At 65.0% G+C, this 115,343-nt stretch carries 112 protein-coding genes (2 of these 112 only partly in view); 48 read left to right on the top strand and 64 right to left on the bottom strand.

All coding sequences use genetic code 11. The features are described 5' to 3' along the window. The 4 genes from VF34_RS17335 to VF34_RS17345 all read left to right on the top strand — a co-directional run. Positions 1–63: the end of an SDR family oxidoreductase gene (locus VF34_RS17335; RefSeq protein WP_045841781.1), read on the top strand. 684 nt of this gene lie to the left of the window's left edge; only the last 63 of its 747 coding nucleotides appear in the window; the start codon falls outside the window, past its left edge; it ends in the stop codon at positions 61–63. 218 nt (positions 64–281) lie between these two features. After that, complete coding sequence (locus tag VF34_RS17340) at positions 282–1,679, top strand: sugar porter family MFS transporter (RefSeq protein WP_032365061.1); 1,398 nt, start codon at positions 282–284, stop codon at positions 1,677–1,679. A gap of 99 nt (positions 1,680–1,778) precedes the next feature. Then, positions 1,779–2,270, top strand: coding sequence for an MFS transporter (locus VF34_RS25335; RefSeq protein ID WP_052718685.1), 492 nt, complete (start codon positions 1,779–1,781; stop codon positions 2,268–2,270). A 25-nt stretch (positions 2,271–2,295) separates the two neighbouring features. Next, positions 2,296–3,141 carry an MFS transporter gene (locus VF34_RS17345; RefSeq protein WP_331386609.1) on the top strand — a complete coding sequence of 282 codons (846 nt, stop codon included), beginning with the start codon at positions 2,296–2,298 and terminating at the stop codon, positions 3,139–3,141. Here VF34_RS17345 and dxs read toward each other — a convergent pair. Beyond that, positions 3,128–5,008 carry a 1-deoxy-D-xylulose-5-phosphate synthase gene (gene dxs / locus VF34_RS17350; RefSeq protein WP_027496908.1) on the bottom strand — a complete coding sequence of 627 codons (1,881 nt, stop codon included), beginning with the start codon at positions 5,006–5,008 and terminating at the stop codon, positions 3,128–3,130. The genes VF34_RS17345 and dxs overlap by 14 nt on opposite strands. Positions 5,009–5,188: 180 nt before the next feature. Here dxs and glsA point away from each other — a divergent pair, with 180 nt between their 5' ends. Further along, positions 5,189–7,015 carry a glutaminase A gene (gene glsA / locus VF34_RS17355; RefSeq protein ID WP_045841782.1) on the top strand — a complete coding sequence of 609 codons (1,827 nt, stop codon included), beginning with the start codon at positions 5,189–5,191 and terminating at the stop codon, positions 7,013–7,015. 42 nt (positions 7,016–7,057) lie between these two features. Here glsA and VF34_RS17360 read toward each other — a convergent pair whose 3' ends face one another. After that, complete coding sequence (locus VF34_RS17360; protein ID WP_032382119.1) at positions 7,058–7,816, bottom strand: anti-sigma factor; 759 nt, start codon at positions 7,814–7,816, stop codon at positions 7,058–7,060. After that, on the bottom strand, positions 7,813–8,568 hold the full coding sequence (locus tag VF34_RS17365) for a sigma-70 family RNA polymerase sigma factor (RefSeq protein WP_027496905.1): 756 nt from the start codon (positions 8,566–8,568) through the stop codon (positions 7,813–7,815). Before VF34_RS17365 ends, VF34_RS17360 begins: the two co-directional genes overlap by 4 nt. 164 nt (positions 8,569–8,732) lie before the next feature. Here VF34_RS17365 and VF34_RS17370 point away from each other — a divergent pair, with 164 nt between their 5' ends. Further along, the gene (locus VF34_RS17370; protein ID WP_045841783.1) at positions 8,733–9,746 is read left to right on the top strand and encodes a daunorubicin resistance protein DrrA family ABC transporter ATP-binding protein; all 1,014 of its coding nucleotides are present in this window, start codon (positions 8,733–8,735) and stop codon (positions 9,744–9,746) included. After that, positions 9,743–10,582: an ABC transporter permease gene (locus VF34_RS17375; RefSeq protein ID WP_027496904.1), complete on the top strand. Its 840-nt coding sequence runs from the start codon at positions 9,743–9,745 to the stop codon at positions 10,580–10,582. Before VF34_RS17370 ends, VF34_RS17375 begins: the two co-directional genes overlap by 4 nt. 22 nt (positions 10,583–10,604) lie before the next feature. Here the strand turns inward: VF34_RS17375 and VF34_RS17380 are convergent, their stop codons facing one another. After that, positions 10,605–11,126 (bottom strand): CGNR zinc finger domain-containing protein, encoded by a 522-nt coding sequence (locus VF34_RS17380; RefSeq protein WP_032382120.1) that lies wholly within the window; start codon positions 11,124–11,126, stop codon positions 10,605–10,607. A gap of 25 nt (positions 11,127–11,151) precedes the next feature. Between VF34_RS17380 and VF34_RS25040 the strand changes: the two genes are divergently transcribed. Then, complete coding sequence (locus tag VF34_RS25040) at positions 11,152–11,349, top strand: hypothetical protein (RefSeq protein WP_037219315.1); 198 nt, start codon at positions 11,152–11,154, stop codon at positions 11,347–11,349. Here the strand turns inward: VF34_RS25040 and VF34_RS17385 are convergent. The 3 genes from VF34_RS17385 to VF34_RS17395 are packed head-to-tail and all read right to left on the bottom strand — an operon-like array spanning position 11,301 to position 15,606. After that, positions 11,301–12,296: an iron-siderophore ABC transporter substrate-binding protein gene (locus VF34_RS17385; protein ID WP_230591730.1), complete on the bottom strand. Its 996-nt coding sequence runs from the start codon at positions 12,294–12,296 to the stop codon at positions 11,301–11,303. The two genes, VF34_RS25040 and VF34_RS17385, sit on opposite strands and share 49 nt — an antisense overlap. Positions 12,297–12,340: 44 nt before the next feature. After that, entirely contained in the window at positions 12,341–13,612 is a 1,272-nt protein-coding gene (locus VF34_RS17390) for a class I SAM-dependent RNA methyltransferase (RefSeq protein WP_032382121.1), read from the bottom strand. Beyond that, the gene (locus VF34_RS17395) at positions 13,609–15,606 is read right to left on the bottom strand and encodes an APC family permease (RefSeq protein WP_032372799.1); all 1,998 of its coding nucleotides are present in this window, start codon (positions 15,604–15,606) and stop codon (positions 13,609–13,611) included. The genes VF34_RS17390 and VF34_RS17395 overlap by 4 nt, the downstream gene beginning before the upstream one ends. Positions 15,607–15,786: 180 nt before the next feature. Between VF34_RS17395 and VF34_RS17400 the strand changes: the two genes are divergently transcribed. Both VF34_RS17400 and VF34_RS17405 read left to right on the top strand, forming a co-directional pair. Beyond that, on the top strand, positions 15,787–16,452 hold the full coding sequence (locus tag VF34_RS17400) for a potassium channel family protein (protein WP_027496899.1): 666 nt from the start codon (positions 15,787–15,789) through the stop codon (positions 16,450–16,452). A 49-nt stretch (positions 16,453–16,501) separates the two neighbouring features. Further along, positions 16,502–17,161 (top strand): potassium channel family protein, encoded by a 660-nt coding sequence (locus tag VF34_RS17405; protein ID WP_032365054.1) that lies wholly within the window; start codon positions 16,502–16,504, stop codon positions 17,159–17,161. Here the strand turns inward: VF34_RS17405 and VF34_RS17410 are convergent. Beyond that, complete coding sequence (locus VF34_RS17410; protein WP_045841924.1) at positions 17,135–17,833, bottom strand: DUF3159 domain-containing protein; 699 nt, start codon at positions 17,831–17,833, stop codon at positions 17,135–17,137. The genes VF34_RS17405 and VF34_RS17410 overlap by 27 nt on opposite strands. Before the next feature lie 73 nt (positions 17,834–17,906). Further along, positions 17,907–18,284 (bottom strand): OB-fold nucleic acid binding domain-containing protein, encoded by a 378-nt coding sequence (locus VF34_RS17415; RefSeq protein ID WP_027496896.1) that lies wholly within the window; start codon positions 18,282–18,284, stop codon positions 17,907–17,909. A 167-nt stretch (positions 18,285–18,451) separates the two neighbouring features. Here VF34_RS17415 and VF34_RS17420 point away from each other — a divergent pair, with 167 nt between their 5' ends. Next, positions 18,452–19,162, top strand: coding sequence for an alpha/beta fold hydrolase (locus tag VF34_RS17420; protein ID WP_231578242.1), 711 nt, complete (start codon positions 18,452–18,454; stop codon positions 19,160–19,162). A 6-nt stretch (positions 19,163–19,168) separates the two neighbouring features. Here VF34_RS17420 and VF34_RS17425 read toward each other — a convergent pair whose 3' ends face one another. Next, positions 19,169–20,008, bottom strand: coding sequence for a DUF3710 domain-containing protein (locus VF34_RS17425; RefSeq protein ID WP_045841785.1), 840 nt, complete (start codon positions 20,006–20,008; stop codon positions 19,169–19,171). Between the two features lie 78 nt (positions 20,009–20,086). After that, positions 20,087–20,554: a dUTP diphosphatase gene (gene dut / locus VF34_RS17430; RefSeq protein ID WP_027496893.1), complete on the bottom strand. Its 468-nt coding sequence runs from the start codon at positions 20,552–20,554 to the stop codon at positions 20,087–20,089. Positions 20,555–20,750: 196 nt separating this feature from the next. Between dut and VF34_RS17435 the strand changes: the two genes are divergently transcribed. Further along, the gene (locus tag VF34_RS17435) at positions 20,751–21,245 is read left to right on the top strand and encodes a DUF3093 domain-containing protein (RefSeq protein ID WP_045841925.1); all 495 of its coding nucleotides are present in this window, start codon (positions 20,751–20,753) and stop codon (positions 21,243–21,245) included. Positions 21,246–21,348: 103 nt separating this feature from the next. On the opposite strand, the gene VF34_RS17440 is transcribed toward VF34_RS17435, so the two are convergent. After that, positions 21,349–21,651: a DUF4193 domain-containing protein gene (locus VF34_RS17440; protein ID WP_027496891.1), complete on the bottom strand. Its 303-nt coding sequence runs from the start codon at positions 21,649–21,651 to the stop codon at positions 21,349–21,351. Positions 21,652–22,194: 543 nt separating this feature from the next. On the opposite strand from VF34_RS17440, the gene cei reads away from it, so the two are divergent. Continuing rightward, on the top strand, positions 22,195–22,875 hold the full coding sequence (cei, locus tag VF34_RS17445; RefSeq protein WP_027496890.1) for an envelope integrity protein Cei: 681 nt from the start codon (positions 22,195–22,197) through the stop codon (positions 22,873–22,875). 48 nt (positions 22,876–22,923) lie between these two features. Here the strand turns inward: cei and VF34_RS17450 are convergent, their stop codons facing one another. Further along, positions 22,924–23,823: an inositol monophosphatase family protein gene (locus VF34_RS17450; protein WP_080731040.1), complete on the bottom strand. Its 900-nt coding sequence runs from the start codon at positions 23,821–23,823 to the stop codon at positions 22,924–22,926. 198 nt (positions 23,824–24,021) lie between these two features. Between VF34_RS17450 and ppgK the strand changes: the two genes are divergently transcribed. Next, the gene (ppgK, locus tag VF34_RS17455; protein WP_045841926.1) at positions 24,022–24,846 is read left to right on the top strand and encodes a polyphosphate--glucose phosphotransferase; all 825 of its coding nucleotides are present in this window, start codon (positions 24,022–24,024) and stop codon (positions 24,844–24,846) included. A gap of 160 nt (positions 24,847–25,006) precedes the next feature. Beyond that, positions 25,007–26,335 carry an RNA polymerase sigma factor gene (locus VF34_RS17460; protein WP_027496887.1) on the top strand — a complete coding sequence of 443 codons (1,329 nt, stop codon included), beginning with the start codon at positions 25,007–25,009 and terminating at the stop codon, positions 26,333–26,335. A gap of 76 nt (positions 26,336–26,411) precedes the next feature. On the opposite strand, the gene VF34_RS17465 is transcribed toward VF34_RS17460, so the two are convergent. Continuing rightward, the gene (locus tag VF34_RS17465) at positions 26,412–26,771 is read right to left on the bottom strand and encodes a DUF952 domain-containing protein (protein WP_045841786.1); all 360 of its coding nucleotides are present in this window, start codon (positions 26,769–26,771) and stop codon (positions 26,412–26,414) included. Between the two features lie 71 nt (positions 26,772–26,842). Next, positions 26,843–27,772 carry an EamA family transporter gene (locus tag VF34_RS17470; RefSeq protein ID WP_045841787.1) on the bottom strand — a complete coding sequence of 310 codons (930 nt, stop codon included), beginning with the start codon at positions 27,770–27,772 and terminating at the stop codon, positions 26,843–26,845. 240 nt (positions 27,773–28,012) lie between these two features. On the opposite strand from VF34_RS17470, the gene VF34_RS24740 reads away from it, so the two are divergent. Continuing rightward, on the top strand, positions 28,013–28,207 hold the full coding sequence (locus tag VF34_RS24740; protein WP_027496884.1) for a DUF7455 domain-containing protein: 195 nt from the start codon (positions 28,013–28,015) through the stop codon (positions 28,205–28,207). 148 nt (positions 28,208–28,355) lie between these two features. On the opposite strand, the gene VF34_RS17480 is transcribed toward VF34_RS24740, so the two are convergent. After that, a complete protein-coding gene (locus VF34_RS17480) occupies positions 28,356–30,095 on the bottom strand; it encodes a DEAD/DEAH box helicase (protein ID WP_032400812.1) in 1,740 nt (579 codons plus the stop codon). A gap of 191 nt (positions 30,096–30,286) precedes the next feature. Between VF34_RS17480 and VF34_RS17485 the strand changes: the two genes are divergently transcribed. After that, positions 30,287–31,351, top strand: a complete 1,065-nt coding sequence (locus VF34_RS17485) for a YihY/virulence factor BrkB family protein (protein WP_045841788.1) — start codon at positions 30,287–30,289, stop codon at positions 31,349–31,351. A gap of 38 nt (positions 31,352–31,389) precedes the next feature. Here the strand turns inward: VF34_RS17485 and VF34_RS17490 are convergent, their stop codons facing one another. Beyond that, on the bottom strand, positions 31,390–31,626 hold the full coding sequence (locus tag VF34_RS17490) for a DUF3039 domain-containing protein (protein WP_027496881.1): 237 nt from the start codon (positions 31,624–31,626) through the stop codon (positions 31,390–31,392). Between the two features lie 91 nt (positions 31,627–31,717). On the opposite strand from VF34_RS17490, the gene VF34_RS17495 reads away from it, so the two are divergent. From VF34_RS17495 to VF34_RS17505, 3 genes are all read left to right on the top strand, one after another. Then, positions 31,718–32,086, top strand: a complete 369-nt coding sequence (locus tag VF34_RS17495; RefSeq protein ID WP_027496880.1) for a DUF3099 domain-containing protein — start codon at positions 31,718–31,720, stop codon at positions 32,084–32,086. Positions 32,087–32,131: 45 nt separating this feature from the next. Beyond that, positions 32,132–33,613, top strand: coding sequence for a DUF7782 domain-containing protein (locus VF34_RS17500; protein WP_045841927.1), 1,482 nt, complete (start codon positions 32,132–32,134; stop codon positions 33,611–33,613). A 169-nt stretch (positions 33,614–33,782) separates the two neighbouring features. Next, the gene (locus tag VF34_RS17505; protein ID WP_027496878.1) at positions 33,783–34,754 is read left to right on the top strand and encodes a sigma-70 family RNA polymerase sigma factor; all 972 of its coding nucleotides are present in this window, start codon (positions 33,783–33,785) and stop codon (positions 34,752–34,754) included. A 137-nt stretch (positions 34,755–34,891) separates the two neighbouring features. On the opposite strand, the gene VF34_RS17510 is transcribed toward VF34_RS17505, so the two are convergent. Both VF34_RS17510 and VF34_RS17515 read right to left on the bottom strand, forming a co-directional pair. After that, positions 34,892–37,549: a bifunctional acetate--CoA ligase family protein/GNAT family N-acetyltransferase gene (locus tag VF34_RS17510; protein ID WP_027496877.1), complete on the bottom strand. Its 2,658-nt coding sequence runs from the start codon at positions 37,547–37,549 to the stop codon at positions 34,892–34,894. A 64-nt stretch (positions 37,550–37,613) separates the two neighbouring features. Next, complete coding sequence (locus VF34_RS17515; RefSeq protein ID WP_045841789.1) at positions 37,614–38,882, bottom strand: acetoin utilization protein AcuC; 1,269 nt, start codon at positions 38,880–38,882, stop codon at positions 37,614–37,616. A gap of 185 nt (positions 38,883–39,067) precedes the next feature. Here VF34_RS17515 and VF34_RS17520 point away from each other — a divergent pair, with 185 nt between their 5' ends. Together VF34_RS17520 and galE are read left to right on the top strand one after the other, a co-directional pair. Further along, complete coding sequence (locus VF34_RS17520; protein ID WP_027496875.1) at positions 39,068–39,754, top strand: iron-dependent transcriptional repressor DtxR; 687 nt, start codon at positions 39,068–39,070, stop codon at positions 39,752–39,754. Between the two features lie 46 nt (positions 39,755–39,800). Next, entirely contained in the window at positions 39,801–40,781 is a 981-nt protein-coding gene (galE, locus tag VF34_RS17525; RefSeq protein WP_032387297.1) for a UDP-glucose 4-epimerase GalE, read from the top strand. Between the two features lie 12 nt (positions 40,782–40,793). Here galE and VF34_RS17530 read toward each other — a convergent pair whose 3' ends face one another. The 4 genes from VF34_RS17530 to VF34_RS17545 all read right to left on the bottom strand — a co-directional run bounded on the left by VF34_RS17530 (position 40,794) and on the right by VF34_RS17545 (position 44,614). Then, the gene (locus tag VF34_RS17530; protein ID WP_045841790.1) at positions 40,794–41,909 is read right to left on the bottom strand and encodes a DUF4192 domain-containing protein; all 1,116 of its coding nucleotides are present in this window, start codon (positions 41,907–41,909) and stop codon (positions 40,794–40,796) included. Positions 41,910–42,079: 170 nt separating this feature from the next. Beyond that, positions 42,080–42,754 carry a DUF5642 family protein gene (locus VF34_RS17535; RefSeq protein ID WP_371129016.1) on the bottom strand — a complete coding sequence of 225 codons (675 nt, stop codon included), beginning with the start codon at positions 42,752–42,754 and terminating at the stop codon, positions 42,080–42,082. Positions 42,755–42,899: 145 nt separating this feature from the next. After that, entirely contained in the window at positions 42,900–43,532 is a 633-nt protein-coding gene (locus tag VF34_RS17540; RefSeq protein WP_045841791.1) for an MBL fold metallo-hydrolase, read from the bottom strand. Further along, complete coding sequence (locus tag VF34_RS17545; protein WP_045841928.1) at positions 43,529–44,614, bottom strand: S-(hydroxymethyl)mycothiol dehydrogenase; 1,086 nt, start codon at positions 44,612–44,614, stop codon at positions 43,529–43,531. The genes VF34_RS17540 and VF34_RS17545 overlap by 4 nt, the downstream gene beginning before the upstream one ends. 164 nt (positions 44,615–44,778) lie before the next feature. Here VF34_RS17545 and sthA point away from each other — a divergent pair, with 164 nt between their 5' ends. From sthA to VF34_RS17580, 7 genes are all read left to right on the top strand, one after another. After that, positions 44,779–46,194, top strand: coding sequence for a Si-specific NAD(P)(+) transhydrogenase (sthA, locus tag VF34_RS17550; protein WP_045841792.1), 1,416 nt, complete (start codon positions 44,779–44,781; stop codon positions 46,192–46,194). Between the two features lie 181 nt (positions 46,195–46,375). After that, positions 46,376–47,320, top strand: a complete 945-nt coding sequence (locus tag VF34_RS17555; RefSeq protein ID WP_027496868.1) for a proteasome assembly chaperone family protein — start codon at positions 46,376–46,378, stop codon at positions 47,318–47,320. A 225-nt stretch (positions 47,321–47,545) separates the two neighbouring features. Then, on the top strand, positions 47,546–48,586 hold the full coding sequence (locus VF34_RS17560) for an alpha/beta fold hydrolase (protein WP_045841793.1): 1,041 nt from the start codon (positions 47,546–47,548) through the stop codon (positions 48,584–48,586). A 65-nt stretch (positions 48,587–48,651) separates the two neighbouring features. Continuing rightward, a complete protein-coding gene (locus VF34_RS17565) occupies positions 48,652–51,168 on the top strand; it encodes a DEAD/DEAH box helicase (RefSeq protein WP_045841794.1) in 2,517 nt (838 codons plus the stop codon). Positions 51,169–51,624: 456 nt separating this feature from the next. Beyond that, positions 51,625–52,212 (top strand): peroxiredoxin, encoded by a 588-nt coding sequence (locus VF34_RS17570; protein WP_032366622.1) that lies wholly within the window; start codon positions 51,625–51,627, stop codon positions 52,210–52,212. A 1-nt stretch (position 52,213) separates the two neighbouring features. Then, positions 52,214–52,753, top strand: a complete 540-nt coding sequence (locus VF34_RS17575; protein ID WP_032372559.1) for an alkylhydroperoxidase, AhpD family — start codon at positions 52,214–52,216, stop codon at positions 52,751–52,753. Between the two features lie 96 nt (positions 52,754–52,849). Beyond that, positions 52,850–53,524 carry a PhzF family phenazine biosynthesis protein gene (locus VF34_RS17580; protein WP_027496862.1) on the top strand — a complete coding sequence of 225 codons (675 nt, stop codon included), beginning with the start codon at positions 52,850–52,852 and terminating at the stop codon, positions 53,522–53,524. Here the strand turns inward: VF34_RS17580 and VF34_RS17585 are convergent. Beyond that, positions 53,514–54,188 (bottom strand): hypothetical protein, encoded by a 675-nt coding sequence (locus VF34_RS17585; RefSeq protein WP_045841795.1) that lies wholly within the window; start codon positions 54,186–54,188, stop codon positions 53,514–53,516. The genes VF34_RS17580 and VF34_RS17585 overlap by 11 nt on opposite strands. Before the next feature lie 37 nt (positions 54,189–54,225). On the opposite strand from VF34_RS17585, the gene VF34_RS17590 reads away from it, so the two are divergent. Continuing rightward, positions 54,226–54,456, top strand: coding sequence for a hypothetical protein (locus VF34_RS17590; RefSeq protein WP_027496860.1), 231 nt, complete (start codon positions 54,226–54,228; stop codon positions 54,454–54,456). On the opposite strand, the gene VF34_RS17595 is transcribed toward VF34_RS17590, so the two are convergent. Further along, entirely contained in the window at positions 54,440–55,699 is a 1,260-nt protein-coding gene (locus VF34_RS17595; RefSeq protein ID WP_032387289.1) for an aminotransferase family protein, read from the bottom strand. The two genes, VF34_RS17590 and VF34_RS17595, sit on opposite strands and share 17 nt — an antisense overlap. 97 nt (positions 55,700–55,796) lie before the next feature. On the opposite strand from VF34_RS17595, the gene hrpA reads away from it, so the two are divergent. Then, positions 55,797–59,693 carry an ATP-dependent RNA helicase HrpA gene (hrpA, locus tag VF34_RS17600; RefSeq protein ID WP_045841796.1) on the top strand — a complete coding sequence of 1,299 codons (3,897 nt, stop codon included), beginning with the start codon at positions 55,797–55,799 and terminating at the stop codon, positions 59,691–59,693. 12 nt (positions 59,694–59,705) lie between these two features. Here the strand turns inward: hrpA and nrdR are convergent, their stop codons facing one another. After that, positions 59,706–60,170 (bottom strand): transcriptional regulator NrdR, encoded by a 465-nt coding sequence (nrdR, locus tag VF34_RS17605; RefSeq protein ID WP_027496857.1) that lies wholly within the window; start codon positions 60,168–60,170, stop codon positions 59,706–59,708. A gap of 99 nt (positions 60,171–60,269) precedes the next feature. Next, positions 60,270–60,659 (bottom strand): hypothetical protein, encoded by a 390-nt coding sequence (locus tag VF34_RS17610; RefSeq protein ID WP_045841797.1) that lies wholly within the window; start codon positions 60,657–60,659, stop codon positions 60,270–60,272. Between the two features lie 399 nt (positions 60,660–61,058). On the opposite strand from VF34_RS17610, the gene lexA reads away from it, so the two are divergent. After that, positions 61,059–61,742 carry a transcriptional repressor LexA gene (gene lexA, locus VF34_RS17615; RefSeq protein ID WP_027496855.1) on the top strand — a complete coding sequence of 228 codons (684 nt, stop codon included), beginning with the start codon at positions 61,059–61,061 and terminating at the stop codon, positions 61,740–61,742. Positions 61,743–61,821: 79 nt separating this feature from the next. On the opposite strand, the gene VF34_RS17620 is transcribed toward lexA, so the two are convergent. The 3 genes from VF34_RS17620 to ptsP form a co-directional block, all read right to left on the bottom strand. Next, positions 61,822–62,964 (bottom strand): acyl-CoA dehydrogenase family protein, encoded by a 1,143-nt coding sequence (locus VF34_RS17620; protein ID WP_027496854.1) that lies wholly within the window; start codon positions 62,962–62,964, stop codon positions 61,822–61,824. Positions 62,965–63,117: 153 nt separating this feature from the next. Further along, positions 63,118–64,389, bottom strand: coding sequence for a uracil-xanthine permease family protein (locus VF34_RS17625; protein ID WP_197077481.1), 1,272 nt, complete (start codon positions 64,387–64,389; stop codon positions 63,118–63,120). Between the two features lie 20 nt (positions 64,390–64,409). Beyond that, positions 64,410–66,077 (bottom strand): phosphoenolpyruvate--protein phosphotransferase, encoded by a 1,668-nt coding sequence (ptsP, locus tag VF34_RS17630; protein WP_045841929.1) that lies wholly within the window; start codon positions 66,075–66,077, stop codon positions 64,410–64,412. A gap of 242 nt (positions 66,078–66,319) precedes the next feature. Here ptsP and VF34_RS17635 point away from each other — a divergent pair, with 242 nt between their 5' ends. The 4 genes from VF34_RS17635 to VF34_RS17650 are packed head-to-tail and all read left to right on the top strand — an operon-like array spanning position 66,320 to position 70,458. After that, a complete protein-coding gene (locus tag VF34_RS17635) occupies positions 66,320–67,087 on the top strand; it encodes a DeoR/GlpR family DNA-binding transcription regulator (RefSeq protein ID WP_027496851.1) in 768 nt (255 codons plus the stop codon). Beyond that, positions 67,084–68,094, top strand: coding sequence for a 1-phosphofructokinase family hexose kinase (locus tag VF34_RS17640; RefSeq protein WP_045841799.1), 1,011 nt, complete (start codon positions 67,084–67,086; stop codon positions 68,092–68,094). The genes VF34_RS17635 and VF34_RS17640 overlap by 4 nt, the downstream gene beginning before the upstream one ends. 8 nt (positions 68,095–68,102) lie before the next feature. After that, positions 68,103–70,157 carry a PTS fructose transporter subunit IIABC gene (locus VF34_RS17645; protein WP_027496849.1) on the top strand — a complete coding sequence of 685 codons (2,055 nt, stop codon included), beginning with the start codon at positions 68,103–68,105 and terminating at the stop codon, positions 70,155–70,157. A 43-nt stretch (positions 70,158–70,200) separates the two neighbouring features. After that, positions 70,201–70,458 carry an HPr family phosphocarrier protein gene (locus VF34_RS17650; RefSeq protein WP_027496848.1) on the top strand — a complete coding sequence of 86 codons (258 nt, stop codon included), beginning with the start codon at positions 70,201–70,203 and terminating at the stop codon, positions 70,456–70,458. Here the strand turns inward: VF34_RS17650 and VF34_RS17655 are convergent. The 5 genes from VF34_RS17655 to VF34_RS17675 form a co-directional block, all read right to left on the bottom strand. Continuing rightward, positions 70,455–71,558 carry a hypothetical protein gene (locus VF34_RS17655; RefSeq protein ID WP_052718687.1) on the bottom strand — a complete coding sequence of 368 codons (1,104 nt, stop codon included), beginning with the start codon at positions 71,556–71,558 and terminating at the stop codon, positions 70,455–70,457. The genes VF34_RS17650 and VF34_RS17655 overlap by 4 nt on opposite strands. 5 nt (positions 71,559–71,563) lie before the next feature. Beyond that, positions 71,564–72,985 (bottom strand): GTPase HflX, encoded by a 1,422-nt coding sequence (gene hflX, locus VF34_RS17660; RefSeq protein ID WP_045841800.1) that lies wholly within the window; start codon positions 72,983–72,985, stop codon positions 71,564–71,566. 184 nt (positions 72,986–73,169) lie between these two features. Then, entirely contained in the window at positions 73,170–74,039 is an 870-nt protein-coding gene (gene dapF, locus VF34_RS17665; protein ID WP_045841801.1) for a diaminopimelate epimerase, read from the bottom strand. A 24-nt stretch (positions 74,040–74,063) separates the two neighbouring features. Beyond that, the gene (gene miaA / locus VF34_RS17670; RefSeq protein ID WP_045841802.1) at positions 74,064–75,005 is read right to left on the bottom strand and encodes a tRNA (adenosine(37)-N6)-dimethylallyltransferase MiaA; all 942 of its coding nucleotides are present in this window, start codon (positions 75,003–75,005) and stop codon (positions 74,064–74,066) included. After that, positions 74,998–75,720: a class III extradiol dioxygenase subunit B-like domain-containing protein gene (locus VF34_RS17675; protein WP_045841803.1), complete on the bottom strand. Its 723-nt coding sequence runs from the start codon at positions 75,718–75,720 to the stop codon at positions 74,998–75,000. The genes miaA and VF34_RS17675 overlap by 8 nt, the downstream gene beginning before the upstream one ends. 152 nt (positions 75,721–75,872) lie before the next feature. Between VF34_RS17675 and VF34_RS17680 the strand changes: the two genes are divergently transcribed. Then, on the top strand, positions 75,873–77,348 hold the full coding sequence (locus VF34_RS17680) for a DUF349 domain-containing protein (protein WP_231578244.1): 1,476 nt from the start codon (positions 75,873–75,875) through the stop codon (positions 77,346–77,348). A gap of 26 nt (positions 77,349–77,374) precedes the next feature. Here the strand turns inward: VF34_RS17680 and VF34_RS17685 are convergent, their stop codons facing one another. Beyond that, positions 77,375–77,962 carry an Rv2732c family membrane protein gene (locus VF34_RS17685; RefSeq protein WP_027496841.1) on the bottom strand — a complete coding sequence of 196 codons (588 nt, stop codon included), beginning with the start codon at positions 77,960–77,962 and terminating at the stop codon, positions 77,375–77,377. Then, positions 77,959–79,509: a tRNA (N6-isopentenyl adenosine(37)-C2)-methylthiotransferase MiaB gene (gene miaB, locus VF34_RS17690; protein ID WP_080732084.1), complete on the bottom strand. Its 1,551-nt coding sequence runs from the start codon at positions 79,507–79,509 to the stop codon at positions 77,959–77,961. The genes VF34_RS17685 and miaB overlap by 4 nt, the downstream gene beginning before the upstream one ends. Positions 79,510–79,758: 249 nt before the next feature. Between miaB and VF34_RS17695 the strand changes: the two genes are divergently transcribed. The 4 genes from VF34_RS17695 (at position 79,759) to VF34_RS17710 (ending at position 83,016) form a co-directional block, all read left to right on the top strand. Continuing rightward, the gene (locus VF34_RS17695; protein ID WP_196248935.1) at positions 79,759–80,487 is read left to right on the top strand and encodes an amino acid ABC transporter ATP-binding protein; all 729 of its coding nucleotides are present in this window, start codon (positions 79,759–79,761) and stop codon (positions 80,485–80,487) included. A gap of 52 nt (positions 80,488–80,539) precedes the next feature. Further along, complete coding sequence (locus VF34_RS17700; RefSeq protein ID WP_027496838.1) at positions 80,540–81,370, top strand: glutamate ABC transporter substrate-binding protein; 831 nt, start codon at positions 80,540–80,542, stop codon at positions 81,368–81,370. 96 nt (positions 81,371–81,466) lie between these two features. Continuing rightward, positions 81,467–82,144 carry an amino acid ABC transporter permease gene (locus tag VF34_RS17705; protein WP_027496837.1) on the top strand — a complete coding sequence of 226 codons (678 nt, stop codon included), beginning with the start codon at positions 81,467–81,469 and terminating at the stop codon, positions 82,142–82,144. Beyond that, complete coding sequence (locus VF34_RS17710) at positions 82,144–83,016, top strand: amino acid ABC transporter permease (protein WP_032383564.1); 873 nt, start codon at positions 82,144–82,146, stop codon at positions 83,014–83,016. Before VF34_RS17705 ends, VF34_RS17710 begins: the two co-directional genes overlap by 1 nt. 96 nt (positions 83,017–83,112) lie before the next feature. Here the strand turns inward: VF34_RS17710 and VF34_RS17715 are convergent, their stop codons facing one another. The 5 genes from VF34_RS17715 to VF34_RS17735 all read right to left on the bottom strand — a co-directional run bounded on the left by VF34_RS17715 (position 83,113) and on the right by VF34_RS17735 (position 86,958). Further along, the gene (locus VF34_RS17715) at positions 83,113–83,664 is read right to left on the bottom strand and encodes a regulatory protein RecX (protein WP_032366472.1); all 552 of its coding nucleotides are present in this window, start codon (positions 83,662–83,664) and stop codon (positions 83,113–83,115) included. Between the two features lie 11 nt (positions 83,665–83,675). Beyond that, positions 83,676–84,713 carry a recombinase RecA gene (gene recA, locus VF34_RS17720; protein WP_027496834.1) on the bottom strand — a complete coding sequence of 346 codons (1,038 nt, stop codon included), beginning with the start codon at positions 84,711–84,713 and terminating at the stop codon, positions 83,676–83,678. Between the two features lie 193 nt (positions 84,714–84,906). After that, positions 84,907–85,098: a DUF3046 domain-containing protein gene (locus VF34_RS17725; RefSeq protein ID WP_027496833.1), complete on the bottom strand. Its 192-nt coding sequence runs from the start codon at positions 85,096–85,098 to the stop codon at positions 84,907–84,909. A gap of 10 nt (positions 85,099–85,108) precedes the next feature. Then, positions 85,109–86,281, bottom strand: coding sequence for a glycosyltransferase (locus VF34_RS17730; RefSeq protein WP_045841932.1), 1,173 nt, complete (start codon positions 86,279–86,281; stop codon positions 85,109–85,111). A 65-nt stretch (positions 86,282–86,346) separates the two neighbouring features. Further along, positions 86,347–86,958 (bottom strand): TetR/AcrR family transcriptional regulator, encoded by a 612-nt coding sequence (locus VF34_RS17735; protein ID WP_027496831.1) that lies wholly within the window; start codon positions 86,956–86,958, stop codon positions 86,347–86,349. A gap of 238 nt (positions 86,959–87,196) precedes the next feature. On the opposite strand from VF34_RS17735, the gene VF34_RS17740 reads away from it, so the two are divergent. Beyond that, positions 87,197–88,093, top strand: coding sequence for a diacylglycerol kinase (locus VF34_RS17740; protein ID WP_027496830.1), 897 nt, complete (start codon positions 87,197–87,199; stop codon positions 88,091–88,093). A 12-nt stretch (positions 88,094–88,105) separates the two neighbouring features. On the opposite strand, the gene VF34_RS25340 is transcribed toward VF34_RS17740, so the two are convergent. From VF34_RS25340 to pgsA, 5 genes are all read right to left on the bottom strand, one after another. Continuing rightward, positions 88,106–88,279 carry a hypothetical protein gene (locus VF34_RS25340; RefSeq protein WP_027496829.1) on the bottom strand — a complete coding sequence of 58 codons (174 nt, stop codon included), beginning with the start codon at positions 88,277–88,279 and terminating at the stop codon, positions 88,106–88,108. 98 nt (positions 88,280–88,377) lie between these two features. Next, on the bottom strand, positions 88,378–89,247 hold the full coding sequence (gene pspM / locus VF34_RS17750) for a phage shock envelope stress response protein PspM (RefSeq protein ID WP_230591973.1): 870 nt from the start codon (positions 89,245–89,247) through the stop codon (positions 88,378–88,380). Between the two features lie 45 nt (positions 89,248–89,292). Next, positions 89,293–90,102 carry a PspA/IM30 family protein gene (locus VF34_RS17755; RefSeq protein ID WP_027496827.1) on the bottom strand — a complete coding sequence of 270 codons (810 nt, stop codon included), beginning with the start codon at positions 90,100–90,102 and terminating at the stop codon, positions 89,293–89,295. Positions 90,103–90,246: 144 nt separating this feature from the next. After that, entirely contained in the window at positions 90,247–90,588 is a 342-nt protein-coding gene (locus VF34_RS17760; RefSeq protein WP_027496826.1) for a helix-turn-helix domain-containing protein, read from the bottom strand. A gap of 219 nt (positions 90,589–90,807) precedes the next feature. Beyond that, complete coding sequence (gene pgsA, locus VF34_RS17765; protein WP_442970669.1) at positions 90,808–91,494, bottom strand: CDP-diacylglycerol--glycerol-3-phosphate 3-phosphatidyltransferase; 687 nt, start codon at positions 91,492–91,494, stop codon at positions 90,808–90,810. A gap of 110 nt (positions 91,495–91,604) precedes the next feature. Between pgsA and VF34_RS17770 the strand changes: the two genes are divergently transcribed. Beyond that, positions 91,605–92,192 carry an amino-acid N-acetyltransferase gene (locus tag VF34_RS17770; protein WP_228139205.1) on the top strand — a complete coding sequence of 196 codons (588 nt, stop codon included), beginning with the start codon at positions 91,605–91,607 and terminating at the stop codon, positions 92,190–92,192. A gap of 41 nt (positions 92,193–92,233) precedes the next feature. Beyond that, the gene (locus VF34_RS17775) at positions 92,234–92,518 is read left to right on the top strand and encodes a YciI family protein (RefSeq protein WP_027496823.1); all 285 of its coding nucleotides are present in this window, start codon (positions 92,234–92,236) and stop codon (positions 92,516–92,518) included. A gap of 88 nt (positions 92,519–92,606) precedes the next feature. Here VF34_RS17775 and VF34_RS17780 read toward each other — a convergent pair whose 3' ends face one another. Further along, entirely contained in the window at positions 92,607–95,303 is a 2,697-nt protein-coding gene (locus VF34_RS17780; RefSeq protein WP_197077482.1) for a DNA translocase FtsK, read from the bottom strand. A gap of 68 nt (positions 95,304–95,371) precedes the next feature. After that, positions 95,372–95,995 carry a TIGR03085 family metal-binding protein gene (locus tag VF34_RS17790; RefSeq protein WP_027496821.1) on the bottom strand — a complete coding sequence of 208 codons (624 nt, stop codon included), beginning with the start codon at positions 95,993–95,995 and terminating at the stop codon, positions 95,372–95,374. 79 nt (positions 95,996–96,074) lie between these two features. On the opposite strand from VF34_RS17790, the gene VF34_RS17795 reads away from it, so the two are divergent. Next, positions 96,075–96,854: a sulfite exporter TauE/SafE family protein gene (locus tag VF34_RS17795; protein WP_045841806.1), complete on the top strand. Its 780-nt coding sequence runs from the start codon at positions 96,075–96,077 to the stop codon at positions 96,852–96,854. A 3-nt stretch (positions 96,855–96,857) separates the two neighbouring features. Here the strand turns inward: VF34_RS17795 and VF34_RS17800 are convergent, their stop codons facing one another. The 3 genes from VF34_RS17800 to thyX form a co-directional block, all read right to left on the bottom strand. Further along, a complete protein-coding gene (locus VF34_RS17800) occupies positions 96,858–98,609 on the bottom strand; it encodes a ribonuclease J (protein WP_032366466.1) in 1,752 nt (583 codons plus the stop codon). Positions 98,610–98,716: 107 nt separating this feature from the next. Continuing rightward, positions 98,717–99,625, bottom strand: a complete 909-nt coding sequence (gene dapA, locus VF34_RS17805; protein ID WP_027496818.1) for a 4-hydroxy-tetrahydrodipicolinate synthase — start codon at positions 99,623–99,625, stop codon at positions 98,717–98,719. A 99-nt stretch (positions 99,626–99,724) separates the two neighbouring features. Further along, the gene (thyX, locus tag VF34_RS17810) at positions 99,725–100,504 is read right to left on the bottom strand and encodes an FAD-dependent thymidylate synthase (protein ID WP_231578245.1); all 780 of its coding nucleotides are present in this window, start codon (positions 100,502–100,504) and stop codon (positions 99,725–99,727) included. 126 nt (positions 100,505–100,630) lie between these two features. Here thyX and VF34_RS17815 point away from each other — a divergent pair, with 126 nt between their 5' ends. Then, positions 100,631–101,107, top strand: coding sequence for a hypothetical protein (locus VF34_RS17815; RefSeq protein WP_045841807.1), 477 nt, complete (start codon positions 100,631–100,633; stop codon positions 101,105–101,107). Between the two features lie 30 nt (positions 101,108–101,137). On the opposite strand, the gene zwf is transcribed toward VF34_RS17815, so the two are convergent. From zwf to VF34_RS17830, 4 genes are read right to left on the bottom strand one after another with little or no spacing between them, the layout of a single operon-like run. Further along, the gene (gene zwf, locus VF34_RS17820; RefSeq protein ID WP_027496815.1) at positions 101,138–102,592 is read right to left on the bottom strand and encodes a glucose-6-phosphate dehydrogenase; all 1,455 of its coding nucleotides are present in this window, start codon (positions 102,590–102,592) and stop codon (positions 101,138–101,140) included. 48 nt (positions 102,593–102,640) lie between these two features. After that, positions 102,641–103,849, bottom strand: coding sequence for a winged helix-turn-helix domain-containing protein (locus tag VF34_RS17825; protein ID WP_045841808.1), 1,209 nt, complete (start codon positions 103,847–103,849; stop codon positions 102,641–102,643). Between the two features lie 35 nt (positions 103,850–103,884). Next, positions 103,885–104,001 (bottom strand): MFS transporter small subunit, encoded by a 117-nt coding sequence (locus VF34_RS25885; protein WP_420030340.1) that lies wholly within the window; start codon positions 103,999–104,001, stop codon positions 103,885–103,887. Further along, positions 103,998–104,441: an MFS transporter gene (locus VF34_RS17830; RefSeq protein ID WP_442970670.1), complete on the bottom strand. Its 444-nt coding sequence runs from the start codon at positions 104,439–104,441 to the stop codon at positions 103,998–104,000. Before VF34_RS17830 ends, VF34_RS25885 begins: the two co-directional genes overlap by 4 nt. 196 nt (positions 104,442–104,637) lie before the next feature. On the opposite strand from VF34_RS17830, the gene VF34_RS17835 reads away from it, so the two are divergent. Continuing rightward, positions 104,638–105,090, top strand: coding sequence for a hypothetical protein (locus VF34_RS17835; protein WP_094662964.1), 453 nt, complete (start codon positions 104,638–104,640; stop codon positions 105,088–105,090). 56 nt (positions 105,091–105,146) lie between these two features. Here VF34_RS17835 and VF34_RS17840 read toward each other — a convergent pair whose 3' ends face one another. Genes VF34_RS17840 through dapB form a run of 3 tightly spaced genes read right to left on the bottom strand, consistent with a single transcriptional unit; the run spans position 105,147 to position 106,833 of the window. Beyond that, complete coding sequence (locus VF34_RS17840) at positions 105,147–105,599, bottom strand: flavodoxin family protein (protein ID WP_032366463.1); 453 nt, start codon at positions 105,597–105,599, stop codon at positions 105,147–105,149. Positions 105,600–105,604: 5 nt separating this feature from the next. Next, the gene (locus tag VF34_RS17845) at positions 105,605–106,024 is read right to left on the bottom strand and encodes a hypothetical protein (protein ID WP_063216903.1); all 420 of its coding nucleotides are present in this window, start codon (positions 106,022–106,024) and stop codon (positions 105,605–105,607) included. Between the two features lie 50 nt (positions 106,025–106,074). Beyond that, positions 106,075–106,833: a 4-hydroxy-tetrahydrodipicolinate reductase gene (gene dapB / locus VF34_RS17850; RefSeq protein WP_027496797.1), complete on the bottom strand. Its 759-nt coding sequence runs from the start codon at positions 106,831–106,833 to the stop codon at positions 106,075–106,077. A gap of 93 nt (positions 106,834–106,926) precedes the next feature. On the opposite strand from dapB, the gene VF34_RS17855 reads away from it, so the two are divergent. Continuing rightward, on the top strand, positions 106,927–107,715 hold the full coding sequence (locus VF34_RS17855) for an ABC transporter ATP-binding protein (protein WP_045841810.1): 789 nt from the start codon (positions 106,927–106,929) through the stop codon (positions 107,713–107,715). Positions 107,716–107,718: 3 nt separating this feature from the next. Here the strand turns inward: VF34_RS17855 and VF34_RS17860 are convergent, their stop codons facing one another. The 5 genes from VF34_RS17860 to VF34_RS17880 all read right to left on the bottom strand — a co-directional run. Next, positions 107,719–108,825: an alcohol dehydrogenase catalytic domain-containing protein gene (locus VF34_RS17860; RefSeq protein WP_032391503.1), complete on the bottom strand. Its 1,107-nt coding sequence runs from the start codon at positions 108,823–108,825 to the stop codon at positions 107,719–107,721. 83 nt (positions 108,826–108,908) lie between these two features. After that, a complete protein-coding gene (locus VF34_RS17865; protein WP_231578246.1) occupies positions 108,909–111,587 on the bottom strand; it encodes an MGH1-like glycoside hydrolase domain-containing protein in 2,679 nt (892 codons plus the stop codon). Between the two features lie 24 nt (positions 111,588–111,611). Then, entirely contained in the window at positions 111,612–113,561 is a 1,950-nt protein-coding gene (locus VF34_RS17870) for a putative nucleotidyltransferase substrate binding domain-containing protein (protein WP_045841811.1), read from the bottom strand. Beyond that, complete coding sequence (locus VF34_RS17875; protein WP_045841812.1) at positions 113,551–115,098, bottom strand: GMC family oxidoreductase; 1,548 nt, start codon at positions 115,096–115,098, stop codon at positions 113,551–113,553. The genes VF34_RS17870 and VF34_RS17875 overlap by 11 nt, the downstream gene beginning before the upstream one ends. Positions 115,099–115,110: 12 nt before the next feature. After that, positions 115,111–115,343: the end of an APC family permease gene (locus VF34_RS17880; protein WP_032366458.1), read on the bottom strand. The gene runs 1,279 nt beyond the window's last position; the window shows 233 of its 1,512 coding nt (coding positions 1,280–1,512); its start codon lies beyond the right edge, outside the window; its stop codon occupies positions 115,111–115,113.

Below are 115,343 nucleotides of genomic sequence, written 5' to 3' on the forward strand. Positions count from 1 at the left end.
ACGACCGGTTCGGATCACGGTTTCCAGACCTTCGATCAGTGGTCGGCCACCCAGGCGCGATAGCCACCTGCCGCCGAACTCGAAGCTATGGACGACTTACGGCAGTTTTCCGTCCGCAACTTCGAGTTCGACAGCGCGATATCGGACAATCCACCTATTTAGGCACTTGGATTACTGCACGCCACGAATATCGAGGCGATTTCACTGACGCGCCGGCACTCCGAGGACGAAGATGGCGACGACCACCATGGACGCTGTTCACCCGAAAGCTGGTTCATGCCATGACGCAATCGACCGATCGGCACACCGCAAAGGTCATCGGAGTCACCATCGCCGCCGCTGTCGGCGGGTTTCTGTTCGGATTCGATTCGTCCGTCGTCAACGGTGCAGTCGACTCGATCCAGGAGAATTTCGCTCTGTCGTCGTTCGTCACGGGGTTCGCGGTCGCAATCGCACTACTCGGGTGCGCGGTCGGAGCCTGGTTCGCCGGTCGCCTGGCCGACAGTTGGGGCCGCAAGAAGGTGATGCTGCTCGGCTCTGCGCTGTTCACCATTTCCTCGGTGGGGTCCGGGTTCGCCTTCAGCGTCCCCGATCTGATGTTGTGGAGGGTCCTCGGCGGGCTGGGTATCGGAATTGCGTCGGTGATCGCGCCCGCGTACATCTCGGAGATAGCACCGGCTCGCTATCGCGGTGGATTGGCATCGCTGCAGCAATTGGCCATCACGGTCGGCATTTTTGCCGCGCTGCTCTCGGATGCGGTTCTTCAGAACGCGGCAGGCGGACCGTCGAACGATCTGTGGTTCGGCCTCGAAGCGTGGCGGTGGATGTTCCTGGTCGGCGTCGCGCCCGCATTGGTCTACGGTTTTCTCGCGACACTCATTCCAGAATCACCTCGCTACCTGGTGGGTAAACACCTCGACGAGGAAGCTGCACGCATTCTGGGCGACATCACCGGCGAAGTGAACCCCGACGAACGCATCCGGGAAATTCGCCTGACTCTCCGGCGAGAATCCAAATCCTCGTTCGCCGATATCCGAGGACCCAAATTCGGTCTGCAGCCGATCGTGTGGGTCGGTATCACGATGGCGATTCTGCAGCAGTTCGTCGGGATCAACGCGATCTTCTACTACTCGACGACGCTGTGGAAATCGGTGGGCTTCAGCGAGAATCAATCGTTCGTCACGTCGGTGATCACGTCCGTCATCAATGTATCGATGACATTCGTCGCAATCTTGTTCGTCGATCGATTCGGTCGCCGAAATCTGTTGATGATCGGCTCGATCGGCATGTTCGTCGGTTTGGTCCTGGCCGCAGTCTCGTTCACGCAAGCCGTCGGAAGCGGCGACCAACTCGAATTGCCGTCGCCGTGGGGCCCGGTCGCGCTCGTCGGCGCAAATCTGTTCGTGGTCTTCTTCGCAGCAACATGGGGACCGATCATGTGGGTGATGCTCGGAGAGATGTTCCCCAATCGAATGCGTGCCGTGGCGTTGGGCATCAGTACCGCCGCGAACTGGATAGCGAATTTCGCCATCACATTGGCATTCCCGCCGTTGTCCGACACCATCGGACTCGGCTTCATCTACTCGTTCTTCGCACTGTTCGCTCTCCTTTCCTTCTTCTTCGTCAAATACAAGATCACCGAGACCAAAGGGATGGAACTCGAAGAGATGGGCGTCTGAATCGAGGTTGCCCGAACGACGGCGGGTCCGCGGTTCTCTCGACCGATAAGGCAGGGTGGGGGTGCACTCTGTCGGTCGATCTGCCGTCGAAAGTAGGACATGAAGCTTCGTATCGCATGCGCCGTGGGCACCGTCGTGGTGTTCGGACTGAGCCTGCGCCTGCTGTTCGGCAGTACGTCGGCACCCACCTCCGACATCGCCGAGTTCTACTCCGCGAACTCGACATCCATGGCGTTGCTGACCACGGGCCCGGTGATCTGCCTCGGTGTATTCGTCGCCACCGCACGCTATTTCGTGCGCCGGGTCCCTGTCACGCACGTTCTTGTGGTGTGCCTGTCCCTGGTGGCCGTCGGCACAGCTGTACGCGCGGTGCCGTCGTGGCCGATCCTCGTGGTCGGCACTCTCGTCGCGGCGGCGGGTATCGCGGTCGCGAATGTGTTGGGACCGGTTTTCGTCCGTCTGGTGGTGCGGGAGTGGAGCCTGTCGGAACGACCCAGGGGCAGGGAGTGGAGCCTGTCGGAACGACCCAGGGGCAGGGAGTGGAGCCTGTCGGAACGACCCAGGGGGCAGGGAGTGGAGTTCGATAGGTGAACCCGATGCGGCGGCGGGGCGACGACTGGGGTTGTTGACCGGGGTGTTGACCGCTGTGATCAGTGCCAGTGCGGGAGTGGCGTCGGGAGTGTCCGTTCCGTTGGCCGAGGCCTTCGACGGTGGTTGGCGGATTGTTCTGGGGCTGTGGTCGATTCCGGTCGTATTGGCCGCCGGAAGTATGGCGGTCTTCGGGCGAACGCTGTCGCGCGGGCTGTCGGTTGCCGGGTCGGCGACAGTCCCCGACGACGCTCCTCGGAGTCGCACGGGGGTTCTGACATCGCCCGTGGCGTGGTCGTTGACGGCATTCATGGGTTTGCAGTCGCTGATGGCGTATTCGATGATCGCGTGGTTACCGACGATCTTTCGTGATCGCGGGGTGGACGCGCGTGATGCCGGTCTGCTGTTGACGGCATTGTCGGTCAGCAGCGTGCTGACTGCATTGACGGTTCCGAGCCTCGCGACAAGGTTGGGGAATCAGAGCGCGTTGGCGGTCGCCGTGACGCTACCGACGTGCGTGGGCCTGCTGGGGATAGTGTCGTCGGCCGATTCCTGGGCCCTGGTGTGGGCGGTACTGCTCGGTTTGGGCCAGGGCGGGCAGTTGTCGCTCGCGATGACGTTGATGAATCTGCGGGCCTCGAACGCCCGTGATGCTGCGTCGCTCAGTTCCATGGCGCAGACGGTCGGATACGTGCTGGCTGCTGCCGGTCCGCTGGTGTGCGGGGCCGTTCATTCGGCGACGCAGCGGTGGGAACCGTCGATTGTGTTTCTTCTGTTGGTGACGATTCCCATGGCTGCAGCAGGTGCGGTGGCCGGCCGCCGCGTCGTGGTCGGAAGCGAGGCGGAGCCGGCCGACGCCGTCAGAGGCTCTTGACCCAATGCGAAACTTGCTGCACCACGGTTTCGCAGGTGAGTCCGAACTCGTGGTGCAGTTGCTCCCGAGATGCGTGGTCCAGGAATCGTTGCGGCACACCGAGATCGCGGCAGGGCACGTCGACACCGGCACCGCGCAGCGCGGCCGAGAGCGTCGAACCTATCCCGCCGTGCAGGCCGCTGTCCTCGACGGTGACGACCAACCGGTAATCCTCGGCCATCTTGAGCAGCGACTGCGGGACCGGGAGCACCCAGCGTGGATCCACGACGGCAACCGAAATACCCTCTGCTTCGAGCTTTTTCGCGGCGTCGAGGGCGAGCGACCCGAACACCCCGACGGCAACGATCAGCACGTCGCCGGTGGCCTCGGACGGCTCGGTCAGCACATCGAGTATTCCGTCCAACCTGCGCACCGCAGGCACCGTTTCGGTGACCGCGCCCTTCGGGAAGCGAAGTGCCGTAGGGCCGTCCGAGGTGGCGATCGCCTCGGCCAGCTCCTCTCGAAGAGTGGCGGCGTCTCGTGGCGCTGCCACCTTCATGCCCGGAACGATGCCGAGCAGAGACATGTCCCACATGCCGTTGTGGGACGCGCCGTCGGCACCGGTGACTCCCGCGCGGTCCAACACGATGGTGACGGGAAGGCCCAACAGGGCGACGTCCATCAGCAGTTGATCGAACGCGCGGTTGAGGAACGTGGAGTAGATGGCGACCACGGGATGCATGCCGCCGAGCGCAAGCCCGGCGGCCGACGTCATCGCATGCTGCTCGGCGATACCCACGTCGAACATTCGGTCCGGAAACCGCACCCCGAACGCCGCGAGCCCGGTGGGCGCGGCCATTGCGGCGGTGATGGCCACGACGTCCTCGTTCTGCTCGCCCTGCTCGATGAGCGCCGCCGAGAACACCGACGTCCAATCCGGAGCCGATTTGGATCGGGCGAGGCCGGTCGCAGGATCGATGACGCCGGTGGCGTGCATCTGGTCGGCCACGTCGTTCTCGGCATGGATATATCCCATGCCCTTGCGCGTTACCGCGTGCACGATGACCGGGCCGCCGTACGCCTTGGCTCTGCGCAGTGCCGATTCCATGGCGTGCTGGTCGTGACCGTCCACCGGGCCCAGGTACTTGATGCCGAGATCGGTGAACATGACCTGCGGGCTGATAGCGTCCTTCACTCCCGCTTTCATGCCGTGCAGCATCGTGTAGGCGGCGCGGCCGACGACGGGGATCCGTCGCACGATCCGGCGGCCGTTGTCGAGAATCTTCTCGTATCCCGGCTGCAGTCGCAGAGCTGCCAGGTGATCGGCCAAACCGCCGATCGTCGGGGCGTACGAACGGCCGTTGTCGTTGACGACGATCACCAGCGACCGGTCTCGGCCGGCGGCGATGTTGTTGAGCGCCTCCCAGCACATACCCCCGGTCAGCGCGCCGTCACCGACCACAGCGACGACATGCCGGTCGGTCTCTCCCTTGAGGGCGAACGCTTTGGCCAACCCGTCGGCGTACGACAAGGATGCCGATGCGTGCGAGGACTCGACCCAGTCGTGTTCGCTCTCGACCCGAGACGGATAGCCGGACAGCCCGCCCTGCTTGCGGAGTGTGTCGAACATTCCTGCGCGTCCGGTGAGCATCTTGTGCACGTAGGCCTGGTGGCCCGTGTCGAAAATGACCGGATCACGCGGTGAGTCGAAGGTGCGGTGGATCGCCAGAGTCAGCTCCACCACTCCCAGATTGGGACCGAGGTGGCCCCCTGTTGCCGATACCTTCTCGACCAGGAAGGCGCGGATCTCGCGAGCCAGTTCGGCCAGCTCCGCACTATCGAGGTCGCGCAAGTCCTCGGGCGTCTGAATTCGCGCTAGGACACCCAACGAGATCGCTCCCTCCGGCCGGAAAACATATTCGAAAAACCAGTCTACGGAGTGGCTGCACCCAGCCGCCCCGTCCAGCATTGTCTCGCCGACACTACCGTCGAGTAGGCAGGTGCCCGGGGTCAGTCGCCCCTAACCTCGAATACGCTCGAAACGGACACCCGACATACAGTGTCGCCCATGAGCAACGTCGTCGATGCCATCCTGACCCGGGTTCACGAACTGTGCCGGGACGACGCGTCGGGACAGGTCGCCGACTACATCCCCGAACTCGCAGCCGTGACGCCGGACGGCTTCGGTATCGCCCTGACGACCACCGACGGCTACCTGTACGAAGTCGGCGACACGAGGATGCCGTTCACCATCCAATCCATCTCGAAACCCTTCACCTATGCACTCGCGCTGGCCGACCGCGGGCTCGACGTCGTCGCAGGCAAGATCGACGTCGAACCCTCGGGTGAGCCGTTCAACGAGATCAGCCTGGACGCCGTCACCGAGCGGCCCCGAAACCCGATGATCAACGCGGGTGCGATCACGTCCGCGTCGCTCATCGGCGGCCGCACCGCAGAGGAACGATTCGAGCGCATCCGAGCGTCGTATTCCCGGTACGCAGGAAGGTCTCTGAGCTTCAACGACGCGGTGTATCGATCCGAAGCGCGCACCGGACACCGCAATCGCGCCATCGGCTACATGCTGCGGTCCTTCGGCATCATCGACCACGATCCGGAGGCCGCCGTGGACCTGTACTTCCGCCAGTGCTCGATCGACGTCACGGCGGCTGATCTGGCCATGATGGCCGCCACGATGGCCAACAACGGAGTCAATCCCCACACCAAGGAGCGCGCCCTGGCACCCGCACTGGTCGAACGCGTGCTGTCGGTGATGACGACCTGTGGCATGTACGACGGCGCAGGCGACTGGGTGGCGCGGGTGGGTATGCCGGCCAAGAGTGGGGTCGGCGGCGGCATCCTGGCGGTGCTTCCCGGGCAGATGGGCATCGCCGTCTACTCCCCCCGCCTCGATTCGCACGGCAACAGCGTGCGCGGCGTTGCTGCCTGCCGAGAACTCTCCACCAGACTCGAATTGCACTTTCTGCACGTCACTCGGGCCGCGAAATCGTCGATTCGACGTCGGTACGTTCTCACCGAGGCACCGTCGCGAAAACGACGATCCGAGATCGAACAGGCCACACTCGCTGCAGTCGGCGACCGCGCGCGGGTCTACGAGTTGCACGGGGACCTGCTGTTCTCGGGTGCCGAGACAGCGGTCCGCGAGATCGGCAACCTCGACCGGAATCTCGATGCACTCGTCATCGACGTTCGTGGCGTCGACGAGGTGAGCGACATCGCCCGTTCGATGTTCGAGGACCTACGCCGCGATCTCGCCGACCACGGCTGTGTGGTGTGCCTGGTGGATCCCAGAGCCATCATGGGCCACACGACGTCGAGCCTGGACCCGAATGATCCGGCGGGCCGGGTGTACTCGAGTCTGAGCTCGGCCATCCAGTGGGCAGAGAACCTGCTGCTCGATCGGCACTGCTCCGGCGCGCGGCAACCGGCAGAGATCACTCCGGCCGAGCACCCGTTGCTCGCCGGTCTGTCCACCGAGCAATTCGACTCGGTGACTCCTTATCTGGAGAAACGTCACTACGCACGGGGCGACGTCATCGTTCACCGTGGTGCGCCTGCAGCGGGTCTGTTCTTGATTCTGCGCGGAGAAGTGACATCGACGGCCGTGTCCGCAGACGGGGGCACACACCGCATCACGACGCTCTCCCCCGGGATGAGCTTCGGCGAGATGCCGCTGCTGATGTCGGTGCCGTTCCTGCTGGACATGGTGGCCGACACCCCTGTCGATCTGGTGGTCGTGTCGGTATCGCATTTCGAGGCACTGACTCGGGACGCCCCGGAAGTGAAGCTGGCGCTACTGGAAAATCTGGCCAGCGGCGCGTACGGCCAGATGGCGGCCGTCGTCAAGACGCTCGGGCGGTTCGACATCGGCATCTGATCCGACTGTCGAACCGCCCGAGTGGACGTGCTTGGCCCCTGATCAGGCGTCGAGCGTGATCATCGTGAGGACCTCGGTGGGCTGCGCCGAGCCGCCGGCAGGCTCGAGCGAGAACGCGAAGTTGGTCGACGCTCCCATGCCGTCCACCACGGTGCCGTCGCTCGACGTGAGCTGATCCTCGGTGACAACGCCGGCGGAGCGCGGCGCACCGTCGACGAACCACATCTGGTAGACCCGGCCCGAGGGCGGCTCCGGGACACCGTTCAGAGTCACCACGACCGCATCTCGGCTCAGCGAGTACGACACCTTTGCAGTGCCGCCACCCGGGAACTCCGCGGACGCCTCACGAGCGTCGGGCGCTGCGACGATCTGCTCGGCCTGGGAAGGCTGCGGGTCCGAGCCCATGGTCTGCGTGACGACGACTACACCGCCGACTGCGACGACGATCGCGGCAGCCGCGGACACCATCGAGTATCGCCACGTCTTCGAGCGCTCACGTCGGTGCCGGTGCAGTGGAGTGACGTTCGGCGGAAGTTCTCGGACCGTCGGCTCCTGATCGCTCGCGGCGACACGCGCTAGCACGGCCTCCCGCACGCGTTCGGGTGCGGGAGTGGCGTCTGCCGCCGCAGCCAACGCCAGCGTTTCGTGAATCTCACCCACGAGGATGTCGAATTGTGCCCGGGTCGTCTCGTCGACGCGGATTCGCTCGGATTCGATGGCGCGCCGCTCGGACTCGCTCATCGCGTGGAGGGCATAGACCTCCGCTTCGTCCAGCAGTCGTTGCCGTGACGCTTCACTCATTGCGGGATCACCCCCAGGCATGTCTTCAACTTGATCAATCCATCTCGTATGCGCGATTTGATCGTCGGCACGGCCACCCCGAGCCGTTCGGCAACCTCGCGATAGGTGTACCCGCTGTAATAAGCCATTCGTACCGACTCGCTCTGCGTATCGGTCAGAGTGTCGAGACAGGCCACGACCGCCTCCGATTCGAGCCGCTGGGTCACCGTCTCGAGTACCTCGTCGTGCTCGGGTGTGTGACTCACGGCACCGTACGCCGCCTCGCGGTCGGTACCCGACTGTTCGCTACGTACCCGATCGACCGCCCGGCGATGTGCCAGCGTCATGATCCACGCCAGCGGACTCCCCTGGCTCGGATCGTAATTCGGTGCCGCACGCCAGATCTGGAGGAACACCTCCTGCGCGGTCTCCTCGCTGTACCCCGGATCGCGAAGCACGCGCACCACCATCCCGTACACACGGGAGGACGTGGCGTCGTACAGTTCGGCGAAGGCCGACCGGTCGCCCTGGGCAACGGCGGCCATCAGGCGACGGAGACGGTCCGTCTCCTCGGCACGCAGATTCTTCAGCTGCGGGCTCGGTACTGCGCACACCGCATCCTCGACCGAGGTGCTGTCCTCGGACTCGGGCGGCGTTCGGTCACGGCCGGTGCCCGCAGATCCGGAAGCGTCGGAGAACGGCACGCTCATCGGACTGTCGTCCCAGCAGACGGGTTCATGATCGAGTTCATCGATCATGACACTAGTGGTCATGTAGCCCTCATATCGAAACCTCCGCGTTTTCCCGCCGCAGTACATATTCGGAACAAACACCCCGAGGGATGGTCCGCGACCGAAATTCGTTTGCGCAGAATTGGACCGGGCTTCATCCTGGGTGCGAGAATCGGACAAACGCGGGCAATCGGGCGGACAGCTCGATGGAGGGACGGACACGCATGACGGCCATCGAAACCCACGGGCTCGTCAAACATTTCGGCACCACCGCCGCAGTCGACGGCGTGGATCTGTCGATCCCGTCCGGCGGGGTGTACGGCGTACTCGGACCCAACGGGGCCGGGAAAACCACGACCATCCGGATGCTGGCGACACTTCTTCCGATAGACGGCGGCAGCGCACGAGTCCTGGGACACGACGTGGCAACCGAGCCGGAGGCCGTTCGCCGAAAAGTCTCTCTCACGGGTCAATTCGCCTCGCTCGACGAGGATCTGACCGGCACCGAGAATCTCGTTCTGCTGGCGCGGCTGCTCGGCTACTCACGTCCGGCCGCCCGAGCGCGCGCTGATCAACTGTTGACAGCATTCGACATCGCCGACGCCGGACCGCGACAGGTCAAGACCTACTCCGGTGGCATGCGCAGGCGCATCGACATCGCGGCGAGCATCATCGTCACCCCCGAGCTGATCTTTCTCGACGAACCCACCACCGGCCTGGACCCGCGCAGTCGCAATCACGTCTGGGAGATCGTCCGTGCACTGGTGGCAGGCGGCACGACGGTACTGCTGACGACGCAGTATCTCGACGAGGCCGACCACCTGGCCGGGCGCGTGGCGGTGATCGACCACGGCAAAGTCATCGCCGAGGGCACGACGGGCGAGCTGAAGGCATCGGTGGGATCGAACTCACTGCACCTGCGCGTGCTCGATGCCGGGCACCGGAATGCCGCGGCGAGAATCGTTCGAGATCTGGTCGGCAGCACCGTGACCGAGGACGCCGACCCGTTCACCGTGTCCGCACGACTGGACAATCCGGCGCAGGCGGCACCGATCCTTCCTGCTCTCGAATCCGCCGGAATCGCCATCGCATCCTTCACCCTCGGTCAGCCGAGTCTGGACGAGGTGTTCCTGGCGCTGACCGGGCACGACGCGGGAGCGGGAGTGGAGCCGGTGGGTGCGAAAAAAGCTGAAATCGACAACGGGGAGATCGCGTCATGACCACCGAGGCCCAACGATCCGCCCCACAGGCGTCGACGATCATCGATGTTCTCTCAGCCGCAGGTCCGAGGCCGGAGCGTCCGTCGTCGCTGTCGACCTCGCTGAGTTTCGGCTGGCGGGCGTTGCTGAAGATCAAGCACGTACCGGAGCAGTTGTTCGACGTGACGGCGTTTCCGATCATGTTCACGCTGTTGTTCACGTACCTGTTCGGTGGCGCTCTGGCCGGTTCGACCGACGCGTACATCCAGTTTCTGCTGCCGGGCATCCTGGTGCAGACCGTGGTGATGATCACGATGTACACCGGCGTGACGATGAACAAGGACATCGAGAAGGGTGTGTTCGACCGGTTCCGATCGTTGCCGATCTGGCGTCCGTCGCCGCTGGTCGGTGCGTTGCTGGGTGACGTCGTGCGCTACACGTTGGCGTCGGTGATCGTACTGATCTTGGGGCTGATTCTCGGTTTCCGGCCGCAAGGCGGGCTGCTCGGTGTGATCGCATCGATAGTGCTGTTGCTCGTGTTCTCGTTCTGTCTGTCCTGGATCTGGACGATGATCGCCATGATCGTGCGCACCGAGGCAGCCGTGATGGGGATGTCGATGTTCATCCTGTTTCCGCTGACGTTCGCGAGCAACATCTTCGTCGACCCCAACACGATGCCGGGGTGGCTTCGTGCGTTCGTCGACGTCAACCCGGTCAGCTTTCTGGTGACGTCACTTCGAGGCCTGATGCAGGGCGATGTCGACACCGGCCAACTCGGAGTGACTCTGGTCCTGTCGGCGGCGATGCTGGCGATCTTCGGACCGATCACGATGCGGCTGTACAACCGCAAGTCCTGATCCGCGCCTCCCGGTGCAAGCGTCAGGATGCGGCGCGGGCTCGGTGTCGGCGGACTGCGTCCCGATTCGAGCACACGGTTCCGCAGTACCGCTGCCGTCCGGTACGTGAGGTGTCGGCGAAGGCGGTCGTGCAGTCGGCTGCGGCGCACCGATGGAGTCTGTCCATTCCGCGACCGGTCAAGTGCAGCGCGGTACCGACACCGACCAGTGCCCTGATGACGCCGCCCAACGCGATGTTGGGATCGCGATAGTGCATGTGCCAGCCGTCGTCGGCATGGTTGGTCAGTCGCGGGTACGCGGATGCCTGTGCAAGGAGGGCGTTCAGGGCCTCGGCGCGCTCCTCGGCTGTCTCTGCATCCACCACGCGAGCCCACTCGCGGAGGAACTCGAGTGTGTCCGCGAGATCGTCGTCGGTGGCAGTCCAGTCGGGAACGAGGCCGGCGTCGATGCAGCGGGCACCCAGTTCGCTCGGCGACGTGGGTGGCCGGTTGAGGAGGTCGATGCCCAGTTTCACGGCATATTCTCCGTAAGGGTTGATGTGCACAAGACCATTACATCACAGTGGATGCATGGACATCGAACACAGCACACACTCCTGGACCACCCGCTCGCTCCACGACACCAGCGAAGGCCTCGTCGGCTACCAGGGCTGCCACTGCGGAGCTCAACGCATCGTCTCGGTACCCGCGCAGACATTCGCCCCGGTTGCCGAAGTGGATCACCCCAGCACGTTCGCCACCGCAGGCACCACCGTGTCGAGTGCATAGCCGATGGACAGCGCCGAGTTGGTGGCGTAGGACTTCGCGACTTCCGGGTCGTCGAACACGACGTAGCGGCCGTCCGCGACAGCCGGAATCCGTTGGAACAGCGGATTGTCGGTCACCTCGGACGGCGCCTTCTGGATGGGGAAGACGATCAGTACGTCGGCGTCGAGCAGGTCGAGCTCCTCCCCGGAAATCGGAACCGAGAAGCCGCGCGGCGGAAGAGAATCGATGGTCGGGCTGGTGACGAAGCCGAGCTTCTTCATGAACTCGAGTCGACTGTTCGACGAGATGTATGCGCCGTATCCGGTGCCGCTGTAGGCCCCGACCACCGCTGTCTTGCCGGCGAATTCCGGATGGGCAGCGGCCGTTGCATCGAAACGGTCGGCGATTCCTGCGAGCAGCGCGTCCCCTTCGGACTGCTTGCCGAGTGCCGTGGCCACCATCGTGACCTGCTGCTCGAGCGTTGTCAGGTAGTTGTCCGCCCCCGCCGGTATACCCACCGTCGGAGCAATGGCGGAAAGCGTGGCGTACCGATCGGCATCACCGGAGCTCTTGGTGTCGAGGATCAGATCCGGCTCGAGCGCCGCGACCTGCTCGAACGACGGCTCCTGCGTCCCGATGATCTGCGGTGGTGCGTCGTAGAGCCCGGCCGCCCACGGACCGACGCCGTCGCCGCCGAAGGCGAGCCAGTCGCTCGCACCGACCGGTGAGACACCGAGCGCCAGTGCGGTTTCCGCGTCACCCCAGCCGAGCGCGACGACGCGCTGCGGGGCACTGTCGACGGTCACGCCGCCGAACTCGGTATCGATCGTGACAGGGAACGCAGCCGCCGATCCGTCGGACGGCGCCTCCGATCCGGGTCCGTCGTCCCCGCCCGACCCACACGAGACGACGGCGGTCAGGAACAGCAGGGCGACCGACACAGCACCGACGGTGCGACGAATTCTCACCCGAGAAACGGTACGTCAGACTCGCCAAGATTGGTGAGGCAACCCTATTTACGGACGAAGCGGCCGATACATTCGACGTGGCTGGTCAGAGGAAACGCGTCGAACGCGCGCACGTCCGTCAGCTCGTAACCGGCTGCCCGGTAGAGGCTCGCGTCCCGCGCGAACGATGCCGGATCGCAGCCGATGTGGACGATCGTGCGGGGAGACCGCGTCGCGAGACCTTCGATGACGTCGCGTCCGGCACCGGCTCGCGGCGGATCGAGTACCGCCACCGCCACCGATTCCGGCAACGAACCCATCGATCGCTCGACCCGGCCCGGCGCGAACGAGACCTGAGCAAGGTCGTGCAGCGCCGAACGCCCGTCCTCGGCGGCCCGGCGCGAGAACTCGACGCTGGTGACACGTCCGCTCGATCCCACCCGCTCGGCGAGAGCCGCCGCGAACACGCCGACACCGCCGTAGAGATCCCATGCGCCGTCACCCGGCTCGGCGTCTGCCCAGTCGCGCACGACGTCGGTGTACACCTGGGCCGCTCCCTTGTGCGCCTGCCAGAAGCCGGTGGCATCGAGTGTCCACGGCCGCGCCGAGACGAATTCGGTGACGCGACCCGAGCCGATGACAGCCTTTTCCGGCCTGGCCCGGGACGACGCCGCTCGACGCGCCGACGCACCGCGGCGGCCCGGAGACCGGCGTCCGGTTCGCGTCAACTGGGCAGGTGCCACCTCCACCACATGGCGTTCACCCATACCGTCGAGGACCACCTGCAATTCGGCACCTGCGCGCCACTCACGATCCGACAATCCGTCGAACGCAACCGGATCCATTTGCGGGCACGACAACTCCGTGACGATCGAGCTGCTTCGATAGCGGTGGTAGCCGGGCCGTCCACCCGAATCGACTGCCAGCCGAACACGGGTCCGCCATCCGGTGCCATCGCCGGTGCCCGGCAACTCCTCGACCGGAACGGCCCGCTCGATGCCTGCAACGCGGCGCAACTGTTCGGCGACGACGGAAGACTTGAGTCGACGACCGGCTTCGTGGGTCGCGTGAGAATAGTCGCAGCATCCCGAACCACCGGGCCCGGAGATGGGGCAGCGAGCGTCGATGCGATCCGGAGACGCGGTGAGGATCTCGATCGCGTCGGCGCGGCAGAACGACCCACCGCGATCCTCGGTCACCTTGGCCATGACGCGTTCCCCCGGTAGCCCGTGGCGGACGAACACCACCCGACCTTCGTGACGGGCCACGCAGAACCCACCGTGTCCGGGAGCGCCCAGTTCGACGTCGAGCACCAGCCCGAACCAGTTCTCGGTCATTTGCCCGCCGGCGGTTCGTAGCCGCGACGCGATGCACCCGGCGCATTTCCGAGCACCTCGCGCCTGGCCTTCTCCGACGAGCGCAGCTGCCACGGAACGCTGGTGACCATCACGCCGGGTTGAAACAGCAGTCGGGACTTCAATCTCAGCGCACTCTGGTTGTGCAGGACCTGCTCCCACCAGTGACCGACGACGTACTCGGGGATGAAGACGGTCACCACATCACGTGGTGAGTCGCGTCGAACTCGTTTGACGTAGTCCAGAACCGGCTTGGTGACTTCGCGGTAGGGCGATTCGACGACCTTGAGGGGTACCGAGACGTCACTGGCCTCCCATTCACGTACCAATGCTCGGGTGTCCACCTCGTCGACGTTGACGGTGACGGCTTCGAGAGTGTCGGGCCTGGTCGCGCGTGCGTAGGCGAGAGCCCGCAGGGTCGGCATGTGCAGTTTGGACACCAGCACGATCGAGTGCGTGCGGCTGGGTAGCACGCCGTCCCACACCTCGTTCTCGAGCTCGCGCGCCACGGTGTCGTAGTGCTTTCTGATCATCCGCATCAGGATGAAGATGGCCACCATCGCCACGATCGCGATCCAGGCTCCGGCAGCGAACTTGGTGATCAACACGATCACGAGAACGGTCGCCGTCATGGCCAGACCGACGCTGTTGACCACCCGCGAGCGCTGCATCCTGCCGCGCTGCTCGCCATCGGTCTCGGTTCGGAGCAGGCGGGTCCAGTGCCGGATCATGCCGGTCTGGCTCAGGGTGAACGAGACGAACACACCCACGATGTAGAGCTGGATGAGCTTGGTGACCTCTGCTCCGAACACCACGACGAACACGATGGCTGCACCGGACAGGAACAGAATGCCGTTACTGAAGGCAAGGCGATCGCCGCGTGTGTGCAACTGTCGGGGTAGATACCGGTCCTGAGCGAGCACCGAGCCCAGCACGGGGAAGCCGTTGAATGCCGTGTTCGCGGCGAGTACCAGGATCAACGCCGTCACGGCGGTGATGAAGAAGAACCCAACGGGGAACCCGCTGAACACTGCCTCCGCCAACTGCGCGATCAACGTCTTCTGGTGGTAGCCATCCGGTGCCCCGATCAGCTGCGCCTCCGGGTCCATCGCGTACTTGATGCCGATCTTCTGCGCCAGCACGATGATGCCCATCAACAACGTGATGCCGATGCCGCCGAGCAGCAACAGCGTGGTTGCCGCGTTACGGGACTTGGGCTTCTCGAAGGCGGGCACCCCGTTACTGATGGCCTCGACTCCGGTCAGCGCCGCGCAACCCGACGAGAACGCCCGCGCGACGAGGAACGCGAACGCGATCCCGTACAGATGCGAGTCCTCCGCTTTCAGATCGAACGTCGCCGACTCGGCGTGAATGTCGTCTCCGAGCACGTAGACCCGGAACAACCCGTAGCCCAACATCAGGAACATGCCGCCCATGAAGGCGTATGTGGGAATGGCGAACGCGGCACCCGACTCGCGGATACCGCGCAGGTTGATCGACGTGATGAACACGATGGCCACCACCGCGAACAGCACCTTGTGCTGCGCGACGAAGGGTACGGCCGAACCGATGTTCGACGCGGCCGCCGAAATGGAGACCGCCACGGTCAGCACGTAGTCCACCAACAACGCACTACCCACGGTCAGACCCGCCGCAGGACCGAGGTTGGTGGTCGCGACCTCGTAATCACCACCACCGGACGGGTAGGCGTGCACGTTCTGCCGGTAGCTGGCGACCACCACCGCCATCACGACACAGACCGCGAGACCGATCCACGGAGTGAACGTGAGCGCCGATATCCCGGCCACGGACAACACCAGGAAGATCTCTTCGGGTGCGTACGCAACCGAGGACATGGCGTCCGAGGCGAACACCGGTAGCGCGATTCGCTTGGGTAGCAAGGTATGACCGAGCTTGTCGCTGCGGAACGGCTTACCGAGAACCAGCCGCTTTGCGGCAGTCGAGACCTTGGACACGATCAGAAGCGTAGGCCGTCGGGTCGCCGGCGGCGCAACCACGCGCCCTTTGACTTCCATCCGATGCCCACCCACGGTCGAGCCGGTGACGAATCCCCGATACGTTGGTGCTCGCATGCACACGGTGGCAATGTCGTCGGCAGTGTTGGTCGGCAATCGAGATCGGGACGGAGCTGGGCGTTGTACGTAGTTGTGATGGGGTGTGGCCGTGTCGGCGCATCGCTGGCCGGAGCGCTCGAGCGCATCGGGCACGAGGTGGCGATCATCGACCGCGACGAAACCGCGTTTCTGCGCCTCGACCCCGACTTCGGCGGGCATCGAGTAGTCGGTATGGGATTCGACCGAGATGTGTTGGTGCGCGCCGGAATCGAGAAGGCGGAGGCATTCGCAGCCGTATCCTCCGGTGACAATTCCAACATCATCTCCGCGCGCGTCGCGCGCGAGACGTTCGGCGTCGAGAAGGTCGTCGCCAGAATCTACGACGCCAAACGCGCCGCTGTGTACGAGCGCCTCGGTATCCCGACCGTGGCCACCGTGCCGTGGGCGACCGACCGGTTTCTGCACAATCTTCTGCGGGACGACCCCACCACCAAGTGGCGGGATCCGTCCGGGAGCGTCGCGGTGGTGCTGCTCGACTTCCACGATGCGTGGATCGGCAAGAAATTGTCGGTACTCGAGGATGCGACCCGGTCGCGGGCCGCGTTCGTCATCCGTTTCGGCACCGGACTGCTGCCCGACAAGCGCACCGTGATCCAGGCAGGCGACGAGGTGTACGTCGCTGCCGTCTCCGGGACCGTCGCCGAGGCCATCGCATTGGCCGGCAATCCGCCGCCGTCGGACGACTGATGCTCGCCCGTACGTTGTTCTCCTCCCCCATCGACCCGAACGGGAAGCCATGAAAGTCGCCATCGCCGGTGCCGGCGCAGTCGGCAGATCCATTGCACGCGAATTGATCCGAAGCGAGCACGAGGTGATGCTCCTCGAACGCAAACTCGACCACGTCGATCAGGCCGCGGTACCCGAGGCCGAATGGGTGCTCGCGGACGCCTGCGAGTTGAGTCTGCTCGAGGCCGCCCATCTCGAGAACTACGACGTGGTGATCGCCGCTACCGGCGACGACAAGGCGAACCTGGTGCTCAGCTTGCTGGCCAAAACCGAGTTCGGAGTGAACCGCGTGGTGGCCCGGGTCAACGACCCCAGAAACGAATGGCTCTTCGATGCGGCCTGGGGTGTCGATGTCGCAGTCTCGACCCCGCGCATGCTGGCGTCACTGGTGGAGGAGGCCGTGTCGGTAGGCGATCTGGTCCACCTGATGACATTCCGCAAGGGACAGGCAAATCTCGTGGAGATCACTCTGCCCGAGAACACGCCCCTGGCGGGCAAGCCGGTACGCAAGCTCCAGCTACCGCGGGACGCAGCACTGGTGACGATTCTTCGCGGTGGCCGTGTCATCGTTCCGCAGCACGACGATCCACTCGAAGGCGGTGACGAGTTGCTCTTCGTCGCGGCGAAAGAGGTGGAGGACGAACTACGTGCTGCGGTCGGTCTGACCTGACGGCAGCTCGTCGGCCTGTTGGTCGTTCGATGCGAGGTCCAGCGCTCGATCTGCCTGACGCACCGCCCACAGAGTCACCAGTAGGGCTACGCCGGTCAGGGGCCACCCCATCCCGATCCGTGCCACCGCGAGCCAGCCGGTCTGGTCCGAGTCGTAGAGCTGGGACTGAACGATATAGCGCGCAGCGAACACCGACGCCCAGGCGATGGTGGCCACGTCGTAGTAACGAACCGCAGACCGCTCCCGACGCCACGATGTTCCCTTGCCGTTGAGGTAACCCCAGATGACGCCGACGAGCGGCCACCGGGCGAGTACCGACAGCACGAACGCCCCGCCGTAGACGAGTGATGTATAGATGCCGAACAGGAAGTAGCCCTTGGCGTCCCCGGTGCGGTACGCGATGAAAGCGCAGATGCCGACGCCGAAGAATCCGGAGATGGCCGGTTGTATCGGGCTGCGGCGTACCAGCCGCCACACCAGAACGGCCGCGGCGACACCCAACGCCGCCCACAGAGCGACCGACAGGCCGAAGTAGCTGTTGAACGGGACGAAGACGACCACGGGCAGTGTGGAATACACCAATCCGCTCACACCGCCGAGCTGCTCGAGCACGGTGGGGGCGGCGGTCTTCACGGCGTCCGGCGTCGACGTGTCGGGTACCGGTTCCGGCATGTTCGACGTTCTCGGGTGCGGCACTGCATCGTCGCTGTTCGTCACGAGAACGAGAGTGCCATACCGGGGACGATCAGTTGTCGTCGCGCAGTTCGTAGTACGGGTTGTAGACGATCTTGCGTCCATCGCGTTCGCCGACCCGGCCACGCACCAGGACCGTCTTGCCCGGCTCGATTCCGGCAATCTTGCGCCGGCCGATCCACAGGAGAGTCACCGTGTCGGTGCCGTCGAAGAACTCCGCTTCGATGTTGGCGTTCGCGGCCTTGGAACACGCTTCGACGCTGCGTAGACGACCCAACATCGTGACCTCTTCGCCACGCGAGCAATCGCAGGCGCGTCGGGCTCCGGACGCTTCGGAGGATTCGGCCATCTCCTCGGCGTCGAGCTGATCGATGTCCTCGGTCAACTTTCGCGTCAAACGGCGAAAGTATCCTGCGGCAGCGGGTGCCATTGTGCGCTCCTGCGGGTGGGGGTCGTCTCGCAGCTCCACTCCTGGGAGCAGTTGCGGCGACCTGGGAGTTTCCCTCGTCATAGCTGGTACTTCGCCACTGTAGACCCGATCCGGCGCGCTGACCAACCACCGCCACGCCGTCGAACGGGGGCGTGCACAATCGTCTCGTGCACACCCGATTCGAGACCTCCACCGCGATCGTTCTACCGGGGACGGGATCGGACGCGCAGTTCGCGCAGGAGGCATTCGGGCAGGCGTTCGACGTTGTGGGATTGACCACTGTCGCCGTGGAACCCGACCCGACCGGCGTGGTGAGGAGCTACCTCGGTGCCCTCGACGACGCTGTACGCGCGCACGGTCCCGTCGTGGTCGCCGGAATCTCGCTGGGTGCAGCCGTCGCGGCGCACTGGGCCGAACGCAACCGCTCGAGTGTCGTCGCGTTGGCGCTGGCGCTGCCGGCGTGGACGGGCGATCCCACCGGCTCACCGGCTGCACTGAGTGCACGGTTCACGGCTGGGTCGCTTCGCGAACACGGGCTCGACAGCGTCACGGCGACCATGGCCGAGTCGAGCCCAGAATGGCTCGCGCGCACCCTGGCGCGATCCTGGGCGTCGCAGTGGCCGGCGCTCCCCCGCGCGTTGGACGAGGCGGCCTCGTACCGAGGCCCGGAGTTGGACCGTCTCGCGCGGATCGACGCGCCGACCGTCGTGGTCGGCGCGGTGGACGACCCGGTGCATCCGATCGCGGTTGCGGAGCAGTGGGCTCGCGCCCTGCCGAGAGGCGTACTGCGGACCGTGACTTTGACGGACATCGGACTCGACCCGGGGGTCCTGGGCCGAGAAGCCGTCGACGCTCTTACCGCGGCGCACGACGTCTGACGCCGATCAGCCCCCCAGTTGCTGAATCGCCGATCCGGACGCTCCGCGGCGCGGAGCGCGCTCGGCACCGGGTTGTTCGGCGTTCGGTTGCGGAGTCGACTGCTGCTGCGCCGCATCGGTGTTCGCATCAGGGGCGGTGGGCTGCGCCGGCGCGGCCTGCTGCGCTGCTTGCTGCTGCGCGGCAGCCGCCAGTTGCTCGGCCAACACATGCGGCAGAACCACCGGCAACGGAGTACGCACCGGGTGTGGATCGGTGCCGCGGTCGACGACGGTCTGTCGAAGAATCGAGTGCGCGAGCTGGACCAGGGGCTGGCCCTCCGCCACCGCGCCCGACGGCCCGGCGAGGACGCATCGAACCATCCAGCGATACCCGTCGACACCGATGAAGCGCAGATCGGCGTTGGCGGTGACACCGACCAGCTCGCGGCCCCACGGCCCGGTCTCCACGGTCGTCTCGGCCTTGTCGTTGCGGAGCGATGTCGCCAGATCGGCTGCCACCTCGCGCCACTGCCCCGGAGACTTCGGGGCAGCGTAGGCGGCGATGGTGATGCGCCCGAACTGGGTGACGATGTGTACTGCTTGCGGGCTGCCCGCCTGAGACATCTCGACCTGTAGTTGCCCGCCCTCGGGGAGAGGGATCAACACCGAGCCGAGATCCAGCCGGTTCGCCGCGACGGTCTCGCGATCCTGGTCCAGATCACCGAGATCGTGGGGGCCCTCGACGGTCGTGTCCGCGGTCGCATCGTCGTTGTCGTTGTCGTTGTCGTCGTCGCGGCCGTCGACGAATGGCTCCGCGCTGGACGCGGAGGCACTGCCGGCGTCGTTCTTCTTACGCCGTCCGAACATGTTCAGCTCTCTTCTTCTCGGTTGCATTCAGTTCGCTGTACACCGACGACCGTCGCGACAGACGCACTACGTAGGACGTCACTGCACCAGACTCGCATGTCCGCCGGTCGAACCGTGACCGCCGTCCCCTCGAACGGTGTCGTCGAGTCGATCCACTTCGACGAACTCGACCAATTCGACGCGCTGCACCACCAACTGAGCGATTCGATCGCCGCGATCGAGCACGATGGGCGTTCGGAGATCGTGGTTGATCAAGCAGACCTTGATCTCCCCGCGGTATCCAGCGTCGATGGTGCCAGGGGTGTTGACGACCGACAGTCCCGATTTGGCCGCCAGGCCCGAGCGCGGGTGGATCAGCCCCACCATCCCGAGGGGCAAGGCCACCGCAATCCCCGTGCCCACGAGAACCCGTTCGCCGGGAGCGATCGTCACTGGGGCGGTGATCCGCAGATCCACACCCGCGTCACCCTCGTGCGCACGCGTGGGAACCGGTAGATCTGGGTCCAACCGGCGAAGTCGAACCTCCCCGGGGCGGTCCGGGGGCACCTCGAGCTGGTCGCCGGAAAGCGTGTTGCGGGACTCGATGACTTCGTCACTCACGTCGAACGAGACTACGCTGATCTGGTTCGCCGTCGGCGCGGCGACTACCCTGGGTGGGGTGACTGCAGATCGACAGGCCGATAGGGCGAACCCCGAGTCCGACGACCCCACCTCGCGTGCCGGTTCCCCCGGCTCGGAGTCGGTGCTCTACGCCGAACGACTGTGGGTACCCCTCTGGTGGTGGGTGGCCGGCGCAGCGCTGGCGGTACTACTCGCAGCGGAAGTACACATGGGTGCCCCCGGTGTTCGCGCCTGGCTGCCCTACGTGTTGCTCCTGCCACTGGTCGCCTGGGCTCTGGTGGCGTTCAGCAGGCTACGTGTGCAGGTGGTGGCCACCGATCCGAGCTCGGACTCGGCCGAGTCGTCGTCCGCCGACCTCGAACTACGGGTCGGCAAAGCGCATCTGCCTCTCGATGTCGCGTCCAAGGCAGCCGTGGTGCCCGCGACAGCAAAAAGTGCGGCGCTGGGAAGGCAGCTGGACCCGCTTGCCTTCGTACAGCACCGCACCTGGGTGAAACAGATGGTGATCGTCGTACTGGACGACCCGGACGACCCGACGCCCTACTGGTTGATCAGCACCAAGCGGCCGGAGGATCTACTCGCCGTGCTCAGTGCCCACGGCGTGGAAGCTCGCTGACCCAGCCGTCGGGCTCTCGCTGCGAAACCTCACTGCCCGGCCGCTCGGCCGGGCATCGCCTGCCCTCGATCAGGGCTTGCCGTCGATCAGCGCTTGCCGTCGATCAGGCAGCGCAGTCCCGGCACATGAGGACGCCGTTGGCATCGCTGGCCAGTCGACTGCGGTGGTGCACCAGGAAGCAGCTCGAACAGGTGAATTCGTCCGCCTGCTTGGGAACCACCCGGACCGAAAGCTCTTCGCCGGACAGGTCGGCACCCGGGAGCTCGAAGGACTCGGCGGTGTCTGACTCGTCCACGTCGACGACTGCGGACTGCGCCTCGTTGCGGCGAGCCTTAAGTTCTTCGAGAGAGTCCTCCGAGACGTCGTCGGATTCTGTTCTTCTCGGAGCGTCGTAATCGGTTGCCATTGTTCTCGTAACCCCTCATCTTCGTACGTGTGTGGTGGAAGCTGCCGGTGTGGTCGGCTTGTGGCCGTCGGCTGTGAAGAGGGCGCTTGCTCGCTCCCACCGATTTGATTCTCGATCGAACAGGTTCATCACGCGGTGCCGGAAACTACACCGGGTAGTTCCCGAATTCCGCCGGTTGAAACTCGATCGAGATTTCGCTCACCTGATCGACGATTCACCGGCAGCTTTCTGTTTCTTAAGCACTGCGGCCGCCAGACAATAGCCGACGCCGACCCCAAAGCCGAAACCGAATCGCCGATCACTTGATTGCCTCCGTGCACGCCGCATCAACACCGAGATCACCGGCTTCATTCCGCAGTCCGCAGAAGCAGTTCTGCTGCTGGTTTTCGCGGTGCAAACGGGTCGCGGGCACTGCTTTCGGCGAGCTCGCGGCCGAGTGTGCCGTCGCCGAGGACCGCGGGCATCTACAGTAGGCACGCGTCGGTGTGAACCGACTCCGTGTACCGGTCTCGGCGACTGCCGACGGAAAGGCGAAGAATCACTGTGGTTTCTCTGATCACCGAAGGCCAGCCGGTCGACGACCGCGGCCGTCCGTTCCGTCGACGCCGCGCACTTCCGATCATCGCCGTGTTCGCAGTACTCGCTCTGCTCGCCGTGGTCGTGTGGGTCAAGGTGTTCACCACCACCGAGACGACATCGGCCACTGCCGAATGCAACACCCCGACCACGACCGCTGCCACCGACGGAACGCAGCCGGTTGCCCTCGGCGAGGAAGTCGACCCGACGACACTTCTCGACGTCGAGCCTGCCGCCCTGTCGGCATCGAAGGTACGAGTGTTCAACGCCAACGGCGAACGCGGCCAAGCTGCACACGTGGCGGCTCAGCTCAGTGACTACGGCTTCGCGAGTGCTCCGGACGTGCAGGTGGGCAACGATCCCGTCTACGTCGACCAGAACATGCAGTGCCAGGGCCAGATCCGATTCGGATCCGCGGGTATCGGTGCCGCGAGCGCAGTGTGGCTCCTCGCACCGTGTGCAGAACTCATCGAGGACTCGAGAACCGACGACTCGGTGGATCTGGCACTCGGCACCTACTTCAGCGAGATTCAGCCGAACGACGACGCAGAGGAAGTGCTACGCACGCTGGCGGGCGCAGCCCCCGGTGCCGCGCCGCAGCCCCTCGACCCCGATCTGCTCGCCGCCGCGCGTCAGTCTCGTTGCTGAGTCGATCGCGCTGCTGAGACGATCGCGCTACTGAGTCGGGCCAGTCCGTCAGCTCGGAATCGGATCGAGTGCGCCGACGAGTCGTAGGGCGGCAGTCAGGGGTTCGGCGATTCCCGGGGCCATCGCCACGGTGACGACCCCGTCCGCACTCGACGACGTCGCTGCGGGTACATCGACGAGGGCTCCGGCCTCGGCAGCGATCAGCGACCCCGCCGCCCAGTCCCACGGGCTGAGCCCGTGCTCGAAGTGTGCGTCGACGGCACCGGACGCGACCATGCACAGATCCAGTGCTGCAGAACCGATTCGGCGAATATCTCGCACCTTCGGAAGCAGTTCGGCGATGATCGCGCCCTGCGCCGCGCGGCGTCGTGATCCGTACCCGAATCCGGTGGCCAACAACGTCATCGACAATTCGGTCACACCCGAACACTGCAGCCGTTCGATACGACCGTCTGCGTACCGAGCCGTCGCCCCATGCCCCTGCGCGGCCGAATAGACCACATCGCGGGCCACGTCGACGACGGCCCCTGCCACGCTCACTCCGTCGATCTGCACCGCAACAGAGACCGCGTACGCAGGAATTCCGTACATGAAGTTGACGGTTCCGTCGATCGGATCCAGCACCCATCGAACTCCGGCGACGGATTCGTCCCCGCCACCTTCCTCCTCGCCGAGGACGGCATCGCCGGGACGCAGCTGCGCCAGCAATTCGCGAAGAACACGTTCGGTTTCGGTGTCCACGACGGTGACCGGATCGGTCGGTGTGCTTTTCGTCTGCACGGCCTCTGCCTCCGCGTCGGCACTGTCACCGAACACCTGCGGACGACGCGTTCGGACGTGCTCGGCTGCCTCCGTGGCAACCCGAACGGCAACCCCGCGCAGTACCTCCGCATCACGTGTCGTCGGTTCGGTATCCGACCGTTCTACGGTTGCCGGCGTCTGCGGCAATTGCTCAGTGGCGGTGTGGGTCTGCGTTCCGTCATGTTTCGGCACGCGTACATCGCAACACACTTCGCCGGCGCGGCACCACCGCGGCACTCGGCGGGCCGTCCGCTACAGCGTCGGCGTCACGCCGACGAACGGACGGCACTATTGTTCCGAAGCGACGGCACACACGAATTCGATCAGGCCAGGAGCGGCATCGACATGACACAGCCAGGTTCGGACAACAGCACCGCGGCGACGGCCGAGCGTCACGGGTTCGGCGTCGACGTCGGTGGCAGCGGCATCAAGGGCGGCATCGTCGACCTGAACACCGGTGAGCTCGTGGGCGATCGCTACAAGATCGAGACGCCTCAGCCTTCGACCCCCGACGCCGTCGCGCGGACCGTGGCCGAGATCGTCTCGCATTTCGAGTGGACCGGGCCGATCGGCGTCACCCTGCCCGCGGTGGTCACCAACGGTGTGGCGCGTTCGGCCGCGAACATCGACAAGAGCTGGATCGACACCGATGCGCGAGCATTGTTCGCCGAGGCCATCAGAAACGAGAACATCACCGTCCTAAACGACGCAGATGCCGCTGGGGTCGCTGAGGACAAGTACGGCGGCGGCAAGGGCAAGGACGGGGTCGTCGTTCTGCTCACGTTCGGCACCGGCATCGGTTCCGCCGTTCTGCACAACGGAGTTCTGCTGCCGAACACCGAATTCGGACACATGGAGATCGGTGGCAAGGAAGCCGAGCATCGCGCGGCGTCCTCGGTGAAGGAGAACAAGGGGCTGTCCTACAAGGAATGGGCCAAAGAGGTCTCCACCGTGCTCGCAACGTTCGAGGCGCTGCTGTGGCCCGACCTGTTTATCGCCGGTGGCGGAATCAGTCGCAAGAGCGAGAAGTGGATTCCCCACCTGACCAACCGAACTCCGGTGGTCCCCGCGACCCTGCTGAACACGGCGGGGATCGTCGGAGCGGCCCTCGCTGCGGACAGTGCCGTCGCGTCCGCCGAGACCGGTACATCGGCTGGATCACCGCACTGACACGCGGTGTCGCCACCTGCGAAGGACGAGGGTAGGTAACAAACTCCTGAGAGGTCGTTACAATGGTGTGTGCCGGTACGCAGCCGGCCGAATCCGAAGACCTCTCCGCCGGAAACAACTCTGGCGTGACGCCGCACGACTTCGTCACGAAAGGGCGTACGTGGCAGCCACCGATATCCGTCAGACCGTAGATTCCGAACCTGGAACTGCGACACCTGAACCTGCTGTCAAGGCACCCGCCGCGAAGGCACCGGCTAAGAAGGCACCGGCCAAACGCGCCGCCGCCAAGAAGGCACCGGCCAAGAAGGCCGCAGCGAAGAAGACAGCAGCTCCCGCCTCCGGCGATGACGTCGACGAGAGCACCCCGGGAATCGAAGACATCGACATCTCCGAAGGTGATCTTGCCGCCGCAGCGAACGACGTCGTCGAGGTCGTCGCCGCCGGTGACGACACCGAAGAAGACGCAACGAGCGAGCCGACCGCCGAGGACAAGGCGTCGGGCGACTTCGTCTGGGACGAAGAGGAATCCGAAGCGCTGCGTCAGGCCCGCAAGGACGCCGAGCTCACCGCATCAGCGGACTCGGTTCGCGCGTACCTCAAGCAGATCGGCAAGGTCGCCCTCCTCAACGCCGAGGAAGAGGTCGAGCTCGCCAAGCGCATCGAGGCAGGACTGTTCGCCGTCGAGAAGATGCGCGAGTCCGCGGAGAAGGGCGAGAAGCTCCCCGTCGCCCAGCGGCGTGACATGACCTGGATCTGCCGTGACGGCAACCGCGCCAAGAACCACCTGCTCGAGGCAAACCTCCGCCTCGTCGTCTCGCTGGCCAAGCGCTACACGGGCCGCGGCATGGCGTTCCTGGATCTTATCCAGGAGGGCAACCTGGGTCTGATCCGCGCGGTCGAGAAGTTCGACTACACCAAGGGCTACAAGTTCTCGACGTACGCCACCTGGTGGATCCGCCAGGCCATCACCCGTGCCATGGCAGACCAGGCCCGGACCATTCGTATCCCGGTGCACATGGTCGAGGTCATCAACAAGCTCGGACGCATCCAGCGTGAGCTCCTGCAGGATCTGGGCCGCGAGCCCACTCCGGAGGAACTCGCCAAGGAGATGGACATCACGCCCGAGAAGGTGCTGGAGATCCAGCAGTACGCTCGCGAGCCGATTTCCCTCGACCAGACCATCGGTGACGAGGGTGACAGTCAGCTCGGGGACTTCATCGAGGACTCCGAGGCTGTCGTCGCGGTCGACGCGGTGTCGTTCACGCTTCTGCAGGATCAGCTTCAGTCGGTGCTCGAGACGCTCTCCGAGCGAGAAGCAGGCGTGGTCCGCCTGCGCTTCGGCCTCACCGATGGACAGCCCCGCACCCTCGACGAGATCGGGCAGGTGTACGGAGTCACCCGCGAGCGAATTCGTCAGATCGAGTCCAAGACGATGTCGAAGCTGCGGCACCCGTCGCGGTCCCAGGTTCTGCGCGACTACCTGGACTGACAATCTTGGAACGACAAGCGACCGTCGATCTTCGGATCGGCGGTCGCTTCTCGTTACTGGCGACTGCCAGGTTTTGTCAGAGCACTGGCGTTCCGAAATCCCCGGCGGGCCCCGGTCGGTACTCGACGGCGGCAGTGACGGCCTCGAGCGGTAGCGGTCCGTACAGGTGCGGAAACAGCATCGACTGCGGGTCGGACGGCACACCAGGCTCCCACTGCACCCGCGCACTCAACCGCGCTGGGTCCAGCGTCAGCAGCACCACATCGGTGCGTCCTGGGAAGAGCCGGTTCGCGGGCAGATGCACCTGCTCGGGTGTGGAGAGGTGAACGAAACCCAGTTCGGCGAACGACTCCGGCGTGTACTCGGTACCGCCCCGGATTCTCGACCACTCCTCCGTGGTGCACAGATGTACGAGGACGTCGGTTCGATCGGTCACACCGCCATTGTGCCGGGTTCTCGGGGCCTCGTGGCCCCTACCCCGCGCGTCCCCGAGCCGTGTCCTGGAAGTCAGGGCGGGGGCAGCGTGGGTGCCCCACCGCGCGTTCGGCCCGGCAGGCCACCGAGCACCACTGCGGCGATGACGGCAAGGATTCCCAGGGACTCGAGCAGCGTCGGCACCTGGGTCAGCACCACGGCACCGACGACAGTCGCGGTCGCGGGCAGCAACGCCAACAGCAACGCGAAGCGAGCCCGACCCACTCGGACCAGGACGTACTGGTCGAGAACGTACGGAACGACGCTCGACAGCAATCCGACGCCCAGGCCCAGAACCCAGATGCGCCAGTCGCTCAGAACGTCGGTGTGCGCGAATGCGAACGGTGCGAACAGCGGCACGGCGAGAACCACCGATGCGATTCCGAAACCGGCAGCCATGTCGTCGAGCCCCTGCCCGGCGTCGGCCACGGACTTGCCCAGCACGATGTACGCCGCCCACAGAGCCGCCGAACCGAGCGCGAACGCGATTCCGATCAATCCCACCTCGCCGCCCTCGAACTGAGCCGACGCGATGGCAGCAACGCCGGCGACCACCAGAACGACCGCGAGTGCATCGGTGAGCTTCCGAGATCCTGCTGCGGCCACGACGATGGGGCCCAGAAACTCGATGGCGACCGCCGCACCGAGGGGCAGCCGAGCGATGGCCTCGTAGAACATCACGTTCATGCCGATGGTGGCCGCTCCGAACGCGGCGGCGGTCACCGCGCGTCGTACCGTCCAGACGGATCCGGCACCGCCGCGTCGACGCCACGGCCTACGCCAGGCGATCAGGACGACAGCGGCACCGAAGCCCCGCAGCCAGGCCACCGCAGCCGGGTTCACCGTGTCGAACAGGAACACTCCGATGGCCGCACCGACGTACATGCATACGGCACCGATCACGAACAGCGACGGGATACCCAGCCTCGAAGCGCCGGACAGCGAGAAAGAAGTCGAAGCCACACCGGGACCCTACTGCCGCCACCCGTCCGATTCCGTATCAGCTGTCAGCTGTCAGCGAACAGGATCCACGGCGTTCCTGCTCGTAGGACATGTTTCGTGTTAGTGACAACACAAAGAAACGCGCTCGGGAACAACGCGTGACCGCCATACGTCTGACAGAGTGAACAAACCGCGCCATACCGACGCGGCGGACCGGCCCCAGGCGAACGGGACATACCCGCAAGCCAGTACGGAGGAGTCATGCCCGGAACATTGACCAGCCCACAATTGACAGCAGCGGACCGGTGCGACCGGTGCGGTGCAGGGGCTCGCGCGCGTGTCGTGCTCTCGACCGGTGGAGAGCTTCTCTTCTGCGGTCACCACGCCACCGAGCACGAAGCCCGCTTGCGTGAAGTGAACGCAACGGTGATGACCGAATCGGACTCCACGGTGTAGCCCACCGACTCGTCGGGGGACGCCAGTTCGCCACAGCTGTACCGATACAACTGCATCAACGCACGATCACAACGACGGACGGTCTCTGGACCGTCCGTCGTTGTCGTGTCACCGGCACAGTCCGCCGGCAGCACTCGTCCGTCGGGTGCTACATCTTGCGCAACTGCGCGATTCGCTCACCCAGCTGCTCCGCCGATGCCATCGCCGTCGGCGGGCCACCGCAGATTCGACGCAGATCGCCGTGAATGACGCCGTGCGGCTTCCCCGTCCGGTGGTGGTACACCGCAACCAAACTGTTCAGTTCCCGCCTCAGGCCGGCCAACTGGCCGGCACTGGTGGCCCTGTCGTTGACGACGGCAGGCGCGGGGACCGCCGGGCCCGGAGCGGGTTTGTCGATCTGCTCCTGCTGACGCTGGCGAAGCAGGTCGCGCATCTGCGTCGCGTCGAGCAGGCCGGGGAGCCCGAGATAGTCGGCTTCTTCGTCGCTGCCCGAGAACGTCGCGGTCCCGAACGAGGACCCGTCGTAAATCACCTGATCGAGCTCGGCATCCGCGCCGAGGGAGGTGTACGCCTTCTCTTCCTCGCCCAGCTCGTCTTTCTGCTTGTTGGCGTCGGCCAGCAGCTCGTCGTCGAAGCCGTCCTTCTCGCGGTGGGGCTTGCCGAGAATATGGTCGCGCTGAGCTTCGAGCTGTGAGGCGAGGTCGAGCAGGACCGGTACCGACGGCAGGAAGACGCTCGCCGTCTCGCCCTTACGGCGTGATCGCACGAAACGGCCGATCGCCTGCGCGAAGTACAGCGGAGTGGATGCACTGGTGGCGTAGACGCCGACGGCGAGACGCGGAACGTCGACACCCTCGGACACCATGCGAACGGCAACCATCCACCGCTGATCACTCTTGCCGAACTCGGCGATACGAGCCGAGGATGTGGGGTCGTCGGAGAGGACGAGGGTCGGCGTCTCCCCCGTGATCACCTCGATCAGCTTGGCGTAGGCCCGCGCCACCGTCTGGTCGGTCGCGATCACGAGACCACCTGCGTCGGGCATACCGCCCGACCGCAACTGTGCCAATCGTGTGTTCGCAGCCAACAGCACCGCGGGCATCCAGTCGCCCTGCGGGTCGAGGGCGGTACGCCAGGCCCGGGCGGTCTGCTCCGCATTCAGCGGCTCGCCCAACCGAGCGGTGTACTCCTCGCCTGCGCTGTCCCGCCACCGTGCCTCCCCGGAATACGCGAGGAAGACGACCGGGCGAACGACACCGTCGGCGAGGGCGTCGGAGTAGCCGTACGCGTGATCGGCCTTCGACCGCATCAGGCCGTCCTGATCCGGTTCGTAATTGACGAACGGAATGGGACTGTCGTCGCTGCGGAACGGAGTACCCGTCAACGCAAGGCGTCGGGTGGCGTCGCCGAACGCTTCGCGGATGCCCTCGCCCCAGCTCTTCGCGTCACCACCGTGGTGGATCTCGTCGAGGATCACCAGAGTCTTGCGGGCCTCCGTGCGCACTCGGTGCTTGAACGGATGCGAGGCGATCTGCGCGTAGGTCACCACCACACCGTGGTAGTCACTCGAGGTCTGCCCGGTCGAGTTGGAGAAGCGCGAGTCCAACGCGATGCCCACCCGCGCCGCCGACTCGGCCCACTGATGCTTGAGGTGCTCGGTGGGTGCCACCACCGTCACCTGATCGACGGTGCGGTGCGCGAGCAGTTCGGCGGCGACGCGCAGGGCGAACGTGGTCTTACCTGCACCCGGGGTCGCCACCGCCAGGAAATCCTTGGGCGAGGCGACGAGATACTTCGTCAGCGCGCGTCGCTGCCAGGCACGTAGCGGTGCCCCGCCGGCGACGGGCGCAGCCGTCTGATCGGTGGATGGTGGTGTGGGATCGAACATGTCAGCGCTCACTGGCCGCCGGTTCCTGGCATCGATGTAAATTCCTCGCGCTCTCGGTAGCCCTGCAGTGTCCGCCGAGGAGCCTATCGCTCCGTACCGACGGATCCCGCATCGCTGGGGTGATGTCGGACGCGACACGGCGCGTCGGTCGTTAGGCGAAGTCGGCATCGGTCAGGAATGCTGGAGGCACCATGAGCGAGTCTGCAGGCCCAACTCCCACACCGCCGCGATTGTCGGCGAGAAACCCGCTACGTGCGGTGTGGAAAGTGACTCTGCGCACGCTCGGCAAGGCCTGGGACGATTCGATCTTCAGCAAGGCCGCGACCGCCGCCTTCTGGCAGACGCTGTCGCTACCGCCCCTTCTGCTCGGGGTGCTGGGCAGTCTCGGTTTCGTCGGAGGATGGTTCGGCCCCAACACCGTCGACATCATCGAATCGAAGATCATCACCTTCAGCAACACGCTCTTCAGCAGCAGTGTCGTCGATCAGATCATCGCGCCGACCGTCCGAGACGTACTCGCACAGGGCAGTGGCGAAATCGTCTCGGTCGGCTTTCTGCTCTCGCTGTGGGCGGGCTCGTCGGCGATCTCGACGTTCGTGGACTCCATCGTCGAAGCACACGGGCAGGCCGACGCGCGAAATCCCGTCTGGCAGCGGTTCTTCGCACTGCTCCTGTACGTCGGCTTCCTGATCATCGCGGTGTTCGTGCTTCCGCTCGTCGCACTCGGACCGGTGTACGTACAGCAGATACTGCCCGATTCGTGGCTGACCGTCGGCAGCGAACTCGTCGACTTCCTGTACTACCCGGCCGTCGGCTTGCTGCTGATCATCGGACTGACCACGTTGTACAAGCTGGCGTTGCACACGTCACTGCCCTGGCATCGTCTGCTCGGCGGAGCACTGCTGGCCGGGGTGTTCTTCATGATTGCCAGCGCCGTACTCCGCCGGTACCTGACCTGGGTCACCAGCACCGGCTACACCTACGGTGCGCTGGCAACTCCGATCGCGTTTCTGCTCTTCACGTTCTTTCTCGGCTTCGCCGTGGTCCTCGGAGCCGAGTTCAACGCGACGATCCAGGAGTTCTGGCCGGCCAGAGCAACCCGAATGGATCAAATGCGTGAGTGGCTCGCAGCGCAGGCAGCGGCGGACGACAAGCCGTCGGGACCGGTGACCGCGGTAGCGCGGCGTCTGGCCACAGGCCCGATCAAAGTGGTCGGCGATCGGCAGCGATCCGACCGGCCCGAACCGTCTCAGTGACGGTCGGGCCCGGCGGAGTCACCGTCGAACGTGAGCCGTCACTCGCCCTTCTTGAGGCCCTCGTAGACCTTCTTGCAGTCCGGGCACACCGGTGAGCCCGGTTTTGCAGACTTGGTGACCGGAAACACCTCGCCGCACAGCGCTACCACATGGGTACCCATGACGGCGCTTTCGGCGATCTTGTTCTTCTTGACGTAATGGAAGAATTTCGGCCGGTCATCGTCGGTGGTTTCGTCCGGAGCGATGTCGGGACGGTCCTTCGTCTGAGTGCTCATGAACACAGATTAATCCGTCGCCACACTGTGTTCGAACCGGTCGCACAGCTCGTCGTATGCAATCTGTGAGCGGTAGTGCCACAGTGGAGGTATGACGAGAACCCCAGGGTTCGACGGAAGCGCGTACAGCGACTCGCCGGATGGGCCCGTCCTGATCACCGAGGCGCAACAGTCGGTGGAAGAGCAGCACAAAGCGCGTGTCCGCAAGTACATGTTCATCATGTCCTTCCGCATACCGGCCTTGGTGCTCGCTGCACTGGCATACGGAATGTGGATGAACCCATGGATATCCATGGCGATCGTCGGTCTGTCCATTCCGCTCCCATGGATGGCGGTGTTGATCGCGAACGATCGGCCGCCGCGTACCAAGGACGAAATGAGCCGGTACGACTACCGGACCATCGACAGTCCAGCCATCGAATCGAGCAATCACCGCGTGATCGAAGCCGGCGAGGACTGACAGGAAGCCGACAGGCGGTGCGACACTTGCTCGGTGAACGCACAGATTTCTCCGTCCCCACTGGTCGCTGCCGCCGCTGCCCTCCGTGAAGCCTTCGATCGCGCGGGTTACGACGCCGACGGCGTCCTGAGGTTGCTGGGCTCCGACGCCCACGCCGCACTGGGACGCAGCGAACCGGTACCGGTCCGCAACGCGAGCCTCGGCGGCGGAGATCTGGGTGTCTTGGTGCGATTGTTCCTGCTGGTCGACGACTGCCCCGAGGACGAGGTCGCGGCCGCTCTCGCACCGCTGACCGTCTCCGAAGCCGTCTCGGCCGGTATTCTCACTCGTACCGGATCCACGGTGCGCACCCTGCTCGACATCCGGCCCCTCGACGCCGGGCACGGAACCCGGTGGATCGTCTCCGACCCTGACGGCAGCATGCGCGTCGCCGACACGGCCACCGATCATGTGCTCGGCGTCGGCCAGGCGTCGCTGTCGTTGTTGCGCGGTACACCGACCTCTTCAGTGGACACCGTCCTCGACGTCGGAACCGGATGCGGCGTCCAAGCCGTCCACGCGTGCGACTACGCAACGACGGTGACCGCGACCGACATCAGCCCGCGTTCGATGCATCTGGCGGCAGCGACGACGGCCCTCAACGGTCTCGACGTCGAATTGCTGCACGGTTCGTGGTTCGAGCCGGTGGCCGGACGTACGTTCGATCGGATCGTCGCCAATCCCCCGTTCGTCGTGGGACGAGCCGAAGTACTGCACTCGTACCGAGATTCCGGCCTCGACCTCGACGGTGCGAGCGCGTTGATGATCGCCCAGGCACCCGAGCACCTCACCCTCGGTGGGACTGCTGCCATCCTCGCGTCGTGGGTGCACATCGAGGGCGAGGACTGGCGTACGAGAGTGGCGTCTTGGCTTCCCGCCCACGGCGTCGACGCCTGGGTGGTCGAGCGTGACGTGGCAGACCCCGCTCTGTATGTGGGCACCTGGATGCGCGACGGCGGTTTGGACCCGCGCGACCCCGATGCGGCCGCGGTGGCCCAGTCCTGGCTCGATCATTTCGCCGCCGCGGGTGTCGAGGGCGTCGGTTTCGGGTTCGTCTATCTACGCAAGACGGACTCTCCGACGGATCTGCTCGCCGAGGAGTTGACGCACGGGTTCTCCGACCCGCTCGGGAACGAGTCGCTCGAGTATTTCTCTCGGCTCGAGTGGCTCCGTGACAACGACATTCTCGACTCGGTACTGACTCTCGACCCCAACACCGCGCTCGAACGGGTGTTTCTTCCCGGCGACGAGGGCTGGGCTCCAGTGGCGATCCGTGTCCACCGGGGAAACGGACCACAGTGGCAGCACGACGTCGACGATCTCGGTGCCGCGCTTCTAGCAGGCCTGCGTCCGGGTGGGCTCGCGGTGGGCGAACTGGTCGAGCTGCTCGCCGCCGCGCACGGTGAGGATGCCGACGAACTGGCGGGGCATGCGGTGACGTTGATGCAGGGTCTGGTGCGGCACGGACTCGTGTTGCCGGCTCCCTGAACGGACCTGGGGCTGCGCTGCCGTTCCCGCTGCGAACGTTCTCAGCAACTTCTCAGGACGGACCCGCCGTATTCCCTGGTCAGGCGGGTATCACAAGGATCGGCGTGGGAACTTATCGGAGCGTCCCGAGCGTTGAACCTGTGAGACACCACCGACCAGGAGGCAAGTCATGACCAGCCCCAGCACCACGATTCGTCCGCGGCCCACCGATGCCGATCTGGACGCCCAGAGCCCAGCAGCCGATCTCGTTCGCGTGTACCTCAACGGCATCGGCCGCACCGCGTTGCTGACGGCTGAAGAAGAGGTCGACCTGGCCAAGAGGATCGAGGCAGGTCTGTACGCCAAGCAGGTTCTCGAGAACACGAAACGGTTGAGCGCAGTCAAGAAGCGCAACCTGGCCATCATCGTGCGGGACGGAAGCGCGGCGCGCAGCCATCTGCTCGAAGCAAACCTCCGGTTGGTCGTCTCGCTCGCCAAGCGCTACACCGGTCGCGGAATGCCGTTGCTCGACCTGATCCAGGAGGGCAACCTGGGCCTGATTCGCGCCATGGAGAAGTTCGACTACGCGAAGGGCTTCAAGTTCTCGACCTACGCAACGTGGTGGATCCGTCAGGCCATCACTCGCGGCATGGCAGATCAGAGCCGAACGATTCGGCTCCCTGTCCACCTCGTCGAGCAGGTCAACAAACTCGCCCGGATCAAGCGGGAGCTGCATCAGCAGCTCGGACGCGAGGCAACCGACGAAGAGCTGTCGAGTGAATCGGGCATCGCAGTCGAGAAGATTGCGGATCTGCTGGACCACAGCCGGGATCCGGTCAGCCTCGACATGCCGGTGGGTAGCGACGAGGAAGCGCCGCTGGGTGACTTCATCGAGGACTCGGAAGCCACGTCCGCCGAGAACGCCGTCATCGCCGGGCTGCTGCACAGCGACGTTCGCGTCGTGCTCGGCACCCTCGACGAACGTGAACAGCAGGTCATTCGTCTGCGCTACGGCTTGGACGACGGCCAGCCGCGCACCCTCGATCAGATCGGCAAGCTCTTCGGACTGTCTCGCGAGCGCGTGCGTCAGATCGAGCGCGAGGTGATGGTCAAGCTTCGCCAGGGTGACCGCGCCGAGAAGTTGCGTTCGTACGCCAGCTGATTCCGGTTCTCCGACCGGTGGAGCGACGGTGACCACTCCCGTTCGCGCCATCCGACGCGGTGGCCGAACCGACGTTCTTTCCCCTCGGGACGTCGGCTCGGTCGCCGCTTCTCTCGTTTTCGGCGACACAGTCCTCGTCAACGCAATCGTCGGGGACCCAGGTCTGCCTTCGTCGGTTCGGGCCCGATTCGTACTCGCGCATCGGTGATGTATGCGCCGTCGGCGGATGCCAGCACCGGTTCGCAAGAAATCTCACGGATGTCGGGAATGTCCTCGGCCAGCGCAGATATGCGCTGGACGAGGTCGATCAGCGCACTCTTGTTGACCGGCACGGCGTTTCGATAGCCCGACAACAGCGGAGCAGCCTTCGGCGCGTCGATCAACTGTGCCGCTTCGTCCTCGGTCAACGGCAGCACACGGTAGGCACGGTCGCCCAACAGATCCGAGATCACTCCGGCCAGACCGAACGAGATGAGCGATCCGAACGACGGGTCGTCCTGAACCCGCACCACGCAGCCGATTCCCTTGACTGCCATGCGCTGGACGTGCAGTAGCGGCTCTCCGGATTCGGCGGCCAGGTTGCGGTATGCCACCCGTACTGCCGAGGCGTCGGCGACGTCCAAGCGGACACCGCCCAGATCGGGCCGGTGCCGCCACCGCTTCCCTGTCGCCTTCACGGCAACCGGGTACCCCAGTTCGTCGGCCGCCGCGACGGCCTCGTTCTCGTCGGTGACGGCGCGGAACGCCACGACGTCGAGGCCGTAACAGGCCAACAGTTCGGCAGTCTCGAAATCCGACAGCCAGCGTCCTTGGCCACCTGCCGAACGCCAATCCCGGACCAGCTGCTTGGCGCGATCGCCGTCGATGCTCTTGGGTCGAACCAGATTCGACACCGGCCGCGAGCGCCAGGACGAATACCGCCACGCGGCGGCGAGTGCCGCCACGGCTCGTTCGGGGCTCGAATACGACGGAACTGAGCCCCGAACCGGGTGCCCGCCGGGCCCGCGTACAGCCAGCACATCCGGGATACCTTCGGTGGCAAGGAATGTCGACAGCACCGGCTTGTCGGATCCCCGGACCGCATTGCCCAGCGCAGTCGCGAACGGTTCGACCTCGACCGCGACCGGGGGCACGAACACGACGATCACTGCATCGATGTCGGAGGCGGCCAGTGCCGACGAGACGGCCGCGGCAAAATCCTCGGGACCGGCCTGCGGTCCGACGTCGGTCGGGATATCGGCATGCAAGCCTTTGGCGCGAGCGGCGTCGACGGCCAGGACTCCCAGGGCCGTGGAGTTGCCCACGACGGCGACGCGTGGGCCGGCCGGGAGGGGTTGGTTGCCGAACAGTACTGCGCAGTCGAACAGTTCGGAGATGGTGTCGACCTGGATCACTCCGGCTTGGGCGAACAACGCTCGGACGATGGAATCGTCGATGTCGGCACCGATGGCGTGTGCGGGTGGTACGGCTCCGCGGCCGCTCTTGACCGCGATGATCGGCTTGCTGCGCGCGACCCGTCGAGCGATTCGGGTGAATTTGCGGGGATTTCCGAAGCTCTCCAGGTACAGCAGGATCACCTCGGTCGCCGGGTCGGAGTCCCAGTACTGCAACAGGTCGTTGCCCGAGACGTCCGCTCGGTTACCGGCAGAGACGAACGTCGACAGACCCAGTCGGCGATTGGCTGCCTCGTCGAGAATTGCGATGCCGAGTGCGCCGGACTGGCAGAAGAAGCCGACGTTGCCCGGGGTCGGCAGATGCGGTGCCAATGTGGCGTTCAACCCGAACTCAGGGTCGGTGTTCGCGACGCCGAGCGCGTTGGGCCCGATCAATCGCATCCCGTGGGCACGGGCGGCGAGCACCAGCCTGCGTTCGCTCTCCTGCCCCGCTGGCCCGGTCTCGCCGAATCCACCCGACACCACGAGCAGTGCTTTGACACCTTTGTCCAGGCAGTCGTCGAGCACTGCGTCGATGGCATCGGCCGGAACCGCAGCGATAGCAAGGTCGACCGGGTCCGGGATGTCGTGCACGGTGGCGTACGCGCGGACACCGCGCACCGAGCGGTGGTCGGCGTTGACGGGGTACACCGGGCCCGTGAAGTTACCGGCGAGCAAGTTCGCCAGCACCGCGTTGCCCACCTTGGAGCTGTCGGTCGATGCGCCGATGACGGCGACCGATCGAGGGCTGAGTACGTTTCGAACGCTACGGGCCTCGGCTGCGCGCTCGCGAGAGTTCCGCACCGACAGCAACGCCTCGCTCGGATCGATCGCGAATTCCAGCCGTAGGACGCCGCCCTCGAAGGAACGGCTCACCTGATATCCGGCCTCCCGGAACACGGTGACCATGTTGCGGTTCTCGGCCAGCACCTCGGCGACGAACATGTTGACGCCGTTCTCGGCGGCCGCGCCCGCGAGGTGCTCGAGCAGGATGGGTCCGAGTCCGCGGCCCTGGTGGGCGTCGGCGACGACGAATGCAACCTCGGCCGAGTTGCCGTCGCCCTCGGGTAGCCGCTCGTACCGGCCGACCGCGATGATGTCGTCGCCCAGTACTGCGACGAAGGCCACACGGTCGTGATGGTCGACAGTGGTGAAGTTCAGAACGTCCCGCTGCGGCATCGTCGGATAGGGGCCGAAGTACCGAAGGTATCTGGTGCGCTCCGACAGTCGTCCGTGAAAAGCCACGATGGCCTCGGAGTCCGAGGGCACGATGGGCCGCAGGTGCACGACGCCGCCGTCCGACGTGAGAACGTCGGCGACCCAGTGCCGCGGAAACTCTGTTTCCGCGCGCTCTCGCGCCAGTTCCTTGCTGCTCTTCTCGTCTGTCGCGGCGGCCTGTTCGGCGGCCGGGTCGGTACCGGTGGAATCAGTCACGCGGGTCCTCCGGATCGAGTCCGAGCAGCGGAAACACTGCTCGACGAGTGGCGATGATGGCCGAGTCGACGCGTTCGAGTGCCCGGTCGGTGCCGTCCGTTCCGGCCAACGATCCGCCGGGACCGTCCCAGGCGGGATAGTCGACATCCCCACCGTCGCCCATGGTCTGGGGCAGATCCACGCTCGGTGCCATGGTTCTCACTCGCTCGCGCCAGGTGTCGGGTAGGGGTGCCATCGGATCGATGTCGCGGCCGAGGGCAGCGGCGATCAGATGAGTCCAGGCCCGTGGAACCACCCGAACGAGGCCGTACCCGCCTCCCCCGACGGCCAACCACCGACCCTCCGAGTATCGGTCCGCAAGGTCGCGCATCGCCAGGAAGGCCGCGTTCTGCCCGTCGACGGTGAGCGCAAGGTCTGCGAGCGGATCTTCGCGGTGACTGTCGACGCCGCACTGACTGACGATGATCTGCGGCCGGAACGCTCCGATCGCACCCGGAACGATCGCGTGGAAAGCGCGCAGCCAGAGCCGATCTGCGGTTCCGGGCAGCAGTGGGACGTTGATCGAGGAACCCTCTCCGCGTTCGGTTCCTACCTCCGTCGACCATCCGGTGTTCGGCCACAGTGTTGCCGGGTGCTGGTGCAACGAGACCGTCAGAACCCGAGGATCACCGAGAAACGCTGCTTGGACGCCGTCGCCGTGGTGTGCGTCGACGTCGATGTAGGCGATGCGATCGAACCCGTTGTCCAGCAACCACGAAATCGCGATGGCGGCGTCGTTGTAGACGCAGAAGCCCGAGGCCCAATCGGCCATCGCGTGGTGCATTCCACCGCCGATGCTCACTGCTCTCCTGGCCCGCCCCGACGCGATCTCACGCGCGGCCGCCAAGGAGCCGCCGGTCAGCATCGCGCTGGCTTCGTGCATGTGGTCGAACACCGGGTTGTCGTCGGAACCGAGACCGTGGACGACGTCGTCGGGGTCTCGCAGGGCCGGACCCTGCGACGGCGCGCGCTTGACGGCCTCGATGTACGCGCTGGTATGAAACCGCAGCAGCTCCGAGTCCGGTGCCGCCGACGGTTCGACGAGCTCCACGCCCGCCAACACACCGAGATCGGTGGCGAGGGCCATCGTCAGATCGAGCCGCGTCGGGTTCATCGGATGGTCGTCGCTCCACCGGTAACCGAGATAGTCCGCGCTCCACACGACGATGTCCTCGGGACGGTTCGGAATGGATACGGCGGCGCGTGTCGCCTGATCAGACATACGGACAAAACTACGTTGCCGCGCGGGATGGTGTTGCCGGGTTCCGGTGTTGTCTTCGGTACCCGGTTGTGACGCGCCACGGCGAGCGGCTTCCGTGGTTGTGATGCGCCGCGCCCGCCGCCATCGGGTGCAGCGCCGATTCAGAGCCGCTGACGGTAGGATCGAACCCGACGAAGGGGTTGAGTGTGAAGGATCTGGTCGACACCACGGAGATGTACCTCCGGACGATCTACGATTTGGAAGAAGAAGGCGTCATCCCGCTCCGCGCGCGGATCGCCGAGCGGCTGGAGCAGAGTGGTCCCACCGTCAGTCAGACCGTCGCCCGAATGGAGCGCGACGGTCTTCTGTCCGTCGCCGGCGACCGGCATCTGGAGCTGACCGAGAAGGGCCGCAGCTTGGCCGTCGCGGTCATGCGCAAGCACCGTCTCGCGGAGCGTCTGCTCGTCGACATCATCGGACTGCGCTGGGAAGATGTGCACGCCGAGGCGTGCCGTTGGGAACACGTGATGAGCGAGGAGGTCGAGCGCCGGTTGGTCACCGTGCTGAACAACCCGACGACCTCGCCGTACGGTAATCCGATCCCTGGTCTGGCGGAGCTGGGTCTGGGTCAGACGACACTGGCACCGGAGGCTCTCATTCGTCTCACCGACGTCCCGCTCGGCGAGCCTACGGCGGTCGTCGTTCGCCGCTTGGCCGAGCACGTTCAGTCCGACCCCGAGGTCATCGCTCAGCTACGCGAGGCGGGCGTGGTTCCCGATGCCCGGGTTACAGTCGAAGCCAAGCCCGGGTCGGTGACGATCACGGTGCCAGGACACAGTGGTGTCGACATATCCGACGAAATGGCGCATGCCGTTCAGGTGAAGAAGGTCTGATCTCTTCCCACGGACGGCCTCTGCCGCGTGTGAGGGAGATCGAACAGTGAAGCTTCTCGTTACCGGTGGTGCAGGGTACGTCGGCAGTGTGTGCGCGGCGGTACTCGACGAACGCGGCCATGAGGTCGTCGTCGTGGACAACCTGTCCACCGGTAATCGGGATGCCGTTCCCGCCGGGGCCACTTTCGTCGAGGGTGACATCAAAGACGTCGCGGCGGAAGTATTGACGGGCGGCGACTTCGATGCAGTTCTGCATTTCGCAGCGCAGTCGTTGGTGGGCGAGTCGGTTGTGTCGCCGGACAAGTACTGGAGTGGGAACGTAGTGACGTCCCTGGCTCTTCTGGACGCGATCCGGTCCTCCGGGACCCCCAAGTTGGTGTTCTCCTCCACCGCGGCCACCTACGGCGAGCCCGAGAAGACTCCCATCACCGAGGATGACCCCACACGTCCCACCAACCCGTACGGTGCGACCAAGCTCGCGATCGACCACGCCATCACCTCGTACGCAGCGGCCTACGGTCTCGCCGCTACCAGTCTGAGGTACTTCAACGTGGCCGGCGCATACAAGGGTTTCGGTGAGAACCGCGTCGTCGAGACCCATCTCATCCCCCTCGTATTACAGGTCGCCCTCGGTCAGCGAGAGAAGATCTCGGTGTTCGGCACGGACTGGCCCACTCCCGACGGCACAGCCGTCCGCGATTACATCCACGTCGCCGATCTCGCCGAAGCGCACATCCTCGCCGTCGATGCCGCCCAACCCGGTCGGCACTCCATCTACAACCTCGGCAGCGGAACGGGATTCTCCGTCGACGAGGTCATCTCGTCGTGCAAGCGCGTCACCGGACTGCCCATTGCCGTCGAACATGCGCCTCGCAGGCTCGGTGATCCGGCCGTGCTGATCGCATCGAGCGCCCGTGCCGTCGAGGAACTGCACTGGACGCCGGAGTTGACCGATCTCGATCGCATCGTGTCCGATGCGTGGGACTTTCTGCAGCAGCTCGGCGACCGTTCTCACGCGGCTCGCTGAGCAGACTCCAGATCAGCGCCGACCGAACGGGTCGCCCGGTAGCCGAATGCCACAGGCTCGCGCACAGGCGAACCCACTCTCGGCGACTTCGCGAACCAGGGCAGGACTGGCACCGACACCGAGCGACCGGTCCAACAGCGACGCCAAACTGTGGGAGCTGTCTGCCTTCAGGGCCGCATCGATCGCGATTCGGGCCATTGGCCCGTCTCCTCGCACGTAGGCGCTGAACGCGAGAAGTGTTGCTGCTATTGCTCTTTCGCGGTTCGGAACCACACGGACGAGGTGCGCCCAGAATTCCTCGACGATATCTGCATCCTCACCGAGAGTCAGTGCCAGCACCGCGTCCCGGACCTGCACATGCCCGATCGCGACGGCGACCCGCGCGAAGTCGGTGGTCTCGAGCTCGGAGTCGTAGGGAGACCGCGCGAGGTAGGACAACACCGCTGTCAGGTGGTCGGTCAGCGACAGTGCACCGCTGCGCCGAAACTTTGCCATCTCGGCGGCGACTGCCTGCACCGTCTCGACCGGGCCGGGTGCGATGAATTCGGCGAGCTCGTCTCTCGAGCGTCGCACCGGATAGCCGTCCAGCACTCTGGCCACCGTCAGCGGCGATGCCGTCGGATCGGCTATACGACCGTGCTGCCGTGGTCCCTGTAGCGACCACCAGTGCGCGGCATCGGCAATGGCCGAGGTTGCGAAGGCGGCTTCGAGCCGCACACCGAACGTCGGGAGGGTGACCTCGAGCTCGTTCACCAGATCCTGAACGTCGAGTGTGTAGTGCGTTCGCTCGTTGCGGCCGAGTCTGTCGTCGACGAACACAGCGATCACCGAGACGATGTTCTCGAATGCGCAGTAGCCCGCCAGGTAGTCGATGACGTCGAGCATGTCCGGCGTGGCGCGAGTGTCGCTACCCGCACGTCGATCGGTGTGTTCGCCGGCCAGCACGAGGTCGTGCCGCATCGTCGGGCCGATGCTGGTGCCGCCGTCCTCGAGCGCGATCAGCACCATCGATCGATGGGGATCGAAGCCGAGCATCGCCGGGATCGCGGCCAACAGTTCGCTCGCGTCACCGATCCGTACGCGGTGTCGACCGGAGAAGGGGTCGTGGGAGTTCGTCGGTGTGTACATGCCTCGAAGTCTTACGAGGCTCCGTGGTGCCTTCCCGGCTCGACCAGGGGCCGAGCAGCACCCTGTGCATGCCGGACTCTCTGTGGATGAAACGGCGTCCACCCGCCTCCGCCGAGCGGACCGTGTCGGTCCGCTCTGCTAGAGAGGCCGCCACTTCGGCAGGAAAAACGTCAGCTCTGGTTCACCTTCTGCACCGCGGCCGTGAACAGCTCGTCCAACGTCATTGCATCGGGTGTGGCGGACCCGAAGGACATGAATGTCGCCGAGATCCGCACGCCGTCGACCTGCGCCATCAGGGTCAACATCGACTGGGTGACGGCATCCCCGCCGGTGCCCGACGAGACGGTCTGTCGCACGGCGAGTGTGTCGTCAGCGTCTATCGGCGGTGCGGGTGTCAGCGTGGACGTGACCGTGGAGGTGGCACCGGACTTGGTTGCGGTCACTTCGCCGCACTGTTCGAGCTGCTCTTTGCGCGCCGAGAGCGGCTGGTCGACAGCGGTCAGTTCGATGGAGATCGTGGATCGACTGTCGTTGTCGGTGCCGACGATCATCGCCGTACCGGTCGGGCCGAAGTCCTGGTCCGCTGGTTTGCACCCTGCCGGGCTGACCTCGGCGCCGGCCGGTATTCCGCTGAGATCGGGAGCGGCCTGCGAGATGGCCTGCTGGGGCAAAACCAACGCGTCGTACGGGGCCGGGAAGCTCGCCGGGTCGATGAGCAGTGTGTTCAGGTCCGTGCCGGGTTGCGATGCGGTGGTGCCACCGGCAGTGGGCTCGGCTGTTCCGGTGACGGTGGAGCTGCACCCCACCAGCACGAATGCTCCGATCGCCGCCGACGTGGCAGCGATGGTCAGGCGGGTCTGTGCGGCGCGGCTCACGTGAAGTCCTCTTCGAGTTCGTGGGGACGCCGCAGCGAGCGCTTCGGCGTCCCCACCACTGTCTCATTCCACCTACCTCGAACGCGGCAGGCGAGCTACGGCAGTGTCGTCGGTGTCAGTTCCCGCGGGCGATCCAATCTTCGAGGTGCGGGGACTCGTCCCCGATACTCGTTCCGTCTCCGTGCCCGGTGTTGACCCGGGTCTCGGCAGGCAACGCGAACAACCGATCCCGAATCGAGCCGATGATCGTCGGGAAATCCGAATACGACCGCCCCGTCGCCCCGGGCCCACCGGAGAACAACGTGTCCCCCGAGAACAACTGACCGGCCTCGGGCAGATACAGACAACTCGACCCCGGCGAATGACCGGGAGTATGCAACGCCACGATCTCCGTCCCCGCGACGGTAATCCGCTGACCGTCCTCGAGCACCGAATGACCGATGCCCGGATGCGTCTGCTCCCACAACACATCATCGGCCGGATGCAACAGAATCGGCGCATCCAACTCCCCCGACAACTGCGGCGCAACCGTCACATGATCGTTGTGACCATGCGTACACACGATCGCCCGCACAGCACGACCGGCGACCGCATCGACGATCGGACCGGCCGTATGCGCAGCATCGACGATCACCACCTCGTCGTCGTCACCGACCAACCAGATGTTGTTGTCGACCTCCCACTGGCCACCATCGAGCGCGAACGTCCCCGACGTGACCACCTTCTCGACCCGCAACTGCCCACTCACAGGACCACCACCGAACGCAGCACCGTGCCCTGATGCATCTTCTCGAACGCCGCCTCGATATCACCGAGACCGATCCGTTCGGTCACGAACTTCTCGAGCGGCAACCGACCCTGCTCGTACAGATCGACCAACATCGGAAAATCCCGCTCCGGCAGGCAATCGCCGTACCACGACGACTTCAACGACCCACCCCGGGAAAAGAAATCGATCAACGGCATCTCCACCGTCATCTCCGGGGTCGGCACCCCGACGAGGACGACGGTCCCGGCGAGATCGCGGGCGTAGAACGCCTGCTTCCAGGTTTCCGGGCGGCCGACGGCATCGATGACCACATCCGCCCCGAACCCACCGGTCAACTCCTGGATGGCCTCGACGGCATCGACCTGCGAGGCATCGACAGTGTGGGTGGCCCCGAGATCGAGAGCCCAGTCGAGTTTTTTCTTGTCGCGGTCGACGGCGATGATCGTCGACGCCCCCGCCAGGCGGGCCCCGGCGATCGCAGCGTCCCCGACACCGCCGCACCCGATCACCGCGACGGAATCCCCGCGCGAGACGTTCCCGGTGTTCATCGCCGCACCGAGTCCGGCCATCACCCCACAGCCGAGCAACCCGACCACCGCCGGATCGGAGTCCGGGTCGACTTTGGTGCACTGTCCTTCGTGGACGAGGGTCTTGTCGGCGAACGCCCCGATCCCCAACGCCGGGGAGAGTTCGGTGCCGTCGGCGAGGGTCATCTTCTGCGATGCATTGTGGGTGTCGAAGCAGTACCAGGGGGTGCCTTTCTTGCAGGCTCGGCATTCCCCGCACACCGCCCGCCAGTTCAGCACCACGAAGTCGCCGACCTCGACATGAGTCACGGCGTCACCGATCGCTTCGACGGTGCCCGCGGCTTCGTGGCCGAGCAGGAACGGGAACTCGTCGTTGATGCCGCCCTCGCGGTAATGCAGATCGGTATGACAGACCCCGCACGCGGCGATGGTGACCACGACATCGTTCGGGCCGGGATCGGGAATGGTGATCGTCTCGATCGAGACGGGCTCGCCTTTGCTCTTGGCGACGACGGCGCGGACCTGCTGCGGCATGTATTCCTCCACTGAAAATCGTGTGTTGCGTGCTCGGTTCAGCCTCGCACAACGCATCGTCACGTGGCGACATCTGCATTCGTTCGGTGGGACGAGCCGCGGAATTCACACGCTCGTGACCGAGCGGGCACACAGTCTTCTCGTGCGAGCGGTACCTATGAACGATGTCTGCACCCATGGAATACGACCTGGTGGTCATCGGCTCGGGCCCCGGCGGCCAGAAGGCTGCGATCGCGGCCGCGAAGCTCGGCAAGCGAGTGGCGATCGTGGAGAAGGGCCACATGCTCGGCGGCGTGTGCGTCAACACCGGAACCATTCCGTCCAAGACACTCCGAGAAGCCGTTCTCTATCTGACGGGGATGAATCAGCGAGAGCTGTACGGCGCGAGCTACCGCGTCAAGGCCGACATCACTCCCGCCGACCTGCTGGCCCGAACCCAGCATGTCATCGGTAAGGAAATCGAGGTGGTGCGCTCGCAACTGCTCCGTAACCGCATCGAGCTGATCACCGGGGTCGGCAAGTTTCTGGATGCACACACCATCGTCGTCGAGGACGAGGCCCGGGGCGAGCGCATCACGGTCTCGGCTGCCAACGTGGTGATCGCGACCGGCACCGCCCCCGCGCGACCCGCCGACGTCGCATTCGACGACTACCGGGTGTTGGACTCCGACGGCATTCTGAGCTTGGAGTTCATCCCGGCGTCGATGGTCGTCGTGGGTGCCGGCGTGATCGGCATCGAGTACGCCTCGATGTTCGCCGCCCTGGGCACCAAGGTGACCGTCGTCGAGAAACGCGATTCGATGCTCGACTTCTGCGATCGCGAGATCATCGAATCCCTGCAGTTCCACCTCCGCGATCTCGCGGTGACGTTCCGCTTCGGTGAAGCAGTCACGGCGGTGGACGTCGGGCCGAACGGCACGGTGACGACCCTTGCGAGCGGAAAACGCATCCCGGCGGAGACGGTGATGTACTCGGCGGGTCGCCAGGGGCTGACCACGGCCCTCGAACTCGAGAACGCGGGCCTCGAAGCGGACGCCCGTGGGCGCATCTTCGTCGACGAGCATTTTCAGACCAAGGTGGACCACATCTATGCCGTCGGCGACGTCATCGGGTTTCCGGCGTTGGCGGCGACGTCGATGGATCAGGGCAGGTTGGCGGCGTATCACGCGTTCGGGGAACCGAGCGCGCAGCTCACCGACGTCCAACCGATCGGCATCTACTCCATCCCCGAGGTCTCGTACGTCGGCGCGACGGAGGTCGATCTGACGAAGGGATCCATTCCTTACGAGGTCGGTGTGTCGCGATACCGCGAACTCGCCCGCGGCCAGATCGCAGGGGACTCGTACGGGATGCTCAAGTTGCTCGTCTCCACCGAGGACCGTTCGATTCTCGGCGTGCACATCTTCGGTTCGGGAGCCACGGATCTGGTGCACATCGGTCAGGCCGTCATGGGGTGCGGCGGCACCGTCGACTACCTGGTCGATGCGGTCTTCAACTACCCGACGTTGTCCGAGGCGTACAAGGTCGCCGCACTGGACGTCACCAACAAGATCCGAGCCCTGGCAAATTTCGACCGCTGATGCGTCGACGGGGGGACCGAATCGCCGACCGGGAATGAACGACGGTTCCGCGGTTGTTCTGTCGGGTAGTGATTCACCACGATCGACGTCGGCGTGTATGCGGCTCGAGCAGACGGTCCGCGTATTCTGACCCGATGCTCGCGTCGAGGCATCGACGAGTCGATCCGAAAGGGGCCCGGCCATGACCGAACAGTCGAAGATGTACGAGCTGGAATTTCCGGCACCTCAGATTTTCTCCAACGACGGAGTCGGGCCCGTGCTGGTGCACGGGCTGGAAGGATTCTCCGACGCCGGCCATGCCGTGAAGCTTGCGACGACCCATCTGCGGGAGAGTCTCGAAACCGAGCTGGTGGCCTCCTTCGATGTCGACGAGTTGATCGATTACCGGTCCCGTCGGCCGACCATGACGTTCAAGTCCGATCATTTCTCGGATTACGACGCTCCCGAGCTCAACTTGTACGCCGTCAAGGACAACGTGGGGACCCCCTTCCTTCTTCTGGCAGGCATGGAGCCCGATCTGCGATGGGAGAAGTTCACGACGGCAGTGCGACTGCTTGCCGAGCAGCTCGGAGTGCGGCGCACGATCGGTCTCGGCTCCATTCCGATGGCCATTCCGCACACCCGCCCGCTGGGCGTCACCGCGCACGCGAGCGACAGGGCGTTGGTCAAGGAAGGCAACAGCTGGGCGGGCGAGCTGCAGGTGCCCGGTAGTGCGTCGTCCTTGCTCGAACTACGGATGGCACAGCACGGCCACGAATCGATGGGGTTCTCGGTACACGTCCCGCATTATCTCGCGCAGACGGACTACCCGGGGGCTGCGGAAACGCTGCTCGAGAACGTCGGTGAGGCCGCCGAGCTCGATCTACCGTTGGCAGCGTTGGGCGAGGCCGCGGCTCGCGTCCGGGAGCAGGTCAACGAGCACATCACCGGAAACGAGGAAGTGCAGTCGGTCGTACAGGCACTCGAGCGCCAGTACGACACGTATGTCGCCGCGCAGGAACAACAGTCCACGCTGTTGGCCAGTGACGAGCCGCTCCCCAGCGGCGACGAGCTGGGTGCCGAGTTCGAGCGGTTCCTGGCCGAGCAGGCTGGCCTCGACGACGGAGACGGGCAAGCACCCCGGTAGTTGTGGAGCTGGTCACAGCGAAAGCAGTGGGATCCAGTCATATGCGACAGCCCCGGCGGATCGCAACATACCTGTAACCCGCAATACGCCCGATGCTCTGCCCCGAGCGCGATCTCGTGCGAGAGTCGTAGCAACACACAACCGTCGTCTGTGTTGCTGCGCTCTCGTGAGCAGCGACGCCGTACTGCGCCGTACGTCGGCGCACCAGGGAATCAGGAGGCGCGAATGTCCACTACTCCGCGCAGTCGTAAGCTCCGGCCGGTTCCCGACGAGGAACCGCGGCTGATCTTTCGGACCATTCACGGCTATCGGCGGGCCTTTCGCATGGCCGGTGAAGGCCCTGTGCTGCTGCTGATCCACGGGATCGGTGACAATTCCGAGACGTGGAACGAGGTCATCCCGCACCTCGCCAAGAGCTACACGGTGATCGCACCCGATCTCCTGGGCCACGGCCGCTCCGACAAACCTCGGGCCGACTATTCCGTTGCCGCGTACGCCAACGGTATGCGCGATCTGATGTCCGTTCTGGGCATCGAGCACGTCACCGTGGTGGGCCACTCGCTCGGCGGCGGGGTGGCGATGCAGTTCGCCTATCAGTTCCCGCACATGGTCGATCGCCTCGCGTTGGTGTCCTCGGGCGGAGTGACCAAGGACGTGCACCCCCTTCTGCGACTGGCGTCGATGCCGTTCCTGTCCGAGGCGGTGAAGCTGCTGCGCTTGCCGGGCGCGATACCGGCGGTCAAGCTGGCCGGCGGCCTGTTGAGCAAACTGCACAGCTCCCCACTGCGACCGGGGTCGATGCTGCACGACACCCCCGATCTGATCCGAGTGCTGAGCGAACTGCCTGCACCGACGTCGTACGAGGCCTACCTACGGACGTTGCGTGCCGTGGTGGACTGGCGTGGCCAGGTGGTCACGATGCTGGACCGCTGCTATCTCACCGAGAACCTGCCGGTGCTGCTGGTCTGGGGTGAACAGGACTCGGTGATCCCGGTGTCGCACGCCCGGCTGGCTCATTCCGCCATGCCCGGTTCGAAGCTGGAAGTGTTCGACAATTCCGGACACTTCCCGTTTCGCGACGATCCGATGCGCTTCCTTCAGGTCCTCGAGGACTTCATCGACTCGACTCCCTCGCTCAGTTTCGACGAGGTGCGCTGGCGCAACCTGCTCATCACCGGCGTCGGCGAGGACATGATCAGCGGCAGCTCGAGCACCAGGATGGCCGTGCTCGGGGCCATGGGGTCCGACGAGCGAAGCGCGACCTGACGCTCCGGTCGCAGGCGTTCGGTGTCGATTCGGGAACCGCCGTCACCGACACATAGCCTGTAGAGGTGCTCCTCACCGAACTGATACCCGACGTTTCCGCCGCTACCTCCGACGGCGTGGACCCGGACGTCCTGTTCGATACGTTCACCACCTGGGCTTCGGACCGGGGCCTGACGCTGTATCCCGCGCAGGAAGAGGCGCTGATCGAGCTGGTGTCGGGATCCAACGTCATCCTGGCCACGCCGACCGGTTCCGGAAAGTCCATGGTCGCCATCGGTGCCCACTTCGCGGCCATGGCCGCAGGCATTCGCAGTTTCTACACCGCGCCGATCAAGGCGCTCGTCAGCGAGAAGTTCTTCGCCCTGTGCGAGATCTTCGGAGCGCAGAACGTCGGCATGATGACCGGCGACGCGTCGGTCAATTCCGGTGCGCCGATCATCTGCGCCACTGCCGAGATCGTCGCGAACCTGGCACTGCGGCAGGGTGCCGACTCCGACATCGGCCAAGTGATCATGGACGAGTTCCACTACTACTCGGAACCGGACCGGGGGTGGGCCTGGCAGGTACCTCTGATCGAACTGCCGAACGCCCAGTTCCTGCTCATGTCGGCGACGTTGGGCGACGTCTCGTTCTTCCGCGACGATCTGACCCGACGTACCGGCCGCACGACCACCGTCGTCTCCGGTACCGAGCGGCCTGTCCCGTTGATGTTCTCGTACGTCACCACCCCGATCGGCGAAACGATCGAAGAGCTGGTGCAGACGCACCTGGCTCCGGTGTACGTCGTGCACTTCACCCAGGCAGCGGCACTCGAACGCGCTCAGGCCCTGACGAGCATCAATGTCGCATCCAAGCAAGAGAAGGCCGCGATAGCCGAGGCCATCGGCAACTTCCGCTTCACCACCGGCTTCGGGTCGACGCTGTCCAGACTGGTTCGTCACGGTATCGGGGTGCATCACGCCGGCATGCTTCCCAAGTACCGCAGGCTGGTGGAGAAACTGGCGCAGGACGGTCTGTTGAAGGTGATCTGCGGTACCGACACGTTGGGCGTGGGCATCAACGTTCCCATCCGGACCGTGCTGTTCACCGGACTCACCAAATACGACGGCATCAGAACACGCAAGCTTCGGGCGCGTGAGTTCCATCAGATCGCGGGACGCGCGGGCCGCGCGGGGTACGACACCCTCGGCACCGTCGTGGTCGAGGCACCCGAGCACGACATCGAGAATGCTCGGCTCGTGGCCAAAGCCGGTGACGACCCGAAGAAGCTCAAGCGGGTACAGCGCAAGAAGGCACCCGACGGCTTCGTCTCGTGGGGCGAGCCGACGTTCGAGCGCATCATCGCGGCGAGCCCGGAGCCGTTGACGTCCCGGTTCTCGGTCAGCAATGCGATGTTGCTCAATGTCATTGCGCGGCCGGGCAATTGCTTCCAGGCGATGCGTCATCTGCTCGAGGACAACCACGAGACCCGGCCGGCTCAGCGCAAGCACATCCTGCGTGCGCTGTCGCTGTACCGCGGCCTGGTGGAGGCCGGAATCGTCGAACAGTTGGCCGAGCCGGACGCGGACGGGCGCCATGCCAGGCTGACGGTGGACTTGCAGCCGGACTTCGCGCTCAATCAGCCGTTGTCGACGTTCGCGGTGGCCTCGTTCGAGTTGCTCGACGTCGACTCCCCCACCCACGCGCTCGACGTGGTGTCGATCATCGAGTCGACGCTCGACGATCCCCGGCAGGTGTTGATGGCGCAACAACATGCCGCACGCGGCGAAGCGGTGGCCCAGATGAAGGCCGACGGCATCGAGTACGACGAGCGGATGGAACTCCTCGAAGAGGTCACCTGGCCGAAACCCCTTGCCGAGCTGCTCGTTCCGGCCTTCGAGATCTACCGCGGGTCTCACCCGTGGCTCTCCGAGGTGGGCCTGTCGCCCAAGTCCGTCGTCCGCGACATGGTCGAGCGCGCGATGACCTTCGCGGAGCTGATCAGTCACTACGGCCTCATGCGCTCGGAGGGCCTGGTACTGCGCTACCTCGCCGACGCGTACCGAACTCTGCGCCAGACGGTTCCGCCGGAATCGCGGACCGAGGAAGTGCAGGACATCACCGAGTGGCTGGGCGAGCTGGTTCGGCAAGTCGATTCCAGCCTGCTCGACGAGTGGGAGAACCTGACCGATCCCGGTGCCGAACCGGAAGCCCTGGTCGAGGCGTACGGGTCCGATGCGCCGCGTCCGATCTCGGCGAATCCACGGGCCTTCCGAATCCTGGCCCGTAACGCGATCTTTCGAAGGGTCGATCTGGCGGCGCGTCGTCAGTGGAACGCGCTCGACGACCTGGACGACGGGCCGGACTGGGAGGAGGAGTTGGAGCCGTTCTTCGCCGAGTACGGGTTCATCGGCACCGGCCCCTCGGCTCGCGGGCCGGCGCTGTTCACCCTGAACGTCGGTGCGGAATCCACCACGGTCCGCCAAGTACTCGAAGATCCGGACGGCGACCACGGCTGGTCCCTCGATGCCGTCATCGACCTCGCCGAATCCGACGTTGCCGGAGAAATTGTGTTCGACGAGATCGTCGTCACGCCCGGCTGATGCGTGCGCCTCGCGCGCGAGAAAGCCTGCGAGCGTGGCGAAGTCGGCTACGGCCGACCCGTTCCACGCACTCTGGACCCGAATTGCGTTGCGCGGCAACGGTCGGGGCGCGTCCGCCGAGTACACGACCGGACGGTATGACAGGGACGAAATGCTCCGTGTACACGGTTGGTTGGGCAGGTACCTAGTTTTCGACGGCCCGATACGGTGCCGAGACCAATTACGTTGCCGCCGTTACGAAGTGGCGGTAGTGCGCGGATTGCGGATGTGACTGCGTCGGCCGACAGGGTCGATCGGGCACGCCTGTCGGTCCAGTGCCACTCATCACGTTTACCTTTCGGCCCATTTTTGGCACACTCGTCCAGGTCGGTCGAGCTCGTGCGGCTGCACAATCGCCACCGAGCCGAACCGCTTCCCGACGGAACCGACGCGATCATTTCGACACGAGGAGACCACATGGCACTGTTGACAATTGGCGACCAGTTCCCCGCATACAATCTCACCGCCGTCATCGGCGGCGACCTGTCCAAGGTGAACGCGCAGCAGCCCGACGACTACTTCACCACCGTCACCAGCGACGACCACGCCGGAAAGTGGCGCATCGTCTTCTTCTGGCCCAAGGACTTCACGTTCGTGTGCCCTACCGAGATCGCAGCATTCGGCAAGCTCAACGACGAGTTCGAAGATCGTGACGCGCAGGTCCTCGGTGCCTCCGTCGACAACGAATTCGTGCACTTCCAGTGGCGCGCGCAGCACGACGAGCTCAAGACGCTCCCCTTCCCGATGCTCTCGGATCTCAAGCGCGAATTGGCCGCTGCCACCGGTGTTCTCAATGCCGACGGCGTCGCCGACCGGGCCACTTTCATCGTGGACCCGAACAACGAGATCCAGTTCGTCTCGGTCACCGCCGGATCGGTCGGTCGAAATGTGGACGAGGTTCTTCGAGTACTGGACGCACTGCAGTCGGATGAGCTGTGCGCCTGCAACTGGAAGAAGGGCGATCCCACCATCGACGCCGGCGAACTACTGACGGCGAGCGTCTGACATGTCGATCGACAATTTGAAGAACGCCGTCCCCGAATACGCGAAGGACCTCAAGCTCAACCTCGGTTCGATCGTGCGGTCCACCGTGCTCAGCGAGCAACAGCTCTGGGGCACATTGCTTTCGGTGGCCGCCGCGTCGAAGTCCTCGACCACGTTGAAGGAGATCGCCGAGGACGCCGCCGACTCGTTGTCGGCCGAGGCGTATAACGCCGCTCTGGGTGCTGCGTCGATCATGGGTATGAACAACGTCTTCTACCGCACCAAGGGCTACCTGGACGGAAAGTACGACGATCTACGCGCCGGCTTGCGCATGAACATCATCGGCAACCCTGGCGTCGAGAAGGCCGATTTCGAGCTGTGGTCGCTCGCGGTCTCGGCCGTCAACGGATGCAACCACTGCCTCGAGGCGCACGAGAAGACTCTGCGCGCCGAGGGCGTCGACCGCGAGAAGATCTTCGAGGCGATTCGCGCCGCATCGATCGTCGCGGGTGTCGCGCAGGCCGTCGAGGCCGGCCGCGTACTCGACGGTGCCTCCGTCTGAGGTTCCGCTGAACAGGTCGAAACGGGGATCCGCTGCGGCGGGTCCCCGTTCGTCGTCGATCGAGACGCCTCGACGACGTATTGGTAACGTCCCCGCATGGCTATCGAAGTGTCCGTCGTCCGAGTGTTCACCGATGCCGACGGCAGGTTCGGTAATCCACTGGGCATCGTTGACGCACAGGCTGTAGGCGAGAGCGACAGGCAGGATGTTGCTAGGCAGTTGGGTTTCAGCGAGACGGTGTTCGTCGATCGCTCGTCACCTGGTACCGCGTCGGCAACGATCTACACCCCGGCTACGCAGCTCCCGTTCGCCGGACATCCGACGGTCGGACTGTCGTGGTGGCTTCGCAACAACGGACATTCGGTGCAGACGCTCGCCGTCCCCGCTGCCACGCTCGACATCCGCTACGACGGCGAGCTCACCTGGGTGCGTGCACGCGCCGAGTGGACTCCGCAGTTCACGTTTCATCAGGTCCACGACGCAGCCGAGGTGGCAGCGGCAGATCCGAACACCTACGACAGTGGCCACCACTACATCTGGGCCTGGACCGACGAGCAGCGCGCCGAACTGCGCTCGCGCATGTTCGCGCCGATGATGGGAATCGCCGAGGACGAGGCAACAGGTGCTGCCGCCGTCCGGCTCACTGCCGAGCTCGGTCGGGGCCTGAACATCGTCCAGGGTGCGGGGTCTGCGCTGTGGACCACCGTCGACGAGGATGGGTGGGTGGAGCTCGGGGGCCGAAGCGTCGACGACGACTCGATCACGGTGTGAAGGGCACGTCCACTTCGATTTCCTCACCCAGACGCACCCCTTCCGCCAGTGGCAGACGGTCGCCGCTCCAGAACTTTCCTGGATCGAACCAGTTGGCTTTCTTGTTTCCCGTCAACAGACCCATCGAGTCGTAGGTCATCGCAACAACTTCGGCGCAGTACGCGGTTTCGAGCGCAGCGCTCTCCTGCGCGTTCTTCCGGAGCGCCGGCACGCGTCCACGGAACCACCGACCGGCGAGCGCCGCGGTGGTCGGAAAAGCCGTTCCGTCCATCCGCGCGATGGTGCGAAGCAGCGCGTCTTCCTGCTCCTTCATCACGGCCGGAGTGGAGCCTGGGGAACGACCGGCGTATCCGTCCAATTGCCGCAGCCAACAACGCTGTTGATACCGCTGGGCCCAGTGCGTGACGGCAGCGCGTAGGTCGTGCAGCTGCACTCCACGCTGGAAGTTTCCGGTCCACATGTCCTGCAACGACTTTCCGAGCTCTGCATGCCACATCAGCGGCGGCAGGTCGTCCAGAACGACGGCCATACCGACGTGATTGACCGGGCTGTTCGTCAGAGCCTGAATTGCGCGGTCCGCCGAAGAATGGCCACGGAAGATCCAGATATCGCCGGTTCTGGTGGCATCCACAGCGGTATCGAGGCTGACTCGCGACGGATTCATGGACCAACCCTAGATCTCGTGGCGGTACGGTTGCCGCATGAACGTCTGGAAAGCTCTCGGTCTCGCCGGGATGGCCGGGGTTGCGGCCACCGGGGCGTTGGTGGTGCGGTCCGAGCGCAAGCGGCGCGCGTATGCGCCCGACGAAGTGCGCGATCAGCTGCACCGGCGGTTCGCCGCGATCTCCGCCGAGCCGGAACCCGAACCTGCTCCCCCGCTCTCGCGGGGGAAGCAGCTGTTGAGCAGACTCCGGTTCAGCCGAGCGCACTGAGGATGCGCGAGGCCATATCCTCGATCTCGGCGTCGGTCATGACGAACGCCGGCGAGATCTGCATTGCACCCTGTCCGGCCGCGCGGCCCGAAACACCATGAGCTCTCAACGTTTTCACGAACGGTAATGCCTCCGCCGGGTCGGCGAGCTGAACGGCAGCGACAGCGCCGATCCCGCTGCGGACTTCCGCGACCCGCTCGTGGTCGGCCAGGGGCGCGAGGTGGGTGTGCAGTGCGGCTTCGATGCGCTTGGAGTGACTCAGCAGGTCCTCGCGCTCGATGATGTCGAGGTTGGCCATCGCTGCGGCGGCTGCACCTGCGTGGCCACCGTAGGTGTAGCCGTGACGCCACCAGACTCCGCCTGCGAAGAACGGTTCGGCGATCTTCGGAGCGATGAACACTGCGCCCATCGGGACGTAGCCCGACGTCAACCCCTTGGCGGTCGTCATCAGGTCGGGTTCGAGCTCGAAGCGGGTGGAGGCGAACCAACTACCGCCGATCCGGCCGAATCCGGTCACCACTTCGTCGGCGACGAACAGCACGTCGTTGTCGCGGCAGATCTGCCGTACCTCGCGTAGGTAGCCCTCGGGCGGCAAGTAGATTCCACCCGCTCCGATCACCGGTTCGCAGAAGAAGGCGGCGACGTTCTCGGCTCCGACCTCTTCGATCAGCGCGAGAAGCGATTTCGCGTCGTCCCACGCCACTGTTCTGGCGTCGGGCATCAGCTCGCCGTAGTTCTCCTTGTTGACCGGAATGCCGGCCAGCGCGGTGCCGGCGACGTGCATGCCGTGGTAGGCCTTCTGCCGTCCGACGATGATCTTCTTGGACGGCTGTCCCATTTCGACCCAGTAGCGGCGCGCAAGCTTCGCCGCGGTGTCGATGGAGTCCGATCCGCCCGAGGTGAAGAAGATCTTGCTGCCCGGCACCGGTGCGATGGCGGCGAGACGATCGGCCAGTGCCAACGTGGTCTCGGGCACGAAGTCGCCGAAGTTGGAGTAGTGCGCGATCGCGCTCAGCTGCGCGGCAACGGCGTCGGCGATCTCGCGGCGACCGTGACCGACGTTGGTGAACCACAGACCGGCGGTGGCGTCGAGGTATCGGTTGCCCTCGTTGTCGAAGATGTACGCACCCTCGCCTCGCGAGACGACGAACGGCCCATTGGCGGTGACGTTGCCCATGTCGGCGAAGCCGTGCCACAGAGCGGAGGTGTGTGTGGAGGCGGCTGAATCGAGGTCGGAAGACATGCGCTACACAGTAGTCACGTCGAATTCGGCGAGTGCATCGGTTCGTTCCCGGACGGAGTTCGGGCGAGTACCGCGTAACGGATATCCTGGTACGAGTATGTCTACCTCGAATTCGTCCGGTGATCGACGAGCACTCGCCGCACGTGTTGCACAGCTCACCATCCGCGACGAGAACCGGCTCCGACGACGTCTCGACAAGGCCCGCACCGAGGACGCCGTCGCCGCGCTCGAACGCGATGTAGCTCGCGCAGAAGCCGTCATCTCCACACGCCAGGCGGCAGTGCCCACCCTCGAATATCCGCAGGCGTTGCCCGTCAGCGCGCGCAAGGACGATATCGCCGCAGCGATCGCTGCCCACCAGGTCGTCATCGTCGCCGGTGAAACCGGGTCCGGCAAAACCACCCAGATTCCCAAGATCTGCCTCGAACTGGGGCGCGGAATCCGCGGCTCGATCGGTCACACACAGCCGCGAAGGTTGGCGGCGCGCACCGTTGCCGAGCGCATCGCCGAGGAGGTGGGTCAACCACTGGGCGAATCGATCGGCTACAAGGTTCGATTCACCGACCAGTCCTCCGATTCGACCCTCGTCAAGCTGATGACCGACGGCATTCTGCTGGCCGAGATCCAACGCGACCGACTGCTCCGCCAGTACGACACCCTCATCATCGACGAGGCGCACGAGCGCAGCCTGAACATCGACTTCATCCTGGGATACCTCGCGCAACTGCTCCCCCGGCGACCCGATCTCAAGATCGTCATCACGTCGGCGACCATCGATCCGGAGCGATTCGCGCAACACTTCGCACGCGACGGGGTCGCAGCACCGATCATCGAGGTATCCGGCCGTACGTTCCCGGTCGAGATGCGGTATCGACCTCTGACGGTCGACGCGGGAGAAACGACGATCGACCTCGATCCCGTCGATGCCACCTGCCAGGCCGTCGACGAGCTGATGTCCGAGGGTGACGGCGACATCTTGGTGTTCCTGTCCGGTGAACGCGAAATTCGCGATACCGCGGACGCGCTGGCCGATCGCAATCTCCGCAACACCGAGATCGTGCCTCTGTACGCCAGACTCTCTGCCGCCGAACAGCATCGGGTGTTCTCACCGCACTCGGGACGCCGGGTCGTGCTGTCGACGAACGTCGCGGAAACGTCGCTGACGGTCCCCGGCATCCGCTACGTCGTGGACCCGGGCACCGCACGCATCTCGCGATACTCGTTGCGCACCAAGGTGCAGCGGCTGCCCATCGAACCGATTTCACAGGCGTCTGCGCGCCAGCGGGCGGGTCGCTGCGGACGCGTCGCCGACGGGATCTGTATCCGGTTGTACTCGGAGGAGGATTTCGAGTCTCGTCCGCAGTTCACCGAGCCCGAAATTCTGCGCACCAATCTGGCCTCGGTCATTCTGCAGATGACCGCGCTCGGATTGGGGAAGATCGACGCGTTCCCCTTCGTCGAACCGCCGGATCCACGCAGCATCCGCGACGGTATCGGCTTACTGGAAGAGCTCGGAGCGCTGAAGCCGGCCACCAAGGACGGTACTGCCGAACTCACCCCGATCGGCCGCGAACTGTCCGCCCTTCCTGTCGATCCTCGAATGGCACGAATGTTGGTCGAGGCCAACGGCAACGGATCGCTCCGTGACGCGCTGGTGGTGGTGGCGGCGTTGTCGATTCAGGACGTGCGCGAGCGTCCCGCCGAGCACCAACAGGCTGCAGACGAGAAGCATGCCCGTTTCGCCGTCGAGAATTCGGACTTCCTGGCGTACGTGCAGCTGTGGAAGTATCTGCGGCAGCAGCGAGACGAGCTGTCTTCCAACCAGTTCCGACGCATGTGCCGCACCGAGTTCCTGCACTACCTGCGGATCCGCGAATGGCAGGACCTGCACGGACAACTCCGCCAGATCACTCGCGGCCTCGGATGGACGGTGCCCGACGCAGAGTCGAGCGAGAACGCACTGCATCAGTCCCTGCTGTCCGGCCTGCTCTCGCACGTCGGCCTCAGAGAGGGCGACAAGCGTGAATTTCTGGGTGCCCGCGGAGCACATTTCGCGATCTTCCCCGGGTCAGGTCTGTTCAAGAAGCCACCGCGCTGGGTCATGGCTGCAGAACTGGTCGAGACCGGACGATTGTGGGGCCGAATGGCCGCCCGCATCGAACCGGAATGGGCCGAACGGTTGGCACCGCATCTGGTGAAGCGCACGTATTCCGAACCACACTGGTCGATCAAACGGGAATCGGCGCTGGCCTACGAACGGGTGACGTTGTACGGCATTCCGTTGGTGACGCAGCGCCCGGTCAACTATCACCGCATCGATCCCGAGGCGTCTCGCGAGCTCTTCATCAGGCATGCACTGGTTCAGGGCGAATGGAAGACCCAGCACGGGTTCTTTCACAAGAACAGGGCTCTGCTCGACGACGTCGGCGAGCTCGAACATCGTGCTCGCCGACGGGACATCGTCGTCGACGACGACGCACTGTTCGATTTCTACGACGCTCGCATCGCCCCGGAAGCCGTGTCTGCGCGACACTTCGACACCTGGTGGAAGACGGCCCGCCGGCAAGATCCGTCCCTGCTCGACTTCACTACGGACACCGTCGTCAACTCGGACGCCGCGTCGGTACTGACGGGTGCGTATCCGGACGCGTGGCGACAGGGTGACATTCAATTCCCACTGACGTATCAATTCGAGCCCGGCACGGCCGCTGATGGCGTCACCGCGCGGATTCCCATCGCACTACTCGCTCAGGTACAGCCGGTCGGCTTCGACTGGCTGGTGCCCGGGATGCGCGCCGAGCTCGTCACCGCCTTGATCAAGACGCTACCGAAGGCATTGCGACGCAACGTGGTTCCGGCTCCGGACTTCGCTGCGGCAGCGTTGGCAGTGATGAAACCGCGGGCCGAAACACTCGTGACGGCTCTGGCCCGAGAACTCTCACGGGCCGCACAGTGCCACATCACCGCGAAGGACTTCGACACTGCGGCGCTACCCGATCACCTGCGAATGACGTTCGCCGCGGTCGACCCGTCCGGGACCGTGCTCGGCAGCAACAAGGATCTGACTGCGTTGCGCGCCGGTCTGGCCGGTGAGGTCGGCCGTCAGGTCGCACGTGCGGTCGGCGACGCCGAGCGCGCCCCGACGCTGGCGTGGACCTCGGGCACGTTGGGCCGCTTGGAACCCACGGTCACCCGAGACGTGGGCGGGCAGAAGGTCACCGGGTACCCGGCGTTGGTACCCGAGGGTTCGGGCGTGGCGGTGCGAGTGCTCAGTACCCCCGCCCAGCAACGAACAGCCATGCGCGCGGGCACGCGCACTCTGCTGCTCGCCACGGCACCGAAGGGAACGAAGGCGCTGTTGGCCGGGCTGCCGACCGCCGAACGTCTTGCGCTCGGCCAGAACCCGTACGGCGGCGTCGATGCGCTGCTCGAGGAATGCCGTGCGCTCGCTGTGGAAGAAGCGATGGACGCGCACGGCGGGCCGGTTCGCGATCCGGCCGAGTTCGCCAAGCTCAGGGCACTGGTGGACGCGGAGGTTCCGCGGCGTACTGCTGCTGTTCTCGCTCTGGTTCGACCGGTCCTGACGGCCGCGTTGGCTCTGTCGGCCCAGTTGCAGAGCGCATCGGGTGAGCCGGCCGACGATGTCCGAGAGCAGCTCGACGGCTTGATCTTTCGCGGTTTCGTCACCGAGTTCGGTTCTCGACGGTTGGCCGATCTGCCACGCTATCTCGCTGCGGCGACGAAGCGGCTGTCCACTCTGCCGAGCAGCGCGGGCCGCGACGCTGCGGCGATGGACGTTCTCGACCGGGTGTACGGCTCGTACGGGCGGCTGTTGGATTCGCTTCCGGAGAGCAGGAAGAACAGCTCGGGTGTGCAGGAGCTGTTCTGGATGATCGAGGAGCTGAGGGTGGGGTTGTTCGCGCAGGGAATTCGTACCGCGTATCCGGTATCGGAGAAGCGCATCGAGAAGGCGATCGCCGATCAGTCTCGCTGATCGGCGCGCGGGTCACTCGACGTCGGCGGACTCTCGATGTTTGCGGAGTTCGTGAATTTCCTTCTCGAAGTCCTCTGCCGAACTGAACGAGCGGTAGACCGATGCGAAACGGAGGTAGGCCACTTCGTCGAGATCGCGTAGCGGTCCGAGAATGGCCAGGCCCACTTCGTTGCTGGGAATCTCGGCCGAACCGGCCGCGCGAATATTGTCTTCGACTTGCTGAGCCAGCAGGTTCAGCGCGTCGTTGTCGACGTCTCTGCCCTGGCAGGCGCGACGAACTCCTTTGACGACCTTCTCCCGACTGAATGGCTCGGTCACACCACTGCGTTTCACGACGGCGAGCACGGCAGCCTCCACGGTGGTGAAGCGTCGACCGCACTCGGGGCAGGACCGGCGTCGCCGTATTGCCTGACCCTCGTCCATTTCACGCGAATCCACCACGCGTGAGTCGGGGTGCCTGCAGAACGGGCAATGCATGAGGGAGCCTCCGTCGTAGCCGATACTCCGACGACGAACGTGCGCGTCGGGGCAGTCTTCGAGGATACTCAGCCACGCTGGGCACCATGGTGCCGGTGGTCATCTGCTGGGTGCGTACTCGACGAGCGCTCCGTCGTGAACCATGACCGCGCCGGCGGGCTGAGTGGCCGCGTCGGGTGTGGTCGCGCTCAGATTCGCAATGCCGATCAGACCGCCGGCCACGACGATCACAGCCAACATCCACAGAACGAGAGAGCGTGGGCGCACGGTCTGGCTCGCGAAATGGGCCGAGGTGTCGTCGAAGTCTCGATCCGCCATCTCGCGATCGGTGACGTCGGCCCAGGACTCGTCCACGACAGGCAAGCACGGGCCGTTCTGCGTCCGACGCGCGTGGTTCTGCAGCACGGGCCGCGAGCGCCGACGACGCTCGACGACACCGGATCGCGAACGCATACCGGCAGTGGTGGGACGATCGGTGGTGATGGTCATCGGAACCTCGTCTTCGCTCGTTGGATCGATTGTTCGATCAGGCGTTCGATGGACGCTTGTTCGAAGTTCTATCACGCGCCTCCGACAAAGTCTGTAGAAAACGCGACACGAGTCGAACAGATGTTTGATTCAACAGCTGATACACGCTAGATTCGTGTCAGAAACCACACGCCACACGAGTCGACATCATCAACTCCAGTCCGCGTGGATCGATACCGCGTAGACCGAATCCAGCCGCATCAGCAGGAGGCCGACAGCATGAAGGACGAGACCTCGACGAGGTCCATCACCGGTTCCAGTACGACGGGTTCCACGAAAGCTGGTTCCACGCGAGCCGGATCCTCGACGGTCGGCAAGGCTGCAGCCGGAAAGCCGGCTGCCGAGCCGACCCCGAAGGCCATGGAGGTGGGCACCGACATCAGTGCAGGGCTCACCGAGCGCCAACGGAAGGTGTTGGAGGTCATCCGGGCCTCGGTCACCGAGCGCGGTTATCCACCCAGCATTCGAGAGATCGGCGATGCCGTGGGCCTGACGTCGACGTCGTCCGTCGCACATCAGCTTCGCACCCTCGAACGCAAGGGGTTCCTGCGGCGCGACGCCAACCGCCCTCGCGCTGTGGACGTCCGCGGACTGGACGAGGTGCAGGCTGACCAGGCCGCGGCGGCGGTGGACGGTTCGGCAGCGTCCGACGAGCAGGATCGGTTGCCGACGCCGACGTTCGTGCCGGTTCTCGGACGGATCGCCGCGGGTGGACCGATTCTGGCGGAAGAAGCCGTCGAGGACGTGTTCCCACTCCCCCGCGAGTTGGTCGGTCAGGGATCGTTGTTCTTGCTCAAGGTCGTCGGCGAGTCCATGATCGACGCGGCGATCTGCGACGGTGACTGGGTGGTGGTGCGTCAACAGTCCGTGGCCGACAACGGCGACATCGTCGCGGCGATGATCGAGGGTGAGGCCACGGTCAAGACGTTCAAGCGTTCCAAGGGTGAGGTGTGGCTCATGCCGCACAACCCACTGTTCGAGCCGATCCCGGGCAACAATGCCGCCATTCTCGGCAAGGTCGTCACCGTGATGCGCAAGCTCTGAACTCTGTTCGGACACGACGAAGAAGGGCCGCAGCACAGATGCTGCGGCCCTTCTCGCCGGTCCTGAACGATCGGCAGAATCAGAGATTCAGTCCGCGACCGATGATCTCCTTCATGATCTCCGTGGTGCCGCCGTAGATGGTCTGTACCCGAGAATCCATGTACGCCTTGGCAATCGGGTACTCCTTCATGTAGCCGTACCCACCGTGCAGCTGAAGGCATCGGTCGATGAGCTTGACCTGGTTCTCGGTGGTCCACCACTTGGCCATGGCAGCTTCCTGCACGGTCAACTTGCCGTCGTTGAGCAGTTCGATGAATTTGTCGACCATGATGCGGGTGGCGGTGGTTTCGGTAGCGAGTTCCGCCAACACGAATCGCGTGTTCTGGAACTTTCCGATCGACTTACCGAATGCCTTGCGGTCACGGCAATACTGAATGGTCATCTCCAGTGCCGATTCCATGGCTGCAGCGGCGACGACGGCAATCGAGAGCCGCTCCTGAGGCAAGTTCTGCATCAGGTAGATGAAGCCCATGCCTTCTTCGCCGAGCAGGTTGGCGGCAGGAACCCGAACGTCGGTGAAGCTGAGTTCCGCGGTGTCCTGGGCCTTCATGCCGATCTTGTCGAGGTTGCGACCACGCTCGAATCCGGGCATGTCGCGCTCTACGACCAACAGGCTGAAGCCCTGGGCACCTTTCTCGGGGTCGGTGCACGCTACGACGATGATCAGATCGGCATTGATGCCGTTGGTGATGAACGTCTTCGAGCCGTTCAGTACCCAGTCGTCGCCGTCCCGAACGGCCTTGGTCTTGATGCCCTGCAGGTCGCTACCGGTACCCGGCTCGGTCATGGCGATCGCGGTGATCAGCTCACCGGAGCAGAATCCGGGCAGCCACCGCTGCTTCTGCTCGTCGTTGGCCAACTCGATGAAGTACGGCGCGACGACGTCGTTGTGCAGGGTGAAGCCGATGCCGCTGTAGCCGCCGCGGGTGGTTTCCTCGGTGACGATGGCGTTGTAGCGGAAGTCCTTGACGCCGCCGCCGCCGAACTCCTCCGGTGCGGCAGTCCCGAGGAAGCCCTGCTTGCCGGCCTCTACCCAGACGCCGCGGTCGACGATGTTCTGCTCTTCCCACTTCGCGTGATTGGGGGCTACGTGCTGTTCGAGAAACTTCCGGTACGACTCCCGGAACAGCTCGTGCTCGGGCTCGAAAAGTGTGCGTTCCACGCGGGTCTCCTTGTTCGGTGCGCACCGTCCTCGACCACGAGAAAGGGGTGTCACAGCGCGGTCGTCGGTGCGACTGACGTCACCGTTCAACAGTACGTTCGCGGTGCACCGGGGGTCGATGACCAAAACGTGCGCGATCCGTGACCGCCCCTGCTAGCGTCGTCGAGTCGTTCTCCCTCGGGCCAACGCCGAGACGATCGGGTATCCCACGAGGATGCCCAGCGATCCCCACGCGATACCACCGAGTTCGACCGATCCGACGGAGAGCGTCAGGTCGCCGATTCCGGCGACGAGTGCGGCGGCGACGACGGTGAGGTTGACCGGATCGGTGAAATCCACCTTGGCATCGGTCCAGATTCGAACGCCGAGCAGTCCGATGAGTCCGTAGAGCACGAGTGTCGCTCCACCGATGACACCGTCCGGGACGGTGAAGATCAGCGCACCGAACTTGGGCGAGAACGCCAACACGATCGCGGTGATCGCGGCAACCCAGTACGCCGCGGTCGAGTACACGCGGGTGGCGGCCATGACGCCGATGTTTTCCGCGTACGTGGTGGTTCCCGATCCACCGGCCGCACCGGCGAGGGTGGTCGCCAACCCATCGGCGATCAGAGCGTCACCGGCGACGTCGTCGAGGTTCTTTCCGGTCATCGCCGCGACGGCTTTGACGTGTCCGACGTTCTCGGCGACGAGGACGATCACCACCGGCAGCGCCACCAGAATCACCGACAGCTGGAAGGACGGGCCACGGAACTCGGGTAACCCGATCCAGCTCGCGGCGCTCAGAGCATCGAGTCGTGGTTGCGCGATACCGCCGGTGACGGCAGCGAATACCCAGCCCACGACCACACCGAGCAGGATTCCGAGCCGACCCACCAGACCGGGACCGACGGCCGTCGCGAGGAGAATCGCCACCAGGGTGACGGCCGCGACGAGCGGTTGCGCCTCGAACGAGGTCGTCGCGGCAGGGGCCAGATTGAGCCCGATCAATACGACCACCGCACCGGTGACGACGGGCGGCATCGCTGCGTCGAGTATCCGCGCTCCGGCGAACTTCACGACGAAGCCGATCGCAGCCAGCACGACGCCGACGCACAGAACGGCACCGAGTTGCGCGGCCGGACCGTCTGCTGCGGTCGCACCGAGCGGGGCCAGGAAGGCGAACGACGACCCTAGGTAGCTCGGCACCCGCCCGCGCGTGATGATCAGGAACAACGCGGTACCGATGCCCGAGAACAGCAGCGTCGTCGAGACCGGGAAACCGGTGATGGTCGGAACCAACAGTGTGGCCCCGAACATTGCGACGACGTGCTGCATCCCGATGCCGACGGTGCGTGGCCACGACAAGCGTTCGTCCGGTGCGACCACCGCCCCCGCGTCGACGGTTCGTCCGTTTCCGTGCAGCGTCCAACCCAAAGTTCTCATGATGGGAAGAGACTATTGCGTCAGCCCAGGATCGCGCTCACTGCCTCACGGGCTGCGGCGGTGCTGTCGGTCTTCAGTGCAGCGGCAGCAGCGGCCTTGCACTGATCGAGGGTCACGGTCGCCAACTTGGACCCGACGTGGGCGACGGCGGCGGAGGCCGCGGACAACGACGTGATGCCCATTCCTACCAGCACACAGGCCAGCAGGGGGTCGGCGGCAGCTTCGCCGCAGACACCGACGGGCTTGCCCACCTTCGCGCCGGCCGCGGCCGTGTGCGCCACCAGTGCGAGCACGGCCGGTTGCCACGGATCGGTCAGACCGGCCAGCTGGGCCGACATCCTGTCGGCGGCCATCGTGTACTGAGCCAGGTCGTTGGTACCGATGGACAGAAAGTCCACGTGCTCGAGGATGTGCTCGGCGAGCAGAGCGGCAGCGGGAATCTCGATCATGACGCCCGGGGTCAGTCCGCGTTCGCGCACATCCGCGGCGAAGTCCTGTGCTTCCTGCGCGGTGGCGATCATCGGTGCCATCACCCACGGGGACGAATCGGTCGCCTTGGCTGCCGCGGCGATGCCGTCGAGCTGGCGGTACAGAATGCCGCGGTCGGCTTCGGCGATACGGATACCGCGGATGCCGAGCGCCGGATTGGCCTCGTCGGGGTGGTTGGCGAAGCGAAGTGGTTTGTCCGAGCCGGCGTCCAGGGTGCGGACGACGACCTTCTTACCTGCAAAGGCGTCGAGGACCTGGCCGTAGATCTCGGCTTGCTCGTCGACGGTCGGTTCGGAATCGCGGTCCAGAAAGCACAGTTCGGTGCGGAACAACCCCACCCCGTCGGCTGCGCTGGAGCGCGCTGCGCGGGCACCGGCACCGTCCTGGACGTTGGCGAGGATATCGATGGAATGTCCGTCGGAGGTCGCGCCCGGCCCGGTCCACCGAGACACTCGGTCCAGTTCGTCCCTGGCCGAGACGACTGCTGCGCGGGCGGTGTCGGCATCCGGTTCCAGTTCGATGCGTCCACTGGTTCCGTCCACGGATGCATGCGTGCCGGCGGCGATGTCGTCGAGGCCTGCGACGGCCACGATGCAGGGAATCCCCAGCTGTCGCGCGATGATCGCGGTGTGACTGGTCGGACCGCCCAGTGAGGTGGCGAGTCCGACGATGAGGGTGGGGTCGAGGCCCGCCGTGTCGGCGGGTGCCAGGTCGTCGGCGAACAATACCGACGGTTCGGCCGGCACGGGAACACCCGGCTCGGGCACACCGAGAATTTCGGCGATGACGCGATCGCGAATGTCGCGCAGATCGGTCACTCGTTCGGCCATCAATCCGCCGAGCTGGGTGAACATGGCGGCGAACTTCTCGGTCGCGGCAGCAGTGGCGGTGACGGCGGTGCTGCCCTTGGCGATCGAGGATCGTGCGGCCCCGCGCCAACCACGGTCCGATGCCATGGCCGCATTCGCCGACAGCACCTCCGACGCTGCCCCGGTCGCCAGCTCCGCGCGTCCGCGCAATCGAGTGGCGACGGCGTTCGCCGCTGCATCGAACACAGCCTTCTCGGACTCCCGATCGGCCTCGGCCACCTCACCGGTGTCGGCCGGGATGGCCGGACGTGCCCCGGGACGGATGACGGGTCCGTAGCCGACTCCGGGCACGACGGGCGTGCCGCGCAGTGTCGTGGACTCCGCTCCGATCGACGACGTCCCATCTGCAGCAGGTGTTGCATCGGTGTGTCCGGTCGATGCGGTGCTGACCGATCCCGTCATGTGGTCCTCCTCGGATCCTGCGTGTACGTCTGTCGTCCCGGATGTCAGATGAGTGTGCCGCACCTGGCTTCCCGATGATGTTGTGACCGAGATTACTCCAAACCCTTGACATGTCAACACACACGGGCGTAAAACAACATAAAGCAACATCAACCGGGAAGGAGACGCAGGTGTACGCAGAAGAAAGACAGCACGCCATCGCTGAGCTGATCAGCACGCAAGGACGCGTCTCCGTCAACGACCTGGCCGCCAACTACGGCGTCACCACCGAGACCGTGCGACGCGATCTGGCCACCCTCGATCGACTGGGAGTGGTACGCCGCGTGCACGGTGGAGCGGTACCCGCCTCGGCGTTGACCACACTCGAGCCGGGCGTCTCGGAACGAGAGTTCACCCGCGCGGACCAGAAGGACGCGATCGCAGCGGCCGCATTGTCGTTCCTCCCACCCGTCGGCGGCAGTGCGGTCTTCGATGCGGGCACCACCACCGGCCGCCTGGCGGGACTGCTACCGCACGATCGCGAACTCACCATGGTCACCAATTCCGTACCGATCGCAGCCCGGGCCGCAACCATGCCGAGCATCAGTCTTCGATTGCTCGGCGGGCGTGTTCGAGGAACGACACAGGCCGCTGTGGGCGACGAGGCACTGCGCGCCCTCGAATGGCTACGGGTGGACGTTGCGTTCATCGGAACCAACGCCATCAGCGTCGGACATGGACTGTCCACCCCCGACAGCGACGAAGCCGCGGTCAAGCGCGCCATGGTCGACGCCGCGAACCATGTTGTCGTGCTGGCAGATTCGTCGAAGATCGGCCGCGAGCACCTGGTGAGTTTCGCCCGAGTAGACACCATCGACGTCATCGTCACCGACAGCGACATCTCGAACGAAGACCGTAAACAACTCAGCAACAAAGGAATCGAGGTGGTGATCGCATGATGGTCACGCTCACGGCCAACCCGAGCATGGACCGCACGGTCACGCTCGAGACGCCACTGACCCGCGGCGGAGTGCACCGGGCGTCGTCCTCGGCCGTCGACCCGGGCGGCAAGGGCGTCAACGTCGCTCGCGTCATCGGCGGATCGGGAGTAGAGGCGCTGGCCGTCCTGCCGGCCAACGTCGGCGATCCATTACTCGACGCGATGTCCGCCAAAGGCGTTCGATACTCCGCAGTTCCGACGTCCGGACCGGCGCGCACCAACATCACCGTCAGCGAAATCGGTGGCACGACCACCAAGATCAACGAGCCGGGTGCCACCGTGTCGGAGCAGACACGCGCCGAGCTGCGAGACCGGATTCTCACTCTCGCTGTCGATGCCGAGTGGGTGGTGCTGTCGGGTTCGCTTCCTCCCGGCCTGCCCGTCGAGTGGTACGCGGAACTGGTTGTCGCCCTTCGCGCTACCACGGCCAAAGTTGCGATGGACACCTCCGACGAGCCGCTGCTCGCTCTCGCGGATCGGTTTCCGGAATCGGCACCCGACCTGATCAAGCCCAACTCGGAGGAACTCGCCCAGCTCACCGGGTACGATTCCGAGGAGCTGGAAAGCGCTGCAGCACAGGGTGATCCATCGGCCGCCGTCGCCGCCGCAACGATTCTTCTCGGCCGAGGAGTGGGTGCCGTACTGGCGACGCTCGGCAGCGCCGGAGCAGTCCTGGTCACCCAGGGCGGTGCCTGGTACGCCAGCCCACCTCCGATCACCGCCGTCAGCACCGTCGGCGCAGGAGACTCCTCGTTGGCCGGCTACATTCTGGCCGACGTCGAGAACTGTTCCGACGCAGACAAACTTCGCCGCGCCGTCGCCTACGGAACGGCAGCCACCGCACTTCCAGGCACCACGCTTCCCCTGCCCGAGCAGACCCATCCGACTTCGGTGACGGTTCGCGCGCTCGACATCTCCACGTCCGTCACCCCGTCCACGCTCTCCCCTTCTTCGAACCGTCTCTAGGAGCCCCCATGTCCACCCCCACCGAAGATCAGCCGATCATCGCCGAGGATCTGATCCTCCTCGACGCCGATCTGGGCGAATCCAAAGCTGCCGTCATCGAACGCCTCGCAGGCGTGCTGGCCCACGCGGGTCGCGCAACCGACACCGACGCCCTGCGCGACGCAGCCCTTGCGCGCGAAGCCCAGTCGGCCACCGGCCTGCCCGGCGGCATCGCAATTCCGCACTGCCGTTCCGAGGCGGTCACGAGCGCCTCGCTCGGCTTCGCCCGCCTGAACCCCAAGGTCGACTTCGGCGCCCCCGACGGCCCCGCCGACCTCGTCTTCCTCATCGCTGCACCGGCCGGAGCCGGTTCGGCGCACATGAAGCTGCTCTCCAGCCTGGCTCGGGCACTGGTCAAGCCCGAATTCGTCACCTCACTGCGCAACGCGTCCTCGCCCGCCGAGATCGTCTCGCTGGTCGACGGAGTCATCAACCCGGCCGCCAAGCCGGTTGCCGCAACCGCTGCAGCTGCGCCGGTCGACACCGCGAAGCACAGTGCGCCTGCAGCCACCCCCGAGACGGCACCATCCGCCTCGCCCAAGCACATCGTGGCAATCACCGCCTGCCCCACCGGAATTGCGCACACCTACATGGCTGCCGATTCACTCGTCGCCGCAGGCGAGCGCGCGGGTGTCACGGTGCACGTGGAGACTCAGGGCTCGAGCGGCAGCACGCCCCTCGACCCCGCACTCATCGCCGGTGCCGAGGCCGTCATCTTCGCCACCGACGTGGGCGTCAAGGGCCGTGAGCGATTCGCCGGTAAGCCCGTCATCTCTTCCGGCGTCAAGCGCGCCATCAACGAGCCCGACGTCATGGTCACCGAAGCGCTCCGCGCAGCTCTCAATCCGGATGCTGCTCGCGTCGGCGGCACCGCTGTCGCGGCCGGCTCCACCGACTCTGCCGGTGAGCTCGGATGGGGCACCCGCCTGCGTCAGATCCTGCTGACCGGTGTCAGCTACATGATTCCGTTCGTCGCCGCCGGTGGACTCCTGATCGCCCTCGGATTCCTGCTCGGTGGGTACGAAATCAAGGATGTCGCCGAGGACATCGTCGTCAACAACTCCATCACTTCGCTGCCCGACGGCGGAATCGCCGCCTACCTCGGTGCCGTGCTGTTCCAGATCGGCGCGCTGTCCTTCAGCTTCCTGGTGCCCGCGCTGGCCGGTTACATTTCCTATGCCATTGCCGACAGACCAGGTCTGGCACCAGGTTTCACCGCCGGCGCAGTGGCTGTGTTGGTGGGCGCAGGCTTCATCGGCGGTCTCGTCGGTGGCCTCATCGCCGGCTTCGTCGCACTGTGGATCAGCAAGTGGAAGATCCCCGCAGTTCTGCGCGGCCTGATGCCGGTTGTCATCATTCCGCTGTTCGCAACACTCATCGTCGGTGCCATCATGTTCCTGCTGCTCGGCAAGCCGCTCGCCGCGATCACCAGTGGACTGACCGACTGGCTCAACGGACTCAGCGGTTCCTCGGTGATCATCCTCGGCATCATTCTCGGCCTGATGATGTGCTTCGACCTCGGTGGACCGGTCAACAAGGCGGCCTACGCATTCGCCACTGCAGGCCTGTCGGTCACCGACACCGCCTCACTGCGCATCATGGCAGCGGTCATGGCCGCAGGAATGGTGCCGCCCCTGGCCATGGCACTGGCCTCGACCGTTCGTTCGCGTCTGTTCACCGAGGCCGAGCGCGAGAACGGTAAAGCTGCCTGGTTCCTCGGAGCAGCATTCATCTCCGAGGGCGCCATCCCGTTCGCCGCGGCCGATCCGTTCCGCGTCATCCCGTCGATGATGGCCGGTGGCGCAGTCACCGGGGCCATGATCATGGCCTTCAACGTGACCCTCAGTGCGCCCCACGGCGGCATCTTCGTGTTCTTCGCCATCGGAAACATCCTGTGGTTCATCGTCTCGCTGGCCGTGGGCACCATCGTCTCCGCGTTCCTGGTGGTCTCCGCCAAGCAGTTCATCAAGGGCAAGAACGCACCGACCGACGCCGAACTCGACCCGGCACTCGCCACCGTCTGACGCTCGATACGATCCAACGAACCCACTACGCAAGGAGCAGCACATGCCCAGCACCACAGTCGCAGTCGGATCCTCGATCGGCCTGCACGCCCGCCCCGCAGCACTGATCGCCGATGCCGTAGCCGAAGCCGGAGTCGACGTCACGCTGGCAACAGCGGACTCCGAGCCGGTGGACGCCGGTTCGGCGCTGATGATCATGACCCTCGGCGCCACCAAGGGCACCGAAGTCACCGTCACCAGCGACGACCAAGCAGCACTCGACAAAGTTGCAGCACTCGTCGAAGCAGACCTGGACGCCTAACCAGAGCGCATCGATCGCCGGACGGTGAATCCCACCGCTCCGGCGATCAGCACCACCCCGGCAGCGACGGCAGCTCGGAATTCCCATTCCGAGTCCGTCGCTGTCGTCGTCTGTGCGGGTGCCGCAGGAGCAGCAGGATCACGGGTCGGCGACGCCGGCGCAACCGCGGCGGACGATGGTGTCGACAGCTCCACCGACGTCAGGTTCGGAATCTTCAGAATGGGCGGCAGCGTTCCGTCGGTCGGTCCGAACCCGGCTTCCGACGCGAGCAGAAGGGAACCGTCGTCCAGGAACGTCGCCGCCTCGCCCTGCGGCTGAGCCGGTAGCGCGACGACGGCTCGGGGTGAGGTGGGGTCGACCAGCGCCGACGCGACGTCCCCGTCGGGCGGACGGAACACATACGCATCGGTGTACGTGCGCACCACGGCGGTCGATCCGTCTGCACTCACCGCTCCCCCGGTCGCCAGGATCGAGCCGACCACGAACGGCGGCCCACCGGCCGTCTCGGTGGCCGTGAAAGCCAGCTCGTTGACCTTGCGCAGCGGCGTCGGGCCCGGACTGCTCAGATCGGTGACGGATTCGTCTCCGGTCGGTACGTACACCCCGCTGACACCCGAGAGTTCCTTGGTGACGATCACCGGCCGACCGCCGGGTTCGATGAGCAGTGTCTCGGCGTCGTGTGCGCCGTCCGGGTAGGTCAGTCGATACAGCTCCCCCGCGCCTGTTTCAGGGTCCATTCGCGTCAGTGCCACAGTGTCGCGGCGCAACTGATTGTCGCCGATGTCGGCCAACCACAGTGAGCCGTCGTACGACGCCATGTCCTCCACGTCGTACGGGTCGACGGGAACGTCGATCCAACGCTGCACCGCACAGTTCGCGTCGAGCACCGCGACCCGATCGTCGGCACCGCTGTCGCCGATCCCGTACACGGTGCCGTCGAGCACCGTCGCACCGGACAGCTCTTCGAGTCCGGGATCGGTTGGTAGACAGTAGGTTACAACGTCGACCGGCGCGGCCAGGGCGGTTGAAGCACAAGTCAGCACGATCGCCGTGCCGACCACGGCCGCGGCGCCACCACGCACCACTGCGCGCGGATTCACCGAACTCAGGCGCTGGGTACGGTCGCGGTGAACTCGACGAGGGCGGCCGCAAGTGATTGCGGCACACGAGCTTCGACGCGCGTGCCGTCCGCCTCGTGCGTCGACGACACTATTCGGCCATCGGTGTGGATCCTGGCGACCAGGTCGCCGCGGGTGTACGGGACGAGAACGTCGACCAACACATCGGGCTCGGACAGTATGTCGCCGAGGTGATCCCGCAGCGCATCGATGCCTTCACCGGTCTTGGCCGAGACGAATCGTGCGCCGTCGAGCAGGCCACGCAACTGCGTCAGCTGGACCGGATCTGCGGCGTCGATCTTGTTGACCACCAACAACTCCGGTGGCATCTTCGCGTCCTGCTCGCGGACCACCTCGGTGATCACTTCGCGTACTGCTTTGATTTGATCGGTCGGTAGCGGATCGGAACCGTCGACCACGTGCAGCAACAGGTCGGCGTCGGTCACTTCCTCCAGCGTGGAGCGGAAGGCCTCGACCAGCTGGGTCGGCAAATGCCGGACGAATCCGACGGTATCGGTCAGCACGATCGCGCGGCCGTCTTCGAGCGTCGACTTCCGCGTCGTCGGATCGAGGGTTGCAAACAGCGCATTCTGAACCAGCACACCGGAACCGGTCAGCGCGTTCAACAGACTCGACTTGCCCGCATTGGTGTATCCGACGATCGCGATCGACGGCACCGTGCCACTGAGCCGCTGCTCGCGTTTGGTGTCGCGAGCCTGCTTCATGCCTTTGATCTCACGGCGGAGCTTGGCCATGCGCTCACGGATGCGTCGACGGTCGGTCTCGATCTTCGTCTCACCCGGTCCACGAAGACCCACGCCGCCGTTGCTACCGGCGCGTCCACCGGCCTGACGCGACATGGATTCACCCCAGCCGCGGAGCCTGGGCAACATGTATTCCATCTGGGCGAAGGCGACCTGTGCCTTGCCTTCTCGTGACGTCGCGTGCTGCGCGAAGATGTCGAGGATCAGTGCGGTTCGATCGATGACCTTGACCTTGACGACCTTTTCCAGCGCATTGAGCTGGGCGGGCGTCAGTTCGCCGTCGCAGATCACGGTATCGGCCCCGGTCGCGAGCACGATGTCGCGCAGTTCCTTGGCTTTGCCCGAGCCGATGTAGGTTGCCGCGTCGGGTTTGTCCCGACGCTGCATCAGCGCCTCGAGTACTTCGGAGCCTGCAGTCTCGGCGAGCGCGGCCAGTTCGGTCATGCTGGATTCGGCCTGTGCCGCAGTACCGGTGGTCCATACTCCGACCAGTACGACGCGTTCGAGGCGCAACTGCCGGTACTCGACCTCGGTGACGTCGGCGAGCTCGGTCGACAGTCCGGCGACTCGTCGCAGCGCAGTCCGCTCCTCGAGTTGCATATCGCCCGAGGACGGGGAGTCGTCGTCGAGGGGTGAGCGCGCCATCCGCCTCGACCATGCGTCGGACTCCTCGCGGGTCCATGCAGATGCGGTATCGGGTGAACCGTCGGCATCATGGTCGACCGGTTCGCCCGCAGGTGATGTTTCATGTGAGTTCGTCATACAACTCCCATGATCCACGAAAAGCCCAGCGTGTGCACGCGGGTTTCGCTCGGAGCCGGCGCGACGGTCAGGACTGCCCGGCGAACCAATGGTCGTCGACCTCTCCCCGGGCGAGCAGTACCGACGGTCCGCGCAGGGTTGCACCGACGTGGTCGATGGCCACTCGGACCCGACCGCCGAGCACACCGACACTCACGTCTCCGGTCTCGAGCCCCTCGTAACTGAGCGCGGCAGCGGCGGCAGCGACGGTTCCGGTGCCACACGAGCGTGTCTCTCCGACGCCGCGTTCGAAGACGCGCATCTCGACTGCGCCGTCGTCGAGCCGGGTCAGAATCTCGACGTTCGCACCGTGGGGGAAGAACTCGGTATCGAGAGTCGGCGGAGCCGTGAAGTCCAATGCTCGCAACGCGGTGCGGTTCAGCGCGGGATCGACGCAGGCCAGATGCGGGTTGCCGACATCGACGCCGATCCCCTCGTACGCTGCACCGGCAAGGGTCGTCGCGCTCGAACCCAGCAGGGTGACGTCGCCCATGGCCACGGTCACGTCGGCATCGGTCTCGTCGTACGAGTGCACCGTCACCGCACGTGCGCCTGCGCGAGAGCCGACCACGAATTGATCGCGCTGCTCGAGATCGTGGACTCGCAGGTAGTGCGCGAAGACTCGGACCCCGTTTCCGCACATCTCGGCGATGGTGCCGTCACCGTTGCGGTAGTCCATGAACCAGTCGTCGGCCTCGACACCGGCCGGGATTCGATCGAGCACACCCGCGTCCCGCAGCACCCCGGCGCGCGCGACACGCAGTATCCCGTCGGCGCCGATCCCCTGCCGTCGATCACACAGCACCGCGACCGCCGACCTGGTGAGTTCGAGCTCGGCACCGGGATCCGGCAGCACGACGAAATCGTTCTGCGTTCCGTGGCCCTTGGCGAATTCCATGTCGGCGAGTCTACGGGGACCGACCTAGCCGAGTTCGATCGCGGACAGCGCATCCGACCGCAGGGTGGGCGATGCGCCGTCGAGCCACCGCACTCGTTCGTCGCGGCGGAACCACGACCGCTGGCGGCGCACATAGCGCCTGGTGCCGATGAACGTCCGCTCACGTGCATGGTCGACGTCGTACTCCCCTGCCAGCACATCGAGCGCCTGGGCGTATCCGATCGCCCGTGACGCCGTCACTCCGTCGCGCAGGCCGAGATCCAGCAACGCTTCGACCTCGTCGAGCAACCCGGAATCGAACATGCGCCGAGTACGCAGATCGATCCGCTCGTCCAACTCTGCGGTCTCACGGTCGACGCCGAGCACCACCGTGCCCCAGCGCGGTTCACCGATGACGGGGGCCGAGGCCGCGAAAGGCCGACCGGTCAATTCGACCACTTCCAAGGCCCGCACCATTCGCCGTCCGTCCGTGGGCAGGATCGACGCGGCAGCGTCCGGATCGACCTCCGTCAGAGCGCGGTGGATCGCGTCGACTCCGTCGCGTTCGAGCACCGCCTCCCACTTGGCCCGGACGACCGGGTCCGTGGCAGGAAAGGCCCATTCGTCGAGCAGTGATTGGACGTACATCATCGAGCCGCCCACGATGATCGGCCGACGGCCACGGGATCGAATGTTCTCGACGTCGGCGACGGCAGCCGATTGGTAACGCGCCACCGTCGCGATATCGGTGACCTCGAGCACATCGAGCTGATGGTGCACGATGCCGCGGCGCTCCGGCACGGTCACTTTCGCGGTACCGATGTCCATCCCCCGGTATTGCTGCATCGCGTCGATGTTGACGATCTCCCCGCCCAGCTCCTCGGCCAGGTCCAGCGCCAGGTCCGATTTGCCCGCAGCGGTCGGTCCGATCACCGCCACCGGTGTCGTGGCCGAATCCTCGGCGGTCGCCCCGGTTTCGTCAGCCACGGGACCAGACTCCGACGAAGTATCCGACACCGAACGGTGCGCCCCGATACAGCTCGGTCGTCGAGACGGCGTCGGTTCCCACGAGTGCGGCGAGCATCTGCACGGCCGGTCGGCCCCGCACGCCGATCGCTGCGCAGAGGCCCTCGTCGAGCTCCGCGAGGGCGTCGACGTCGGCGGTGGCAAGAGCATCGTCGATGCGACGCTGCACGTCCGCGGCGCGCGAATCGAACGACCCCGGTGCCTTCGGGGTGAGGGTGTTCGCGCCGTCTGCCAGCACCAACACTCCCCACCTGTCGTCGGACGCGTCGAGTTCGCGGCGCAGTTCCATCCCGGTGTGCGAGCACCACCGTGCGCTCGCGTCCGCGGGTACCGTGCGGACCTCGATTGCCCTGTCGGCCGCCGCCGCCCCGCGCAGCCAGCCGGCGAGGAGAACCGCCAGCGGCAACTCGGGGTCCGGCCCGGACCGTGCCGGCGAACCGGACAGCCGCACCTCCACATCGACGCCGTACCCACGCATGGTGCCGACCGTCGTCTCGTCGTACCGCCCCTCGCCGTCGTCGACGCCGACCGCGAGCCACCGGTCGGCCACCGCGGACAGCTGCTCGACAGCAGACACAGCAGCGGCTCGAAGCTCGGTTGCCTCGGCTGCTGCCCGGCCCATCAGTTCGGGGACCAGTAACGGCGGAGAGGGCACCAGGGCCGCGGCACAGAACACACGTATCACGCTAGTCGGTGACGCGACTTGGCCGGACGAGTCCACCTCGAACCGTCTGAGCTGTTTCAATGGTCCGATCGGTCGTCACCGAGTTCAATGGTGTCCAGATCGCGATCGTAGGCAGCCGTGACGCGCGGCAGAGATGAGGAACAATGACCGACCCGAACGCCGGTACCCCCACCACCCCCGACGCCCCGTCGTCGGTTGCACCCGCCGATCACTCCGGCGGTGACGCGACCATTACACCTTCGACCGGAGGACCCAAGCCAGGTGGCGGCCCCAAGCCCGGCGGCGGACCGAAGCCCGGCGGACCGAGTTCTGCTTCTCCTCGTCCCGGCGCACCCCGCCCCGGTGGCTCCTCGGCAGCCAAGCCACACCCGACGGCCGCGCATGTGCCCACCGTGGTCGCGCCGGCAGGCGATCCGAGCAAGTACGGCCGGGTCGACGACGACGGCACCGCGTGGGTGAGCACCTCGGACGGCGAGCGTCAGGTCGGCTCCTGGCAAGCGGGCGACGCAGCGGAAGGCCTCGCGCATTTCGGGCGGCGCTACGACGATCTGGCCACCGAGGTCGGACTGCTCGAAGCCCGGCTGACGTCGGGTACCGGTGATGCCAAGAAAACCAAGGCTGCGGCCTCGGCGCTGCTGGAGAGCCTGCCGACGGCTGCGGTGATCGGCGACCTCGATCTGCTGGCTCGCCGACTCCACGCCGTCGTCGAGCACTCCGACGCAGCAGCGGCGGTCGCCAAGCAGGAGAAAGAGCTCGAACGCGCCGAGCACACTGCCCGCAAGGAAGCCCTCGCCGCCGAGGCCGAGCAGATCGGCAGTGAATCGACGCAGTGGAAGCATGCCGGGGATCGGCTGCGCGAAATTCTGGACGAATGGAAGACGATCCGCGGGGTGGATCGAAAGATCGACGATGCGCTGTGGAAACGGTACTCGAAGGCCAGGGAGAACTTCAACCGGCGTCGTGGAGCGCATTTCGCCGATCTCGATCGGGAGCGAGGAGCAGCCAAGACCCGCAAGGAAGAGCTGGTCGAGCGCGCAAAAGCGTTGTCCTCGTCCACCGATTGGGGTCCCACTGCAGCCGCATTCCGAGACCTGTTGGTGGAGTGGAAAGCGTCGGGCCGAGCTCCGCGGGACGCCGACGACGCATTGTGGAAGAACTTCAAGGCCGCCCAGGACGTGTTTTTCGCGGCACGCAACGCCGCGGCGTCGGAGCGGGACGCGGAATTCGAGGCCAACGCCGAGGCCAAGGAAGCGTTGTTGGCGAAGACACATATCGATCCGAGCAAGGACCTCGACGCTGCTCGTGCGGCGCTGCGCGATCTGCAGGACAAGTGGGACGCCATCGGCAAGGTTCCGCGCGAGAAGATGCAGGAACTCGAAGGCAAGCTCCGCGCGATCGAGAAGTCCGTCCACGACGCCGTGGAGTCTCAGTGGCGTCGGTCCGACCCCGAGGCGGTTGCCCGCGCGGCTCAGTTCCGTGAGCGAGTGGCCCAGTTCGAGGATCAAGCGGCCAAGGCGACGGCGGCAGGCAAGACCAAGGACGCCGAGCGGGCGCGTGCGCAGGCCCAGCAGTGGCGTGAATGGGCCGATGCCGCGGAAAGTGCCGTCGACGAGTTGTGACCTGCGGTGCGGGCGGCCACACGAACTCAGGGGTTCGAGTGGCCGTCCCACAGGCGTAGCTTCTGCTCGCCCGACGCCGCCGCGATACGGCGCTGTTCCTGAGCGGCGAGCTGAGAGTTGGTCTTGTTCCATACGGCTTTGAGCCAATGGAACGTCAGCACCATCACCGCGATCCACGCAATGACGAGACCGATGCCCGGTCCGCCGCCCTGCAGGTTGTCCGGCACGGTCTGCCGCGTCCAGATCGAAAGCATCCCGTACACCGACGACACCGCACACCCGGCGAGGGCGGCCCAGGCCAGCGCCCAGACGCGGGTGACCAGCGCCAGCACCGACATCACCACACCGAACGTCAGCACCAGCACGACGAAAACGCGCGACGGCAGGGCAATCGATTCCGCGGCTGCTGCGTCGCTGCCCGTCAGCACGTCGAAGCCGGTGGCCGATCCGGTGTGCGGCAACGCGAACGTGACCAACAGGACCAGCACCAGCCCGGCCACCACCATGGCTCGCGCTCCCGGATCCAGCTCGGTCATCACCGCCCGCTCGGTTCGTCCGAGTTCCTCGGCGGTTCGCGAGGGTACGACGCGATCGGGTCCATCTGTGTCTGTCATACGGTGCATCCTGTCTGAACCGGAAGCGGTGCCGGGGCACCGATCGAGGGAAGTCCGAGACCGACCCCGATCGGGGCCGTCTTCGGCATGATGCCGCGTTCGTGGGCGTCGCCTGCCGCGGTCCGTCGGTGCGTCAGCACTCCGGCGTCGGCGATCAGGTGGTACGGGGCCGCGGCGGTCAGGGTCGTCGTGACGACGTCGCCCGGGCGAATGTCGCCCGCCCGCTCGGCGTCGACGGCGAAGTGCACCAGTCGGCCGTCCCTGGCGCGTCCGCTCATCCGATGAGTTGCGTTGTTCTTGCGCCCCTCACCGGTGGCGACGAGCAATTCGACCTCGGTGCCGATCAGGGCCTGATTCGCGGCCAGGACGATCTCCTCCTGCAACGCGATCAACCGCAGATACCGTTCCTGTACAACCTCTTTCGGTACCTGATCGGGCATGTCGGCCGCCGGGGTGCCCGGCCGCTTGGAGTACTGGAAGGTGTACGCGTTGGCGAACTTCGCACGCCGCACCACCTCGAGCGTCTGCTCGAAATCTTCTTCGGTCTCGCCGGGGAAACCGACGATGATGTCGGTGGTGATGGCCGCGTGCGGCATGGCCGCGCGAACCTTGTCGATGATGCCCATGAACTTCGTCTGTCGATAGGACCTGCGCATCGCCTTGAGGATTCGGTCCGAGCCGGACTGCAGCGGCATGTGCAGAGTGGGACAGATGTTCGGGGTCGATGCCATCGCCTCGATGACGTCGTCGGTGAACTCGGCCGGATGCGGAGACGTGAACCGCACTCGCTCGAGTCCTTCGATGGATCCGCACGCGGTCAGCAGCGCGGCGAACGCCCCGCGGTCGCGAGGCAGATCGGGGTCGGCGAACGAGGCACCGTAGGCGTTGACGTTCTGCCCCAGCAGCGTCACCTCGAGCACGCCCTGGTCCACCAAAGCCTGTACCTCGGCAAGGATGTCGCCCGGCCTGCGGTCGATCTCCTTGCCGCGCAGCGCCGGAACGATGCAGAACGTGCAGGTGTTGTTGCAGCCCACCGAAATCGATACCCAGCCGGCGTACGCGGACTCCCGCTTGGCCGGCAGGGTGGACGGGAAGGCGTCGAGAGACTCGAGTATCTCGACCTGAGCCTGCTCGTTGTGCCGGGCGCGCTCGAGCAGTACCGGCAGCGACCCGATGTTGTGCGTACCGAAGACCACGTCCACCCACGGAGCCTTGTCCACGACGGTGTTGCGGTCCTTCTGCGCCAGGCAACCGCCGACGGCAATCTGCATGTTGGGGTTTCGCGTCTTCGCGGGCCGGAGCATGCCGAGGTTCCCGTACAGCTTGTTGTCCGCGTTCTCGCGTACAGCGCACGTGTTGAACACGACGAGATCTGCGTCGGTACCGGCGTCGGCGGGCACGTAACCGGCCTCTTCGAGCAGCCCGGACAGGCGTTCGGAATCATGAACGTTCATCTGGCAGCCGTGTGTGCGCACCTCGTAGCTGCGGGCACCTGCCGCCGATGGGGCACTGGCCGTCTCGGGGTCGACGCTCCCGCGATCGGTCACGTCCACGGTCGAAAAAACACTCGTTTGCACCTCTTCAGGGTACGTCCATCGCACGGGCGGACACGCCGGGGTCACGGGGCCCTCCGCGGACTGTGCAGGCGCTATGCGTGCCGACAGTAAAGTTTCCATTACATAATCGAAGACTGCGGGCGAAAACGCCGGTCGGCGAGGAAACTACGCATAGGGTTTCCACCTATGACGCACGCCACCGACGCCCCGGCAGCGACACCACCGCCGGGCGCCCCTTCGATGATCTCGCTCAAATCCGTCGACAAGCACTTCGGTGATCTGCACGTACTCAAGGACATCAATCTCGAAGTGCCGCCCGGCCAGGTCGTCATCGTCGTGGGTCCGTCCGGATCCGGCAAGTCGACGCTGTGCCGGACGATCAACCGGTTGGAGCCGATCGATTCCGGTGCCATCGAGGTCGACGGGGATCTACTCCCCGCCGAAGGCAAGGCCCTCGCTGCACTGCGTGCGGATGTCGGCATGGTGTTCCAGTCGTTCAACCTCTTCGCACACAAGACCATTCTGCAGAACGTCATGCTGGCACCGATGAAGGTGAGAAAGCTCAAGAAGGACGAGGCCGAGAAGAGCGCACTGGCTCTGCTCGAACGCGTCGGCATCGCCAACCAGGCAGACAAGTACCCGGCTCAGCTGTCGGGTGGTCAGCAACAGCGCGTGGCCATCGCCCGCTCACTCGCCATGAACCCCAAAGTGATGCTCTTCGACGAGCCCACCTCGGCCCTGGATCCGGAGATGGTCAATGAGGTACTCGACGTCATGACCTCGCTGGCCAAGGAGGGCATGACAATGCTCGTCGTCACCCACGAGATGGGCTTCGCCCGCAAGGCAGGCGACCGAGTCATCTTCATGGCCGACGGTGCCGTCGTCGAGGACACCGATCCCGAAACCTTCTTCAAGTCCCCGAAGTCCGAACGCGCCAAGGACTTCCTCGGCAAGATCCTCGGTCACTGATCAGATTCACCGCTCGCCCCATTACGTACGACCTATCCGAAGGACATTCACTGTGAGAATCACCCGACCGCTTCGCCTCGGTGTCGCCATCGCCGCTCTGTCCATCGTCGCCACCGCCTGCGGCGGCGGCGAAGAAGCGCGCACCATCTCGAGCAGCGCCGAGAACGGCAGCCTCATCGTCGGCATCAAGTTCGATCAGCCGGGCCTCGGCCTCCGTAATCCGGACGGCTCGTTCAGCGGCTTCGACGTCGAGGTGGCCAAGTACGTCGCAGGCAAGCTCGGTGTCGACGAGGCGAACATCGAATTCAAGGAATCCCCGTCCGCGCAGCGCGAGACGCTGATCCAGAACGGTGAGGTCGACTACATCGTCGCCACCTACTCCATCACCGACACCCGCAAGGAGAAGGTCGGCTTCGCCGGACCGTACTTCGTAGCAGGTCAGTCGCTCCTGGTGAAGCAGGACAACACCGACATCACCGGTCCCGATTCACTCGAGGGCAAGAAGCTGTGCTCGGTCACCGGTTCCACCCCGGCACAGAACATCGCCGACGAGTACCCGGGAGTCCAGCTTCAGCCGTTCGACACCTACTCCGCCTGCGTCGAAGCACTGCGCAACGGCACCGTGGACGCCGTCACCACCGACGACATCATCCTTGCCGGTTACGCCGCTCAGTCCCCCGGTCAGTTCAAGGTGGTCGGTGAGCCCTTCACCACGGAGAACTACGGCATCGGCCTGAACAAGGACGACACCGACGGACGCAACAAGATCAACGACGCCATCGAAGAGATGGTGACCAGCGGTGCCTGGGAGCAGGCGTTCAACGACACCGTCGGCGCGTCGGGCTACCCGCTGCCGAGCCCGCCCACCGTCGACCGCTACTGATCGACTGCTACTGATCGACCACGCCGTCGTGTCCCGCTCGTCGCGGGCGGGACACGACGGCTCGATCTCGCCGAGCCGTGAGGATCAACAAGCACCGTGAACCTATTGAGCAAGTACGGCGATCAACTGATCGACGCGTTCCTCTCGACCATCTACCTGACGTTGGCATCCCTCGTCGGTGCGTTGGTCATCGGAACGATCATCGCCGCGATGCGCGTATCACCCATTCCGATTGCGCGCGGAATTGCGGCGACGTACGTCACCATCTTTCGTAACACCCCATTGACCCTGATCATTCTGTTCACCTCGTTCGGGCTGTATCAGACAATGGGCGTTTCTCTGGCGTCGGAGTCCTCACCGACGTCACTCGACGACAACAACTTTCGATTGGCAATCCTCGGGCTGAGCATCTACACCGCGTCGTTCGTGGCCGAGTCACTGCGATCGGGCATCAACACCGTCCCGGTGGGGCAGGCCGAAGCGGGCCGCTCGCTGGGAATGACGTTCACCCAGAACATCTCGATCGTCGTTCTTCCTCAGGCGTTCCGCGCGGTGGTCGGCCCGCTGGGAAGCGTCGTGATCGCGTTGACGAAGAACACGACCATCGCATCGGTCATCGGCGTCGCCGAGGCGTCGTTCCTGATGAAGAACATGATCGAGAACGAGGCCGCGATCTTCGTCGTCGGCGGAATCTTCGCGCTCGGCTTCATGATCTTGACGCTCCCGACCGGGTTGCTGTTCGGCTACATCAGCAAGCGATTGGCGGTGTCATGATGAGTGATGCAGTAGCAGTTCTGTACGACGTTCCCGGACCCAAAGCGGTACTGCGATACCGCATTCTGACTGTCGTCGTCGCGGTGATCTCGCTCGGAATCGCATTTCTGATCTACCGCGCCCTCGACTCGAAGGGGCAGCTCACTGCCGAGAAGTGGGACCCGTTCCTCGAATCGACAACGTGGACCACGTATCTGTTGCCCGGTATTCAGGGAACTCTGGTCGCGGCGGCATTGTCGATCGTGTTCGCCCTTGTTCTCGGTGCCGTCCTCGGCATCGGCCGCCTCTCGGATCACCGCGCTGTACGGATCGTCAGCGGTGCGATCGTCGAATTGTTCCGTGCAGTTCCCGTGCTGATCCTGATGATCTTCCTGTACGCGGTGTACGCCGATTACGAGGTCTTCAAGGTCAAGTACCTGGCGTTGGCCGCGGTGGTCACCGGCCTCACTCTGTACAACGGATCGGTGATCGCCGAGATCGTACGTGCCGGAGTCAATTCACTGCCGAAGGGTCAGCGCGAAGCCGCATCGGCGCTGGGCATGCGCAAGAGCCAGGTCATGACCCTGGTACTGCTCCCCCAGGCCGTGACCGCGATGCTGCCCGCCATCATCTCGCAGATGGTGGTGGCACTGAAGGACTCGGCGCTGGGATACATCATCGGGTACGTCGAAGTCGTCCGTTCCGGTCAGCAGGTCGGCGCGTTCTACAGCAACTACCTCCCGTCGCTGATCATCGTCGCCGTCATCATGATCATCATCAACTCGGCGTTGACGAAACTGGCGACCGTGGTCGAGCGGCGTCTGCGATCGCGAAAGCGTAAGGGCGGCACCGCCGCTGTCGTGCCTGCGCTCGACGGCGGTCAAGCGGCCTGAGCTCCGCACCGTTCGGCTGCACAGCAGTATGGCCCGCAACACCGATGGTGTTGCGGGCCATACTGTTTCTCGACTACCTGGACTCGATGTGGACGATCACATCGAATCTGGGCCGTCGAAGTCTTCGGTGTCGGCTCCTGCGCGATCGAGTTGTTCCTTGACCACGGCGAATGCCATTCCCTGCGAGTAGCCGCGGCGGGCCAGCATCCCGACCAACTTGCGCACCACTTTGTCGCGTTCGGCTCGTGCGTCGGGCCCGTTCGGATCCGGCAGATGCAGTGTTCGGAATCGTTTGCGCACCAACTCCGCAGCACGCTGACGCTCGTCTTCGGCATCGATCAGATCCAGGGCGTTCACGGCCAACTCGTTGCTGACGCCTTTGTTCCGCAGCTCCATGCTCAGGGCGCGTTTGCCCTTGCCGGAGTACTTGTGCCGAGATTGAACCCACTGCTCCGCAAACGACTCGTCGTCGACGAGTTTCGCCTTCTCGAGTCGGTCGAGCACTGCGGTGGAGACCTCGTGGGTGAAACCCTTCTTGGATAAGCTGGCTTCGAGTTCGTGTCTGCTGCGGGCCCGGTCGGTCAGCAGCCGAAGGCAGACGTCTTTCGCCTGCGCTTCGGTGCCGCCGCCGTTGTCTCGCTGCTGCACGCGAACCCAGGTTAGAAGTCGACCGGAGCAGCTGCGGGCTCCTCTGCGGTGACGTCCGCACCGATCTGCAGCTTCTCCATGATCTTCTTCTCGATCTCGTCCCGCACGTCGGGATTCTCGAGCATGAACTTGCGGGCGTTCTCCTTGCCCTGGCCGAGCTGGTCACCTTCGTAGGTGAACCACGAACCCGACTTACGGATGAAGCCGTGCTCGACACCCATGTCGATCAACGAGCCCTCACGGCTGATGCCCTTGCCGTAGATGATGTCGAACTCGGCCTGCTTGAACGGCGGCGCAACCTTGTTCTTGACCACCTTCACGCGGGTGCGGTTACCGATCGCTTCGGTTCCGTCCTTCAAGGTCTCGATGCGGCGGATGTCGAGGCGTACCGAGGCGTAGAACTTCAATGCTTTACCACCGGTGGTGGTTTCGGGGGAACCGAACATGACGCCGATCTTTTCGCGCAACTGGTTGATGAAGATCACGGTGGTGCCGGAGTTGCTCATGGCACCGGTGATCTTGCGCAGCGCCTGGCTCATCAGACGAGCCTGCAGACCCACGTGACTGTCACCCATCTCGCCTTCGATCTCGGCGCGCGGTACCAGTGCGGCCACCGAGTCGACGACGAGGATGTCGAGGGCACCGGAGCGAATCAACATGTCGGCGATTTCCAGGGCCTGCTCACCGGTGTCGGGCTGTGAGACCAACAGTGCGTCGGTATCGACACCGAGCTTCTTCGCGTAGTCGGGATCGAGCGCGTGCTCGGCATCGATGAACGCGGCGATTCCGCCGGCACGCTGAGCGCTGGCCACCGCGTGCAATGCGACGGTGGTCTTACCCGAGGACTCCGGACCGTAGACCTCGATGACTCGGCCGCGGGGCAGACCTCCGATGCCGAGTGCCACGTCGAGCGCGATCGATCCCGTGGGGATGACGGCGATGGGCTGACGGACCTCGTCGCCGAGGCGCATCACCGAGCCCTTACCGAAATTCTTGTCGATCTGCGCGAGTGCGAGATCGAGCGCTTTGTCGCGGTCGTATGCAGCCATCGTGAGCTCCCTGTGTCGTTTCGTTCAGCTGTGTCTGTCGATCAGCTTGTTGGCGGTAACGCTAGAACGGGGTACCGACAAGAAGTTCTTCGAGACCGGCCAGCAACCGTTGACATCAGCATAGGCGAACACGTGTTCGAGTCAACTACCACGGCTTTCGACACGCCGAGCGACTCGAGCCGATGCGGTGGAGCTACCAACGTTCCTTGGGCACATCGAACTCGTAACAGATCGACCGCCATACTTCCCGCGGGTCGACACCGTCTTCGATGGCCTGCGCGCCCGTCCGTCCGATACCGGACAGCACATGATCGGCGAGTAGGGAATTGCCTCGAACGGAGCCGAACTCCTCGGTGAGCAGTTCACGAAATTCGGTCAGACGCACATCGATCAGCCTAACGCCCGCCCTCGGCGTCGCTACCGGCGAGCACCTCGCGGCAGACCGAGACAGGATCCTCGACGTGATGCGCGCCTGCAGCCGCCGAGGTCGCTGCCACCGCATGACGAGGGTCGGACAGCACGGCGGACACGGCGTCGGCAATTGCACCCGCGGTGGCGGGGCGCACCAGTACGGCACTCCCCTGCCGGGCGGCCCGGTTCGCCAGCTCCCACTGATCGCCGCCGCCCGGCACGGTGACCACTGGAACTCCGTGGATGAGCGCCTTGGCCAACATGCCGTGACCACCTCCGCACACCACGACATCGGCGCGGCGCAGCAATTCGTCCTGGCGACCGAGTCCGGCATTGGCCCATTCCGGCACGTCGTCGGGGCCCCCGTCGAGCACCGAGGCCACTACCCGGACGCCTGTGCCGTCCAATCCCTTCAGAGCCATCTCCAACATTCCCTCGGCCCCGGTGAACGCCGTCGACGGGGCCACCATCACCAGCGGCGTATCGCCGGCGGGGACGTCGAGCAATTCGTCGGTGGGCTCCCACAGCAGTGGGCCCACCACATGGGCATCCCTCGGCCAGTCGGGCCGCGGAACTTCGAGTGCGGGAATGGTGGCGATGAGCCGAGCAGCCGGCCCGGGATCGCGTGCGGGTAGTCCGATGCTCACTCGGGCGTCGGCGCGCTGTTGCTGCCCGCGGGCGATCGAGCGCGCCGTCAACGCGCGCATCACCGTATCGCGAAGACGACCCCGAACACCGCGTCCGGGCGCGAGCCCACTTCCGATGGGCGGCAACCCCTTCGATGGCGAATACAGCGGGTGGGGCGAGAGCTCGACCCAGGGAATTCCCAATCGCTCGGCAGCCATTCCGCCTCCGGCGGTGAGAACATCGGAGACCACCAGATCGACGTTCTCGCGCTCGAGGTCCGGCAACAGTTCTGTCGCGACAAAGGCTGCGCGCGAATGAATGCGCTGCCCGGCATCGAGATCGTCGTCCTCCGGTCGCGGCAGCAGGCCACCCAGTGGGAGCGTGCGAAGACCGGCCGCTCTGGCGTCGCCGACCCACCGGCTTCCGGTGAACAGGACCGGATCGTCACCCGCCCGCTCGAACAACAGCGACAAGGCGATAGCGGGAAACGCATGTCCTGGGTCCGGGCCGGCCACCACTGCTACTCGCACGCGCTCAGCGTGCCACATCGCCGCGCTGGACGATCACCGATCGTGCCGGGCAGCGGTGCCGACGGTCAGGCTTTGTCGGGACGAAGGTAGGCGTCGACGGCGTCCGCCATCTGGCGTACCACCTCGCCACCCGGAACCCGTTCGGACACCATCTCGGCGGACTGGACGGCGGACTGGACCATGAGCAGGACGAGCGTCGCCAGGGTATTCGGATCCCCGTCGCGGATCGACGAATCACGTTGTCCCGCTTCGACAAGACGCGCCACCGCATCGATGATCAACGATTGGCTGGTACCGAGGCGGTGCAGAATGTAGGTCGCGAGCACGTCCGAGTCCGACCGCAGAATCTTGACGAACAGCGGATGCTGCCTTATTCGATCTCCCGCCTGAACCACAGCAACGACGATCTGCTCGCGTCCGGACGCGGTGGCGTCGAAGTCGGGAATCAGGGCAGCGATCTCACGGGTGAGCAGGCTCGACACCACTGCTCGGGTATCGGCCCACCGCCGGTACACCGTGGGCCTGCTGACTTTGGCGCGTCGTGCGATCTCGGCGAGGGTCGTACGCTTGACTCCTCGTTCGAGGATGCACGATCGTGCGGCGTCGAGAACGGTGTCCTCCACCGACTTCTCGGGTGCTGCCTCCGGGGAGGACTCGACCGAGGCGGGAGTCGACACCTGCTGCTCGATCACAGATCACCCTTCGCACAACGGTCGGAAGTAAAGTACTTCACTCGGAAACATTTCGTGTCGTTACTATACCTCACAGTAACAGCGACACCATGTTGCACAGTGACCGTCGGCCCGTCCGTCCGTATTCTTCGGTGCCATTGTCGGGTGCCGATCACGCCGCCGACCTGCGCAGGAAACCTCGACCCTGGCAAGCTGATCGAGTGACCGACGAATTCGAGCTTGCATGACGCGATCGGTGACCGTTCTGACCAATCCCACGGCCGGCGGTGGTCGAGCAGTCCACGCAGCACGGCGCGCCGTGACGCGTCTGCGCGAGCGTGAACTCGACGTCTCGACCGTCGAGGGCCGAACGGCGGGTGATGCGCTGGAGTTGTTGAAGCGAGCCGTCGGGTGCGGGACGGATGCCGTCGTTGCCGTGGGCGGCGACGGGGTCGTCAATCTCGCGTTACAGGTGATCGCGGGAACCGACACTCCGCTCGGACTGATTCCTGCGGGCACAGGCAACGATTTGGCCCGGACGCTCGGGGTCCCCCTCGACGATCCCACCCGCGCAGCGGATCTCGTGGTCGACGGAGTCGTGACGTCGATAGATCTCGGTAGGGTCGGGACGCGCTGGTTCGGTACGGTCCTGTCGAGCGGCTTCGATTCACTGGTCACCGAGCGCGCCGGCCGCCTGCAGTGGCTTGCCGGCCCGCTGCGGTACAACGCGGCCATGATATTGCAGTTGGCTGCTCTCCGAACACTTTCGTACACAATAGAATTGGATGACGCCGAGCTGCACCTGGATGCCGTTCTCGTCGCCGTCGGAAATGGCAGCAGCTACGGCGGCGGCATGGCCATCTGCCCGACCGCACGAGTGGACGACGGGCTGTTCGCCATCACTGTCGTCCGGGATGTGAGTCGAACGCGATTGCTTGCGCTGTCGCCGACGTTGTATCGGGGTGCCCACGTCGACCTTCCGGAGGTCGAGGTCTACAGCGCCCGGAACGTGACAGTGCACTGCGACGACATGGTGGCGTACGCAGACGGCGAACGCATCGCAGAACTACCCGTCACGATCGAATGCGTGCCGCGTGCGTTGCGAGTGTTCGTCGGAGCGGATTCCCCACTGCGCACGTAACGCGGTCGGCAGTCAGTATTTCAGCGACGAACGGTCGTGACCGGAGGAGATGGCCTTGTACAGCCACACCAGCCCGAAGACGATGGCCCCGGCCACGACCAACCAGAACAAGCCCTTGATGATGCTGCCCAGCAAGGCAAGTGCGATCCAGACGAGAACGATGAATCCGAGAATTTTCCAGAACATGAACGGCTCCTACCGTGTGACGCGCACCGGGTCGTATCGCGTTATGTCGATACTGGCAGCCGATCACGGCGAACACATCGGGGTGAACCCTGATCTTCTCACCGGTGTCGTGACCGGATTTCGTCGAGTTCGGTGAGCGCGTCGGCCCACCCTTGCAGTCGATCGGTGGCAGACAACAATTCTCGGCGATGAGATTCCACCACGTTCTTCGACGTGGACCCGGCCGGTCCGGTCATCCGTGCTGCAGCGGCGACGAGATCCTCGTACTGATCCACTCCGGCAGCGAGATCGCTTGCCGCAGCCTCGATTCCGGGCCGCAGATGCGTGCGTGTCGACGAGCTTGCCGCTCCCGCACGTTCGAGGGCCGCAATATCGACGGCAACACCTTCCAAGCCCCTCACCGCATCCGAGGCAACGCCGATCATCTCTTCGACGTCCTCGGCGGCGATGGTGCCCGATCGCGCCAGAATTCCGAGCAGCTCGAACAGACTCTGCTCTGCGCCTGCCAAACGTGACATCGGCTCGAAGGCGGCAGATCCACGCTGCGGTAATGAACGCCTGCCGGGCAGTCCCACCGGAACCGGTTGACCTCGCAGTCGCCGCAAACGACCGAAGGCGAACACAGCAGGAACGGCCAAGAGCGCGGCAGAACCACCACCGACGAACAGAGTCCATTCCGGAGCCGACAAGGCTGCGATCCCCGCAGTACTCACCGCAGTGGTCGTCGACGCGGCCCCGAACCTGATACTTCGCCGGCGAGCCCGTCGAATCTTCTTCAGGTGCTTGGCACGTGGATCCTTACGACGGCCGGCGGCATCGAGCAGTGAGGTTCCTGCGGCCCGCGCTGTCTCGGCCAGAGACCGGACCACCGCTCCGGATTCGGCAACGGCGGCTGTCACCGTCTCCCTGTCGAGCGAAACGGCCGGCCGCTTACGCGACCGGCCGGGTTCGTGATTCTTGTTGCTCATGCGTCGGAACTACTGTCTACTCGAACGAACTTCGCGTTCGGTCGATCACGCCTGTGCCGGCGGCTCGGGCGTTGCGTCCGGGGCCTTGGCGATCGACGGCTTGGCGGCGGAATTACCCGTGGGCAGGGAGTCACCGGCCATGGAGGCACGGATCTGCTCGAGCCGGCTGTGACCGGCCATCTGCACAGATGCCTGCTGAACCTCGAGCATGCGTCCGGACACGGAGTTCTGAGCGAGCTCGGCGGAACCGAGCGCGTCTGCGTAACGACGCTCGATCTTGTCGCGCACCGCATCGAGACTCGGGGTGTTTCCCGGTGCCGACAACGTGCTGTCCATCGAGCGCAGCGATTCGCTGACCTTCTCCTGCATCTTCGCCTGCTCGAGCTGGCTGAGCAGTTTGGTGCGCTCGGCGACCTTCGACTGCAGGGCCATCGCGTTCTGCTCGACGGCTTTCTTGGCCTGTGTTGCAGCCTGCAGAGACTGGTCGTGCAGAACCTTGAGGTCCTCGACGCTCTGCTCGGCAGTCACGAGCTGAGCCGCGAACGCCTCGGCCGCGTTGGTGTACTGCGTGGCCTTCTCGACGTCACCTGCTGTGGCGGCCTGATCGGCCAGCGTCACGGCCTGACGAGCGTTGGCGTTGAGCTTCTCGACCTCGTCCAGCTGCCTGCTGAGCTTCATCTCGAGCTGACGCTGATTGCCGATGACGGACGCCGCCTGCTGCGACAGCGCCTGGTGCTGCCGCTGCGCGTCTTCGATCGCCTGCTGAATCTGAACCTTGGGGTCGGCCTTCTCGTCGATCTTGGAATTGAAGAGCGCCATCATGTATTTCCAGGCCTTGACGAAAGGATTAGCCATGGGGTGGTCCTGCCTCCATCTGTTGCGCCGCGGTGGCCGCGTACGGGTCGGCTGCTGTCGCAGTGACCGAAATGAACCTGTCAGTGCAGTGATGTTCGGGTGATTCGGTGGGGCCGGCAGCCGACTTCGGCTACTCGTTCGATCTTAGGCGGCGGCGAGAGCTCTGGCAGCAGGTGCCGGAATCACGACTCGTGTATCTCCGTCGATGCGGGTGGCCACAGCCGATTCCTCGGCACGGACAGCAGCGGTGGATGCATCCGACAGCGTGATACTCACGTCGCTCATCACGTCGGAGAGAGGAACGGCGAGAGCATCGCAGATCGCTGCGAGCAGTTCGCTCGACGCTTCCTTGCGACCACGCTCCACCTCGGAGAGGTAGCCGAGGCTCACGCGCGCGGTGTTCGAGACTTCACGCAGGGTGCGGCTCTGTGCGACGCGAGTACGCCGCAAACTGTCGCCGAGTGCTTCACGCAATAGCAGCGCCATCTCGCTCCTCCTCGTTGGTGCTGTTGCCGACGACTGTGCCGTCGAGACGACCACGTTCGTATCGTTCGTTCGGAGCCGTCGTAGGGTCAACGTCCCAGCCGGCCCGATTGGTTCCCGACCCTATATGTCCGTCGCCTCCGACACGCGCCGAAGGGGCTCCGACACGGCTGTCAGAACTGTAACTTCCCGCATCGCCTCGTGGACGCCCGTCGAATGCACTCACACCGAGGACACACCCCGGCGCAACCGAATCGCCTGAACCACGTAGTCCAGGCCGGTGTACACGGTCAGCAGAACCGCCAGAGCCATCAGCGCCACCGCCACTGGATCGACTGCGCTGGGCAGCGGACACAGATACACGCCGATCGCGAATGTCTGGACCAGTGTCTTGACCTTGCCGCCACGACCGGCCGGAATGACTCCGTGACGAATGACGGCGAAACGGACAGCGGTGATGCCTATTTCGCGTACCCCGATGATCGCCGTCACCCACCAGGACAGATCGCCCAACATCGACAGTCCGACGAGGGCAGCGCCGATCAGCGCCTTGTCGGCGATGGGGTCGGCCATCTTCCCGAAATCGGTGACGAGTCCGTACTTGCGGGCGAGTTGGCCGTCGATCCGGTCGGTGATGGCCGCTGCGGCGAAGATCGCCGTCGCCGCCAACCGCCACGAGGTGTCGTGACCGTCTCCGACGAACAGTGCCGCAAGAAAGACCGGAACCAGAGCGATGCGCAGCACGGTCAACACATTGGCGATGTTGAGCAGCGGGACGGCGTCCGATCCGCCCGGAGCAGCGTTGCCGTGCGGCAGCCCCGCACTGCGCGAAGCACCGCCGGACGGAACACCGTGGCCCGGCGCTGTCGGGCCGGTCACGAAGCCGCTTCTCGGCCGCGGACCGGGCATTCGTTGCTGTGTCGGCGTTCGGGCAGCACCGACCCGTCGAGACGGGGACACTGCTCGCTGAACGACACACGGAAAGTTTATCGGTTGCATCGGTGACTACTGTTCACCACATGACTTCTGGGCCGAATCGGGCGAGTCGCGACACTGCCGATCCCGAATCCGACGAGTATTCCGACACCGTGGACGGCACGTCCATCGGCGACGCCACCCTGGTCGTGCGTCGAGCCCGAACCTCCGACATTCCCGAGATCAAACGACTGATCGACATCTACGCGGGCCGAATCCTGCTCGAGAAGAACCTGGTGACGCTGTACGAGGCAGTGCAGGAGTTCTGGATTGCCGAGCGCGCAGGCGAAGTCATCGGATGCGGAGCCCTGCACGTGCTCTGGGCGGACCTGGGTGAGGTACGCACGGTGGCAGTCGACCCCGCAGCCAAGGGGCACGGAGCCGGCCACCTGATCGTCGCCAAACTCATCGAGGTGGCACGCGAGCTCGCGCTGCAGAAGGTGTTCGTGCTGACCTTCGAAGTGGATTTCTTCGCCCGTCACGGCTTCTCCGAAATCGAGGGAACGCCCGTCACTGCCGAGGTGTACGCGGAGATGTGCCGGTCCTACGACACCGGCGTCGCAGAGTTTCTCGACCTGAGCTACGTCAAGCCGAACACATTGGGCAACACGCGCATGCTGCTCTCGCTCTGACAGAATTCTCCGGACACCCCTCGAATCCGGAAGTGAGCTCCATGCCCCTGATCGCCGTCACCTACACGTACTCCCCCACGACCACCGAGGGCCGCGACACCCATCGCGCCGCACACCGGGCGTGGCTGGCCGACTTGTTGGAGAAGAAGACGCTCGTCTCCAGTGGCCCGTTCGCCGACGACAGCGGCGCTCTGCTGCTCGTGGACGGCCCGGACGCCGCATCCGTGGAATCACTGTTCGCCCAGGATCCCTTCGCGGTCGAGAACCTCATCGAGTCGGCAGACTTCCACGAATGGACACCGGTGATGGGCGCGTTCACGGCCTGAGTCTGCTCGCCCACCCGTTCTGCGTGAATGGACCATTGCACCGCCCAGACGGCTGTGCAATGGTCCATTCACGCAGGTGTAGAGCCCGTCAGAACTCCTCGGACGCCGGCTGCTCGTCCGGGTCCCCGCCCTTGATCGACCACAACAGTCCGTCGAGTTCGTCGGGCTTGACGAGAACTTCGCGGGCTTTCGAGCCCTCGCTCGGACCCACGACGCCGCGGTTCTCCATGAGGTCCATCAGACGTCCTGCCTTGGCGAATCCGACCCGTAGCTTGCGTTGCAGCATGGACGTGGAACCGAACTGGCTGGTGACGACGAGTTCGACGGCTTGCAGCAGCACGTCGAGGTCGTCACCGATGTCGGGGTCGACGTCCTTCTTGTCCGAGACCTTCGCGGCGGTGACGGTGTCGTTGTACTCGGGCTCGGCCTGATTCTTGGCGAAGTCGACGACGGCCGAGATTTCCTCGTCCGTGATGAACGCACCCTGCAGACGCGTCGGCTTGCCCGCACCCATCGGCAGGAACAGCGCGTCGCCCATGCCGATCAATTTTTCGGCTCCGGGCTGATCGAGGATGACTCGCGAGTCGGTCAACGAGGACGTGGCGAACGCCAGACGTGAGGGCACGTTCGTCTTGATCAGACCGGTGACGACGTCGACGGACGGACGCTGCGTGGCGAGCACCAGGTGGATACCTGCGGCGCGCGCCTTCTGGGTGATCCGCACGATCGCTTCCTCGACGTCGCGAGGAGCGGTCATCATCAGGTCGGCAAGCTCGTCGACGATGGCAAGGATGTAGGGGTACGGCCGGTAGACGCGTTCGCTGCCCAACGGTGCGGTGATCTCGCCGGACCGCACCTTCTTGTTGAAGTCGTCGATGTGCCGGACCTTGTTGATCTGCATGTCCTGGTAGCGCTGCTCCATCTCCTCGACGAGCCAGGCCAGGGCCGCGGCAGCCTTCTTCGGCTGCGTGATGATCGGCGTGATGAGGTGCGGGATGCCCTCGTACGGCGTCAACTCGACCATCTTCGGGTCGATCAGAATCATCCGGACCTCGTCGGGTGTCGCCCGTGCCAGCAGCGACACGAGCATCGAGTTCACGAAGCTCGATTTACCCGAACCGGTGGATCCCGCCACCAGCAGGTGCGGCATCTTCGCCAGGTTGGCACTGACGAAATCGCCTTCGATGTCCTTGCCGAGGCCGATCACCAGAGGGTGGTGATCCTTGCGGGTCGACGGGGCGGTCAGCACATCGGCCAGGCGGACCATCTCGCGATCCGAGTTCGGCACCTCGATACCGACGGCGGACTTGCCGGGGATCGGGGCGAGCAATCGCACGTTGTCGGTCGCGACCGCGTAGGCGATGTTGCGAGCCAACGCAGTGATCTTCTCGACCTTGACGCCCGGTCCGAGCTCCACCTCGTAGCGGGTGACCGTCGGTCCGCGGGTGAATCCGGTGACCGCAGCGTCGATCTTGAACTGCTCGAGTACCTCGGAGATGGCCTCGATCATCGCGTCGTTCGCCTGGCTGCGCGTCTTGGGCGGGTCGCCGTCGATGAGCAGCGACAACGACGGCAGCGTGTAGTCGCCGTCGACGACGCGATCGACGACGATCTTGTCGTCGTCGGCAGCCGGCTTGGGTTCGGCGGCCTTGACGATCGGCTTGGGCTTCGGCCGCGGGGGCGCGGCAGGCTCGGGCACCGGGACCGGCGCGGCCGCGGCCGCGGCAGGCGTCATGACCTCGGTGGGGGCCTCCGGTGCCGGTGCAGGGGTCTTGCGAGCGCGTGATGGCTTGACGACCGGGATGTACTCCTCGGTCGGGTAGTTGTCGTACGGGTCGGTGGTGCCGTGCACCGGGTATCCGTCGGCGTCGAAGTTCGAGTCGTAGTCTCCGTAGCCCTCGTCGCCGAATTCCGAACCGAAATCGGCCGGGTCGTACTCGTCGTATTCGTCGCCTCGACTGTCGGTACCGAACAGTGCCCGCATCCGGTCCGGTACGTCTCGTACCGTGGTGCCGGTGAGCAGCAGCACGCCGAACAGGCCGGCGAGCAGCAGCAACGGTACGGCGAGCCACACCGTCAGGCCGTCGGCGATGGGTCCGCCCGCTACGTAGCCGACGAAGCCCGCTCCTTCGGACCGACCGGTGGCGTCGGTCGGTGACCCCGCCGCCATGTGCCAGAGCCCGAGAATGGGCAAGCCCAGCAGTATCGAGCCCAGAACCAGGCGTGGTCTGACCTCGGGGCGAGGCTCGGAACGCATCAGGACGACGGCGATTGCGACCCCCAGCACGGGTGCGACGTAGCCGGCGTCGCCGATGACGGCACGGATCCCTACCTCGATCCACTCACCGACCGGGCCGCCGGCACTGAACCACACGCTTGCGGCGACGACGACGCTGACGGCGATGAGCCCGAGGGCGATTCCGTCACGTCGGTGACCGTGCTCGATGTCCGCGGCCTTGCTGACGGTGCGTGTGGTGGCACCGACACCTCGTGCCGCCATCGACCACGTGGACGCGATTCCGCGACCGATCGCGTCGAGCGCACCGCGGGACTTCTTCTTCGTGGGGGGCCGCCGCGACGCAGCACCTCTCGCGGGTGCCTTACCGCGAGACGATGCGCTTGCCCGCGTGGTCGCCGGGTTGCGCGGTGCGGTGGGCTTCTTCGGTGTCGTGACGGTTCGAGCCGTGCGGCCGGTACCGGACTTACGAGAGGTACCGGACGCGCGCGAGGAGCCGGATCCGCTGGATCCGGCCCTGGCGGTGGAGGTGCTGGTCTTTCCTGCCATGCCCCCAGGCTAGTCGCAACAGCCCCGTCGAAACCATCCGCAACACCAGTAACAACGACGGATGTGCGTCAGAAACTCAGGTCGAGCGCCTTCACGGCGGCGACATCGTTCGCAGAACCTTCGTACACGACCTCTACCTGGTCCCGACCGAACGCATAGAGAAGGAGTTCGGAGGGTTCCCCCACCACCGTCACACCCGGGCCCGAGCCACCCTTGAAGGTGGCCTGTCGGCCGTCCGGGGTGCGGACATGCACCGGAACCGGTGCCGAGCGGTGCCCTGCTCGTCCGATCAACCGCACCTGGGGCCACAGTCGGGACTCGACCGCGCTGGGCAGAACCCGTCGGGTCCAGTTCCCTTCCGCGCGGCGCAGATCCTCGTGATGCACGAACATCTCACCGAGGTTGATCAGCGGATCCAGCAGAGCGAACGGCGACCACATCGGCGGCCCGGTGCGGACGTCCTCGACCACCGACGCGAACGGTCGATTCGCGACGGAACGCTGAACCCGCTCCGTGTATCCGGACAACGGACCGAGAAAGATACCCGGCGACGCATCGAGCCGCCGTTCGCGAACGACGAGGTGCGCGGCCAGATCGGCAGCAGTCCACTCACCGCACAGTGTCGGCGCATCGGGACCGACGTCGAGAAGGGTCCGAACAAGCTGGGAACGTTCATCCTGGGCAAGGCTCACGAACTCCAGGCTACGGCTACACCGAAGGAGCGGCATCCTGCCGCCAGACGTACTCCTTCGTCTGGGTAACCTCCTAACAGTGCCGATATCGGAAATTCTCGTCATCCTGCTCGCCGGCCTCGGGGCCGGTGCAATCAACGCCGTCGTCGGTTCGGGCACGTTGATCACGTTCCCCACCCTGGTCGCGTTCGGCTATCCCCCGGTGGTCGCCACGATGTCCAACGCCATCGGACTGGTGGCGGGAAGCGTCTCGGGTACCTGGGGGTATCGCCGGGAACTTCGCGGACAATGGCACCGACTGCGTTGGCAGCTTCCCGCCTCTTTCTTCGGCGCACTCGGTGGCGCGTGGCTGCTGTTGCATCTGCCCGAAAAAGTATTCGCCTCTGTCGTTCCGGTGTTGCTCATCGGTGCGTTGATTCTCGTTGTCGCACAACCGAAGATCCAGGCCTGGGCCAAACGTCGGTCCGAGGCGGCCGGCAAGGCGGCCGGCCACATCGGCCGCGGCCGCATGGCGCTGGTCACCGTCGGCACTCTGCTGGTCGGCATCTACGGCGGCTATTTCACTGCAGCACAAGGAATCCTGCTCATCGGAGTGATGGGCGCACTGCTCCCCGAATCCATGCAGCGCATGAACGCTGCCAAGAACTTGCTCTCGCTGGTGGTGAATGTCGTTGCAGCAGTTGCTTTCACGATTTTTCGATTCGACGACATCAGCTGGCAGGCCGCCGGTCTGATCGCGGTCGGCTCCCTCATCGGCGGAGCGGTGGGAGCACGCTACGGCCGCCGGCTGTCGCCGGCGGCCCTGCGCGGTGCCATCGTCGTCCTCGGCCTCATCGGCCTGTGGCGACTGCTCGTCTGAACTCTAGGACTGCGGTTGCGGCTTGACCGCGATGATCGTCGGAACGATCATCGGTTTACGCCGATACTTGTCCGCTACCCACCGGCCCACGACGCGGCGGACGGCCTGAGCGATCCGGTGGGTGTCGGACACTCCGTCCGAGGCCAGCCGCTGCAGCTCGGCCTCCACGAGCTGGCCGGCCTCTTTCAGGGCCGCCGGGTCGTCGGAGAAGCCGCGACCGGACACCTCGGGCGCGGTCACTGCACGACCGGTGGCCGAATCGACGGCAACGCTGATCGCGATGAAGCCGCCCTCGCCGAGCACCAGACGATCCGACAGCGTCGAATCTCCGACATCGCCAACCGACAAGCCGTCGACGTAGACGTGACCGACAGGGACCTGCCCGACGATCTCGGCGAGCCCGTCGACCATGTCGACAACGACGCCGTCCTCGGCGAGCACGATCCGGTCCTCGGATACACCGGTCGCCTTTGCCAGAGCGGCATTGGCCCGCAGGTGACGCCACTCGCCGTGTACCGGCATGGCGTTGGTCGGCCGCACTGCGTTGTAGAGGTACAGCAATTCGCCTGCCGATGCGTGACCCGAGACGTGCACCTTCGCGTTCTGCTGCGTCACGACGGTCGCGCCACGCTTGGCGAGGCCGTTGACCACCGCGAACACGGAGTTCTCGTTGCCCGGGATCAGCGACGACGCCAGCACCACGAGATCGTTGGCCTTGACGTTGATCTGACGGTGCTCGCCGCGAGCCATCCTGGACAGCGCCGACAACGGCTCACCCTGCGAACCGGTGGAGATGAGCACCAACCGGTCGTCGGGAAGTGTTGCGGCGGTATCGACATTGACCTCGAGGCCGTCGGGCACCCGCAGGTAACCGAGATCCTGGGCAATCTGCATGTTGCGCACCATGGAACGACCGACGAATGCCACTCGGCGGTTGTACCGCTCGGCTACGTCGATGACCTGCTGGATGCGGTGCACGTGACTGGCGAACGACGCGACGATGACGCGCTGCTTCGCCTTGCCGATGACGGTGTCGAGCACTCCGCCGATCTCCCGTTCCGGCGTGACGAATCCGGGCACCTCGGCATTGGTGGAGTCGACCAGGAAGAGGTCCACGCCCTCGTCACCGAGCCGTGAGAAACCGGCCAGGTCGGTCAGACGACCGTCGAGCGGCAGCTGATCGAGCTTGATGTCTCCGGTATGCAGCACCAGACCGGCGTCGGTTCTGATGGCGATCGCGAGGGCGTCGGGAATGGAGTGGTTGACGGCGAAGTACTCGCAGTCGAACGGCCCGTGCTGTGTGTGTTGACCCTCGATCACCTCGACGAGATTCGGCCGCAGCCGGTGCTCACGACACTTGGCCGCGACCAGCGCGAGGGTGAACTTCGATCCGACGACGGGCAGGTCGGGACGCAGCCGAAGCAAGAACGGGACTGCGCCGATGTGGTCCTCGTGACCGTGCGTCAGCACCACCGCCTCGACATCGGCCATGCGGTTCTCGATGTGCCTGAAGTCGGGCAGGATCAGGTCGACGCCCGGCTGCTGGTCCTCGGGGAACAGGACGCCACAGTCGATGATCAGCATCTTGCCCTGATGCTCGAAGACGGTCATGTTGCGACCGATTTCGCCGATTCCGCCGAGCGCGACCACTCGTAGGCCCTTGAACGGAGCCTTCGGCGGTGTGCCGAGACGCTCGGTCGGGTCGAACTCACGACGCTTGTCGGGACGCTGCGTCCGAGCGGAATTCTGCACCATCGGCTTGCCCTGGCGGGCACCCGAAGGTTGGCCCTGCTTGGCAGCGGGACGCTCGGACGGCGGTCCGGCGTTTCGGGTTGCGCGTCCGCGCGATCTGTTAGGTCGTGTCATACAAGAACTCCTGCCGCCCGCAGCTCGGCTGCGAGCAATTCGATGTGATCGATGCTCGGTGGCACCTGGGGAAGTCGTGGTTCGCCGACATCGAGTCCGATGAGGCGCAGGCCTGCCTTCGATGCGCTGACGCCGCCGAGGCGTGCCACCGAACGGATGACCGGGATGAGGCTGACGTTGATCGCTTGGGCGCGGGCGATGTCGCCCATCATGAATGCGGTGTGCAGTTCGCGCAGACGGGCCGGAACGAGGTGCCCGATGACACTGACGAACCCGGTGGCACCCACGGAGAGCCAGGGCAGGTTCAGCGGGTCGTCTCCCGAGTAGAACTGCAGACCGGTCGACGCGATCAGCTCGGCACCGGCGTTGAGATCGCCCTTCGCATCCTTGACGGCAAGAATGCGGGGGTGCTCGGCGAGCCGACGCAGCGTTTCGGTCTCGATGGGGACGACCGATCGAGGCGGAATGTCGTAGAGCATCACTGGCAGATCGGTGGCGTTGGCGACCGCAGTGAAGTGGGCGTAGAGGCCCGCCTGCGGTGGCCTGGAGTAGTACGGGGTGACCACGAGCAGGCCGTGCGCACCGGCGCGAGCGGCATCACGGGCCAGTTCGACGCTGTGTGCGGTGTCGTTGCTTCCGGCCCCGGCGATGATTCGAGCCCGATGTCCGACGGCCGCGATCACGGCGCGCAACAGCTCGAGCTTCTCGTTCTCGGTGGTGGTGGGCGACTCACCCGTCGTCCCGGCCAGCACCAGCCCGTCGTTTCCCTGTTCGACGAGATGATGCGCGAGCCGAACGCCTGCGTCGATATCCAACTTCCCGTCGGCCGTGAACGGGGTCACCATTGCGGTGAGCACCGTACCGAACACAGGCGCAACGGAAGGAGCGGCGTCACCGTAGGTCATGGCAGCAGATTACCCGGTGCTTTACCCACTCCTACGCAGCGGGACTCCCCGCTGACACCGGTGGTCCGCGCCGGTCCGTTCGAGCCTCGAACGCGATTCCTAGACCTCGGTGACGAAGGGGCTGCGTGCGACTTCCGTTCCGTCCGGCTGGGTCGTGATCTCGAAGTCGCCGAACACGTCGGGTGCCACCTCCACGAGCTTACGCAGACATTCGACGGCGACGCGGCGAATTTCGACGTCCGCGTGCTCCGAGGCCCGCATCGACACGAAATGCCGCCAAGCGCGATAGTTCCCACTCACCACCACGCGTGTCTCGGTCGCGTTGGGCAGAACCGATCTCGCGGCCTGCCGCGCCTGCTTGCCCCGCAACGCAGCATTGGTGACCGACTCCAGTTTGCCGTCGAGGGCAGCGAGCAACTCGCTGTACGCGGCCCGACTCGCCTCCGTCGCCGATGCGAACAGGGCCTCGAGCTCGGGATCGCCCTCCACGGCCGGCGGAAGCACCACGTTGGCATCGTGTTCGGGCACGAAGCGCTGCGACAACTGCGAGTACGAGAAATGTCGATGCCGAATCAACTCGTGTGTGCACGACCGGGAGATACCGGTGATGTAGAAGCTCACGCTCGCGTGCTCGAGCACCGACAGGTGTCCGACGTCGAGCAGATGACGCAGATACGACGCATTGGTCGCAGTGCGAGGGTTCGGTTTCGACCAACTCTGGTAACACGCTCTGCCTGCGAATTCCACCAACGCCTGCCCACCGTCCGCGTCGGTCTCCCACGGGATGTCGGCGGGTGGGACGAACTCGGTTCGGGCCACCAACTGCACGTTCAGCGCGACTGTTCGAGGCGCAGCTCGACCTCTGATTTCTGACGACACCGCCCAACCCTAAACGGCGACGACCGCACCCTGCCGCGCACGACGCCACCGCTGATGCCGTCGTGACGTCGACCTGGCATCACCTGACACCTTGACTGACGCCATTCATGACGTCACACTGGCGTCATGGAACTGAGCCAGTACACCGACACGCTGCGCACCGATTTGATGGCCGCGGCGGCGTTGGGCGATGAACACACCCGGCAGACAGCCGAGGCCCTCGGCAAGACCGCGGAAGCGTCGGCGCGGTTGATGCTGCTGACCGCCCTGTCGGACTTCGCGGCCGAGGTGTCGAACGAACTGGGCGATCGAACCGTGGTCGTCCGCCTGGACGGTGGACAGGCACACGCAGACGTTCGACGCAACGATTCGGCATCGGACCACGACGGCGAGCCCAAAGAGCCTGTTGCCGATGAGTATCCGACCATGGACGACGTCTCGGGCGAGGTACGACGCGTCACGCTCCGACTCGTCGAGCAGATCAAGGAACGAGCCGAGGACGCAGCGAACAACAGCGGGGTGTCCCTGAACTCGTGGCTCTCCCAAGCAGTTCAGGGCGCGCTACGAGATCAGATGCGCAAGGACCGCGGTTGGAACAACTGAGGGCTCTCTCCCCTGTTTCTTCACGCGCCTCTACTTCTTCTCTCTCCACTGTCGCTCGAACGGCAGCCGCCAGGCATGCGGCGCGATGAGTTGATGAATTGCGTTGGGGCCCCACGACCCCGGTGAGTACAGGCGCACCGGCGGTGGATCGGCCAGCAACGGCTCCGATACCTGCCACAGTCGTTCGATACCCTCCGCCGTCGTGAACAGCGTGTGGTCGCCGTACATGGCGTCGAGGATCAACCGCTCGTAGGCCTCGAGCACGTCGCCGGCGCGTTCGGTTTCGTGTGTGGCGAACTGCATGCTCAGTTTGTCCAGCCGCATCCCGGGCCCGGGCCGCTTGCCGTAGAACGACAGCGACACCTTGGATGCGTCCGCCAGGTCGAAGGTGAGGTGGTCGGGACCTTGCGCTCCGACGCCCGAACCGGCAGGGAACATGCTCTTCGGTGGCTCTCGGAACGCTATCGAAATGATGCGTTGGCCTTCGGCGAGACGCTTCCCGCTACGGAGGTAGAACGGCACACCGGCCCAGCGCCAGTTGTCTATTTCGCATTTCAGCGCAACGAACGTGTCGGTGTCGGAATCGGGGGCGACACCTTCCTCCGAGCGGTAGCCCGTATATTGTCCGCGCACAACATTTTTCGGGTCCAGCGGGACCATCGATCGAAACACCTTGTTCTTCTCTTCACCGATCGCACGCGGTTCGAGTGCCGTCGGCGGTTCCATCGCCATGAACGCGAGCACCTGGAACAGGTGAGTGACGACCATGTCCTTGTACGCACCGGTGGACTCGTAGAACCCGGCCCGACCGTCGAGGGCGAGCTCCTCCGGGATGTCGATCTGAACGTGATCGATGAAGTTGCGGTTCCAGATCGGCTCGAACAGCCCGTTGGCGAAACGGAACGCCAGGATGTTCTGCGCCGGTTCCTTGCCGAGGAAGTGATCGATTCGATAGATCTGTTCTTCGTCGAAGGTCTCGTGCAGGCGAGCGTTCAGGTCGATTGCGCTCTGCAGATCGGTTCCGAACGGCTTCTCCATGATGATGCGCGATCGCTTGACCAGGTCTGCGGAGGCGAGCGTATCCACTACGGCCAGTGCGGCTCTCGGCGGAACCGACAGGTAGTGCAACCGCCTGGCGTTGCCACCGAGTTCGATCTCGGCCTCGGCTACCGCGGCACCCAACGCCGCCGGCCCGGCTTTCTGCGAGACGTACGTCAGCCGCGACGCGAACTGCCGCCACTGTTCGTCGCCGACTTTACGGCTGGAGTACGCATTGATCGATTCGCGAGCGAGGGCGCGAAATTCGTCGGTGGACATCTCCTCGAGCGAGGTACCCACCACGCGGATGTTCGGTGCCAGCTCGGACAGCGCCAAGTGCATCATCCCGGAGAGCAATTTCCGTTTGGCGAGATCTCCCGTCGCCCCGAACAGGACGACGACCTGGGGTGGGAGTTCGGTGTCGATGCCTGTCGGAAAAGTGGTCATGCTCGAAAATACTGGCACCGATCCGTACCGAGCGCACGCCGGATCATGTCATCGCAGCGCAGCGACGAGATCACCTCGGGTACCCACCACCACACGTTCGAGTTCGAGCCACTCCGCCATCTCGTGCAGGACGTCGCGCAACCGGGGTGCGATGTCGCGTGGATCGCGGTCGCCTTCGACGTACGCCGCTATGACGTGTAGTTCCGAGTTCGCCCGTACGGCCTTGAGATCGACGCGCGCCACGAGATGGCCGTCCAGCAGGAAGGGAAATACGTAGTACCCGTGAATTCGCTTGTGCTGCGGGGTGTATATCTCGATGCGATAGTGGAAATCGAAGATTCTCTCCACACGCGGCCGATAGAAGATCATCGGATCGAACGGGCACAACAGGGTTGCGACGGTGGCAGTCCTCGGTGTTCTGGCGTCGCGGTGCACATAGGCCGGCGCGTTCCACCCTCGGACGGACACCTGCTCCAGGACACCGTCTTCCACGAGGTCGGCGATTGCGGCCTTGGACTGCTTCTGGGAGAGCCGATAGTAGTCCCGCAGATCCGGCTCGGTGCCGATTCCCAGTGCACGAGAGGACTTCTCGATCAGGACTCGCACCGCATCCGCTTCGTCGACCTGCCTGCGGAGAACAGCGTCGGGAAGCACCCGTTCGCTGAGCTCGTACTGCCGAACGAACCCGGACCGCGCCGGCACGCTGACCACTCCGGCAGCGAAGAGTTGCTCGCACACGACCTTGACGTCGCTTCGATCCCACCACGGACCCTTGCGCCCGGGCTTCTCGACGTCGAGATGCTTCTCGATCTCACCCGCACTGGCCGCGCCGTGCTCTGCGATCACAGCGAGAACGTCGTCCACCAGTGTGGGTTCACGATCGAGAATGCGGGCGGCTCCACCCCATCGACCGTGTCGGTACAACTCCATGCGCCACCGCATCAGCGGCCAGTCCTCCACCGGGAGCAACGCTGCCTCGTGCGCCCAGTATTCGACTAACCGCCTCGGGCGTCGGGTGGTGTCGGTCCATGCGGCGTCGTCGAGGATTTTTCTGTCGTAGGCACCGACGCGACTGAACACCGGCGCGTAGTGCGCGCGCACCACCACCGACACCGAATCGATCTGCAACAACCCGGTGGTGTCGATGGCTCCATGCACCGCGCTCTTGCTCGCCGGCCGCGTGCGCGATCGGGCCGACGCCAGTCCTTGGGCGGCCAAGGCGGTGCGGCGCGCCATGGCAGCGCTGATGTCTCGCATCGGGCCACCCTGTCACGATCCACCGACACGGTGGTTCAGGTGCTGAAGAGATTCTTGGCCTTGAGGATCAGCTCGTACAGTCCGTAGGCGAACGGCACGGACACCCAGAGCCATGCGATCACCATCGTTCCCTGCATTCGCGCGGTGGTCATGCCTTGGCTCCTGTCGAGGTCGTCGAATCGGCGGCGTCGGCCGAATCGGATTCATGGAATTTCGACGCCACCGGCTTGATGGCTTCGTTGGCCAGGAACCCGACGACCAACAATCCGATCATCACGTAGAAGGCCGGGAGGTACCGGCCGGTGGTTCCCGCCTCGCCGGCGTCGGCGATGGCGTTGACGATCAGTGGTCCCAGAACACCTGCCACCGACCATGCGGTGAGCAGTCGTCCGTGGATTGCGCCCACCTGGTACGTACCGAAGAGGTCCTTGAGATAGGCCGGAACGGTTGCGAATCCCGCGCCGTAGAACGACAGGATCAACAGCGCCGACACCATGAAGAGGATCTTGTTCGTGTTGGTGAACAGGGCGATGTACAGGTACAGGAGCGCGCCGACACCGAGGTACAGACGATAGATGTTCTTGCGACCCACCAGCGACTCCATTCGGGCGTAGCAACGATTCTGGAGCGGTCGAGAATGGGGAGGGTCATCGAAATCCCTTGGTATGGAGAGCGGTACAAATGTCGACTATCCCCTGCAGTCAAACACGAGCACCACCCTGCCTGCTCACAATCGGACATAGTTTCTTCACCGAACTCACTACATTGAGCCGGGTATCCTCTGGCAAGTGGATGTCGAACGGTGGCGTAGCAGATTGCCGGTGAAACGAGCCTCGGACGGCGAGGTGATCGGATGGACCGTCGCACACAGCGCGGGTGAATCGGCCCCGTACGACGAACACGACGAGGGATACCTGGTCGATGCCGTCAATCCGGTGGGTATCACTGTTGCGCTGGGTGTGTCGCTGGTGGACGCGATTGCCGCCCTGGAGGAACGCGGACTGGCGTCCCTGTCGTTGCCGCACTGGACGAAAGCCCCACTGCCGTTGCAGCCCGAGACCGATCTGCTGACACCGCAGGACGATTGGCAGTGGCGCCGGGTGTTGATGACTCAGCTCGACGACAACCGTGTCTGGATCAGACCCGCGTACCCGAGTTGGCCGGAACGACTTCTGGAAATTCCGTTGTCGATCCCAGCCGACGACGTGCTGCGATCCCACTCCCCTGTCGAGTCGGACTGAGTCGGTACTCGCGCGGCCGCAGCGTGCCGAGACGTACACGCCGACTCGGGCCGCAGTCAGTCGGACAGACCGGCCGCGATCGTCCCGCCGAGTTCGTAGCAGCGCTCCCGCGACTCCTTGCCGCTGTCCACCAGGTGAGCGGTCTCGGCAACCTTGTCCAATCCCCAACCCGCTGCAATACTTTCGATTGCCCGCCCGGCACCAGCGGTGTCACTGTTTCCGTACACCCACGCACCGTAGGGCTTTCCGGATACCGCATCGAGACTCGGGTAGTAGACGGTGTCGAAGAAGTGTTTCAGGGCACCACTCATGTAACCGAAGTTCGCCGGGGTACCGAAGAGAAAGCCATCGGCGGCAAGCACATCCGGGACTGTCGCGCCGAGCGCAGGCACACTGCGCACGTCCACACCGCTGATCTCGGGATCACGGGCTCCGGCGAGGACCGATTCGAGCAGTTCCCGCATCGGCGGGCTCGGAGTGTGGTGAACGATCAGCAGAGTGCGCGCCATGTCCGTCAGCTCTCGGCACGTTCCAGTGCCACAGCACGTTTCATCGTCTCGCGAGCTCGCCCGCGATCACCCGCGTAATCGTAGGCCCGCGCCAGCCGATACGAATTGCGCCAGTTGTCGGGGTCTTTTTCCCATTCGGCCTTGACCTGTTGGAAGAGTTCGTCGGCCGCGTCTCGTTCGATGCGCCCCGACGGCCTCCTCGGCAGATCGTCGACGTCGAGTTCGAGGCCTTCCTCTCGGATGCGCGACGCCAGCCGCTGATGGTCCAATCCTGCTTTGAGCGTCGCCCACACGATCCACAACCCGACGATCGGCAGCAGAATGACCCCGATCCCCAGGGCAGTACTGGCCACCCCGCCGTTCTGGATCAACGTCACTCCGCGCTGTCCGAGCAGGAAGAAGTAGAAGCCGAGGATCAACACCATCACTGCAATGATGGCGACGACTTTGGTCGCTTTGTTCACTGTCGATCAGCTCACAGATCCAGAAGCGGGTCGAGGCCGACGGTCAGCCCCGGACGGGCAGCGATCTCTCGGACTCCGAGCAGTACGCCGGGCGCAAAGGACGTCCGGTCCAGCGAGTCGTGTCGGATGCTCAGCGTCTCCCCCTGTGTCCCCAGCAGAACCTCTTGATGCGCAACGAGTCCCGCCAGTCTGATGGAGTGCACGCGCACTCCGTCCACGTCGGCTCCGCGAGCACCGTCGAGCTCCGTCGTCGTCGCATCGGGACTCTTCGGGGTGCCCGCTGCCGCCCGCGCTTCGGCGATCAGCGCGGCGGTACGGTACGCGGTCCCCGAGGGCGCATCGGCCTTGTTCGGGTGGTGCAGCTCGATCACCTCGACGGAATCGAAGAATCGGGCTGCCTGCTGAGCGAAGCGCATCGACAGCACCGCTCCGATGGCGAAGTTCGGTGCAATCAACACACCCGTCTGTGGGGATCCGGCCAACCACTCACGAACCTGCTCGAGCCGCTGCTCGTCGAAACCCGTCGTGCCGACGACAGCATGGATGCCGTGCTCGACCAAGAACTGCAGGTTGTCCATGACCACATCGGGATGGGTGAAATCCACGACCACCTGCGCACCGCTGTCGACGAAGTTCGCCAGCGGATCGCCCTGGTCGACAGTTGCCACGAGCTCCAGATCGCCGGCTGCGTCGACTGCGGCGCAGATCGCCTGACCGACCTTGCCGCGTGACCCCAGTACCCCTACTCGAACAGGTGCCGTTGCACTCACGTCGTTCCCACACTCGTTTCGTCGTCGTCTTGTCGTCCTACCGAAGACCGAGCCTACTTCCAGGCCCCCGACACCGGCAGCTACGGTCGGTCGGTGAAGTCCAGCGTTCTGTTCGCCGACCGCGTCGATCTCGTCCGTGGCGGCCGCTACCTCCTCAGCGATGCGACCGTGCGGGTCGACGAAGGCGAGCACTGGGTGTTGCTCGGTGCCAACGGTGCCGGCAAGAGCACCCTGCTCAGCTTGCTGGGAGCCGTCGTCCATCCCACGCGGGGCGCGGTGCACGTACTGGGCCACCGCCTGGGCCGAGTGGACATGCGCGAATTACGCACGCACATCGGACACGTCGACCCTCGTCTGAAGATCGAGGCCCCGCTGACTCTGCTCCAGGTCGTCCTGACAGGACTGACCAACACGCCCGATCTGATCCCGAGATGGTCGGCCAACAAGGACGAGGTCGCTCGCGCCCACCGGCTCGTAGAGTCGCTGGGAGTTGTCCACCGGGTGGACGCGTCGTGGCACACCCTCTCCCAGGGCGAGCGGGGCCGGGCACTGATCGCTCGCGCACTGCTGCCCGATCCGGCGCTGCTGCTACTCGACGAACCCGCCACCGGCCTCGATCTCGCTGCCCGCGAACAACTCCTGACGGCGCTGGACTCGCTGCGTGCCGAACATCCCGGGCTCGCCAGCATCCTGGTCACCCACCATCTCGAGGAAATCCCCACCTCGACCACCCACGCATTGCTGATCCGCGACGGGCGCGTGCACGCTCAGGGGCCTGTCGACACGGTGCTGACGACGGACAACATCAGCACGTTCTTCGACCATCCGATCGAGATCTCTCGCCGTCGCGGGCGGTGGGTGGCCACCGCGGCCCACCGCTGACGGTCAGTCGAAAACGATGACCTGACGGATGGCGTTGCCGTCGGCCAATTCGTCCATGCCGCGGTTGATCTCGTCCAACGTGATGCGCGAGGAGATCAGCTTCTCGACGGGCAGTCGACCCTCGCGCCACATCTGGGCGTACGTCGGAATGTCGCGTGCCGGGACGGCCGAGCCGAGGTAACTACCGATGATCGTGCGCGCCTCGGCTACCAGACCGAGAGGAGAGATCGACGAACGGGCGTCGGGAGCAGGCAGGCCCACGGTGATCGTCTTTCCGCCGGGAGCCGTTGCCGCGACTGCAGTTTCGAATGCACGGGCGTTGCCCGCTGCCTCTATGACGATGTCCGCCTTGATCCCCTTCTCTGCGAGATCCGCAGGTGAATAGACCTGCGTTGCACCCAGATCGGTTGCGGCGACGAGCTTTTCGGGGACGCCGTCGACACCGATGACCTCACCCGCACCGATCGAGACCGCGGTCAGTACGGCCGCCATGCCCACTCCGCCGAGGCCGACCACCATCACCGACTGCCCCGGCTTCGGAGTTCCGGCGTTGAGGACAGCGCCGCCGCCGGTGAGCACTGCACAACCGAGGACCGCTGCGATGTCGGCTGGGATGTCGTCGTCGACCGGTACCACCGACTTTCTACTGACCACTGCGTGTGTGGCGAAGCCGGAGACTCCGAGGTGATGCTTGATCTCGGCACCGTCGCGGTGCAATTTGATGTCTCCGCCGAGCAACGTGCCCGCATTGTTCGACGCGCTTCCCACGACGCAGGGCATCTGGCCGTCCGTGGCGCACCCCGCGCAGTCACCGCAGCGCGGCAGGAACGTCATGACCACACGGGTTCCGACTGCTATGTCGTCGACGCCCGCGCCGACTTCCTCGACGCGGCCCGCGGCCTCGTGGCCGAGCAGCATCGGTACCGGACGAACGCGATTACCGTCGACCACCGACAGATCCGAGTGGCACAGTCCGGCCGCTTCGATCCGGACGAGCAGTTCCCCGTCACCCGGTGAGCCCAGTTCGAGATCGGAGACGGTGATGGGATGCGAGTCCGCGAAGGGACGAGATCGGCCGATTTCTTCGAGTACAGCGCCGCGAATCTTCATCCCGCCAGACTATGCGGCTGCGCCGCATGTGCGTGGAACTTCGTAGCCCACTACGAAGTTCCACTCACATGGGCCGCAGGCCATCACAGCGGCAGACGTGGCCTGAGCAGGTGCGCAACCAACGCCGTCCAGCCGGTTTGGTGTGTTGCTCCGAGTCCCTCGCCGGTGTCTCCGTCGAAGTACTCGTTGAACGTGGGGTGCTCACTCCACAGTGGATCGGAACTCGATTCGATCCGCCGACCGTCGGCAGGCCTCTTGCCGTCGACAGGACGGAACAGTCCTGCCAAGCCGTTGTCGATCAAGTCTGCGGCATCGGTGAGAGTGCGATGGTTTCCCGAGCCGGTGGGAATTTCGATGGTGAACGAGTCGCCGTAGTAGCGCCCGTAGGCGCGCAGCTTGTCCGCCAACAGCACGTTCACCGGGAACCACACCGGCCCTCGCCAATTGGAGTTACCCCCGAACATTCCGGTGCGCGACTCCCCCGGCTCGTACTCGATGGACAGGCTTCGACCGTCGACGTCGAACGTGACCGGCTCGCGGTACGAAGCCGACAAGGAACGAATACCGAACTCCGACAAGAACTCTTCCGAGTCGAACATGCGAGAGAGGATCCGCTTGAGACGTTCGGGCTGCACGAGGGTGAGCAGAAGGCGCACCTCGTTGCCTTCCCGACGCGCCAGCAGCGGTGAGACCATTTCGGGCCGACGGTGCTGAACCCACCGCAGCCGCGCCGCGAGGTCCGGGCACTCCGCCTCGACCCAGGGCGGAATTTCCGTGGCCCCGAGAATGGGAAGCAGACCGACCATGGATCGCACTCGCATCGGTACCGCGTCGCCCTCGGGTTGCACGAGAACGTCGTAGAAGAATCCGTCTTCCTCGTGCCACAGCGAAATGTGCTGCGAACCGAACGAGTTGACCGCCTTCGCGATCGAGAGGAAATGCGAGAAGAACTTGGTCGCGACGTCGTCCCAGGCGCTGTCGTGGCGCGCGAGCTCGAGTGCGATCTTGAACATCTGCTGGCAGTAGAACGCCATCCAACTCGTGGCGTCGGACTGTTCCAGACGGAAACCGGGCGGCAGCGGAGCGGAGCGATTGAACAATCCGATGTTGTCCATACCGAGGAACCCGCCCTCGAAGATGTTCGACCCCTCGGAATCCTTACGGTTGACCCACCACGCGAAATTGAGCAGCAACTTCGTGAACACCCGGACCAGGAACTCGCGATCCCGGTACCCGTCGATCCGATAGACGTGCCAGGCCGCCCAGGCGTGGACCGGAGGGTTGACGTCGCCGAACTCCCACTCGTAGGCCGGCAGTTGGCCGTTGGGATGCATGGCCCATTCCCGGCACATCAGGACCAACTGCTCCTTCGCGAAGTCCGGGTCCACATGTGCCAGAGGAATAGCGTGGAAAGCCAAGTCCCAGGCGGCGAACCACGGATATTCCCACTCGTCGGGCATCGAGATCACATCGGCCAGTGCGAGGTGACGCCAATGGGCGTTGCGCCCCTTGGGGTCCTGACGCGAGTGCGGAGCCGGGGCTCCCACCTTGTCGCCCTCGATCCACTGCTCGACGTCGTACCGGTAGAGCTGCTTGGTCCACAACAGCCCCGCGTAGGCCCGCCGCGCCACGTGTCGATCGGCATCGGTGAGGTCCGCACCGATCACTGCGCCGTAGAACTCGTCCGCCTCCGCACGACGGTCACCGGTGACCGCGTCGAATCCCGCACCGAACGTCTGCTCGTCCGGCCGATGGGGCGACAAGCGCAGTCGCACCGATTCGGTTGCGCCCGAGGCGATGTCGTCGAATTTATACCAGAATGCAGCCTTCGTTCCGGTCTGCTCGGGGTTCACCGCACCCTGTTCGCCGTCGACGACATGTCGGCCGATACCGTCCTTGGGGTACTTCGACAGGTTGTCCTGCCCCCACAAGGACTCTGCATTGGTTTCGTTGTCGCAGAACAACACTGACGGCGATCCCTCGGCACTGAGGTAGTACCGACCGAGAAAGCCGTGATCGGCGGCAACGGCCTCGAGGCCGCCGGCCAGAAGTTCCGGTCGGGTCAGCTGGGTGAGCGATCCGCCGCGATCGTCGCGCCCCCACGACCAGGTGTTGCGCAGCCACAGTTGCGGCAGCAGATCGACCGACGCCGCCTCCGGTCCGTGGTTGGTGATGGAGATGGTGATGCAGATGTCGTCGGGCGACGCTTTCGCATACGTGACCTGGACGTCGAAGAACCGGTTCTCGTCCAGGATCCCGGTATCGGCCAATTCGTATTCGCGGTCGTCTCGGCCGCGTCGGGCACTCTCCTCGCGCAGGTGCGCGTACGGATACTCTGCGTGCGGGTAGCGGTAGAGCCACTGCATCCAACTGTGCGTCGGAGTGCCGTCGATCGCCCAGAAATACTCCTTGACGTCCTCGCCGTGATTCCCTTCCTCGTTGGCCAACCCGAAGAGTCGTTCCTTCAGAATCGGATCCTTGCGATTCCACAGGGCGAACGCGAAATTCAGGAAACCGAATCGATCGCAGATTCCACCGATTCCGTCCTCACCCCAGCGGTAGGCACGCTTGTGCGCCTGATCGAACGGAAACGACGCCCACGCGTTTCCGTCCTCGGAGTAGTCCTCGCGCACCGTGCCCCACTGCCGTCCCGCCAGGTACGGGCCCCACTGACGCCATGGCCCGCTGACCCCTGGTGACTCCGCCAAACGGTTGTGTTCGACGGTGGACGGGGTGGGAACGCTCACGGGATTGGTGGTCACGGCACTCAGTCTGGTGCTTCCCGGTCAGCGATGCACGCCGACATTGGCGGCGAGGTACCCGACTCGGCGTTGCACCGCGGCGATCTCTCGGATGCCGTCGGTGAGCAGACTGCGCTCGAGCGGTGAGAGATCGGCCATGATCAACACATCACCGGGCCGATGGCCTGCCGTCATCTGATCGATCTGGTGTGACAGCCGCAGCCGTTGAAGCAACGCGAACACCTCGGTCAACGTGGTGACGTCCCGTTCGGAGAGCATCCCGTTGCCCGACGCGGCCGCCAGACGCGCCGGTGTCGAGGCCGAGGCCATTCCGACCGACAGTCCACCCCACCGAGCGAGATTGACGATGGGAGTCAGTGCATGGGCCTTGAGGTCGAACGTACCGCCGCGCCGCGCCAGCACGTCGCGCAGCGAACGCAGCCTGGCCCGTCCGGCAAGGGCGTCGCGAAGTTGCAGCCGCAGTGCATCGGGGTTGTCGACCAGCAGTCGGCGATAGGCCTCGGGAACGGTGTTCAACTCCCGCGGGCCCCACACCACCCTGCCGTCGATCATCAGCGACGACATGATGAGGCCGGAGTCCCCAGCCGGAGTGGAGCCTGCGGAACGACCAGAGGTTCCTGCTTTGCCACGATCGCCGAAAGGGTTGCTGAGCCAGTGGGCCGCGGCACTTTCCCATTGCCCGGCCGAGCGTGCGAATCTCGGCGAGCTCGCAACCGCACCGTTGGTGTCGGACGGCAACCCGGCACCGTCGAGGCTCGCGTGTACCCGAGCGGCCAGGCCCATCAGCACTTCGTCGCGAGTTCTCGGCACCGAGTTCGATCGTCCACGCACGTAGGGGTCGGCGGTGGTATCCGACCAAGTCAGAGCGCTGTCGACGTCCGAGGAGGGCATCGCCTCCCGTCGGGCGACGCTGCCCAGGGTGATCCAGGCGAAGTTGTGTCGCGGTACTTCGGGCCGCGCCGCCCATTCGATCTCCACGGCTCGGCGAACGAGGCTGTCGACCACGACGGACAGAATCGCGCTGACGGCCAGGGCGTCGGTCCCACCCCGGAACAGGTCCGCCACCAATCCCGGAACGAGCCTTCCTGCGTCGGCGAGTTCGGCCGATGTCGTTGCCGAGGTCACCGCGCGACGAACCACGAAGCTGCGACGCGTGGACGCGGCATGCAGATCGGAGTCCTCGACGACGCCGAGAACCTCGCCTCGGCTGGACACGACGGGCATGTGCCGCAGTCCCAGCTCGAGCATGTCCATCAGGACGGTGCCGGCCAACCGGTCCGCGGTGACCGTCTCTGTGGGCGACGTCATGACGTGCTCGACCGGGGTGTCGACGCCGATTCCCGCGGCGACCACCCGCACCCTGAGGTCACGGTCGGTGAATATTCCGTAGCGCGAACCTCGCAGCGGAACCAGGACGTACGAGCTGCCCTGTTCGGTCATGTGCCGAACTGCGTCTCGGACGGAGGTGCCGACGGAGACGAACACCGGTGGGGCCGAGAGCAGTTCGCCGACAGCGCGGCCGGCACTACCCTCGGCCGCCCCACCTCGATGCGTGCTGGCCGAGGTGACGGCGTCGGCCAGAAACGCCAGCCCGGTCGGCGTTGCGAACAGCGGTCGAATCAGCTCTCCGGGCAACCGAAGAACGGTACTCGGCTCGGTTGCGCGCGCACAGAATTCGACCGTCCCGCCGACAAGCAACGCCGAGAAACCGAAGACCCCGCCCGGACCGATGGTGTCGATCGGTAGGGCGGCGGGCGAGGTGTCGTCGGAGTGCACGATCACCACTCGACCGGTACGCACCACCCACACGGTGTCGGCCACATCGAGCTTCGATGTCGGGCCCACAACCCATGCGCCACTGGCATAGTCGAGTTCGACGGCTGCTCCGGCGATGTCGGTCAGTACCGCAGGTGACGCGCCTTGGAACGGTGGGTGCGCGCCGAGGAAGTCGGCAAGCTCCGATCTATCCGCCACGGATCAGGTCGGCGCACTTTTCCGCCATGGTCATGACCGTGATGTTGGGATTGACATACGGCAGCTTCGGCATCGCCGACGCGTCGACCACGCGCAGGTTCGAGATGCCCTTGACGCGCAACTCGGGATCGAGCACGGCCATGGTGTCGTCCACCGATCCCATCCGCGCCGTACCTGCCGGGTGATAGACCGTGTTGTGGGTCTTGTGCACATAGTCGAGCAGATCATCGTCGGTGACGGCATCGGGCCCGGGTGCGAGTTCGCGTTCGATCCAACCCGCGAGTGGACCGTCTGCGGCGATAGCGCGCGCCAGCTTCAGACCGGCGAGCATCACCGCGTCGTCGTGGCCGTCGGGGTCGGTGAAATAGCGCGGATCCACCTTTGCGCGATCGCGAAAGTCCCTGCTGCGCAACCGAACAGTTCCCCTAGAACGACCCTGGGTGACGTTGGGCGTCAAACAGAACCCGTTGTCGGTGGTCGGATAACCCCATCGGAGAGTGTTCATGTCGAACGGCACGCTGCCGTAGTGCATCATGATGTCCGGGTAGTTCAGCGACGAGTCGGTCTGCGCGAACACGCCGATCTCCCACCACTGCGAGGACGTGGTGACCATGGGCTTGCTCGCCTCCCAGAACACCAGCCCCTCGACGTGGTCGTCGAGGTTCTCTCCCACTCCCGGTGAATCGACCCGAACGGTGATTCCCATCTCCTGCAGCTGTGCCGCCGGTCCGATTCCGGAGAGCATCAACAACTTCGGAGTGTCGATGGCACCGGCGGTGACGATCACTTCGCGTCGCGCGGACACGGTGTCGTAACCGGTCAGGTCGGGGCGTTGGTACCGCACACCCGTCGCAGTCAGCGACTCGTCGATCAGGATCTCGCTGATCCAGCAGTCGGTGCGCACCTCCAGGTTCGGCCGCGAGCCGATGATCGGATGCAGGTAGGCATGGGACGTCGACATACGCGACCCGTCCTCACCCGCATTGATCTGAAACCAACCCGCGCCGTTGAGTACCGGCGTCCCGCGATTGAATGCGACTGTCGGAAGGCCTATTCCGGCGGCCGATTCGAGCACTGCCGCACCGCAGGGATCGTGCGGCGGCACGTCGCGTATCCGCACGGGTCCGTCGTGACCGCGGCCGGTGTCGTTGTTCTCCACGCGCGCAACGAAAGGAAGGATGTCCGACGCGCCCCAGCCCGTCGCGCCGGCCGCGGCCCAATCGTCGAGAGTTTCGGCCGGCGGATGAAAAGCGATGCAGGAGTTGTGCGAAGAGCAACCGCCGAGCACTTTCGCACGCGCATGCCGCATGAAGCTGTTGCCACGTTCCTGCGGCTCGACGGGGTAGTCCCAGTCGTAGCCGGAGTCGAGCAGATGCATCCACTCGACGAGTTCCAGGATCGCTTTGTCGCCGATGTCGGTGGGACCTGCCTCGACGAGGCAGACGCTCACAGAAGGATCTTCGCTCAGCCGCGCGGCCAGGACGCACCCCGCCGTGCCACCTCCTGCGACGACGTAATCGAACTGGGTGTCTGTCACTGCACGCTCCTTCTAGTTGCCCGTGGAGGCATGTGATTTCAGAGTGCCGATGTGCTTGCGCCCCTTGAGTGCGTACCACAGCAGGCCTACGCCCAGGATGCCGCCGATGTAGACGAACGCACCGAACGTGTTGTACCAGGGGGTTCCGTACACGGCCTCGCGCGGCCAGGCGAGGTTGAGCGCCATCCCGGCACCCCACACCACCGCCGCAATGTTGACCGGCAGGCCGAACTTGCCCATCGTGA

Source organism: Rhodococcus sp. PML026 (assembly GCF_000963615.1).
GTDB lineage: Bacteria > Actinomycetota > Actinomycetes > Mycobacteriales > Mycobacteriaceae > Rhodococcoides > Rhodococcoides fascians.

Excerpts from the sequence above, each read along its gene's own strand:
- VF34_RS17340 (WP_032365061.1), top strand. The coding sequence starts at position 282 with ATGACGCAATCGACCGATCGGCACACCGCAAAGGTCATCGGAGTCACC.
- VF34_RS25335 (WP_052718685.1), top strand. The coding sequence starts at position 1,779 with ATGAAGCTTCGTATCGCATGCGCCGTGGGCACCGTCGTGGTGTTCGGA.
- glsA (WP_045841782.1), top strand. The coding sequence starts at position 5,189 with ATGAGCAACGTCGTCGATGCCATCCTGACCCGGGTTCACGAACTGTGC.
- VF34_RS17360 (WP_032382119.1), bottom strand. The coding sequence starts at position 7,816 with ATGAGTGAAGCGTCACGGCAACGACTGCTGGACGAAGCGGAGGTCTAT.
- VF34_RS17365 (WP_027496905.1), bottom strand. The coding sequence starts at position 8,568 with ATGACCACTAGTGTCATGATCGATGAACTCGATCATGAACCCGTCTGC.
- VF34_RS17370 (WP_045841783.1), top strand. The coding sequence starts at position 8,733 with ATGGAGGGACGGACACGCATGACGGCCATCGAAACCCACGGGCTCGTC.
- VF34_RS17375 (WP_027496904.1), top strand. The coding sequence starts at position 9,743 with ATGACCACCGAGGCCCAACGATCCGCCCCACAGGCGTCGACGATCATC.
- VF34_RS25040 (WP_037219315.1), top strand. The coding sequence starts at position 11,152 with ATGGACATCGAACACAGCACACACTCCTGGACCACCCGCTCGCTCCAC.
- VF34_RS17390 (WP_032382121.1), bottom strand. The coding sequence starts at position 13,612 with ATGACCGAGAACTGGTTCGGGCTGGTGCTCGACGTCGAACTGGGCGCT.
- VF34_RS17405 (WP_032365054.1), top strand. The coding sequence starts at position 16,502 with ATGAAAGTCGCCATCGCCGGTGCCGGCGCAGTCGGCAGATCCATTGCA.
- VF34_RS17410 (WP_045841924.1), bottom strand. The coding sequence starts at position 17,833 with ATGCCGGAACCGGTACCCGACACGTCGACGCCGGACGCCGTGAAGACC.
- VF34_RS17415 (WP_027496896.1), bottom strand. The coding sequence starts at position 18,284 with ATGGCACCCGCTGCCGCAGGATACTTTCGCCGTTTGACGCGAAAGTTG.
- VF34_RS17425 (WP_045841785.1), bottom strand. The coding sequence starts at position 20,008 with ATGTTCGGACGGCGTAAGAAGAACGACGCCGGCAGTGCCTCCGCGTCC.
- VF34_RS17440 (WP_027496891.1), bottom strand. The coding sequence starts at position 21,651 with ATGGCAACCGATTACGACGCTCCGAGAAGAACAGAATCCGACGACGTC.
- ppgK (WP_045841926.1), top strand. The coding sequence starts at position 24,022 with ATGACACAGCCAGGTTCGGACAACAGCACCGCGGCGACGGCCGAGCGT.
- VF34_RS24740 (WP_027496884.1), top strand. The coding sequence starts at position 28,013 with ATGCCCGGAACATTGACCAGCCCACAATTGACAGCAGCGGACCGGTGC.
- VF34_RS17480 (WP_032400812.1), bottom strand. The coding sequence starts at position 30,095 with ATGTTCGATCCCACACCACCATCCACCGATCAGACGGCTGCGCCCGTC.
- VF34_RS17485 (WP_045841788.1), top strand. The coding sequence starts at position 30,287 with ATGAGCGAGTCTGCAGGCCCAACTCCCACACCGCCGCGATTGTCGGCG.
- VF34_RS17490 (WP_027496881.1), bottom strand. The coding sequence starts at position 31,626 with ATGAGCACTCAGACGAAGGACCGTCCCGACATCGCTCCGGACGAAACC.
- VF34_RS17495 (WP_027496880.1), top strand. The coding sequence starts at position 31,718 with ATGACGAGAACCCCAGGGTTCGACGGAAGCGCGTACAGCGACTCGCCG.
- VF34_RS17505 (WP_027496878.1), top strand. The coding sequence starts at position 33,783 with ATGACCAGCCCCAGCACCACGATTCGTCCGCGGCCCACCGATGCCGAT.
- VF34_RS17515 (WP_045841789.1), bottom strand. The coding sequence starts at position 38,882 with ATGTCTGATCAGGCGACACGCGCCGCCGTATCCATTCCGAACCGTCCC.
- VF34_RS17530 (WP_045841790.1), bottom strand. The coding sequence starts at position 41,909 with ATGTACACACCGACGAACTCCCACGACCCCTTCTCCGGTCGACACCGC.
- VF34_RS17545 (WP_045841928.1), bottom strand. The coding sequence starts at position 44,614 with ATGCCGCAGCAGGTCCGCGCCGTCGTCGCCAAGAGCAAAGGCGAGCCC.
- sthA (WP_045841792.1), top strand. The coding sequence starts at position 44,779 with ATGTCTGCACCCATGGAATACGACCTGGTGGTCATCGGCTCGGGCCCC.
- VF34_RS17555 (WP_027496868.1), top strand. The coding sequence starts at position 46,376 with ATGACCGAACAGTCGAAGATGTACGAGCTGGAATTTCCGGCACCTCAG.
- VF34_RS17560 (WP_045841793.1), top strand. The coding sequence starts at position 47,546 with ATGTCCACTACTCCGCGCAGTCGTAAGCTCCGGCCGGTTCCCGACGAG.
- VF34_RS17570 (WP_032366622.1), top strand. The coding sequence starts at position 51,625 with ATGGCACTGTTGACAATTGGCGACCAGTTCCCCGCATACAATCTCACC.
- VF34_RS17575 (WP_032372559.1), top strand. The coding sequence starts at position 52,214 with ATGTCGATCGACAATTTGAAGAACGCCGTCCCCGAATACGCGAAGGAC.
- VF34_RS17580 (WP_027496862.1), top strand. The coding sequence starts at position 52,850 with ATGGCTATCGAAGTGTCCGTCGTCCGAGTGTTCACCGATGCCGACGGC.
- VF34_RS17585 (WP_045841795.1), bottom strand. The coding sequence starts at position 54,188 with ATGAATCCGTCGCGAGTCAGCCTCGATACCGCTGTGGATGCCACCAGA.
- VF34_RS17590 (WP_027496860.1), top strand. The coding sequence starts at position 54,226 with ATGAACGTCTGGAAAGCTCTCGGTCTCGCCGGGATGGCCGGGGTTGCG.
- VF34_RS17595 (WP_032387289.1), bottom strand. The coding sequence starts at position 55,699 with ATGTCTTCCGACCTCGATTCAGCCGCCTCCACACACACCTCCGCTCTG.
- hrpA (WP_045841796.1), top strand. The coding sequence starts at position 55,797 with ATGTCTACCTCGAATTCGTCCGGTGATCGACGAGCACTCGCCGCACGT.
- nrdR (WP_027496857.1), bottom strand. The coding sequence starts at position 60,170 with ATGCATTGCCCGTTCTGCAGGCACCCCGACTCACGCGTGGTGGATTCG.
- VF34_RS17610 (WP_045841797.1), bottom strand. The coding sequence starts at position 60,659 with ATGACCATCACCACCGATCGTCCCACCACTGCCGGTATGCGTTCGCGA.
- lexA (WP_027496855.1), top strand. The coding sequence starts at position 61,059 with ATGGAGGTGGGCACCGACATCAGTGCAGGGCTCACCGAGCGCCAACGG.
- VF34_RS17625 (WP_197077481.1), bottom strand. The coding sequence starts at position 64,389 with ATGAGAACTTTGGGTTGGACGCTGCACGGAAACGGACGAACCGTCGAC.
- VF34_RS17640 (WP_045841799.1), top strand. The coding sequence starts at position 67,084 with ATGATGGTCACGCTCACGGCCAACCCGAGCATGGACCGCACGGTCACG.
- VF34_RS17645 (WP_027496849.1), top strand. The coding sequence starts at position 68,103 with ATGTCCACCCCCACCGAAGATCAGCCGATCATCGCCGAGGATCTGATC.
- VF34_RS17650 (WP_027496848.1), top strand. The coding sequence starts at position 70,201 with ATGCCCAGCACCACAGTCGCAGTCGGATCCTCGATCGGCCTGCACGCC.
- hflX (WP_045841800.1), bottom strand. The coding sequence starts at position 72,985 with ATGGCGCGCTCACCCCTCGACGACGACTCCCCGTCCTCGGGCGATATG.
- dapF (WP_045841801.1), bottom strand. The coding sequence starts at position 74,039 with ATGGAATTCGCCAAGGGCCACGGAACGCAGAACGATTTCGTCGTGCTG.
- VF34_RS17680 (WP_231578244.1), top strand. The coding sequence starts at position 75,873 with ATGACCGACCCGAACGCCGGTACCCCCACCACCCCCGACGCCCCGTCG.
- VF34_RS17685 (WP_027496841.1), bottom strand. The coding sequence starts at position 77,962 with ATGACAGACACAGATGGACCCGATCGCGTCGTACCCTCGCGAACCGCC.
- VF34_RS17695 (WP_196248935.1), top strand. The coding sequence starts at position 79,759 with ATGATCTCGCTCAAATCCGTCGACAAGCACTTCGGTGATCTGCACGTA.
- VF34_RS17710 (WP_032383564.1), top strand. The coding sequence starts at position 82,144 with ATGAGTGATGCAGTAGCAGTTCTGTACGACGTTCCCGGACCCAAAGCG.
- recA (WP_027496834.1), bottom strand. The coding sequence starts at position 84,713 with ATGGCTGCATACGACCGCGACAAAGCGCTCGATCTCGCACTCGCGCAG.
- VF34_RS17740 (WP_027496830.1), top strand. The coding sequence starts at position 87,197 with ATGACGCGATCGGTGACCGTTCTGACCAATCCCACGGCCGGCGGTGGT.
- VF34_RS25340 (WP_027496829.1), bottom strand. The coding sequence starts at position 88,279 with ATGTTCTGGAAAATTCTCGGATTCATCGTTCTCGTCTGGATCGCACTT.
- pspM (WP_230591973.1), bottom strand. The coding sequence starts at position 89,247 with ATGAGCAACAAGAATCACGAACCCGGCCGGTCGCGTAAGCGGCCGGCC.
- VF34_RS17755 (WP_027496827.1), bottom strand. The coding sequence starts at position 90,102 with ATGGCTAATCCTTTCGTCAAGGCCTGGAAATACATGATGGCGCTCTTC.
- VF34_RS17760 (WP_027496826.1), bottom strand. The coding sequence starts at position 90,588 with ATGGCGCTGCTATTGCGTGAAGCACTCGGCGACAGTTTGCGGCGTACT.
- pgsA (WP_442970669.1), bottom strand. The coding sequence starts at position 91,494 with ATGCCCGGTCCGCGGCCGAGAAGCGGCTTCGTGACCGGCCCGACAGCG.
- VF34_RS17770 (WP_228139205.1), top strand. The coding sequence starts at position 91,605 with ATGACTTCTGGGCCGAATCGGGCGAGTCGCGACACTGCCGATCCCGAA.
- VF34_RS17775 (WP_027496823.1), top strand. The coding sequence starts at position 92,234 with ATGCCCCTGATCGCCGTCACCTACACGTACTCCCCCACGACCACCGAG.
- VF34_RS17780 (WP_197077482.1), bottom strand. The coding sequence starts at position 95,303 with ATGGCAGGAAAGACCAGCACCTCCACCGCCAGGGCCGGATCCAGCGGA.
- VF34_RS17800 (WP_032366466.1), bottom strand. The coding sequence starts at position 98,609 with ATGGTGCAGAATTCCGCTCGGACGCAGCGTCCCGACAAGCGTCGTGAG.
- dapA (WP_027496818.1), bottom strand. The coding sequence starts at position 99,625 with ATGACCTACGGTGACGCCGCTCCTTCCGTTGCGCCTGTGTTCGGTACG.
- VF34_RS17815 (WP_045841807.1), top strand. The coding sequence starts at position 100,631 with ATGGAACTGAGCCAGTACACCGACACGCTGCGCACCGATTTGATGGCC.
- zwf (WP_027496815.1), bottom strand. The coding sequence starts at position 102,592 with ATGACCACTTTTCCGACAGGCATCGACACCGAACTCCCACCCCAGGTC.
- VF34_RS17825 (WP_045841808.1), bottom strand. The coding sequence starts at position 103,849 with ATGCGAGACATCAGCGCTGCCATGGCGCGCCGCACCGCCTTGGCCGCC.
- VF34_RS25885 (WP_420030340.1), bottom strand. The coding sequence starts at position 104,001 with ATGACCACCGCGCGAATGCAGGGAACGATGGTGATCGCATGGCTCTGG.
- VF34_RS17840 (WP_032366463.1), bottom strand. The coding sequence starts at position 105,599 with ATGGCGCGCACTCTGCTGATCGTTCACCACACTCCGAGCCCGCCGATG.
- VF34_RS17845 (WP_063216903.1), bottom strand. The coding sequence starts at position 106,024 with ATGGTGTTGATCCTCGGCTTCTACTTCTTCCTGCTCGGACAGCGCGGA.
- VF34_RS17860 (WP_032391503.1), bottom strand. The coding sequence starts at position 108,825 with ATGAAGATTCGCGGCGCTGTACTCGAAGAAATCGGCCGATCTCGTCCC.